At 54.1% G+C, this 115,343-nt stretch carries 106 protein-coding genes, 1 other RNA gene and 3 pseudogenes (2 of these 110 cut by a window edge); 48 read left to right on the forward strand and 62 right to left on the reverse strand.

Features of this window, described 5'->3' with window-relative positions:
* The 3 genes in view from xdhA to xdhC are tightly spaced (at most 4 nt apart) and all read left to right on the forward strand, a layout consistent with a single transcriptional unit that may run on beyond the window.
* Window positions 1-612: the 3' portion of a xanthine dehydrogenase molybdenum-binding subunit XdhA gene (xdhA, locus tag ACWWFX_RS03785; protein WP_473223246.1), read on the forward strand. It extends 1,692 nt beyond the left edge of the window; 612 of the gene's 2,304 nt are visible here — the last part of the coding sequence; the start codon falls outside the window, past its left edge; the stop codon is at window positions 610-612.
* 4 nt (window positions 613-616) lie between these two features.
* A complete protein-coding gene (gene xdhB, locus ACWWFX_RS03790) occupies window positions 617-1,495 on the forward strand; it encodes a xanthine dehydrogenase FAD-binding subunit XdhB (RefSeq protein ID WP_473223247.1) in 879 nt (292 codons plus the stop codon).
* Complete coding sequence (gene xdhC, locus ACWWFX_RS03795) at window positions 1,492-1,965, forward strand: xanthine dehydrogenase iron sulfur-binding subunit XdhC (protein ID WP_456146370.1); 474 nt, start codon at window positions 1,492-1,494, stop codon at window positions 1,963-1,965. The genes xdhB and xdhC overlap by 4 nt, the downstream gene beginning before the upstream one ends.
* A 49-nt stretch (window positions 1,966-2,014) precedes the next feature.
* Here the strand turns inward: xdhC and ACWWFX_RS03800 are convergent, their stop codons facing one another.
* Window positions 2,015-3,793, reverse strand: coding sequence for a sigma 54-interacting transcriptional regulator (locus tag ACWWFX_RS03800; RefSeq protein WP_473223248.1), 1,779 nt, complete (start codon window positions 3,791-3,793; stop codon window positions 2,015-2,017).
* A 481-nt stretch (window positions 3,794-4,274) separates the two neighbouring features.
* Here ACWWFX_RS03800 and ygeW point away from each other — a divergent pair, with 481 nt between their 5' ends.
* The 5 genes from ygeW to arcC all read left to right on the forward strand — a co-directional run bounded on the left by ygeW (window position 4,275) and on the right by arcC (window position 10,399).
* Complete coding sequence (gene ygeW, locus ACWWFX_RS03805) at window positions 4,275-5,462, forward strand: knotted carbamoyltransferase YgeW (RefSeq protein WP_456146372.1); 1,188 nt, start codon at window positions 4,275-4,277, stop codon at window positions 5,460-5,462.
* Between the two features lie 64 nt (window positions 5,463-5,526).
* Complete coding sequence (gene dpaL / locus ACWWFX_RS03810) at window positions 5,527-6,723, forward strand: diaminopropionate ammonia-lyase (protein ID WP_473223249.1); 1,197 nt, start codon at window positions 5,527-5,529, stop codon at window positions 6,721-6,723.
* Window positions 6,724-6,782: 59 nt separating this feature from the next.
* Entirely contained in the window at window positions 6,783-7,994 is a 1,212-nt protein-coding gene (locus ACWWFX_RS03815; RefSeq protein ID WP_473223250.1) for a YgeY family selenium metabolism-linked hydrolase, read from the forward strand.
* 53 nt (window positions 7,995-8,047) lie between these two features.
* A complete protein-coding gene (gene hydA / locus ACWWFX_RS03820) occupies window positions 8,048-9,433 on the forward strand; it encodes a dihydropyrimidinase (protein WP_473223251.1) in 1,386 nt (461 codons plus the stop codon).
* Between the two features lie 33 nt (window positions 9,434-9,466).
* The gene (gene arcC / locus ACWWFX_RS03825) at window positions 9,467-10,399 is read left to right on the forward strand and encodes a carbamate kinase (RefSeq protein ID WP_473223252.1); all 933 of its coding nucleotides are present in this window, start codon (window positions 9,467-9,469) and stop codon (window positions 10,397-10,399) included.
* 53 nt (window positions 10,400-10,452) lie between these two features.
* Here arcC and yqeB read toward each other — a convergent pair whose 3' ends face one another.
* Complete coding sequence (gene yqeB, locus ACWWFX_RS03830; protein ID WP_473223253.1) at window positions 10,453-12,078, reverse strand: selenium-dependent molybdenum cofactor biosynthesis protein YqeB; 1,626 nt, start codon at window positions 12,076-12,078, stop codon at window positions 10,453-10,455.
* A 48-nt stretch (window positions 12,079-12,126) separates the two neighbouring features.
* Window positions 12,127-12,897, reverse strand: coding sequence for a selenium cofactor biosynthesis protein YqeC (yqeC, locus tag ACWWFX_RS03835; RefSeq protein ID WP_473223254.1), 771 nt, complete (start codon window positions 12,895-12,897; stop codon window positions 12,127-12,129).
* Window positions 12,898-12,930: 33 nt separating this feature from the next.
* Between yqeC and ACWWFX_RS03840 the strand changes: the two are divergent.
* The 10 genes and pseudogenes from ACWWFX_RS03840 to ACWWFX_RS03885 form a co-directional block, all read left to right on the forward strand.
* Window positions 12,931-13,056, forward strand: a pseudogene (locus tag ACWWFX_RS03840) (NTP transferase domain-containing protein); the annotation flags it as partial.
* Window positions 13,057-13,112: 56 nt separating this feature from the next.
* Window positions 13,113-13,810 (forward strand): IS1-like element IS1B family transposase gene (locus ACWWFX_RS03845; RefSeq protein WP_095033700.1). Its coding sequence is split into 2 segments (ribosomal slippage): window positions 13,113-13,362 and window positions 13,362-13,810, totalling 699 coding nucleotides; the frame shifts between segments, so codons are not numbered across the junction.
* A gap of 14 nt (window positions 13,811-13,824) precedes the next feature.
* Window positions 13,825-14,274, forward strand: a pseudogene (locus ACWWFX_RS03850) (NTP transferase domain-containing protein); the annotation flags it as partial.
* A 336-nt stretch (window positions 14,275-14,610) separates the two neighbouring features.
* Window positions 14,611-17,709, forward strand: a pseudogene (ygfK, locus tag ACWWFX_RS03855) (putative selenate reductase subunit YgfK).
* A gap of 2 nt (window positions 17,710-17,711) precedes the next feature.
* Complete coding sequence (gene ssnA, locus ACWWFX_RS03860) at window positions 17,712-19,040, forward strand: putative aminohydrolase SsnA (RefSeq protein ID WP_473223255.1); 1,329 nt, start codon at window positions 17,712-17,714, stop codon at window positions 19,038-19,040.
* A 45-nt stretch (window positions 19,041-19,085) separates the two neighbouring features.
* A complete protein-coding gene (ygfM, locus tag ACWWFX_RS03865) occupies window positions 19,086-19,865 on the forward strand; it encodes a molybdopterin-dependent oxidoreductase FAD-binding subunit (protein ID WP_456146382.1) in 780 nt (259 codons plus the stop codon).
* Window positions 19,862-22,732, forward strand: a complete 2,871-nt coding sequence (locus ACWWFX_RS03870) for a molybdopterin-dependent oxidoreductase Mo/Fe-S-binding subunit (RefSeq protein ID WP_473223256.1) — start codon at window positions 19,862-19,864, stop codon at window positions 22,730-22,732. Before ygfM ends, ACWWFX_RS03870 begins: the two co-directional genes overlap by 4 nt.
* A 171-nt stretch (window positions 22,733-22,903) precedes the next feature.
* Window positions 22,904-24,304, forward strand: coding sequence for a nucleobase:cation symporter-2 family protein (locus ACWWFX_RS03875; RefSeq protein WP_456146384.1), 1,401 nt, complete (start codon window positions 22,904-22,906; stop codon window positions 24,302-24,304).
* Between the two features lie 20 nt (window positions 24,305-24,324).
* Window positions 24,325-25,641: a guanine deaminase gene (guaD, locus tag ACWWFX_RS03880; protein WP_456146385.1), complete on the forward strand. Its 1,317-nt coding sequence runs from the start codon at window positions 24,325-24,327 to the stop codon at window positions 25,639-25,641.
* Between the two features lie 28 nt (window positions 25,642-25,669).
* Window positions 25,670-27,037, forward strand: a complete 1,368-nt coding sequence (locus ACWWFX_RS03885; protein WP_456146386.1) for an NCS2 family permease — start codon at window positions 25,670-25,672, stop codon at window positions 27,035-27,037.
* A 33-nt stretch (window positions 27,038-27,070) separates the two neighbouring features.
* Here ACWWFX_RS03885 and ACWWFX_RS03890 read toward each other — a convergent pair whose 3' ends face one another.
* Both ACWWFX_RS03890 and ygfT read right to left on the reverse strand, forming a co-directional pair.
* Window positions 27,071-27,559 (reverse strand): 4Fe-4S dicluster domain-containing protein, encoded by a 489-nt coding sequence (locus ACWWFX_RS03890; RefSeq protein WP_473223257.1) that lies wholly within the window; start codon window positions 27,557-27,559, stop codon window positions 27,071-27,073.
* On the reverse strand, window positions 27,556-29,478 hold the full coding sequence (gene ygfT / locus ACWWFX_RS03895; RefSeq protein WP_473223258.1) for a formate-dependent uric acid utilization protein YgfT: 1,923 nt from the start codon (window positions 29,476-29,478) through the stop codon (window positions 27,556-27,558). Before ygfT ends, ACWWFX_RS03890 begins: the two co-directional genes overlap by 4 nt.
* Window positions 29,479-29,909: 431 nt before the next feature.
* Between ygfT and ACWWFX_RS03900 the strand changes: the two genes are divergently transcribed.
* From ACWWFX_RS03900 to idi, 3 genes are all read left to right on the forward strand, one after another.
* Window positions 29,910-31,358, forward strand: a complete 1,449-nt coding sequence (locus ACWWFX_RS03900; protein WP_473223259.1) for a nucleobase:cation symporter-2 family protein — start codon at window positions 29,910-29,912, stop codon at window positions 31,356-31,358.
* Entirely contained in the window at window positions 31,351-31,485 is a 135-nt protein-coding gene (locus ACWWFX_RS03905; RefSeq protein ID WP_456146390.1) for a hypothetical protein, read from the forward strand. The genes ACWWFX_RS03900 and ACWWFX_RS03905 overlap by 8 nt, the downstream gene beginning before the upstream one ends.
* Window positions 31,486-31,596: 111 nt before the next feature.
* Complete coding sequence (gene idi / locus ACWWFX_RS03910; protein WP_473223260.1) at window positions 31,597-32,157, forward strand: isopentenyl-diphosphate Delta-isomerase; 561 nt, start codon at window positions 31,597-31,599, stop codon at window positions 32,155-32,157.
* A gap of 135 nt (window positions 32,158-32,292) precedes the next feature.
* On the opposite strand, the gene lysS is transcribed toward idi, so the two are convergent.
* The 5 genes from lysS to xerD form a co-directional block, all read right to left on the reverse strand.
* Window positions 32,293-33,810 carry a lysine--tRNA ligase gene (gene lysS / locus ACWWFX_RS03915; protein WP_276224528.1) on the reverse strand — a complete coding sequence of 506 codons (1,518 nt, stop codon included), beginning with the start codon at window positions 33,808-33,810 and terminating at the stop codon, window positions 32,293-32,295.
* 9 nt (window positions 33,811-33,819) lie between these two features.
* Window positions 33,820-34,918 (reverse strand): peptide chain release factor 2 gene (gene prfB, locus ACWWFX_RS03920; RefSeq protein ID WP_276224526.1). Its coding sequence is split into 2 segments (ribosomal slippage): window positions 33,820-34,842 and window positions 34,844-34,918, totalling 1,098 coding nucleotides; the frame shifts between segments, so codons are not numbered across the junction.
* 91 nt (window positions 34,919-35,009) lie between these two features.
* Window positions 35,010-36,743: a single-stranded-DNA-specific exonuclease RecJ gene (gene recJ, locus ACWWFX_RS03925; RefSeq protein WP_473223261.1), complete on the reverse strand. Its 1,734-nt coding sequence runs from the start codon at window positions 36,741-36,743 to the stop codon at window positions 35,010-35,012.
* Window positions 36,744-36,748: 5 nt separating this feature from the next.
* Entirely contained in the window at window positions 36,749-37,462 is a 714-nt protein-coding gene (gene dsbC, locus ACWWFX_RS03930) for a bifunctional protein-disulfide isomerase/oxidoreductase DsbC (protein WP_015963132.1), read from the reverse strand.
* A gap of 23 nt (window positions 37,463-37,485) precedes the next feature.
* Entirely contained in the window at window positions 37,486-38,382 is an 897-nt protein-coding gene (gene xerD / locus ACWWFX_RS03935; protein WP_149463303.1) for a site-specific tyrosine recombinase XerD, read from the reverse strand.
* A 102-nt stretch (window positions 38,383-38,484) separates the two neighbouring features.
* Here xerD and fldB point away from each other — a divergent pair, with 102 nt between their 5' ends.
* On the forward strand, window positions 38,485-39,006 hold the full coding sequence (fldB, locus tag ACWWFX_RS03940) for a flavodoxin FldB (RefSeq protein ID WP_231826316.1): 522 nt from the start codon (window positions 38,485-38,487) through the stop codon (window positions 39,004-39,006).
* On the opposite strand, the gene ACWWFX_RS03945 is transcribed toward fldB, so the two are convergent.
* Together ACWWFX_RS03945 and sdhE are read right to left on the reverse strand one after the other, a co-directional pair.
* Window positions 39,003-39,419 (reverse strand): protein YgfX, encoded by a 417-nt coding sequence (locus ACWWFX_RS03945; RefSeq protein ID WP_473223262.1) that lies wholly within the window; start codon window positions 39,417-39,419, stop codon window positions 39,003-39,005. The genes fldB and ACWWFX_RS03945 overlap by 4 nt on opposite strands.
* Window positions 39,400-39,666: an FAD assembly factor SdhE gene (gene sdhE / locus ACWWFX_RS03950; protein ID WP_015963128.1), complete on the reverse strand. Its 267-nt coding sequence runs from the start codon at window positions 39,664-39,666 to the stop codon at window positions 39,400-39,402. Before sdhE ends, ACWWFX_RS03945 begins: the two co-directional genes overlap by 20 nt.
* Window positions 39,667-39,913: 247 nt before the next feature.
* On the opposite strand from sdhE, the gene ygfZ reads away from it, so the two are divergent.
* The gene (ygfZ, locus tag ACWWFX_RS03955) at window positions 39,914-40,894 is read left to right on the forward strand and encodes a tRNA-modifying protein YgfZ (RefSeq protein ID WP_473223263.1); all 981 of its coding nucleotides are present in this window, start codon (window positions 39,914-39,916) and stop codon (window positions 40,892-40,894) included.
* Window positions 40,895-40,990: 96 nt separating this feature from the next.
* On the opposite strand, the gene trhA is transcribed toward ygfZ, so the two are convergent.
* Window positions 40,991-41,650, reverse strand: coding sequence for a PAQR family membrane homeostasis protein TrhA (gene trhA, locus ACWWFX_RS03960; RefSeq protein WP_276224224.1), 660 nt, complete (start codon window positions 41,648-41,650; stop codon window positions 40,991-40,993).
* A 142-nt stretch (window positions 41,651-41,792) separates the two neighbouring features.
* A complete protein-coding gene (gene yqfB, locus ACWWFX_RS03965) occupies window positions 41,793-42,125 on the reverse strand; it encodes a N(4)-acetylcytidine aminohydrolase (protein ID WP_473223264.1) in 333 nt (110 codons plus the stop codon).
* A gap of 51 nt (window positions 42,126-42,176) precedes the next feature.
* On the opposite strand from yqfB, the gene ACWWFX_RS03970 reads away from it, so the two are divergent.
* Together ACWWFX_RS03970 and bglA are read left to right on the forward strand one after the other, a co-directional pair.
* A complete protein-coding gene (locus ACWWFX_RS03970) occupies window positions 42,177-42,905 on the forward strand; it encodes a MurR/RpiR family transcriptional regulator (RefSeq protein ID WP_456147627.1) in 729 nt (242 codons plus the stop codon).
* 119 nt (window positions 42,906-43,024) lie between these two features.
* Entirely contained in the window at window positions 43,025-44,458 is a 1,434-nt protein-coding gene (bglA, locus tag ACWWFX_RS03975; RefSeq protein WP_473223265.1) for a 6-phospho-beta-glucosidase BglA, read from the forward strand.
* 186 nt (window positions 44,459-44,644) lie between these two features.
* On the opposite strand, the gene ACWWFX_RS03980 is transcribed toward bglA, so the two are convergent.
* The 8 genes from ACWWFX_RS03980 to ACWWFX_RS04015 form a co-directional block, all read right to left on the reverse strand.
* Window positions 44,645-45,388: an SDR family oxidoreductase gene (locus ACWWFX_RS03980; protein WP_473223266.1), complete on the reverse strand. Its 744-nt coding sequence runs from the start codon at window positions 45,386-45,388 to the stop codon at window positions 44,645-44,647.
* A 56-nt stretch (window positions 45,389-45,444) separates the two neighbouring features.
* Window positions 45,445-48,318: an aminomethyl-transferring glycine dehydrogenase gene (gene gcvP, locus ACWWFX_RS03985; RefSeq protein WP_276224217.1), complete on the reverse strand. Its 2,874-nt coding sequence runs from the start codon at window positions 48,316-48,318 to the stop codon at window positions 45,445-45,447.
* A 125-nt stretch (window positions 48,319-48,443) separates the two neighbouring features.
* Window positions 48,444-48,833 carry a glycine cleavage system protein GcvH gene (gcvH, locus tag ACWWFX_RS03990; protein WP_108475859.1) on the reverse strand — a complete coding sequence of 130 codons (390 nt, stop codon included), beginning with the start codon at window positions 48,831-48,833 and terminating at the stop codon, window positions 48,444-48,446.
* A gap of 26 nt (window positions 48,834-48,859) precedes the next feature.
* Complete coding sequence (gene gcvT, locus ACWWFX_RS03995) at window positions 48,860-49,954, reverse strand: glycine cleavage system aminomethyltransferase GcvT (protein WP_276224213.1); 1,095 nt, start codon at window positions 49,952-49,954, stop codon at window positions 48,860-48,862.
* 408 nt (window positions 49,955-50,362) lie between these two features.
* Window positions 50,363-51,565 carry an FAD-dependent 2-octaprenylphenol hydroxylase gene (gene ubiI / locus ACWWFX_RS04000; RefSeq protein WP_473223267.1) on the reverse strand — a complete coding sequence of 401 codons (1,203 nt, stop codon included), beginning with the start codon at window positions 51,563-51,565 and terminating at the stop codon, window positions 50,363-50,365.
* Window positions 51,566-51,574: 9 nt separating this feature from the next.
* Window positions 51,575-52,753, reverse strand: coding sequence for a 2-octaprenyl-6-methoxyphenyl hydroxylase (ubiH, locus tag ACWWFX_RS04005; protein WP_473223268.1), 1,179 nt, complete (start codon window positions 52,751-52,753; stop codon window positions 51,575-51,577).
* Window positions 52,750-54,066: a Xaa-Pro aminopeptidase gene (pepP, locus tag ACWWFX_RS04010; RefSeq protein ID WP_473223269.1), complete on the reverse strand. Its 1,317-nt coding sequence runs from the start codon at window positions 54,064-54,066 to the stop codon at window positions 52,750-52,752. Before pepP ends, ubiH begins: the two co-directional genes overlap by 4 nt.
* A 154-nt stretch (window positions 54,067-54,220) precedes the next feature.
* Entirely contained in the window at window positions 54,221-54,799 is a 579-nt protein-coding gene (locus ACWWFX_RS04015) for a YecA/YgfB family protein (protein WP_149463289.1), read from the reverse strand.
* A gap of 160 nt (window positions 54,800-54,959) precedes the next feature.
* On the opposite strand from ACWWFX_RS04015, the gene zapA reads away from it, so the two are divergent.
* The 3 genes from zapA (at window position 54,960) to ACWWFX_RS04030 (ending at window position 56,133) form a co-directional block, all read left to right on the forward strand.
* The gene (gene zapA / locus ACWWFX_RS04020) at window positions 54,960-55,289 is read left to right on the forward strand and encodes a cell division protein ZapA (RefSeq protein ID WP_276224205.1); all 330 of its coding nucleotides are present in this window, start codon (window positions 54,960-54,962) and stop codon (window positions 55,287-55,289) included.
* 41 nt (window positions 55,290-55,330) lie between these two features.
* A non-coding RNA gene (ssrS, locus tag ACWWFX_RS04025) (6S RNA) lies at window positions 55,331-55,514 on the forward strand.
* 22 nt (window positions 55,515-55,536) lie between these two features.
* Entirely contained in the window at window positions 55,537-56,133 is a 597-nt protein-coding gene (locus tag ACWWFX_RS04030; RefSeq protein ID WP_473223270.1) for a 5-formyltetrahydrofolate cyclo-ligase, read from the forward strand.
* A gap of 100 nt (window positions 56,134-56,233) precedes the next feature.
* Here the strand turns inward: ACWWFX_RS04030 and ACWWFX_RS04035 are convergent, their stop codons facing one another.
* From ACWWFX_RS04035 to rpiA, 3 genes are all read right to left on the reverse strand, one after another.
* A complete protein-coding gene (locus ACWWFX_RS04035) occupies window positions 56,234-56,293 on the reverse strand; it encodes a type I toxin-antitoxin system Ibs family toxin (protein ID WP_149463453.1) in 60 nt (19 codons plus the stop codon).
* A 228-nt stretch (window positions 56,294-56,521) separates the two neighbouring features.
* Window positions 56,522-57,754 (reverse strand): phosphoglycerate dehydrogenase, encoded by a 1,233-nt coding sequence (gene serA / locus ACWWFX_RS04040; RefSeq protein ID WP_276224201.1) that lies wholly within the window; start codon window positions 57,752-57,754, stop codon window positions 56,522-56,524.
* 262 nt (window positions 57,755-58,016) lie between these two features.
* On the reverse strand, window positions 58,017-58,676 hold the full coding sequence (gene rpiA / locus ACWWFX_RS04045) for a ribose-5-phosphate isomerase RpiA (RefSeq protein ID WP_108475851.1): 660 nt from the start codon (window positions 58,674-58,676) through the stop codon (window positions 58,017-58,019).
* Between the two features lie 148 nt (window positions 58,677-58,824).
* Between rpiA and argP the strand changes: the two genes are divergently transcribed.
* Window positions 58,825-59,718, forward strand: coding sequence for a DNA-binding transcriptional regulator ArgP (argP, locus tag ACWWFX_RS04050; RefSeq protein ID WP_015963109.1), 894 nt, complete (start codon window positions 58,825-58,827; stop codon window positions 59,716-59,718).
* 44 nt (window positions 59,719-59,762) lie between these two features.
* On the opposite strand, the gene ACWWFX_RS04055 is transcribed toward argP, so the two are convergent.
* The 8 genes from ACWWFX_RS04055 to ACWWFX_RS04090 form a co-directional block, all read right to left on the reverse strand.
* A complete protein-coding gene (locus ACWWFX_RS04055) occupies window positions 59,763-60,509 on the reverse strand; it encodes an oxidative stress defense protein (RefSeq protein ID WP_456146402.1) in 747 nt (248 codons plus the stop codon).
* A 91-nt stretch (window positions 60,510-60,600) separates the two neighbouring features.
* The gene (gene argO, locus ACWWFX_RS04060; protein ID WP_473223271.1) at window positions 60,601-61,236 is read right to left on the reverse strand and encodes an arginine exporter ArgO; all 636 of its coding nucleotides are present in this window, start codon (window positions 61,234-61,236) and stop codon (window positions 60,601-60,603) included.
* A gap of 135 nt (window positions 61,237-61,371) precedes the next feature.
* Entirely contained in the window at window positions 61,372-62,229 is an 858-nt protein-coding gene (locus ACWWFX_RS04065; RefSeq protein WP_456146404.1) for a small-conductance mechanosensitive channel MscS, read from the reverse strand.
* Between the two features lie 123 nt (window positions 62,230-62,352).
* Window positions 62,353-63,285 carry an HTH-type transcriptional activator AllS gene (allS, locus tag ACWWFX_RS04070; protein WP_276224193.1) on the reverse strand — a complete coding sequence of 311 codons (933 nt, stop codon included), beginning with the start codon at window positions 63,283-63,285 and terminating at the stop codon, window positions 62,353-62,355.
* Window positions 63,242-64,075 carry an oxamate carbamoyltransferase subunit AllH family protein gene (locus ACWWFX_RS04075; protein ID WP_473223272.1) on the reverse strand — a complete coding sequence of 278 codons (834 nt, stop codon included), beginning with the start codon at window positions 64,073-64,075 and terminating at the stop codon, window positions 63,242-63,244. The genes allS and ACWWFX_RS04075 overlap by 44 nt, the downstream gene beginning before the upstream one ends.
* 39 nt (window positions 64,076-64,114) lie before the next feature.
* Entirely contained in the window at window positions 64,115-65,377 is a 1,263-nt protein-coding gene (locus tag ACWWFX_RS04080) for a YlbE family protein (protein ID WP_456146406.1), read from the reverse strand.
* A 15-nt stretch (window positions 65,378-65,392) separates the two neighbouring features.
* The gene (locus ACWWFX_RS04085; protein ID WP_473223273.1) at window positions 65,393-67,054 is read right to left on the reverse strand and encodes an acyl-CoA synthetase FdrA; all 1,662 of its coding nucleotides are present in this window, start codon (window positions 67,052-67,054) and stop codon (window positions 65,393-65,395) included.
* A gap of 12 nt (window positions 67,055-67,066) precedes the next feature.
* Window positions 67,067-68,290 (reverse strand): MFS transporter, encoded by a 1,224-nt coding sequence (locus ACWWFX_RS04090; protein ID WP_456146408.1) that lies wholly within the window; start codon window positions 68,288-68,290, stop codon window positions 67,067-67,069.
* 322 nt (window positions 68,291-68,612) lie between these two features.
* Here ACWWFX_RS04090 and ACWWFX_RS04095 point away from each other — a divergent pair, with 322 nt between their 5' ends.
* Entirely contained in the window at window positions 68,613-69,515 is a 903-nt protein-coding gene (locus ACWWFX_RS04095) for a carbamate kinase (RefSeq protein WP_473223274.1), read from the forward strand.
* Window positions 69,516-69,582: 67 nt separating this feature from the next.
* On the opposite strand, the gene fbaA is transcribed toward ACWWFX_RS04095, so the two are convergent.
* The 4 genes from fbaA to tkt form a co-directional block, all read right to left on the reverse strand.
* Complete coding sequence (gene fbaA / locus ACWWFX_RS04100) at window positions 69,583-70,662, reverse strand: class II fructose-bisphosphate aldolase (protein ID WP_473223275.1); 1,080 nt, start codon at window positions 70,660-70,662, stop codon at window positions 69,583-69,585.
* A gap of 97 nt (window positions 70,663-70,759) precedes the next feature.
* Window positions 70,760-71,923, reverse strand: coding sequence for a phosphoglycerate kinase (gene pgk / locus ACWWFX_RS04105; RefSeq protein ID WP_276224179.1), 1,164 nt, complete (start codon window positions 71,921-71,923; stop codon window positions 70,760-70,762).
* 48 nt (window positions 71,924-71,971) lie between these two features.
* Entirely contained in the window at window positions 71,972-72,991 is a 1,020-nt protein-coding gene (gene epd, locus ACWWFX_RS04110; protein WP_231826298.1) for an erythrose-4-phosphate dehydrogenase, read from the reverse strand.
* A gap of 960 nt (window positions 72,992-73,951) precedes the next feature.
* The gene (gene tkt, locus ACWWFX_RS04115) at window positions 73,952-75,943 is read right to left on the reverse strand and encodes a transketolase (RefSeq protein WP_473223276.1); all 1,992 of its coding nucleotides are present in this window, start codon (window positions 75,941-75,943) and stop codon (window positions 73,952-73,954) included.
* Window positions 75,944-76,224: 281 nt separating this feature from the next.
* On the opposite strand from tkt, the gene loiP reads away from it, so the two are divergent.
* A complete protein-coding gene (gene loiP / locus ACWWFX_RS04120) occupies window positions 76,225-76,983 on the forward strand; it encodes a metalloprotease LoiP (RefSeq protein ID WP_473223277.1) in 759 nt (252 codons plus the stop codon).
* 492 nt (window positions 76,984-77,475) lie between these two features.
* Complete coding sequence (locus ACWWFX_RS04125; protein WP_473223278.1) at window positions 77,476-78,744, forward strand: OprD family outer membrane porin; 1,269 nt, start codon at window positions 77,476-77,478, stop codon at window positions 78,742-78,744.
* Window positions 78,745-78,865: 121 nt separating this feature from the next.
* Here ACWWFX_RS04125 and ACWWFX_RS04130 read toward each other — a convergent pair whose 3' ends face one another.
* The 14 genes from ACWWFX_RS04130 to ACWWFX_RS04195 form a co-directional block, all read right to left on the reverse strand.
* Window positions 78,866-80,506 carry a thiamine pyrophosphate-binding protein gene (locus tag ACWWFX_RS04130; RefSeq protein ID WP_276224162.1) on the reverse strand — a complete coding sequence of 547 codons (1,641 nt, stop codon included), beginning with the start codon at window positions 80,504-80,506 and terminating at the stop codon, window positions 78,866-78,868.
* 15 nt (window positions 80,507-80,521) lie between these two features.
* Entirely contained in the window at window positions 80,522-81,991 is a 1,470-nt protein-coding gene (locus tag ACWWFX_RS04135; protein WP_473223279.1) for an aldehyde dehydrogenase, read from the reverse strand.
* A 9-nt stretch (window positions 81,992-82,000) separates the two neighbouring features.
* Complete coding sequence (locus ACWWFX_RS04140; protein WP_473223304.1) at window positions 82,001-82,771, reverse strand: aspartate dehydrogenase; 771 nt, start codon at window positions 82,769-82,771, stop codon at window positions 82,001-82,003.
* Window positions 82,772-82,780: 9 nt separating this feature from the next.
* Complete coding sequence (locus tag ACWWFX_RS04145) at window positions 82,781-83,575, reverse strand: SDR family oxidoreductase (protein WP_473223280.1); 795 nt, start codon at window positions 83,573-83,575, stop codon at window positions 82,781-82,783.
* The gene (locus ACWWFX_RS04150; RefSeq protein ID WP_473223281.1) at window positions 83,559-84,329 is read right to left on the reverse strand and encodes an alpha/beta fold hydrolase; all 771 of its coding nucleotides are present in this window, start codon (window positions 84,327-84,329) and stop codon (window positions 83,559-83,561) included. Before ACWWFX_RS04150 ends, ACWWFX_RS04145 begins: the two co-directional genes overlap by 17 nt.
* 9 nt (window positions 84,330-84,338) lie before the next feature.
* Entirely contained in the window at window positions 84,339-84,869 is a 531-nt protein-coding gene (locus tag ACWWFX_RS04155) for a cupin domain-containing protein (protein ID WP_015963087.1), read from the reverse strand.
* A gap of 10 nt (window positions 84,870-84,879) precedes the next feature.
* Window positions 84,880-86,136, reverse strand: coding sequence for an MFS transporter (locus ACWWFX_RS04160; protein ID WP_015963086.1), 1,257 nt, complete (start codon window positions 86,134-86,136; stop codon window positions 84,880-84,882).
* 26 nt (window positions 86,137-86,162) lie between these two features.
* Window positions 86,163-87,359, reverse strand: a complete 1,197-nt coding sequence (locus tag ACWWFX_RS04165; protein ID WP_473223282.1) for an NAD(P)/FAD-dependent oxidoreductase — start codon at window positions 87,357-87,359, stop codon at window positions 86,163-86,165.
* On the reverse strand, window positions 87,356-88,282 hold the full coding sequence (locus ACWWFX_RS04170) for a VOC family protein (protein WP_473223283.1): 927 nt from the start codon (window positions 88,280-88,282) through the stop codon (window positions 87,356-87,358). The genes ACWWFX_RS04165 and ACWWFX_RS04170 overlap by 4 nt, the downstream gene beginning before the upstream one ends.
* Window positions 88,283-88,369: 87 nt before the next feature.
* Window positions 88,370-89,158, reverse strand: a complete 789-nt coding sequence (locus ACWWFX_RS04175; protein ID WP_108475824.1) for an IclR family transcriptional regulator — start codon at window positions 89,156-89,158, stop codon at window positions 88,370-88,372.
* 16 nt (window positions 89,159-89,174) lie between these two features.
* Window positions 89,175-89,924 (reverse strand): SDR family oxidoreductase, encoded by a 750-nt coding sequence (locus tag ACWWFX_RS04180; protein WP_473223284.1) that lies wholly within the window; start codon window positions 89,922-89,924, stop codon window positions 89,175-89,177.
* Entirely contained in the window at window positions 89,924-90,946 is a 1,023-nt protein-coding gene (locus ACWWFX_RS04185; protein WP_276223721.1) for an aromatic ring-hydroxylating oxygenase subunit alpha, read from the reverse strand. Before ACWWFX_RS04185 ends, ACWWFX_RS04180 begins: the two co-directional genes overlap by 1 nt.
* A 10-nt stretch (window positions 90,947-90,956) precedes the next feature.
* Window positions 90,957-91,265, reverse strand: coding sequence for a recombinase-like helix-turn-helix domain-containing protein (locus tag ACWWFX_RS04190; protein ID WP_015963080.1), 309 nt, complete (start codon window positions 91,263-91,265; stop codon window positions 90,957-90,959).
* Entirely contained in the window at window positions 91,262-91,585 is a 324-nt protein-coding gene (locus ACWWFX_RS04195; RefSeq protein WP_015963079.1) for a Rieske (2Fe-2S) protein, read from the reverse strand. Before ACWWFX_RS04195 ends, ACWWFX_RS04190 begins: the two co-directional genes overlap by 4 nt.
* 414 nt (window positions 91,586-91,999) lie before the next feature.
* Here ACWWFX_RS04195 and ACWWFX_RS04200 point away from each other — a divergent pair, with 414 nt between their 5' ends.
* A complete protein-coding gene (locus ACWWFX_RS04200; RefSeq protein WP_473223305.1) occupies window positions 92,000-93,211 on the forward strand; it encodes an MFS transporter in 1,212 nt (403 codons plus the stop codon).
* 4 nt (window positions 93,212-93,215) lie between these two features.
* Here the strand turns inward: ACWWFX_RS04200 and speB are convergent, their stop codons facing one another.
* The 4 genes from speB to ACWWFX_RS04220 form a co-directional block, all read right to left on the reverse strand.
* Window positions 93,216-94,136, reverse strand: a complete 921-nt coding sequence (gene speB, locus ACWWFX_RS04205; protein ID WP_015963077.1) for an agmatinase — start codon at window positions 94,134-94,136, stop codon at window positions 93,216-93,218.
* 187 nt (window positions 94,137-94,323) lie between these two features.
* Window positions 94,324-96,300, reverse strand: a complete 1,977-nt coding sequence (speA, locus tag ACWWFX_RS04210) for a biosynthetic arginine decarboxylase (RefSeq protein WP_276223728.1) — start codon at window positions 96,298-96,300, stop codon at window positions 94,324-94,326.
* 8 nt (window positions 96,301-96,308) lie between these two features.
* The gene (gene yqgB / locus ACWWFX_RS04215) at window positions 96,309-96,440 is read right to left on the reverse strand and encodes an acid stress response protein YqgB (protein ID WP_149463255.1); all 132 of its coding nucleotides are present in this window, start codon (window positions 96,438-96,440) and stop codon (window positions 96,309-96,311) included.
* Window positions 96,441-96,524: 84 nt separating this feature from the next.
* Window positions 96,525-96,674, reverse strand: coding sequence for a hypothetical protein (locus ACWWFX_RS04220; RefSeq protein WP_442961949.1), 150 nt, complete (start codon window positions 96,672-96,674; stop codon window positions 96,525-96,527).
* 406 nt (window positions 96,675-97,080) lie between these two features.
* On the opposite strand from ACWWFX_RS04220, the gene metK reads away from it, so the two are divergent.
* The 8 genes from metK (at window position 97,081) to ruvX (ending at window position 104,374) form a co-directional block, all read left to right on the forward strand.
* The gene (gene metK / locus ACWWFX_RS04225) at window positions 97,081-98,235 is read left to right on the forward strand and encodes a methionine adenosyltransferase (RefSeq protein ID WP_276223804.1); all 1,155 of its coding nucleotides are present in this window, start codon (window positions 97,081-97,083) and stop codon (window positions 98,233-98,235) included.
* A 349-nt stretch (window positions 98,236-98,584) separates the two neighbouring features.
* Window positions 98,585-99,979 (forward strand): galactose/proton symporter, encoded by a 1,395-nt coding sequence (gene galP / locus ACWWFX_RS04230; RefSeq protein WP_276223731.1) that lies wholly within the window; start codon window positions 98,585-98,587, stop codon window positions 99,977-99,979.
* Window positions 99,980-100,116: 137 nt separating this feature from the next.
* Window positions 100,117-100,617, forward strand: a complete 501-nt coding sequence (locus tag ACWWFX_RS04235) for a SprT family zinc-dependent metalloprotease (protein ID WP_276223733.1) — start codon at window positions 100,117-100,119, stop codon at window positions 100,615-100,617.
* 94 nt (window positions 100,618-100,711) lie between these two features.
* Entirely contained in the window at window positions 100,712-101,419 is a 708-nt protein-coding gene (endA, locus tag ACWWFX_RS04240) for a deoxyribonuclease I (RefSeq protein ID WP_276223735.1), read from the forward strand.
* A gap of 122 nt (window positions 101,420-101,541) precedes the next feature.
* Window positions 101,542-102,273 carry a 16S rRNA (uracil(1498)-N(3))-methyltransferase gene (gene rsmE / locus ACWWFX_RS04245; protein WP_149463251.1) on the forward strand — a complete coding sequence of 244 codons (732 nt, stop codon included), beginning with the start codon at window positions 101,542-101,544 and terminating at the stop codon, window positions 102,271-102,273.
* Between the two features lie 23 nt (window positions 102,274-102,296).
* On the forward strand, window positions 102,297-103,244 hold the full coding sequence (gene gshB, locus ACWWFX_RS04250) for a glutathione synthase (RefSeq protein WP_015963070.1): 948 nt from the start codon (window positions 102,297-102,299) through the stop codon (window positions 103,242-103,244).
* Window positions 103,245-103,388: 144 nt separating this feature from the next.
* Window positions 103,389-103,952, forward strand: a complete 564-nt coding sequence (locus tag ACWWFX_RS04255) for a YqgE/AlgH family protein (RefSeq protein ID WP_473223285.1) — start codon at window positions 103,389-103,391, stop codon at window positions 103,950-103,952.
* Complete coding sequence (gene ruvX, locus ACWWFX_RS04260) at window positions 103,952-104,374, forward strand: Holliday junction resolvase RuvX (RefSeq protein ID WP_149463249.1); 423 nt, start codon at window positions 103,952-103,954, stop codon at window positions 104,372-104,374. The genes ACWWFX_RS04255 and ruvX overlap by 1 nt, the downstream gene beginning before the upstream one ends.
* Before the next feature lie 106 nt (window positions 104,375-104,480).
* On the opposite strand, the gene ACWWFX_RS04265 is transcribed toward ruvX, so the two are convergent.
* Together ACWWFX_RS04265 and ACWWFX_RS04270 are read right to left on the reverse strand one after the other, a co-directional pair.
* Complete coding sequence (locus tag ACWWFX_RS04265) at window positions 104,481-105,134, reverse strand: LuxR C-terminal-related transcriptional regulator (RefSeq protein WP_015963067.1); 654 nt, start codon at window positions 105,132-105,134, stop codon at window positions 104,481-104,483.
* Window positions 105,135-105,619: 485 nt separating this feature from the next.
* A complete protein-coding gene (locus ACWWFX_RS04270) occupies window positions 105,620-106,600 on the reverse strand; it encodes a type IV pilus twitching motility protein PilT (RefSeq protein WP_473223286.1) in 981 nt (326 codons plus the stop codon).
* A gap of 17 nt (window positions 106,601-106,617) precedes the next feature.
* Here ACWWFX_RS04270 and ACWWFX_RS04275 point away from each other — a divergent pair, with 17 nt between their 5' ends.
* From ACWWFX_RS04275 to hemW, 5 genes are read left to right on the forward strand one after another with little or no spacing between them, the layout of a single operon-like run.
* The gene (locus tag ACWWFX_RS04275; RefSeq protein ID WP_473223287.1) at window positions 106,618-107,331 is read left to right on the forward strand and encodes a YggS family pyridoxal phosphate-dependent enzyme; all 714 of its coding nucleotides are present in this window, start codon (window positions 106,618-106,620) and stop codon (window positions 107,329-107,331) included.
* Window positions 107,332-107,339: 8 nt separating this feature from the next.
* Window positions 107,340-107,906 carry a YggT family protein gene (locus ACWWFX_RS04280; RefSeq protein ID WP_473223288.1) on the forward strand — a complete coding sequence of 189 codons (567 nt, stop codon included), beginning with the start codon at window positions 107,340-107,342 and terminating at the stop codon, window positions 107,904-107,906.
* Window positions 107,903-108,193 (forward strand): DUF167 family protein YggU, encoded by a 291-nt coding sequence (gene yggU, locus ACWWFX_RS04285; RefSeq protein ID WP_276223747.1) that lies wholly within the window; start codon window positions 107,903-107,905, stop codon window positions 108,191-108,193. The genes ACWWFX_RS04280 and yggU overlap by 4 nt, the downstream gene beginning before the upstream one ends.
* An 8-nt stretch (window positions 108,194-108,201) precedes the next feature.
* Window positions 108,202-108,795 (forward strand): XTP/dITP diphosphatase, encoded by a 594-nt coding sequence (locus ACWWFX_RS04290; protein WP_231826275.1) that lies wholly within the window; start codon window positions 108,202-108,204, stop codon window positions 108,793-108,795.
* On the forward strand, window positions 108,788-109,924 hold the full coding sequence (gene hemW, locus ACWWFX_RS04295) for a radical SAM family heme chaperone HemW (protein WP_276223751.1): 1,137 nt from the start codon (window positions 108,788-108,790) through the stop codon (window positions 109,922-109,924). The genes ACWWFX_RS04290 and hemW overlap by 8 nt, the downstream gene beginning before the upstream one ends.
* 38 nt (window positions 109,925-109,962) lie before the next feature.
* Here the strand turns inward: hemW and ansB are convergent, their stop codons facing one another.
* Together ansB and ACWWFX_RS04305 are read right to left on the reverse strand one after the other, a co-directional pair.
* On the reverse strand, window positions 109,963-111,009 hold the full coding sequence (gene ansB / locus ACWWFX_RS04300; protein ID WP_276223753.1) for an L-asparaginase 2: 1,047 nt from the start codon (window positions 111,007-111,009) through the stop codon (window positions 109,963-109,965).
* Window positions 111,010-111,190: 181 nt separating this feature from the next.
* Window positions 111,191-112,195, reverse strand: coding sequence for a DUF1202 family protein (locus ACWWFX_RS04305; protein ID WP_473223289.1), 1,005 nt, complete (start codon window positions 112,193-112,195; stop codon window positions 111,191-111,193).
* A 150-nt stretch (window positions 112,196-112,345) separates the two neighbouring features.
* Here ACWWFX_RS04305 and ACWWFX_RS04310 point away from each other — a divergent pair, with 150 nt between their 5' ends.
* Complete coding sequence (locus ACWWFX_RS04310) at window positions 112,346-112,732, forward strand: endonuclease domain-containing protein (protein ID WP_456146436.1); 387 nt, start codon at window positions 112,346-112,348, stop codon at window positions 112,730-112,732.
* Between the two features lie 146 nt (window positions 112,733-112,878).
* On the opposite strand, the gene ACWWFX_RS04315 is transcribed toward ACWWFX_RS04310, so the two are convergent.
* From ACWWFX_RS04315 to trmB, 3 genes are read right to left on the reverse strand one after another with little or no spacing between them, the layout of a single operon-like run.
* On the reverse strand, window positions 112,879-113,598 hold the full coding sequence (locus tag ACWWFX_RS04315; RefSeq protein WP_149463238.1) for a YggN family protein: 720 nt from the start codon (window positions 113,596-113,598) through the stop codon (window positions 112,879-112,881).
* A 51-nt stretch (window positions 113,599-113,649) separates the two neighbouring features.
* Entirely contained in the window at window positions 113,650-113,976 is a 327-nt protein-coding gene (locus ACWWFX_RS04320; protein ID WP_015963056.1) for a YggL family protein, read from the reverse strand.
* Window positions 113,976-114,695 carry a tRNA (guanosine(46)-N7)-methyltransferase TrmB gene (gene trmB / locus ACWWFX_RS04325; RefSeq protein WP_456146437.1) on the reverse strand — a complete coding sequence of 240 codons (720 nt, stop codon included), beginning with the start codon at window positions 114,693-114,695 and terminating at the stop codon, window positions 113,976-113,978. The genes ACWWFX_RS04320 and trmB overlap by 1 nt, the downstream gene beginning before the upstream one ends.
* Window positions 114,696-114,845: 150 nt before the next feature.
* Here trmB and mutY point away from each other — a divergent pair, with 150 nt between their 5' ends.
* Window positions 114,846-115,343 carry the start of an A/G-specific adenine glycosylase gene (mutY, locus tag ACWWFX_RS04330; protein WP_276223761.1) on the forward strand. The gene runs 561 nt beyond the window's last position, so only the first 498 of its 1,059 coding nucleotides appear in the window; the start codon lies at window positions 114,846-114,848; the stop codon falls past the right edge of the window.

Consider the following 115,343-nt stretch of genomic DNA (forward strand, 5'->3'; position numbering starts at 1 on the left):
AAACTGACGCTGATAAACGGCAATGTCGTGCTGATTGACAGGCCGCTTATCCCGTTGATATCGCTTAATGAGCTGGCGCTTGATTCCTTTTATCACCCTGAACGAGGCGGGCAGCTATCTGCCGAATGCTCGGTTAAAACCATGACCAATCCGCCCGCATTCGGCTGCACATTTGTCGACCTCACTATCGATATTGCTCTGTGCAAAGTGACGATTAATCGCATCCTGAACGTGCATGACTCAGGACATATTCTCAATCCACTGCTGGCAGAGGGACAGGTACACGGCGGTATGGGAATGGGAATTGGTTGGGCATTATTTGAAGAGATGATTATTGACGCACAAAGCGGGCTCGTCCGTAACCCTAATTTGCTCGATTACAAAATGCCAACCATGCCCGACTTACCCGACCTGCAAAGCGCATTCGTTGAAACTCAGGAACCCCAATCAGCGTATGGGCATAAATCTTTGGGCGAACCTCCGATTATTCCCGTCGCGGCCGCAATCCGTAACGCAGTAAAAATGGCAACCGGTGTTGCGATAAATACGCTGCCGTTAACGCCTAAACGGCTGTTCGAGGAGTTTCATCAGGCGGGTTTGATTAAAGGATAACACCATGTTTGATATCGCTACTTATCACCGCGCGACGACATTGACAGACGCATTAAGCATGCTGTCAGCGAATCCTGAAGCTAAATTGCTGGCGGGAGGCACTGATGTTCTGATTCAGCTGCATCACCACAACGCACGTTATCGCCATATCGTCGATATCCATGAGCTGCCACAACTGCATGGGATCGCTTTGACGGAGGATGGTCGGCTCCGTATTGGCTCCGCCACAACATTCAGCGAGATTATCGATAACCCGCTAACGAGAAAACATTTTCCGGCATTATGCGCTGCCGCAGCTTCCATTGCTGGCCCCCAGATTCGCAATGTGGCGACCTATGGCGGCAATATCTGTAATGGCGCAACCAGCGCTGACTCTGCCACGCCAACCTTAATCTATAACGCCGTCCTGGAGGTCCACTCGCCAGCAGGTGTGCGTTTTGCATCCATGAATGGCTTTCACACCGGCCCAGGGGTTGTATCTCTGCAACACGATGAAATCGTTGCGGCCTTTCTCCTGCCGCTACCACCTGAAAAAAATGTCGGCAGCGCACATTACAAGTATGCCATGCGTGAAGCGATGGATATCTCCACTATTGGCTGCGCAGCATTCTGCCAGTTGAAGAATGGCTACGTCGAGGAACTGCGACTGGCTTTCGGTGTTGCAGCGCCCACGCCTGTTCGCTGCCCTCACGCAGAGCTCGCGGCGTACCATGCACCAGTGTCGGCCCAAATGCTGGACGCGATCAGCGAAGCCGTGTTGCAAGACGTAAACCCGCGATCCTCCTGGCGAGCTAACAAAGCGTTCCGTTTACATCTCATCCAAACGATGACCCGAAAAGTAGTGAGCGAGGCCATTGCTGCGGCCGGGGGAGAACTACAATGAATCAGAACGATACCATTCATATTAACTGTCAAATCAATGGGATGCCTTTTCAGCTGACGGTGCCGCCAGGTATGCCTTTATCTGAACTGCTGCGCGAACAAGGGCTACTCAGCGTGAAGCAAGGATGCTGCGTGGGGGAATGCGGCGCCTGTACGGTACTCGTCGACGGGACAGCCATCGACAGTTGTCTGTATCTTGCCTGCTGGGCATCAGGCAAGGAGATTCGCACGGTTGAAGGGGAATCAAAAAATGGCCAGCTGTCAAAAGTACAACAGGCCTATGTGCATTCCGGAGCGGTACAGTGCGGGTTTTGCACGCCAGGGCTTATCATGGCAACAACGGCATTACTGGCAAAGCCACGCGCCCAACCGTTGACCATCACGGAAATTCGTCGTGGTCTGGCTGGAAATTTATGCCGCTGCACGGGTTATCAAATGATTGTTAACACCGTGAAGAACTGCGAGAAATAACTCTGCATGCAGTTAATCCGGCCTGAATTCAGGCCGGATTAACTGAAACTCACGCACTTAATAATTCATATTTTTTTATTTTCCGATAAAGCGTGGCGATACCGATCCCGAGTTCATCTGCCACCTGCTTTTTACTGCTGTGGCGGGACAGCGCCTCACGAATCATCTGTTTTTCCATCTCTTCAAGCGCAGTACCGCTGGTATCGTCCACAGTGGAAAGGCCCAGGCTACTGGCAATATTCACGCGTTCAGGCTCTTTATTGCTACTCATCAGATTTGGCGGTAACAGGACGCTATCAATCACCTCACCGGATGGGACCACATTGACAAGGTATTCCATGAGGTTACTTAATTCCCGCAAATTACCAGGCCAGCGATGCCGTTTAAGAACAGCGACCACTTCCGGTGAAATGCCTGGGTATACCAACCCAAGACGGCGCGTGTGCAAATGCAGGAAGTAATGTACCAGGAGTTCGATGTCATCCTGGCGCTCCCGAAGCGGCGGTAAGGTCAGAGGAATAACGTTTAACCGGTAATAAAGGTCCTCACGGAACTTTCCTTCGCTGATAAACTGATTCAGGTTTTGGTGCGTGGCGGAAATAATGCGAATATCAACCGGCACCGGGCTGCTGGCACCAATGGGTAAAATCTCTCTTGCTTCGATTGCCCGTAATAGCTTGGCCTGAAGCATCAGCGGCATATCACCAATTTCATCAAGAAAAAGTGTTCCGTTGTTTGCCGCCTGAATCAGCCCCACCTTGCCGTTCACCGACGCCCCTGTAAATGCCCCCTTCACATAGCCAAACAGTTCGCTTTCCAGCAACTGTTCAGGAATAGCCGCGCAGTTAATTGCAATAAAAGGGTTATTTTTGCGTTCGCTTAATTTGTGGATCGCCCTGGCAACCACTTCTTTACCGGTTCCGCTCTCACCAACAATAAGAACGCTGGAGGGGCTTGGCGCAATTCGACTGATCAAGCGCTTCAATTGACGCATCACCCGACATTCACCAACCAGTTGCTCAATATGCGGCTCATCGACGCCTGGAGTCATCGCGGAGCTGGTATGCGATTGATGAAAAGCCATTAAGAAGAGTTGTCGTTCCTGGATGCTATGCAACTGACCAATAATAATTTCACTTTTATCATCCCAACTAATGATATGTTGCATATGCCCGTGCGTGAAATTACTTTCAAAGGTTAAAGGACGAAAACGAATCGATTTCCCAATCATATTGTTTTGGACCACACCAAGAATTTTCAGCGCGGTATTATTGGCGAACTGTATGCGGTTATCCTCATCGATAACCAGAACCCCCTGGTCCATATTTTCGATCATCGTAGAAAATATTTTACTGATACTGCCGCTGCCTTTTTGATCTTCCAGCAACTTCGAAACAAAAATAGTAGAAATGTGGCGGACGTAATCAGAGAACTCCTGCAGGTTATCGTTGATATGTTCCTGTTGCTCATGCGTCACGGCTATCAAACTTATCACGCCAACACAACGTTCCTGTAGGATTACGGGCGTACCCAGAAAGGCCTTCTCGCGGCAGCTTTCTTTGCTTTCGCAGCCTTCACAGAGTGGATCAAAGCGACTATGGGTAACAATTTTTTCTTGTTTAGTCTCCAGCACATAGCGCAACAATCTGGAACTACTGCCCTGCTGACGCCCAAGGTATCGGCCATATGCGCCAGTGCCTGCAACCCGGCACAAGTTTTCATCGACTATCTCAACTTCAAGCTGCAAAACGCTGGCCAGCATTCTGGCAAAACGTTGTATCGTGGGCTGAATCTGCATCAGGACGGACGGCATATCTGCGATAACCATAAACTTACCTTTCAATTTTGTGAGGCGATTGAGCAGTGAAGATAAAGGCGATGAGTGAAATATGATGATACTAAACCAGGGTCAAGATGCTTTGATAGAAAGAGGGAATGTTTATCACTTTATAATGAAATTATGGAAGAAGTGTCACATTTCCATATCAATATGAGAATCAACGGCGCTAATTTATCATATTGACGAGGCCCTGCTTAATTCACTTTGAAGAACGTTTTCAACACCCCTCATATCCGCAGGATTCATCCGCAAAAAAACATCGCATGAATATTAGCGCAAGCAAATCATGACGATGTTATGTGAAAGACATCACATTTTAATCGTACAAAATATATCACAAGGCCAATATAACCAAAGCTGGCACGCTTATTGTTAGTTCCAGGTATGACGGTGACATCACCTTTCTGATGAATATACGTTCACAGCAAAACGATCCACCAGCCTGTCATTCCACTACCAGGACCTTACAATGAAAACTGTTAATGAGCTGATAAAGGACATCAATTCTCTGACCTCCCATCTTCACGAGAAAGATTTTTTGTTAACGTGGGAACAGACGCCGGATGAACTGAAACAAGTATTGGATGTTGCCGCGGCCTTGAAAAAACTGCGTGCCGAAAATATCTCAACCAACGTCTTCAATAGTGGCTTAGGCATCTCCGTATTCCGCGATAACTCCACCCGAACCCGCTTCTCCTACGCGTCAGCCCTCAACCTGTTGGGGCTGGCTCAGCAAGATCTTGACGAAGGTAAATCACAGATTGCTCACGGTGAAACCGTGCGTGAAACCGCAAACATGATCTCCTTCTGTGCTGATGCGATTGGTATCCGCGACGATATGTACCTTGGCGCGGGCAACGCCTATATGCGCGAAGTCGGCGCGGCTCTGGACGATGGCTACAAGCAGGGCGTCCTGCCACAACGTCCGGCACTGGTTAACCTGCAATGCGACATCGACCACCCAACACAATCGATGGCTGACCTTGCCTGGCTGCGGGAACACTTCGGTTCTCTGGAAAATCTCAAAGGCAAAAAAATCGCGATGACCTGGGCCTATTCCCCCAGCTACGGCAAGCCGCTCTCCGTACCTCAGGGCATTATCGGTCTGATGACCCGTTTTGGTATGGACGTAACCCTGGCGCATCCGGAAGGGTATGACCTGATTCCTGACGTTATCGAAGTCGCAAAAAATAATGCCAACGCGTCGGGCGGTAGCTTCCGCCAGGTGACCAGTATGGAAGAAGCCTTTAAAGATGCGGATATCGTTTATCCAAAATCCTGGGCGCCTTACAAAGTCATGGAAAAACGCACCGAATTGCTGCGTGCCGACGATCATGCAGGCCTGAAGGAACTCGAAAAACAGTGCCTGGCGCAAAATGCCAACCATAAAGACTGGCACTGCACCGAAGAGATGATGAAGCTCACTCACGATGGCGAAGCGCTCTATATGCACTGCTTGCCAGCCGACATCAGTGGCGTCTCCTGTAAAGAAGGGGAAGTCACCGAAGCGGTCTTCGAAAAATATCGTATCGCAACCTACAAAGAAGCCAGCTGGAAGCCCTACATCATTGCCGCGATGATCCTCTCACGCAAATACGCAAAGCCTGGCGCATTGCTGGAGCAGTTGCTGAAAGAAGCAGAAAAACGCGTCAAATAACTCACCCGGCCGACCAGTTGGTCGGCCCTCCATTTGCGGAGACCATGACGGTTAAGGATCGATTATGTCCGTTTTTTCATTAAAGATTGATATCGCAGATAACCATTTTTACAACGGTGAAACGTCGCCACTGTTTTCACAACAGCAGGCAAAAACCGCCCGACAGTTCCACCAGCAAATCGCGGGGTATCACCCTACGCCGCTTTGTGCGCTGGATAATCTTGCCGCTCTGATTGGCGTAAAGAAAATCCTCGTCAAAGATGAGTCGAAACGATTTGGCCTGAACGCCTTCAAAATGCTCGGGGGCGCATACGCTATCGCCAGACTGCTGTGCGAAAAATACCACCTCGATATCGCCACGCTGTCGTTTAAACAGTTAAAAAATAGCATTGGTGAAAAGATGACATTCGCCACCACAACCGATGGCAATCACGGTCGTGGCGTCGCGTGGGCGGCTCAGCAATTGGGTCAACATGCCGTTATCTACATGCCTAAAGGGTCTGCTCAGGAACGCGTCGACGCCATCCTTAATCTCGGTGCCGAATGTATCGTCACCGATATGAACTACGACGATACCGTACGTTTGACCATGCAACACGCCCAACAAAATGGCTGGGAAGTGGTCCAGGATACCGCCTGGGAAGGTTACACCAAAATCCCAACCTGGATTATGCAGGGCTATGCCACCCTTGCCGATGAAGCCGTCGAACAAATGTCCACACTAGGTATCAAGCCGACACACGTGCTGCTGCAAGCTGGCGTCGGGGCGATGGCCGGTGGGGTTCTGGGTTATCTGGTTGATGTCTATGGCCCACAAAATCTGCATAGCATCATCGTTGAGCCGGATAAAGCTGACTGCATTTATCGCTCTGGCGTGAAAGGCGACATCGTCAACGTTGGCGGCGACATGGCAACCATCATGGCAGGCCTTGCCTGCGGCGAACCTAACCCACTGGGATGGGAAATTCTACGTAACTGCGCAAAACAATTCATCTCCTGCCAGGACAGCGTCGCTGCACTGGGGATGCGCGTTCTCGGCAATCCTCTCGGTGATGATCCCCGCATCATTTCCGGCGAGTCCGGTGCGGTGGGTTTAGGCGTTCTGGCCGCGGTACATCACCACCCACAACGTGAAGATCTGATGAAAACGCTGGCACTCGATAAAAACGCCGTGGTGCTGGTTATCAGTACCGAAGGCGACACGGATGTTAAACACTACCGTGAAGTCGTCTGGGAAGGCAAGCATCCGGTTGCACAATAACTCACTGATAAATTAGATATTTCGTAGTTCATACGGAACATGAATACTGGAGAATACATATGGCTAAGCACATTCCATTTAAGCTGATTCTGGCAAAAGCAAACGACTACAAAGAAGATATGACGCGGTTCCTGCGCGACATGGTTGCAATCCCCAGCGAAAGCTGCGATGAAAAACGCGTCGTACACCGTATCAAGCAGGAGATGGAGAAAGTTGGCTTCGATAAAATCGAGATTGACCCGATGGGTAATATTCTCGGTTACATCGGTCATGGCCCGCGCCTGGTCGCCATGGATGCCCATATCGATACCGTAGGTATTGGGAACATCAAAAACTGGGAATTCGACCCCTACAAAGGAATGGAAACCGACGAACTGATTGGCGGCCGCGGAACCTCTGACCAGGAAGGAGGAATGGCCTCCATGGTCTACGCAGGCAAGATTATCAAAGATCTTGGGCTGGAAGATGAATATACCCTTCTCGTCACCGGTACCGTGCAGGAAGAAGATTGCGATGGTCTCTGCTGGCAGTACATCATTGAACAATCAGGCATTCGCCCGGAATTTGTCGTCAGTACTGAACCGACCGATTGCCAGGTCTACCGTGGTCAGCGCGGTCGCATGGAAATTCGCATTGATGTTCAGGGGGTGAGCTGCCACGGCTCAGCACCAGAGCGCGGCGATAACGCCATTTTCAAAATGGGCCCAATTCTGAGCGAATTACAGGATCTTTCTCAGCGCCTGGCTTATGACGAATTCCTCGGTAAAGGCACTCTGACCGTATCCGAAATTTTCTTCACTTCTCCAAGTCGCTGTGCCGTTGCTGACAGCTGTGCGGTCTCTATTGACCGCCGCCTGACCTGGGGCGAAACCTGGGAAGGCGCACTGGATGAAATCCGTGCCCTGCCTGCAGTACAGAAAGCGCATGCCGTAGTTTCCATGTACAACTACGACCGTCCGTCATGGACGGGCCTGGTTTATCCAACCGAATGCTACTTCCCAACCTGGAAAGTCGAAGAAGACCACTTTACTGTCAAAGCGCTGGTCAATGCCTATGAAGGTCTCTTTGGTAAAGCGCCTGTCGTTGATAAATGGACGTTTTCCACCAACGGGGTGTCCATCATGGGCCGTCACGGTATTCCGGTCATCGGCTTCGGTCCTGGCAAAGAACCAGAAGCGCACGCGCCAAACGAAAAAACCTGGAAATCACACCTGGTCACCTGTGCGGCAATGTACGCGGCCATCCCTCTGAGCTGGCTGGCAACAGAGTAATTATTACTTTCTCGCTATCCCTCCGGTTCGCCGGAGGGTGTCCGGAGCTTGTTATGCGCGTGCTGATTAAAAACGGAATCCTGGTGAATGCCGATGGGCAGGCAAAGCAGGACTTACTCATTGAAAGCGGTATTGTGCGCCAAATCGCCGACAACATAACTCCACCACTCCCCTGCGACGTCATTGATGCACAAGGATGTTATGTGATGCCCGGCGGGATCGACGTACATACTCATTTCAACATCAACGTCGGTATCGCCCGCAGCTGTGATGATTTTTTTACCGGCACCCGCGCTGCGGCGTGTGGCGGTACAACAACCATCATCGACCATATGGGATTCGGCCCGGCTGGCTGTCGCCTCAAACATCAGCTTGAGGTTTACCATGGATATGCCGCCCATAAAGCGGTTGTCGATTACAGTTTTCATGGTGTTATTCAGCATGTTAACCCCGCCATTCTCGATGAAATTCCTGCAATGGTCGAAGAGGGCATCAGCAGTTTTAAATTCTATTTAACCTACCAGTATAAAGTGAATGATGACGAAGCTCTTCAGGTGCTACGGCGTCTGCATGATTCTGGCGCACTCGCCACCGTCCACCCGGAAAACGATGCGGCAATCACCAGAAAGCGAGCTGAATTTCAGGCCGCAGGATTAACCGCCCCTCGCTACCACGCGCTGAGCCGTCCGCTGGAATGTGAAGCGGAAGCCATTGCCCGCATGATTAATCTCGCCCAACTAGCCGGCAATGCACCACTCTATATCGTTCATTTATCCAATGGTCTGGGGCTCGATTATGCTCGGCTGGCCAGGGAGCGCCACCAGCCCGTGTGGGTTGAAACCTGTCCGCAGTATCTGCTGCTGGATGAACGCCGTTACGAAGCGGAAGACGCGCTGAAATTTATCCTGAGCCCGCCGCTACGAAATGTTCGTGAGCAGGACAAACTGTGGTGCGGTATCAGCGATGGCGCGATTGATACCATTGCGACCGACCACTGCACTTTCCCGATGACGCAACGCCAACATCTTTCTTCTGGCGACTTCAGCCGTTGCCCAAATGGCCTGCCAGGGGTGGAGAATCGTCTGCTGCTTTTATTCTCAAACGGCGTAATGAGCGGGCGCATTTCGCCTGAGCGCTTTGTCGCGCTGACCAGTGCTACGCCCGCAAAACTCTTTGGCCTGTGGCCGCAGAAAGGCGTACTGGCACCAGGTGCTGATGGCGATGTGGTAATTATCGATCCCCGCCAAACGACGGTCATTCGTCATACCGATCTCCACGATAACTGTGACTACTCACCGTGGGAAGGCACGCGTTGTTCCGGTGCAATCATCAGAACCTTATCTCGTGGGGAAACGCTTTACAGCGATGGCGTCTTTACCGGCAAGGCAGGACGCGGTCGTTTCCTGAGGCGAAAACCCTTCGTCCGCCCGACTTTTTAGCAAACAACATTCACAGATTATGAGTGAGGAAAAATGAGTAAGAAAATTGTTCTCGCGCTTGGCGGGAATGCTCTGGGTGAGGATCTCGCCGGGCAGATGCAGGCCGTCAAAATGACGGCTCAGACTATTGTTGATTTGATTGCCCAGGGTCATCAGGTCGTGGTCACCCACGGAAATGGCCCCCAGGTTGGTATGATCAACCAGGCCTTCGAAGCCGCCGCGAAAACCGAAGCCCACACGCCTATGTTACCGATGTCAGTCTGTGTGGCGTTAAGCCAGGGCTATATAGGTTACGATCTGCAAAATGTGTTGCGCGAAGAGTTGTTATCTCGCGGCATACACAAATCGGTTGTGACGCTAATCACTCAGGTGGAAGTTGATGCCCGCGATCCGGCATTCCAGAACCCAACCAAGCCAATTGGCTCCTTCTTTAGTCAGGAAGAAGCGTTGCAGCTGGAGAAACAAGGATACATCCTGAAAGAGGATGCGGGCCGTGGTTATCGCCGTGTGGTTGCCTCACCGAAACCCATCGATATTATTGAGAAAGAGACCGTTCAGACCTTAATGGAAGCGGGTCAGGTCGTCATCACCGCTGGCGGTGGCGGTATCCCGGTTATCCGTGAAGGACACCACTTACGCGGTGCCAGCGCCGTAATTGATAAAGACTGGGCGAGTTCTCGTCTGGCTGAAATGATTGACGCCGATATGCTGATCATTTTGACTGCCGTTGAAAAAGTCGCGATCAACTTTGGTAAACCGAACGAGCAATGGCTCGATCGGCTCTCCCTGGCCGATGCGCAACGCTTTATTGACCAGGGGCACTTTGCCAAAGGGTCGATGCTACCCAAAGTTGAAGCCGCTGCATCTTTTGCCCGTTCACGCGCGGGACGTGAGGCGCTAATTACGGTACTGAGTAAAGCGAAAGAAGGGATAGAAGGTAAAACAGGTACGATTATTTGTCAGTAATAGCTCTTCTTCATCAAGAGCGGGAAGGTGTCACACACCTTCCCGCTCTCTCTTTATGCCACTTCCAGCACATCGCGAGTCGATTTCACGCCCTGATGCATCAGCATCATCAGCGCTTCAAGGACACCACCGCCGATAGCTCTGGCTTTATCGGAGACACTGGTAAAGTCCGCCTTTTCTCCCCGGGGATCGATATCGCCAATTTTAAAGCCGCTCACCACCGTCAGGCCGTCGCTGAGCAATCCACGAACCATTCCCGACAAGGGCGCTTTAATTTCGCTTTCCCCCACCCAGGCAATCACGTCACCCTCCGCCACTAAATCCCCCAGTTTGACCGCCGCACGAAACACGCCGGCGACCGGAGCTCGAATAACGCGAAGCGAAGTGTGTCCCATAATATTACCCGGAACACCGGTATTTTCTTGCGCGCAACCGGAATAAATAACCTGGCCTAACCAGTGGCCGCGATTCGTTTCGACTACGGCGTGACAATCTTTACCCGCATGGAAACCAGGCCCCAAAGCAATCGTCACCGCGGCCATATCAATGCGTGTACCTAAGTTTTGCTTTGCAAGAATAGCATCGACCACACAGCCAGGTTTCAGTTGCTCAAGCAAAGCGCAATCGGGGTCAACGAGAAGAGGAATAACACCATGTTCAGAAAGTGAAATGGCCTCTGCTACAGTTGCCGCCCGACGGCCAGTGACCCCTTCAACGCACATTTCACCATCAAACATTGCCTGAGCAAATGCCACGCTACGGCGAATCACCGTCGGTTGTTCCACCTCAACCATAAACACTTTAAAACCGGCATGGAACAGGCGAAGCGCTACGCCACTCGCAATATCGCCGGCACCGCGAATGACTACGCGTTGATGCCGTGAAGGGTGATTAGCGGCCATCATCAGACCACCAGGCGCGCGGTTTTTAATCTGCAGGATTTCAGCCAGGACGCTAATGGCGATCTCTTCCGGCGTTTCGGCGCCAATGTCGTACCCAACAGGCGCATGAAGGCGGGCAATGTTCGCTTCGCTCACGCCTTTTTCACGCAGTTCGCGCAGAAATACCTGCACTTTGCGCCGACTGGCCAACAGCCCCAGCCACGCCACAGGCTGTTCCACGAGTTTATCGAGGGCTTCCCGGTCCTGATTATTGGTAGCGATTAAGACAAAGTTATCCGGCCGGATCGCCAGTGCATCGACAGCCAGGGAAAACGTGTCTGCATGAAGTAACTGTGTTGAAGGAGGAAATGCATCCGCTTTCAGGCTATCGCGGTAAATGTCTGCGACCGCGATATCAAAGCCTAACAATGCGGCGTTCTTTGCAATGGCTTGATTCACATGACCGGCACCAATTAACACCAGCCGGGGGCGTAACCCATGGACGCTGATAAATACGGACATCGCGCCCCCGCAGTCCGACCCCACCGCGTCAGAACCATTACGCGCCATCCTTCCATGAAACAACCGTGGTTTTCGTTCTTCGAGCGCAAGTAATGATTCATCAATCACTTTCCGCTCAACCATTCCCCCACCGATTGTTCCAGTGATAGAGCCATCGGGCCGTATCAGCATCTGAGCGGAATGTCGGGGCGTGGAGCCACGGCTATCAATAATTTGCGCTATTGCAAAGGGGCGATTCTCTTCCTCAAGCCTTGCAGCTTCTGTGAAAATATTCATAAGAACCTCAATAGATATTCCGTTCATCACGCCGCATAACCGACGTAGTTATCTTACGAATCGGTAAGTAATCGGAGGGTTTTCCTGGACGGCCCCCAGCCAAATGGCATCGATATTCCCCTGTCGTAACGGCTGAAGCAGTTCCATTTGCATCCGGTTATTCTCAAAGTGAGAAAATCGATTAATGAGCCAGATTCTCCGACATCCTTCCGGAGCACCTTTGAATGCCCCCTCCGGATGTTGAATTAACCGAATGAGATCGTTGATCGACAAAGGCTTATCCGCTGTAACCCCGGTAATACCGGCAAACAAAGGCCAACGATGAACATGTTCCGGCCCGGTTTTCTGCCCCAGCATCTGCCCGCCCATGACGGCAATCACGCAACGACTACTCTGTGGTATGCAAGGTTCATGCACATCTGGCGCTTTGAGCGGAAAACCGTGAGCGCCGTCAGCTTCAACCAAAATAATGTCGCACTCTGACCTGGCAGCCAGGCAGTCAATGGCAGAAGAGGGAAATCCGCGAACTTTACCCACAGCGGCTTTCCATGAAGCAAAACAAGCAAGCATAGGTTGCATCAATATAGGGGAAGGTAATGCGCCCGGTTCACGGCAAAACAGTCGGGGACAGGAGACATCGGGGAAAAACATATGCGTTGTCGTGGTGATTAAAACCCGTCGCCCACCTCTGGCAAATAATTCTGCAAGCCAGAGAATCGTGCTGGTTTTCCCTCCTGCACCGACAACAGAAATGACCAGAGGTCTACGCGGCCCATCGACATCACAATTCGGTGCAATATCTTCTGTTATATTCTCCATAATAATTACCAGCCACCTGAAGCAACGAAAATTATGCCAAAAATTGATTGTATAATGACTGCCGCTGGTCTTTCCTCACGGATGGGGCAATGGAAAATGATGTTACCCTGGCAGGAAGGCACGATACTTGATGCGAGTATCAAAAACGCATTGCAATTTTGGTGATGCTGCCAACTTACTGATTTAGTGTATGATGGTGTTTTTGAGGTGCTCCAGTGGCTTCTGTTTCTATCAGCTGTCCCTCCTGTTCAGCTACTGACGGGGTGGTGCGTAACGGCAAAAGCACTGCCGGACATCAGCGCTATCTCTGCTCTCACTGCCGTAAAACATGGCAACTGCAGTTCACTTACACCGCTTCTCAACCCGGTACGCACCAGAAAATCATTGATATGGCCATGAATGGCGTTGGATGCCGGGCAACCGCCCGCATTATGGGCGTTGGCCTCAACACGATTTTCCGCCATTTAAAAAACTCAGGCCGCAGTCGGTAACCTCGCGCATACAGCCGGGCAGTGACGTCATCGTCTGCGCGGAAATGGACGAACAGTGGGGATACGTCGGGGCTAAATCGCGCCAGCGCTGGCTGTTTTACGCGTATGACAGGCTCCGGAAGACGGTTGTGGCGCACGTATTCGGTGAACGCACTATGGCGACGCTGGGGCGTCTTATGAGCCTGCTGTCACCCTTTGACGTGGTGATATGGATGACGGATGGCTGGCCGCTGTATGAATCCCGCCTGAAGGGAAAGCTGCACGTAATCAGCAAGCGATATACGCAGCGAATTGAGCGGCATAACCTGAATCTGAGGCAGCACCTGGCACGGCTGGGACGGAAGTCGCTGTCGTTCTCAAAATCGGTGGAGCTGCATGACAAAGTCATCGGGCATTATCTGAACATAAAACACTATCAATAAGTTGGAGTTATTACCTGCAATTTTGTAGTCGGGTTATTCTGGTTACCGGTTATCGGGCGAACGAGCTACATTCACGTTACGCTAATCATAAAGATATCATCATTGTCCACAACCCGAATTACACCCAGGGTTTGTTCAGTTCCATCACGGCTGCGGTTTCAACTGTGGAAAGCGAATACTGCTTTATCACGCATGGAGACATGCCCTGTCTGAATGAAGAAATATTCAATAAAATCTGGCAACTAAGAGGTGATGGCGCGTTACTCCCTCACTTTAATGGGGTTCCTGGTCACCCCATTTTACTGCCTTTAACCTGCCTGATACAGGCGGTATCTCACGCCAGCATGGGCAGCATGCGCCAGGCTTTACTGGCAGGCATTCATTATTCTGTTGCGCTGGATGATGAAAGAATCATTCTGGATATTGACACACCTGATGATTTCAAACGCATTACTAAAATATAATATGAAATGCATATCTAATGAGACCGCATTTCTCAGCAAATACAAATTTATTCGCAAAAAATCATATCATAATGATAATCACCCACTATTTTTGAGAAACACAGATCTGTTCGGTAACCCACCCAATGATATGTATCGCGGATTGATTTTAATTCTCACTTACCTGATGTGAGACAATTCACAAAGCGGCATAAACTTTAGAAGCACCTCACAAAAACTTATTTTTAAACTGCACTATCGCAAGAGTGGTGTGAATGTTGCTGTATCCCCCCTAAACCACCGGCGCTGTCCATGTCGGTTATTGATTGATACCTGAAACAAATTAAGGAGAGGGTCATGGGGGATATTATGCGTCCCGTTCCGTTTGAGGAACTTTTGACGCGCATATTTGAGGAATACCAGCAACAACGCTCTATCTTTGGCATTCCTGAACAGCAGTTTTATAAACCCGCCGAGGAAAAGTCAGTCAATGTGTTCGGTGAAAGCTGCGCCACGCCTGTTGGCCCCGCAGCGGGTCCACATACTCAACTCGCCCAGAACATTGTGACCTCATGGCTAACGGGCGGTCGTTTCATTGAACTCAAAACGGTACAAATTCTCGACCGCCTCGAGCTGGAAAAGCCCTGCATAGATGCTGAAGATGAGTGTTTTAACACCGAATGGTCCACCGAATTCACCCTGCTCAAAGCCTGGGATGAATACCTGAAAGCCTGGTTTATCCTTCACCTGCTGGAGAAAGTGTTGCTGCCTCCGGAAGAAGGTAAATCCTTCATCTTTAACATGAGTGTTGGCTATAACCTTGACGGTATTAAACAACCGCCAATGCAGCAGTTCATCGACAATATGATGAATGCTTCCGCGCACCCTAAATTTGCCTAGTATCGCGATACGCTGAGCAAATGGCTGCAGGATGACACTTTCCTCGCTCGCCATCATCTGTTGTCGCGCAGGGAAACACTTCGGGCGTTACCGGCACGTATTCCTGGCGCAATGGTTCATGGTGTAACGCTATCCACCATGCATGGATGCCCGCCGCATGAAATCGAAGCTATCTGTCGCTATATGCTGGAAGAGAAAGCGCTGAATACCTTTGTGAAACTCAACCCAACGCTACTGGGCTTTGCCCGTGTCCGCGAAATTCTCGACGGCTGCGGATTTAGCTATATTGGGCTGAAGGAAGCCTCTTTTGACCACGATCTTAAGCTCGATCAGGCGCTGGAAATGCTGCAGCGCTTAATGCAACTGGCAAAAGAAAAATCGCTGGGTTTTGGTGTAAAACTCACCAATACGCTCGGAACAATCAACAATAAGGGTGCGCTGCCCGGTGACGAGATGTACATGTCGGGTCGCGCATTATTCCCACTCTCCATCAATGTCGCTGCGGTGCTTTCTCGCGCCTTTGATGGTCAGCTGCCTATTTCATACTCCGGCGGCGCCAGCCAGATGAATATCCGCGATATTTTCGATACCGGTATTCGCCCTATTACAATGGCAACTGATTTACTCAAACCTGGCGGTTATTTACGGTTGAGTGCCTGCATGCGTGAACTCGAAAGCTCCAACGCCTGGGAAATGCAGCATGTTGATGTAGCAAAATTAAACCGGCTTGCCGAAGATGCAGTCACCATGGAATACACGCAAAAACACTGGAAGCCGGAAGAGCGAATTAACGTCGCGGAAGGGCTCCCGCTAACAGACTGCTATGTTGCCCCCTGCGTCACGGCCTGCGCCATTAAGCAAGATATCCCTGAATATATTCGCCTTCTGGGCGAACAGCGTTACGCCGACGCGCTGGAGCTTATTTATCAGCGCAATGCCCTCCCCGCCATTACAGGTCACATCTGCGATCATCAGTGCCAGTACAACTGTACGCGTCTGGATTACGATAGCGCGCTCAACATTCGTGAACTGAAAAAAGTCGCACTGGAAAAAGGCTGGGACGAGTACAAACAGCGTTGGCACAAACCTGCAGGGTCCGGTTCCCGCCATCCTGTTGCGGTGATTGGCGCAGGTCCGGCTGGTCTGGCTGCGGGTTATTTCCTGGCACGCGCTGGGCATCCTGTCACGATTTTTGAACGAGAAGCAAACGCCGGTGGCGTGGTGAAAAACATCATTCCTCAGTTCCGTATTCCCGGCGAACTTATCGAACACGATATCGAGTTTGTGGCCAGCCACGGCGTGAAATTCGAATATGGATGTGATCCGCACTTAAATGTCGCTCACCTGCAAAAGCAGGGATATCACTACGTACTGATTGCCACCGGTACGGATAAAAACAGTGGTGTGAATTTGCATGGCGATAACCAGAACGTCTGGAAATCGCTGCCTTTCCTGCGTGAATACAACCAGGGCGCTCAACTCCAGTTGGGTAAACATGTCGCTATCGTAGGCGCAGGCAATACCGCGATGGACTGCGCGCGCGCAGCGCTTCGCGTACCTGGCGTCGAAAAAGCAACGGTGGTGTACCGCCGCTCCTTGCAGGAAATGCCAGCGTGGCGGGAAGAGTATGAAGAGGCGTTGCACGACGGCGTAGAATTCCGCTTCCTGGCTAACCCTGAACAATTCGATAAAGACGGAACATTAACTCTGCGAGTGATGGCGCTTGGCGAAGCCGATGCGAAAGGTCGTCGTCGCCCGGTGGAAACCAGCGAAACAGTTAAGCTGCATGTTGATAGCCTGATAACCGCTATTGGTGAACAGCAGGATACCGACGCGCTCAATGCAATGGGTGTCGCGCTGGATGAAAACGGTTGGCCTGATGTGAATGCCATCGGTGAAACCCGCACGGCGAATGTCTTTATGATTGGTGATGTCCAGCGCGGCCCATCATCGATCGTCTCCGCTATTGGCACGGCTCGCCGGGCTACTGATGCCATTCTGAAACGAGAAAATATCCATTCGCATCACCACGATAAGCACTGGAACAACGTCAATCCTGCCGACATTTATCAACGAAAAGGCAACATCGCTATCTCACTGGTCGATAAAGACGATCGCGACGCCTTTGTGACGCAGGAAGCCGCACGCTGCCTTGAATGTAATTATGTCTGTAGCAAATGCGTGGATGTCTGCCCTAACCGCGCCAATGTGTCGCTGCCTATCCCTGGTTTCCACGATCGTTTCCAGACGCTGCACCTGGATGCTTATTGTAACGAATGCGGTAACTGCGCCCAGTTCTGTCCGTGGCAGGGGAAACCGTATCAGGACAAAGTCACCCTGTTTAGCCTGCTTCAGGACTTTGAAAACAGTCACAATCCCGGCTTCCTGATAGAGGGAGAGAATGTGCGGGTTCGCCTTAATGACCAATGCTGGACGCTGACGATAAACAACTCGGGCCAATTTACCCACGTGCCGGCGGAACTGGATGACATGTGCCGCATCATCAGTCATGTCCACCAGCATCATCACTATCTGCTCGGACGGGTGGAGGTATAACCATGTTGATTCTGAAAAATGCCACTGTCGTACAGCTGTTCCCGGCAAAGGTACAGGAAAGTGTCGATATCGCGATTGATAACGATGTCATTATCGAGGTGGGTGATGCGTTAACACAACGCTACCCTCAGGCCCGCTGGAAAGAGATGCATGGGCGTGTTGTTATGCCGGGTATTGTCTGTGCTCACAACCATTTTTACTCAGGGCTGTCGCGCGGCATTATGGCAAACATTGCCCCCTGCCCTGATTTTATCTCTACGCTGAAAAATCTATGGTGGCGTCTGGATCGTGCGCTGGATGAAGAATCTCTCTACTACAGCGGGCTAATCTGCTCTATTGAAGCCATTAAAAATGGTTGTACGGCGGTGATTGACCATCACGCTTCACCAGCCTACATCGCCGGTTCGCTGAGCACGCTGCGTAGCGCATTTCTGAAAGTCGGGCTGCGCGGTATGACGTGTTTTGAAACCACCGATCGTAACGGCGGTCTCAAAGAGCTTCAGGACGGCGTGGAAGAGAACATTCGCTTTGCGCGCCAGATCGATAGCGCACGTAAAAATGGCTCTGAGCCCTATTTGGTCGAAGCGCATATTGGCGCCCATGCCCCCTTTACCGTACCAGATGCGGGCCTGGAAATGCTGCGAGAAGCAGTAAAAACCACTGGCCGGGGTGTACACATTCATGCGGCAGAAGATCGTTATGATGTCTCTCACAGCCATCATCTCTATGGTAAAGACTTACTGGCAAGGCTCGCGGAATATGACCTTATCGGTCATAAAACGCTGATTGCCCACGGCCTTTACTTATCGCCCGACGATATTGTTTTACTCAATCAACAAGATGCGTTCCTGGTGCATAACGCCCGCTCTAACATGAACAACCATGTTGGTTACAACCCTTACCTGAGCAACATTCGCAACCTGGCGCTGGGTACCGATGGCATTGGTTCTGACATGTTCGAGGAGCTGAAATTCGCCTTCTTTAAACATCGTGATGCCGGTGGCCCGCTGTGGCCAGACAGCTTCGCGAAAGCGCTGGCTAACGGTAATGAACTGCTCAATCGCAACTTTGGCGCGCGCTTCGGCCAAATTGAAGCGGGTTACAAGGCCGATCTGACTATCTGTGACTACAACCCTCCGACGCCGTTGCTGGCCGAAAATATCGCCGGGCACATTGCCTTTGGGCTCGGGTCGAACAGCGTACACAGCGTGATCGTCAACGGCATCATGATCTACGAAGATCGTCAGTTTACCTTCGATTGCGACGCTATCTACAGCGAAGCAAGGAAAGCGGCGGCCAACATGTGGCGACGGATGGATTCACTGGCATAACTCAAACCCTCTCCCAACGCGGAGAGGGAATCACGAGGCAGAATTATGATCGAGCAATTTTTCAAGCCAGATTCGGTGGAACAAGCACTGGAGCTAAAACGTCGCTATCACAATGACGCCGTTTGGTTTTCTGGCGGTAGCAAGCTTAATGCCACACCGACTCATACTGATAAACGTATTGCTATTTCGCTTCAGGATCTGGAGCTGGAATGGACTGACTGGGATAATGGCGCTCTGCGTATTGGCGCAACAACCCGCCTACAGCTCTTACGCGATACCCCATACCTTCCGGCTGCGCTGCATGAAGCGCTGGGTTTCATCTATTCACGTCATCTGCGTAACCAGGCCACCCTCGGCGGCGAAATTGCCGCCCAACAGGAAGAGTCCGTGCTACTGCCTGTTCTGTTAGCACTTGATTCCGTGTTGGTTTTTGGTGACGGCAGTACGCTTCCTCTGGAGGAGTACCTGGCCTGCCCAGACGATCGCCTGATCACCGAGATCGTCATTAAAGATCCCTATCGCGCCTGCGCGACCAGAAAAATCAGCCGCTCTGTCGCCGGGTTAACCGTCATGACGGCCGCGGTCGCACTTACCGATAAGCAAGGCATGCGCATAGCGCTGGATGGCGTTACCCCCCGCGCGATGCGTTTGCACGATGTCGAAACGCAGGGGCTGGAGGGTGAAGCATTAGAAAATGCGGTCGCTGCGTCCATCTTCCCGCAAGAAGATCTTCGCGGAAGCATCGCGTACAAGCGCTACATCGCAGGTATTGTGGTCGCGGACCTCTACGCTGACTGCCAGCAGAGAGGAGAGGACATTTTATGATTATTCATTTTTCACTTAATAACGTTGCACGCGAATTAAAGGTTAATCCCGGCGAAAACGTGCAAAAAATGTTATTTAACCTGGGCATGCATTCCGTTCGCAACAGTGATGATGGCTTTGGTTTTGCCGGGTCCGATGCGATTATTTTCAATGGCCGCATCGTAAACGCCTCGCTACTGATTGCCGCCCAGCTGGCTAACGCAGAAGTACAAACAGCGGAATCGCTGGGTAAATGGAATGAATTAAGCCTTGTCCAGCAGGCGATGGTCGATATCGGTGTTGTACAATCAGGTTATAACGATCCTGCTGCCGCACTGATCATTACCGATCTCCTTGATCGCACCCCTGAGCCAACACGTGAAGAAATAGACGACGCGCTTTCCGGTTTGTTCAGCCGTGACGCGGGCTGGCAGCAATATTACCAGGTGGTTGAATTGGCCGCCGCACGTAAAACCAATCCCCACGCGACACTGGATGTTGCCCCGACATTTCGTGATGACCTGGCCGTGGTGGGTAAACTTCATCCCAAAACAGATGCGGCAAAAATGGTTCAGGCGAAACCCTGTTACGTGGAAGATCGCGTGACGCCTGACGCCTGCATAATCAAGATGCTGCGTAGCCCGCATGCTCACGCATTGATTACTCACCTTGATGTCAGTAAAGCAGAAGCCTTACCGGGCGTGGTGCACGTCATTACCCACCGCAACTGCCCCGATATTTACTACACACCGGGCGGTCAAAGCGCACCAGAACCGTCTCCTCTCGATCGTCGCATGTTTGGTAAAAAGCTGCGCCACGTGGGCGATCGTGTCGCGGCCGTAGTGGCGGAGTCTGAAGAGATAGCTCTGGCGGCGCTGAAGCTCATTGACGTGGAATATCAGGTGCTCAAGCCCGTCCTGTCCATTGACGAAGCGATGGCAGAGGATGCGCCAGTCGTTCACGATGAGCCCGTGGTATATGCCGCAGGCGCACCGGACACTCTTGAAGAGGATAATCAGCACGCCGCCCAACGCGGCGAACATATGATTATCAATTTCCCGATTGGCGCACGGCCTCGCAAAAACATTGCAGCAGGATTACATGGTCATATCGGCGATATGGAGAAAGGCTTTGCCGATGCGGATGTGGTCATCGAACGCACTTATTCATCCACGCAGGCCCAGCAGTGTCCTGCAGAACCGCACCTTTGCTTTACCCGCATGGATGGCGACCGACTGATTATTCACGCCTCCACCCAGGTTCCCTGGCATGTCCGTCGCCAGGTTGCTCGTCTCGTCGGCATGAAACAACACAAAGTTCACGTCATTAAAGAGCGCGTGGGTGGCGGTTTTGGTTCCAAACAAGACATCTTGCTGGAAGAAGTATGTGCATGGGCAACCTGCGTGACCGGACGACCGGTGTATTTCCGCTATACCCGTGAAGAAGAGTTTATCGCTAACACGTCCCGCCACGTCGCTGACGTCACCGTAACGCTTGGGGCGAAGAAAGATGGTCGCCTGACCGCCATCAAAATGGACTTCCGCGCGAATACCGGCCCTTATGGTAACCATGCGCTGACCGTTCCTTCCAACGGGCCAGCACTGTCGCTGCCGCTTTATCCTTGCGATAACGTCGACTTCCGGGTCACCACTTACTACAGTAATATTTGCCCTACTGGCGCTTACCAGGGCTACGGCGCCCCTAAAGGTAACTTTGCCATCACTATGGCGCTGGCGGAGCTGGCCGAGCAGCTTCAGATTGATCAACTCGACATCATTGAACGCAACCGCGTCCACGAAGGTCAGGAACTGAAGATTCTGGGCTCAATCGGTGAAGGGAAAGCACCAACGTCCGTGCCGACAGCAGCCAGCTGCGCACTTGAGGAGATCCTGCGCCAGGGGCGCGAAATGATTCAGTGGTCGTCTCCTAAGGGCGCAATCGGCGACTGGCGGATCGGCCGTGGTGTGGCCATCATCATGCAGAAGTCTGGTATTCCGGATATCGACCAGGCCAACTGCCTGATCAAACTGGAATCAGACGGTACCGTTATTGTTCAGTCTGGCGGCGCGGATATTGGCACCGGGCTGGATACGGTGGTGACTAAACTGGTGGCTGAAGTCCTGCACTGCCCAACATCTGACGTTCAGGTCATTTCGGGAAATACGGATAGTGCATTATTCGATAAAGGCGCATATGCCTCTTCGGGTACCTGTTTCTCGGGTAATGCGGCGCGCATGGCAGCGGAAAATCTGCGTGAGAAAATTCTCTTTCATGGCGCGCAAATGCTAAATGAGCCGCTGGCTGATGTCATCATTGCCGCACCGGGTGTTGTGCGGGGCAAACGCGGTGAAGTCAGTTACGGTGATATTGCTCATCTGGGGGAAACAGGAACGGGTTTTGGCGCGCTCTCTGCGACCGCGTGCTACATCACGCCTGATTTTGCTTTCCCGTATGGTGCAAACTTTGCGGAAGTTGCGGTCAATGTGCGTAGCGGCGAAATCCGACTCGACAAGTTTTATGCACTCCTGGACTGCGGTACGCCCGTCAACCCTGAGCTGGCGTTGGGGCAGATCTACGGTGCAACATTGCGCGCGATTGGCCATAGCCTGAGCGAAGAAATTATCTACGATCGTGAAGGTCACCCACTTACCCGTGATTTGCGCGCCTACGGTGCCCCTAAAATTGGCGATATCCCGCGTGATTTCCGCGCCGTGTTAGTCCCCAGCGATGATAAAGTCGGCCCCTTTGGCGCCAAATCTATCTCTGAAATTGGCGTTAACGGCGCGGCACCGGCTATTGCCACCGCGATTCATGATGCCTGTGGCATCTGGCTTCGAGAGTGGCACTTTACGCCGGAGAAAATACTGACTGCGTTAGGAAAAATATAATAATCCAGGCCGTTCCGACTGCTGCCGGGGCGGCCTGTTTCAACGATTCGATAACGATTAAATTGCTGTCTGTGAATAGAGCGAACACTGCTCTGGGCTTCCTGCATTCAAAATTCACAGAATTTATCCTGCTGAATCAGATGATCAAATTTACTTAGAAGGAGTGAAGGGATGTCTGATATAACCCGCGCAGGTTCCGATCTTATTTATGAACTGGAGGATCGCCCTCCCTTTCACCAGGCCATGGTGGGCGCAATTACCCACCTGCTGGCTATTTTTGTTCCTATGGTGACGCCAGCGCTCATTGTCGGCGCGACCTTACAGCTTTCCCCCGATACCACCGCATATCTGGTGTCTATGGCTATGATTGCATCGGGTATTGGAACCTGGCTGCAGGTCAACCGTTATGGCATTGTCGGCTCTGGCTTACTTTCAATACAGTCGGTTAATTTCTCATTTGTAACCGTAATGATAGCTCTGGGCAGCAGCCTTAAAAGCGACGGTTTTCATGAGGAATTAATTATTTCGTCGCTCCTCGGCGTCTCATTCGTCGGCGCCTTTTTAGTGGTAGGTTCTTCATTCATATTGCCTTACCTACGCCGGGTTATTAGCCCAACCGTCAGCGGTATCGTGGTGCTAATGATCGGACTCAGTTTGATCAAAGTCGGTATTATTGATTTCGGTGGCGGATTTGCAGCGAAGGCCAGCGGAACGTACGGAAACTACGAAAATCTTGGCGTAGGGCTGCTGGTGCTTCTGGTCGTTATCGGTTTTAACTGCTGTCGAAGCCCTCTGCTCAGGATGGGAGGAATCGCGATTGGTCTGATCATCGGCTACCTCGTATCCCTTTGTCTGGGCATGGTTGATTTCAGCGGTCTGCGCAATCTCCCCCTGGTGACGTTACCGGTTCCGTTCAAATACGGTTTCGAGTTCAGTTTTCATCATTTCCTCGTCGTCGGCACCATTTACCTGCTGAGCGTCCTTGAAGCCGTCGGCGACATTACCGCAACCGCCATGGTGTCGCGACGCCCCATTCAGGGCGATGAGTATTTATCGCGCCTGAGAGGCGGCGTGCTTGCGGACGGCCTCGTGTCAGTCATCGCCTGTGCGCTTGGCTCTCTGCCATTGACAACCTTCGCGCAAAATAATGGCGTGATTCAAATGACAGGTGTCGCCTCACGCTATATCGGACGCATTATCGCCATCATCCTGATTGTACTTGGCCTTTTCCCGATGATTGGCGGATTTTTCACAACAATTCCCTCTGCGGTGCTCGGTGGTGCGATGACGCTCATGTTCTCAATGATCGCCATCGCAGGCATCCGCATCATTATTTCTAACGGACTTCGACGTCGGGAAACCTTAATTGTCGCGACCTCGCTGGGCCTCGGATTAGGTGTCTCCTACGACCCTGAAATCTTTAAAATCCTTCCAGCCTCAATCTATGTACTGGTAGAGAACCCCATTTGTGCCGGTGGGTTAACCGCCATGGTACTGAATATCATTCTTCCCGGTGGCTATCGGCAAGAGGAAATCTTCCCCGCCGCTCGGGCAACAGAAGACACGGATTAATACCAGTAAAGGAGTTCATAATGATCGGGAAACACACGCTCAAAGCGGTGCGTGGCGGCTTTATCGATATTACCCGCACGATCGAGCATCCAGAGGAATTAGAATCGGCTCTGCGATTTGTCGAAGACGGATTGTTGCTGATTCAGGATGGTAAAGTGCTGTGGTTTGGCGAGTGGGAGGAAGGGAAACATAAAATTCCCGATTCCATTCGGGTGCGAGACTATCGAGGCAAGCTTATCGTTCCAGGATTTGTCGATACGCATATTCACTATCCGCAAAGTGAGATGGTTGGCGCCTACGGCGAACAGTTACTGGAATGGCTAAATAAACACACCTTTCCTGCCGAGCGGCGCTATCAGGACCTGGAGTATGCCCGCGAAATGTCTGCTTTTTTCATCAAGCAACTACTGCGAAATGGGACTACAACGGCTCTGGTGTTCGGTACTGTACACCCGCAATCGGTGGATGCATTGTTTGAAGCCGCAAGCCATATCAATATGCGGATGATTGCCGGAAAAGTCATGATGGACCGTAATGCGCCGGACTATCTTCTGGATGATGCTGAAAGCAGTTATCAGCAGAGCAAAGCGTTAATTGAGCGCTGGCACAAAAATGGTCGCCTGCTCTATGCCATTACCCCACGATTTGCACCGACCTCCTCACCACAACAATTGGCCATGGCGCAGCGTCTGCGGGAAGAGTATCCCGACACCTGGCTGCACACTCATCTCTGTGAAAATAAGGATGAGATAGCCTGGGTGAAAGCACTTTATCCCGATCATGATGGTTATCTGGATGTTTATCATCAGTTTGGGCTAACGGGCAAAAATTGCGTCTTTGCCCATTGTATCCACCTGGAGGAAAAAGAGTGGGATCGCCTTAAAGAGACCGATTCCAGTATCGCCTTTTGTCCTACTTCAAACCTCTATCTTGGCAGCGGCCTGTTTAACCTGCGTAAGGCCTGGCACAAAAAAGTCAAAGTCGGGATGGGCACCGACATTGGCGCAGGCACCACGTTTAACATGCTGCAAACCCTGAATGAGGCTTACAAAGTCTCGCAGCTACAGGGTTATCGACTCTCAGCCTATGAAGCCTTCTACCTTGCAACGCTTGGCGGCGCGCGAGCCCTCGGTTTGGATCACCTGATTGGTAATTTCACGCCGGGAAAAGAGGCCGATTTTGTTGTACTGGAGCCAACGGTGACGCCATTACAGCAACTGCGCTATGACAATTCCGCCTCACTGGTAGACAAATTATTCGTGATGATGACGCTCGGCGACGATCGTTCTATCTATCGCACTTATATCGATGGCCGTCTGGTTTACGAAAGAACCTGATTCCTGTTATCCCATAGAGGGCAGCATTATGTCTGGAGACACGTTACACACCCCCGATAAGTCCAGGCCTGACGGGGCGCTGGATGCTTATTTCCATATTTCCGCCCGTGGTAGCACCGTTCGCCAGGAAGTGCTGGCAGGCTTTACCACATTCCTCGCCATGGTCTATTCCGTTATTGTGGTACCCGGTATGTTAGGGAAAGCAGGTTTTCCCCCTGCGGCAGTATTTGTCGCCACCTGTCTGGTTGCGGGATTCGGCTCCCTGCTCATGGGTTTATGGGCCAACCTGCCGATGGCTATTGGCTGCGCTATCTCTCTGACTGCGTTCACGGCTTTCAGCCTGGTACTTGGACAGCATATCAGCGTACCGGTAGCCCTAGGCGCGGTATTCCTGATGGGGGTCATCTTTACCGCGATTTCAGTAACAGGTATCCGCACCTGGATCCTGCGCAATTTACCGATGGGCATCGCACATGGCACCGGGATTGGTATTGGCCTGTTTCTGCTGTTAATTGCGGCAAATGGCGTCGGTATGGTGATTAAAAATCCGCTAGAAGGATTACCCGTCGCACTTGGCGCCTTTACCTCATTTCCGGTCATGATGAGTTTACTGGGACTGGCGATCATTTTCGGTCTTGAGAAGTGCCGCATACCCGGCGGTATCCTCATCGTCATCATTCTTATTTCGGTTATCGGTCTGATATTCGATCCTGCCGTGAAATTCCACGGTCTGGTCGCTATGCCCAGCCTGAGTGGTGAAGATGGTAAATCACTGATTTTCAGCCTGGATATCATGGGGGCGCTCAAACCAACGGTATTACCAAGCGTCCTTGCCCTTGTCATGACCGCCGTATTTGACGCAACAGGAACCATTCGCGCGGTTGCCGGCCAGGCGAATCTGTTGGATAAAGACAATCAAATCATCAATGGTGGAAGGGCATTGACCAGCGACTCCGTTAGCTCAGTATTCTCCGGGCTGGTCGGCGCAGCGCCCGCTGCGGTTTATATCGAGTCAGCAGCGGGTACGGCCGCAGGTGGGAAAACGGGGCTAACGGCCACTGTCGTAGGCGCCCTTTTCTTGCTCATTCTGTTTTTATCGCCGCTCTCGTATTTGATACCCGGTTACGCCACCGCGCCCGCGCTGATGTATGTGGGTTTACTGATGCTGAGTAACGTGGCGAAACTGGACTTTGATGATTTCATCGATGCTATGTCCGGTCTGGTTTGCGCGGTCTTTATCGTACTGACCTGTAATATTGTCACGGGCATCATGCTGGGATTTGTCACACTTGTCGTCGGACGCGTATTTGCGCGGGAATGGCAGAAACTCAATATTGGGACGGTAATCATCACCCTCGCGCTGGTCGCATTTTATGCGGGCGGTTGGGCGATTTAGGTAGTACGCCGCGCCATCTGGCGCGGCGTCCCTTCAGCGTTGGCGTATGGCACTTTTCGCAATACGCCCACGACGGTAGCGTTGCAGTTCAGCATCGGTCATCAGTTGTAACGCCTGCGTTGGGCAAACGCTCACACAGGCCGGCCCTTCTTCCCGGTGTCCGCAGAGATCGCATTTTAAGACCGTCGAATCTTCCGCGTCAGGATAGCTCTCAACGGAAATCGCCCCGAATGGGCAGGCAATCACGCAACGCAGGCAGCCAATGCAGCGTGCATCGTCTGATTCGACTGCACGTTTCCCAATCGTCAGCGCCCCTACAGGGCAAACCTCTACGCAAGAAGCCCGCTCACACTGATGACACATAACCGGCACACTGATCTCTCCCCTGCGCTGAACCTTCAGCCGTGGCGAGAATGCCGTCAACTGTCGGGCATCTTCCGCAGAATGCGCCTGGACACAGGCAACTTCACAGGTACGGCAGGCAATACATCGCGCCTCATCCGCCACGATAAATGCCTTCATTTCAGCTCCTTCTGCTCAAACAGGGTGAGCATATCTCGTGCGGCCTGACGGCCTGCGACCATCGCCGTCACCACCAGGTGCGCGCCATGCACAGCATCACCGCCCGCAAACACCTTATCGATTTGTGTTTGTGTCGATAACCGGTCTTCGCCCCCCGTTTTAATCAAGCCTCGTTTATCAAGTTCAATCCCTGTTCCGCGAAGCCAGGGCATGTCATGCGCCTGAAAACCAAATGCGAGGATCAGCACATCCGCCGGCAGTTCAAACTCCGATCCGCTGACCGGGTGTGAACGGCGTCGACCATCCGGGCCCGCATCGCCCATTTCAGTGCGTATCAACCCAACCGCGGAGAGCTGTCCTTCTTCATTACAGGCAATATATTGCGGTTGCACATTAAACAGGAACTCAACGCCCTCTTCGCGCGCGTTAACCACTTCCTTATGTGAGCCAGGCATACTGGCTTCGTCACGCCGATAGGCGCAGATCACGCTGGTAGCGTTTAAACGTGCCGACGTGCGCAGGCAGTCCATTGTCGTGTCGCCCCCACCCAGAACAACGACACGCTTGTTGGTCAAATCCGTCAACGGATATTCGTCGCTCAAGGGTAACCCCATCTGCTGGCGCGTCTGAGCAATTAAAAACGGTAATGCCTGAATCACACCTGGCGCATCCTCATGAGGCAGCTTCGCCTGAATAAGACCGTACGTACCGACGCCAATAAAAACAGCATCGTACTGGTCCACTAAGCGGCTGAAAGGAATATCACGCCCCACATCGGCATTGAGATGAAAATCGATACCCATTGCGGTAAAGATATCCCGCCTCGTGGCAAGCACTTGTTTTTCCAGTTTAAAAGAGGGGATGCCAAACGTCAGCATGCCGCCAATCTCCGGGTGGCGATCGAAGACATCAACATGCACGCCTTCACGAGCCAGAACATCTGCACACCCCAGACCAGCCGGCCCGGCGCCAATTACCGCAACACGCTGCGGACGAGGCGTAACCTGACGGAGGTCGGGTCGCCAACCAGAAGCCAGCGCCGTATCCGTAATGTAGCGTTCGATGTTGCCAATCGAGACGGCGCCAGAGTGTCCTTTTAGGGTACACGCGCCTTCACAGAGTTTGTCCTGCGGGCAAACTCTGCCGCAAATTTCCGGTAATGAACTGGTTTGATGACACAGCTCAACGGCCTCAAGAACACGCCCCTCTTTAACCAGTCGAATATAATCCGGAATCGCGTTATGCAACGGACATGACCAGTTGCAGTTGGCTTTTTCAGCGCAATACAGGCAACGATCGCTTTCAAAGAATGCCTGCTCACTACTTAGCCCTTGATAAATTTCATCAAAATGTGTTTTTCGTTGTTCTGCAGGCGTTTTTTCCGCGCCTTTACGTGCGGGGGTTTTCAGAAATGCACTGCGACAAGAGGACACTTTTGCATGCGATGACATGCCAGAAACAACCTGATGGCGCCGCCTTTTTTGCAATTGTTCGATTCCATGGCCATCCATAAGACGGATCGCCTGCGTCGGACAGGCCTGCACGCACGCAGGCCCTCCGGCAACGCGTTGCTCACAGAGGTCACACTTCTGCGCACCGTTCTCTGCCATCTCGATAACGCCAAATGGGCAAGCGATTGCGCAGTTTTTACAGCCAATACAACGTCGCTCATCCAACTGCACGCCACCATATTGGTAGGTCAACGCATCGACCGGACAGGAAGCTACGCAAGGAGCATGAGTACAGTGATGGCAGACAACAACACTGGCTGATTTTCCTTTATTCACCACATGAAGCCGGGGAAGAAAATCACCACGGTCCTGGGGCCAGTTCTCCTGATTATGGGCGACAACACACGCAATTTCGCAGGCATGGCAGCCAATACATTCCGTTGCATCAGAAACGATAAACTTTTTCATGGGCTTCCCTTTTTACTCTGATTGGATTTGCTTCCGCTACACCGGTGATGCAATAAATGGGCATTTTTGCTTGTATTAAAAAATCGGATGCAATTTTTGAGACACTCATCAAATAAAATTACCCATCGACGCATTACATAACATCCTCGCGATTACGTCCGCCTTCATTTCCTTTATTAAAATTCACAAACAGAGTTTCTCACCAATTGCAAATAACCATTTCAGAATGATTGATTTTTTATCAAGATGAGAAAATCAAAATTGCTTCCAGATTAACCCTCACGGGATGTCGCCGAGAAAGAAGGTATTTATGTGAGCGTTCACGCATTTTAATCACATCGATTCCTGTCAGCAGAAAACTGGCACTCCACGAGCATGCTATTGCTGGATGTTATTCACTTTTAGCTTTTGGCGAGAGAAAGGAGAAACTCATGAGCGCCATCGACTCTCAACTTCCCCCTCCTTCGGGGCAAAGTCGCGCGACGGATGAAGTAGACCGCCTGTTATCACCAGGGAAACTTGTCATCCTCGGGCTACAGCATGTGTTAGTGATGTACGCTGGCGCCGTCGCCGTGCCGCTAATGATTGGCGACAGGCTTGGGCTGAGTAAAGAAGCCATTGCTATGCTCATCAGTTCCGATCTCTTTTGTTGTGGCGTCGTGACATTACTTCAGTGTGTGGGAATTGGGCGCTTTATGGGTATCCGTCTACCGGTAATTATGTCGGTGACATTTGCCGCCGTCACCCCAATGATTGCAATTGGCATCAACCCCGACATTGGCCTGTTAGGGATATTTGGCGCGACCATAGCCGCGGGTATTATTACGACATTACTCGCCCCTTTAATTGGGCGACTGATGCCGCTATTTCCTCCTCTGGTAACCGGCGTGGTCATCACGTCTATTGGATTAAGTATTATTCAGGTTGGTATAGACTGGGCCGCGGGCGGAAAAGGTAACCCCGAGTATGGCAATCCAATTTATTTAGCCATCTCTTTTGCCGTTCTCATATTTATATTACTCGTCACTCGCTATGCGAAAGGATTTATGTCAAATGTTGCCGTCTTATTGGGCATCATATTTGGGTTTATCCTCTCCTGGATGATTAACGAGGTTAATCTCTCTGGCCTGCATGATGCGGCCTGGTTTGCCATTGTAACGCCAATGGCTTTTGGCACGCCGGTTTTTGATCCCGTCTCTATCCTGACCATGACCGCCGTATTGATTATCGTATTTATCGAATCCATGGGGATGTTTCTGGCACTTGGGGAGATTGTCGGCCGAAAACTCTCTTCGCAGGATATCATCCGTGGCCTGCGCGTTGATGGCGTTGGGACGATGATCGGCGGTCTGTTCAACAGTTTTCCTCACACCTCATTTTCTCAGAATGTCGGTCTGGTCAGCGTAACGCGCGTTCATAGTCGATGGGTGTGCATAGCCTCCGGCGTTATTCTCATTTTGTTTGGCATGGTGCCCAAAATGGCGGTTCTTGTGGCCTCTATTCCACAGTTCGTCCTTGGTGGGGCGGGTTTGGTCATGTTTGGCATGGTGCTGGCAACGGGTATCCGTATTTTATCTCGCGGTAACTACACGACAAACCGTTACAATCTTTATATTGTCGCCATTAGCCTCGGCGTAGGCATGACGCCAACGCTTTCGCATGATTTCTTTTCCAAACTGCCCGGCGTTCTCCAGCCATTACTTCACAGCGGGATTATGCTTGCCACCGTCAGCGCTGTGGTGCTGAATCTGTTTTTTAACGGTTATCAGCATCATACCGAGATGGCGCAGGATGAACGCGTCGCCAGCGGGATGAAAGTGCGGACAGTTCGCATGTGGTTGCTTTTGCGTAAGCTAAAAAAGGAGCAACGAGATGAGTAGAAAGAATCTCATCATTCGGGGGGTAGTTAGCCTGATTCTGCTGTTGCTGATGGCCATTCCGGCCGTATCGGATGTTATCGCGCAGGGCATTGAAAGCCGATTTCAGTTTGCGTTACTGCTCTTCTGATTCTTCAACACCCGCCTAAATGTGCGGGTGTTGAAATTTTTACCAGTAAAACGGGTGCAGGTTAATTATACTGTCGCAATATTGTTTAGTTAAGAATCACATTGAGACACCATGCGACAGGAACACGTCATATTACTGGATGAGCTGGGAAATACGACCGGCACGCTGGAGAAATATGCGGCGCATACCACCACCACGCCTCTCCACCTCGCCTTCTCCTGCTGGATTTTCGATAACATAGGCCAGGTTCTGATTACCCGACGCTCGCTCAGTAAAAAAGCCTGGCCGGGCGTCTGGACTAACTCTGTTTGCGGTCATCCTCAATTAGATGAAACCTTCGAGCAGGCGATTACCCGTCGCTGCCGTTTCGAAGTCGGCGCGGCGCTCACCGACATTACTCCGGTGTATCCTGAATTTCGTTATTGCGAAACAGACGCCAGCGGCATTGTGGAAAACGAAGTCTGCCCGGTGTATGCGGCAAGGTTAACCAATGCCATTGCATTAAACCCGGACGAAGTGATGGATAGTCACTGGGTTTCATTAGATGCGCTTTTTCAGGCGCTGGCTGCCACACCGTGGGCATTCAGCCCATGGATGGTATTGCAGTATCGTTCGCAAGAAGCGCGGGATAAGCTGGCGCGGTTTGTCCCCTCACCCCTGCCCTCTCCCTAAGGGAGAGGGAGAAAACCTGCACCAGTCTCAACCACCAGCACTATCTGTCCCCTCTCCCTTAGGGAGAGGGTTAGGGTGAGGGGGTAAAAAAAAACCCGATGCTCACACATCGGGGCTTTTTCACATCTCAGTGATTTATTTCACCGGGCGCATCGCCGGGAACAGAATCACATCGCGGATGGTGTGGCTGTTGGTGAACAGCATCACCATACGGTCGATACCGATACCCAGACCCGCAGTCGGCGGCAGGCCGTGTTCCAGCGCGGTTACGTAGTCTTCGTCGAAGAACATCGCTTCGTCGTCGCCTGCGGCTTTCGCATCAACCTGATCCTGGAAGCGCTGCGCCTGATCTTCTGCATCGTTCAGCTCGCTAAAGCCGTTACCGATTTCACGGCCACCGATGAAGAATTCAAAGCGGTCAGTGATTTCCGGGTTAACGTCATTACGACGCGCCAGCGGAGACACTTCTGCCGGGTATTCAGTGATGAAGGTCGGCTGAATCAGGTGCGCTTCGGCCACTTCTTCGAAGATTTCGGTCACGATGCGGCCCAGACCCCAGCTCTTCTCAACTTTAATACCGATGCTTTCCGCAATCGCTTTTGCAGAATCGAAGTTATCCAGATCCGCCATATCCGTTTCCGGACGGTATTTCTTGATCGCTTCGCGCATGGTCAGTTTTTCGAACGGTTTGCCGAAGTCGAAGGTTTCTTCACCATAAGGCACTTCGGTAGTACCGAGGATGTTCTGCGCCAGAGTGCGGAACAGAGATTCGGTCAGCTCGATCAGATCTTTGTAATCCGCATACGCCATATAGAGTTCCATCATGGTGAACTCTGGGTTATGACGTACGGAGATACCTTCGTTACGGAAGTTACGGTTGATTTCGAACACGCGTTCGAAGCCGCCAACGACCAGACGTTTCAGGTACAGTTCCGGCGCGATACGCAGGTACATGTCCAGGTCCAGGGCGTTGTGGTGGGTGATGAACGGACGGGCAGACGCGCCGCCAGGGATCACCTGCATCATCGGGGTTTCCACTTCCATAAAGTCGCGGGCAACCATGAACTGGCGGATACCGGCCATAATCTGAGAGCGGATTTTAAAGGTTTTGCGGGATTCATCGTTAGAGATGAGGTCCAGGTAACGCTGGCGATAGCGCGCTTCCTGATCCTGCAGGCCGTGGAATTTGTCCGGCAGCGGGCGCAGCGCTTTAGTCAGCAGACGCAGCTCGGTGCAGTGGATAGACAGTTCACCGGTTTTGGTTTTGAACAGTTTACCTTTCGCGCCAAGGATATCGCCGAGGTCCCATTTCTTGAACTGCTCGTTATAAACGCCTTCCGGCAGATCGTCACGGGCAACGTACAACTGAATGCGGCCACCCACGTCCTGCAAGGTCACGAAAGAGGCTTTACCCATGATACGGCGGGTCATCATGCGGCCAGCAACGGACACTTCGATGTTCAGCGCTTCCAGCTCTTCGTTCTCTTTGGCGTCGAAGTCAGCGTGCAGTTGGTCTGAGGTGTGGTCGCGACGGAAATCGTTCGGGAACGGGAGGCCCTGCTCGCGCAGTGCTGCCAGCTTCTCGCGGCGCGCTTTCAGTTCATTGTTAAGGTCAGCTACCGCGTCAGCACCTTGTGCGTGTTGTTCAGACATGTTGGTTCCTCATAACCCTGCTTTCAAACTTGCTTCGATAAATTGATCCAGACTGCCGTCCAGCACCGCCTGCGTGTTACGGGTTTCTACACCGGTACGCAAGTCTTTGATGCGGGAGTCGTCCAGGACATAAGAACGAATCTGGCTACCCCAGCCGATATCAGACTTGGTGTCTTCCATCGCCTGTTTCTCCGCGTTCTTCTTCTGCATTTCCAGTTCATAAAGCTTTGCTTTCATCTGCTTCATGGCCTGGTCTTTGTTCTTGTGCTGAGAACGGTCGTTCTGGCACTGCGTTACCGTATTGGTCGGAATGTGGGTAATACGTACCGCGGATTCCGTACGGTTAACGTGCTGACCACCCGCCCCTGACGCACGATACACGTCGATGCGCAGATCAGCCGGGTTGATTTCGATATCAATATCGTCATCCACTTCCGGGTAAACAAACGCAGAGCTGAAAGAGGTGTGGCGACGTCCACCGGAGTCGAACGGGCTCTTACGCACCAGGCGGTGAACGCCGGTTTCAGTACGTAACCAGCCGTACGCGTAATCACCGGAAATCTTGATAGTGACGGATTTGATACCCGCAACTTCACCTTCAGATTCTTCGATGATCTCGGTTTTGAAGCCGCGCGCTTCGGCCCAACGCAGATACATGCGCTCAAGCATGCTGGCCCAGTCCTGCGCTTCGGTGCCGCCGGAACCGGCCTGGATATCCAGGTAGCAGTCGGCGCTATCGTATTCACCGGAGAACATGCGGCGGAATTCCAGCTGTTCCAGCTTCTCTTCCAGCACGTCCAGCTCAGCAACAGCTTCGTTGAAGGTGTCTTCATCGTCAGCTTCAACCGCCAGTTCCAGCAGGCCAGAAACATCTTCCAGACCCTGCGACATTTGGTCGAGAGTTTCAACAATGGCTTCCAGAGAGGAACGCTCTTTACCCAGCGCCTGTGCGCGCTCAGGTTCGTTCCAGACGTCCGGCTGTTCCAGCTCGGCGTTTACTTCTTCAAGACGCTCTTTCTTGGCATCATAGTCAAAGATACCCCCTAAGAACGTCAGAGCGCTCCGTGAGGTCCTGAATGCGGTTATTTACCGGGTTAATTTCAAACATGGTCTGTTTTCTTTTAATGGACGAGTCAAAATGCGGTTATAAGGGCGAGATTTTACCGGATCTGCGCCCTTATTTATAGCGATTACTGGCGCTAAATTGGCCAGATATTGTCGATGATTAACTGCAAACTGCGGTTTCCGCGAAACTCGTTGATGTCGAGCTTGTAAGCGAGCTTAACTTCGCGCACGCCGTTATCCGGCCAGCAGGCGGTATCAACGTTAAACGCGATGCCGTCCAGCAGCGGGCCGCCGCCCACCGGTTCCACCATCACCTTCAGGTGACGTTCACCGACAATGCGCTGTTGCAGCAGACGAAAATGCCCGTCAAATAGCGGTTCCGGGAACATCTGCCCCCATGGCCCGGCTTCACGCAGCATCTGCGCCACGTCCAGCGTCATCTCTTGTGGGGAGAGTTCGCCATCCGAAAGAATTTCCCCCTGCAACAGGGCCGGATCGAGCCATTCGGTGACCAGTTCGCCAAAGCGCTGCTGGAACTCATCGAACTTCGCTTCCTCCAGCGATAAACCGGCAGCCATCGCGTGGCCGCCAAACTTCATCATCAGGCCTGGATAGAGCGTGTCCAGGCGCTCCAGCGCATCGCGCATATGCAGCCCCTGAATCGAACGGCCAGAACCTTTCAGCATGCCGTCTCCGGCAGGCGCAAAGGCAATCACCGGGCGATGGAAACGCTCTTTGATACGCGAGGCGAGAATACCCACCACGCCCTGATGCCATTCAGGATGATACATCGCCAGCCCGCCGGGCAGTGTGTCGCTACTGCGCTCCAGCTTTTCGCACAGCGTCAGCGCTTCCGCCTGCATGCCCTGCTCAATCTCTTTGCGCGTCTGGTTAAGTGCATCGAGTTCATTTGCCAGCATGCGGGCTTCGCCGAGGTTTTCGCTCAGCAGCAATGCCACGCCCACCGACATATCGTCCAGTCGACCGGCCGCGTTCAGACGCGGGCCGAGTGCGAAACCGAGATCGCTCGCCACCAGCTTTTGCGGGTCGCGATTAGCTATTTCCAGCAAGGCTTTGATGCCAGGGCGACACACGCCCGCACGAATACGGCTCAGGCCCTGCCAGGTCAGAATGCGGTTATTGGCATCAAGCGGCACCACGTCGGCAACCGTACCCAGCGCCACCAGATCGAGGAACTCGACAATCTTCGGCACCGCGATACCGCGCGATTCAAACCAGCCTTTCGCCTTCAGGTGATTACACAGCACCAGCATCAGGTAGAACGCCACGCCCACGCCCGCCAGCGATTTCGATGGGAACGGACAGTCCACCAGGTTTGGGTTAACCATCGCATCGGCAGCCGGCAGCGTCTCCCCCGGCAGGTGGTGATCGGTCACCAGCACGCTGATCCCCAACGCATGCGCGTGATCGACGCCCGCGTGCGAAGAGATCCCGTTATCTACCGTCATGATCATCTGCGCGCCGCGTGCGTGCGCCTGATCGACGACTTCCGGGCTCAGGCCATAACCGTCTTCAAAACGGTTCGGCACCAGATATTCCACGTTATGGCAGCCCATCGCACGCAGCGAGAGCACGCTCAACGCGGTGCTGGTTGCGCCATCGGCGTCATAATCGCCCACCACCATTATGCGCAGGTTTTTCTCGAACGCATCGTGCAGCATCTCAACGGCTTTTTCGACGCCCGTTAACGTGCGCCAGTGCAGCATGCCCTTCAGGCCGCGCTCCAGATCGTCCGCCGACGTCACACCACGGCTGGCGTACAAACGACGCAGCAGCGGCGGTAAATCAGCGGGCAGCGAATCTGAATCAACCGCCTCGCGGCGGCGAAGTTGAATCTGTGGTTTCACGCGAATTATTTACCGCTGGTCTGTTTTTTGTGTTCGTCGAGGAAGGCTTTCATCTCTTTCGGCCCCTGATAACCCGGCACAACGTAGCCATCGTTCAGGACAATCGCCGGTGTGCCGTTGACGCCAAACTGCACGCCCAGCGCGTAGTGATCCGCGATGTTGATATCGCAGCTGGCAGGCTGTACGCCTTTGCCGTTCATTGCGTCATCGAACGCTTTGTTGCGATCTTTCGCGCACCAAATCGCTTTCATATCCTGCTCGGCCTGGCTCTGAATGCCCTGGCGCGGGAAGGCGAGATAACGCACGGTGATACCCAGCGCGTTGTAGTCGCTCATCTCTTCATGCAGCTTGTGGCAATAGCCGCAGGTGATATCGGTAAAGACGGTAATCACGTGCTGCTCTTTTGGCGCTTTGTAGACAATCATCTCTTTTTCCAGGGCGTTGAGATGCGTCATCAGCAGTTGATTGGTCACGTTAACCGGCTGCGCGCCACTCACGTCATACATCGGCCCCTGGATAATGTGTTTGCCATCTTCGGTGACATACAGCACGCCACTGTTGGTCAGCACGGTTTTCATGCCCGCCACCGGCGCATTCTGGATATCCGTACTCTGAACGCCCAGTTTAGCCAGCGACTGTTTAATCGCCGCATCATCCGCGTGGGTGGTAGCGGAAAAAGCCGCCGCCAGCAGGGTAAACATCACTAAACCTTTTTTCATGAACTCGTCCTTTGTAGTCAGCATCACGCGCGTGGGTGGTGCTGTTGATGAAGTTGTCGCAGTCGCTCTGTCGCCACATGCGTATAAATTTGTGTTGTCGATAAATCACTATGGCCTAACAGCATCTGCACCACACGCAAATCTGCGCCGTGGTTGAGCAAATGGGTGGCAAATGCGTGACGCAACACGTGCGGGGAGAGCTTTTCGCTGTCGATACCCGCCAGTTGAGCATAGTGTTTAATGCGATGCCAGAACGTCTGGCGCGTCATTTGTTGCGCGCGCTGGCTGGGGAACAGAACGTCTATCGAGACCCCGTTGAGCAACCACGGGCGACCATGTTCCAGATACGTTTCCACCCAATATACCGCTTCTTCCCCCAGCGGCACGAGGCGTTCTTTGTTGCCTTTACCAATGACGCGTACCACGCCCTGACGCAGGCTGATATCGCTCATCGTCAGCCCGACCAGCTCAGAGACGCGAAGGCCGGTGGCATAGAGTACCTCAAGCATCGCTTTATCGCGCAGCTCCAGCGGGATATCGGTCACCGGCGACTGCAACAGCCGGTCAACCTGTGCTTCACTTAAATCCTTCGGTAAACGCTGCGGCAGCTTTGGTGAGGCCAGCAAAGCGCTGGGGTCATCGGCGCGCACTTTCTCGCGATAAAGATGCTGGAAGAAGCGACGCATAGCGCTTAACAGACGCGCCGAACTGGTGGCTTTATACCCACCCTGCTGGCGTTCCGCGAGCAAATTTTGCAAATCATCATGCTGCACGGTATCAAGCGTCAGGCCGCGATGGGCCAGCCATTCGACCACCATAGTGAGATCGCGACGATAGGCGCTCAGCGTGTTTTCGGCAAGATTGCGCTCCAGCCACAGCGCATCGAGAAATTGTTCGATTCGTGCGAGATCCTGTTCCACGTTCGCCCCTTTGCCTGTTTCATCGGCACCATTATGCATGATTCTATGCGTGTTCTGGTACACTGGCGGCATAGTCACAGCAAGAATCGAGACCTTTACGTTATGAACATCGGCCTTTTTTATGGTTCCAGTACCTGCTACACCGAAATGGCGGCGGAGAAAATTCGCGACATCATCGGCCCGGAACTGGTGACGCTGCACAATGTGAAAGATGACGCTCCGGCGCTCATGGAGCAGTACGATGTGCTGATCCTCGGCATTCCAACCTGGGATTTCGGTGAGATTCAGGAAGACTGGGAAGCCATCTGGGAACAACTGGATACGCTGAATCTTGAGGGCAAAATTGTTGCGCTCTATGGTATGGGCGATCAGTTAGGTTACGGCGAATGGTTCCTGGACGCGCTCGGCATGCTGCACGATAAACTGGCGACCAAAGGCGTGAAGTTTGTCGGCTACTGGCCGACCGAAGGGTATGAATTCACCAGCCCGAAACCGGTCATCGCCGACGGTCAACTGTTTGTTGGCCTCGCACTCGACGAAACCAACCAGTACGACCTGAGCGATGAACGTATTCAGAACTGGTGCGAACAAATTCTTGGCGAAATGGCCGAACAATTCTCTTAATGCTTACTCGGCGCGGGCTGCTGCATCATGATACGCCGCAGGTCGCGCCACTCTTCTGCATCCATACTGTCTGCCGCAATCCATAAATGCTGACGACGACGGCTGGCCAGCCTGCGTAAACGCAGCATCATGCCGGAATTCAGGACCCACGGATGCCCGAGGATCTCCCACTCCTGATCGCGCCAGCGAAGACGAGAATCCATCAGCAGTTTAATTTCCCCCTGATGGCTGTTGATGCGCCGCTGGCTGCGTACGCAGTCAAACACCACCAGCGACAGCAATAACAACCACAGCGGGGTGTAGCTCAACGGCCAGGGCATCAGCAATATGAAGGCCGCCACCAGGCCGTGGAGCAATAAAGAAAGCCATTGTGAGCGCCAGGAGACGCGTAAATCAGATTGCCACAGGACCACGTTCCCGATTCCGAGTCTGAATTAAATGCACCATGCGCTGAAGATCAGCATCCGCCGGCTTACCGTGATTCATCAGCCAGTTGAACAAATCTGGATCGTCGCACTCCAGCAGACGAATAAAAATCGCTTTGTCACCGTCGCTCAGCGAATCGTACTCATGCTCGAAAAACGGCATGATGGAGATATCGAGCTCACGCATACCGCGACGGCATGCCCAGTGGATACGGGCTTTATTATTGATGTCCATAATTTCCTTCCAGCATAACGATGTCATTAGTTTAACGTGTTTTTTGCACTTACTTTACAGCAATCTCGTTAATCGCGGGCAACATTCAGAAAACCCACGCAAACAAAATGGATTTTCAGGTTGCCTGCGTACCTTATCGCAAACCGCGCGTCAGGGCACGAATCGGCTGTTGAAAGCACTTGCATTGATGACCATCTCTTTTACCATGAGTTATCTACCCGTGCGTTAAGCAATTCAGGACATCACTATGGCTTTTACACCTTTTCCTCCTCGTCAGCCTTCCGCTTCTGCGCGTTTACCGCTGACGCTTATGACACTTGATGACTGGGCGCTGGCGACCCTTACCGGTGCCGACAGTGAAAAGTATCTGCAAGGCCAGGTTACCGCCGATGTCGCGGAACTGGGCGTCAATCAGCATCTGCTAGCGGCCCATTGCGATGCCAAAGGCAAGATGTGGAGCAACCTGCGCCTGTTTCGCCGTAACGAGGGTTTCGCCTGGATCGAACGCCGCAGCCTGCGCGACGCACAGCTGACGCAGCTGAAAAAGTACGCGGTGTTCTCCAAAGTGGTTATCGAGCCGAACGATACGCTGGTGCTGCTTGGCGTAGCGGGCTTCCAGGCGCGCGCGGCGCTGGCGAATCTGTTTGCCGAACTGCCGGATGCCGACAAGCCGCTGGTGCAGGAAGGCGAAACCTCACTGCTGTGGTTTGCTCATCCCGATGAGCGTTTCCTGCTGGTCACCGACGAAGCCACCGCCACGCGTGTCACCGACGCCCTGCGCGGCGAAGCACAGCTCAACAACAGTCAACAGTGGCTGGCGCTGAACATCGAAGCGGGCCTGCCGGTTATCGATGAAGCCAACAGCGGGCAGTTTATTCCGCAGGCCACCAACATTCAGGCGCTGGGCGGTATCAGCTTTAAGAAAGGCTGTTACACCGGGCAAGAGATGGTGGCGCGCGCCAAATTCCGTGGCGCCAACAAACGCGCGTTGTGGTCACTGGCGGGAACGGCCAGCCGCGTACCGGAAGCCGGGGAAGACCTGGAACTGAAGATGGGCGAGAACTGGCGCCGTACCGGTACCGTTTTAGCCGCGGTACAGCTTGATGATGGCCGACTGCTGGTGCAGGCGGTGATGAATAACGATATGGAACCGGACAGCATCTTCCGCGTGCGCGACGATGCCAACACCTTGAGCATTGAGCCGCTGCCGTATTCACTGGAAGAGTAATGGTGTCAGTGCCGGATGCGGCTTCGCCTTATCCGGCCTACGACAGGCATGATGCAGTTTGTAGGCCGGATAAGCGAAGCGCCATCCGGCAATCAACTACGCTTGCCCAATATACAAATAAATCGCCAGGAAGTGGCACACGCTGCCGCCCAGCACAAAGCCGTGCCAGATAGCGTGGTTGTAGGGAATACGCTTGCAGACGTAGAAAATTACCCCCAGCGAATATACCACTCCGCCAACCGCCAGCAACGTCACCCCGCCAATCGCCAGCTTAATCGCCAGTTGATACACCACGATCAGCGACAGCCAGCCCATCGTCAGATAGGTGACCAGCGACAACACTTTGAAGCGGTGCGCGATGGTGAGCTTAAACAAGATCCCCAGCAGCGCCAGGCTCCAGATAACAATCATCAACCCGCGCGCCAGCGGTGAATCCAGGCCCACCAGCAAAAATGGCGTATAGGTCCCCGCAATCAGCAAATAGATAGCGCAGTGGTCAAATTTCTTCAGCCAGATTTTGGCCCGCTGATGTGGAATGGCGTGATACAGCGTCGAGGCAAGGAACAGCAAAATCATGCTGCCGCCATAAAGGCTATAGCTGGTGATTGCCATTGCGCTGGCGTTGGTATCCACCGCCTGCACCAGCAGCAGAACCAGCCCCACAATACCAAATACAAAACCCACTCCATGGCTGATGCTGTTGGCAACTTCCTCTGCCAACGAGTAACCCTGTTTAATGAGCGGCTTCTGGTCCATTACGTACTCCGGGTGAACAACACAATCTGTTAAACGCCCCTAGCGTAACTGAGAATGATTCCAGTGAACACCTGTTCGCTAAAATAAAAAGATGTAAATTTGTAAATTGAGAAAAATCATAAAGTTATAAAAATGATTCACCTCACACTTGTTCATCATTTTTATGAAGATATTTGAACTCAATCACGTGATACGCCGTTTGGCCTGGGTAAATGTCGGTGATCACCCGACGCAGTTCGGCAAGCGTCATGTTTTCCTGCTGCGCGTGCCACTCCGTTAACGTATTAAGCGTAATGCGCGAAGTGGCCAGCACTTCGATGGTGCAGAAGTAGCCATCATCTTCATAACGTCCGACGCGTAAAATATCTCCGGCCTTAAAATGAGACTCCGCATCGTCACGCAGGGTAATCGTTTTCCGCCCTGCCAGAATATCGTCCTGAAAACGGCGAAAAAAAGTGATGTCGTTGGGCTGCATGGTACTATTCCTTAAAGATCTATAAATTTTATGAGTATCGCCACCGTGAGCATTTTTACCCACACCGCCGTTGCCAGCCTCAATAATCTTGAGATGATGGTCTATCACTACGTTATCAAAAACCGCGACAAAGTGATGTACATGACCATTCGCGAACTGGCGGACGCGGTAGGCGTTTCTACCACCACGGTGATGCGTTTCTGTCGCAAGCTCAACTGCGACGGCTACTCTGAATTTCGTGTACGTTTTAAATTGTATCTGGAACAAAACGAGCCGCAACAGGCTAATTTTGGCGCCAGTGAAATTATTGGCTTTTTTAAAAGCGTCAACAATGACGAGTTTGATAAATTACTTGATGATGCCGTCGATATAATACTATCTTCGGAACGTATTATTTTCGTTGGCGCGGGCACTTCGGGCTCGCTGGCAAAATATGGCGCACGCTTTTTCTCGAATATCGGTAAATTCAGTAATCACATTGATGATCCGTATTTTCCGGTAACCAACGATATGGCTAAAAACGCCCTGGCAATTGTGTTATCCGTTTCCGGAGAAACAGAGGAGATCCTGCGCTTTGCCAGCCAGTTCAGTCTGCATCGCTGCAAAGTGATGTCAATAACCAGCCACGAACATTCCCGTCTGGCTAAACTCGCTGACTTTAACCTCTCCTGGCATTTCCCACAAACGCGCATTGGTGGCGTTTATGATATTACGACGCAGATCCCGGTAGTTTATATTCTGGAGTCTCTGGGCCGTAAACTGGCGAAGAAATTAGCATAAAAATACAGGGTGTTTTTTCGATGTAACATATAACACGGCGCAACATTTGTTATATCGTGACTTTTCGATACCCTTTGTTAGACTCACTTTAATTGCATTAACGAGTGAGTATAGCAACAATGAAAAAACTGACCTTACCGAAAGATTTTTTATGGGGCGGCGCGGTCGCAGCGCATCAGGTTGAAGGCGGCTGGAATAAAGGCGGCAAAGGCCCGAGCATTTGCGACGTACTGACCGGCGGCGCACACGGCGTACCGCGCGAAATCACTCAGGAAGTGGTTCCCGGGAAATACTACCCAAACCACGAAGCCATCGACTTTCACAGCCATTACAAAGAAGACATCAAACTGTTTGCTGAGATGGGCTTCAAATGCTTCCGTACCTCTATCGCCTGGACGCGAATCTTCCCGAAAGGCGACGAAACGCAGCCGAATGAAGAAGGCTTAAAATTCTACGACGACATGTTCGATGAGCTGCTGAAATACAACATCGAACCGGTTATCACCCTCTCCCACTTCGAGATGCCGCTGCACCTGGTGCAGGAATACGGCGGCTGGACCAACCGCAAAGTGGTTGATTTCTTTGTGCGTTTCTCTGAGGTTGTTTTCGAGCGCTACAAGCACAAGGTCAAATACTGGATGACCTTCAACGAAATCAACAACCAGCGTAACTGGCGAGCGCCGCTGTTCGGTTACTGCTGCTCCGGCGTGGTCTACACCGAGCATGAAAACCCGGAAGAAACCATGTATCAGGTGCTGCATCACCAGTTCGTCGCCAGCGCGCTGGCGGTGAAAGCGGCGCGTCGCATCAACCCGGAAATGAAAGTCGGCTGCATGCTGGCGATGGTGGCGCTCTATCCGTTCTCCTGCAAACCGGAAGACGTGATGTTTGCTCAGGAATCAATGCGTGAACGTTATGTCTTTACCGACGTTCAGTTGCGCGGCTACTACCCGTCATATGTGCTGAACGAGTGGGAACGCCGAGGCTTTACCATCAAAATGGAAGAGGGCGACGACGCCATTCTGCGCGAAGGCACCTGCGACTATCTCGGTTTCAGCTATTACATGACCAACGCGGTTAAAGCCGAAGGCGGCAGCGGCGATGCCATTTCCGGCTTCGAAGGCAGCGTGCCAAACCCGCACGTTAAGGCCTCCGACTGGGGCTGGCAGATTGACCCGGTGGGCCTGCGTTACTCGCTGTGTGAGCTGTATGAGCGTTACCAGAAACCGCTGTTTATTGTCGAAAACGGCTTCGGCGCGTATGACAAAGTGGAAGAAGACGGCAGCATCAACGATGACTATCGCATCGACTACCTGCGCGCGCACGTGGAAGAGATGATGAAAGCGGTGACCTACGATGGCGTAAATTTAATGGGCTACACGCCGTGGGGCTGCATCGATTGCGTATCGTTCACCACCGGCCAGTACAGTAAGCGCTACGGCTTTATTTACGTCAACAAGCACGACGACGGCACGGGCGACATGTCGCGCTCACGCAAGAAAAGTTTTGAGTGGTACAAAGCGGTGATTGCCAGCAACGGAGAGACGCTTTAAAAACGGCCCCCTCACCCTGCCCTCTCCCGCAGGGAGAGGGTAAAAACCAGCGCAGTTCTTTAGACCCGCTCGATCGGTTCCCTCTCCCTGTGGGAGAGGGTTAGGGTGAGGGAGGGAAACAAAAAACCTCACTTCCCGCCCGCACGTTGTAGGTCGGGTAAGGCGCAGCCGCCACCCGACAACAAACTACTTCCCGCCCGCCAGCTCGAGAAAACTCCCTGTCACATACGACGCTTTATCGCTTAACAGCCAGACAATCGCCTGCGCGACCTCTTCCGGCTGACCACCTCGCTGCATCGGCAACACCGATTTCACCCGGTCAACCCGCCCCGGCTCGCCGCCATCGGCGTGCATTTCGGTGTAGATAAACCCTGGCCTCACGCCGTTTACCCGAATCCCCTGCGCCGCCACCTCCAGCGCTAACCCGGTGGTTAAGGTATCCACCGCCCCTTTCGACGCCGCATAGTCCACATACTCGCCCGGCGCCCCCAAACGCGCCGCCGCAGAAGAGACGTTCACGATAGCCCCACCCACGCCGCCATGCTGATGCGCCATCCGTTTAACCGCTTCGCGACAGCAGAGGAAAAATCCTGTCACGTTGGTCGCCAGCACGCGGTTGATGCGATCTGCCGTTAACGCTTCCACGCGGCTTTGTTGAAACAGGATGCCCGCGTTGTTCACCAGCGCCACCAGCGGCTGATTGTGCTTGTCTAAAGCCTCAAACATCGCCACTACCTGCGATTCATCGCTGATGTCAGCACGCAGGGCGAAAGCCTCGCCACCGGCTTCGTTTATCTCACGCACCACGTCGGCTGCCGCCTGCACGTTATGCCGATAGTTGACGGCAACGCTATACCCTTCCTGCGCCAGCTGCAGCGCAGTAGCCCTGCCAATTCCCCGACTCGCGCCGGTTACCAGTGCAATTCCCATGACTGTCTCCCATAAAAAAGGGCGCCGAAGCGCCCTTAAAAGCATAGCCGAATAAGTTACTGGTATTCGCTCATCGGCACGCAGGAGCAGAACAGATTGCGGTCACCATAGACGTCATCCAGACGTTTCACGGTCGGCCAGTATTTGTTCTCCACGCCTGCCGGGAAGACCGCCACTTCGCGGCTGTAACCGTGATTCCACTCAGAGACCAGCTCGTTCTGGGTGTGCGGAGCGTTCACCAGCGGGTTATCTTCCAGCGTCCACTCGCCTGCTTTGACACGGTCGATTTCCGCACGGATAGCCAGCATCGCATCGATAAAGCGGTCCAGCTCCACTTTGCTTTCCGATTCCGTCGGTTCAACCATCAGCGTACCCGCAACCGGGAAGGACATGGTCGGCGCATGGAAACCGTAGTCGATCAGACGCTTAGCGATATCCAGTTCGCTGATGCCGGTTTCTTCTTTCAGCGGACGAATATCAAGAATACATTCGTGCGCTACATGTCCTTCGCGACCGGTATACAGCACCGGAAAAGCATCTTTCAGACGGCTGGCAATGTAGTTGGCATTCAGAATCGCCACCTGGCTTGCCTGCTTCAGCCCTTCTGCGCCCATCATGCGGATGTACATCCAGCTAATCGGCAGAATAGAGGCGCTACCGAACGGAGCGGCAGAGACCGCGCCCTGACGGGTCAGCATGCCTTCAATCTGCACCACGCTGTGGCCCGGAACGAACGGCGCCAGATGCGCTTTCACGCCAATCGGCCCCATACCAGGGCCGCCGCCGCCGTGCGGAATGCAGAAGGTTTTGTGCAGGTTAAGGTGCGAGACATCTGCGCCGATAAAGCCCGGCGAGGTGATACCGACCTGCGCGTTCATGTTCGCGCCATCAAGGTAAACCTGGCCGCCGAACTGATGCACAATTTCACACACTTCGCGGATCGTCTCTTCATACACGCCGTGCGTGGACGGGTAGGTCACCATGATGCAGGAGAGGCTCTCGCCGTGCTGCTCGGCTTTCGCGCGCAGATCGGCCAGGTCGATGTTGCCCTGTTTATCACAGGCAACCACGACAACCTGCATTCCCGCCATCTGTGCGGAAGCCGGGTTAGTACCGTGCGCGGATGCCGGGATCAGACACACATCGCGATGCCCTTCATTGCGGCTTTCATGATAGTGGCGAATAGCCAGCAGGCCCGCGTATTCGCCCTGCGCGCCGGAGTTCGGCTGCATGCAAACCGCATCGTAACCGGTCAGTTTCACCAGCCAGTCCGAAAGCTGGCCGATCATCTGATGATACCCTTCCGCCTGCTCTGCCGGGCAGAACGGGTGCAGTTCGGCAAATTCAGGCCAGGTGATCGGGATCATCTCGGCGGCCGCGTTCAGTTTCATGGTGCAGGAACCCAGCGGGATCATCGCCTGATTCAGCGCCAGATCTTTACGCTCCAGCGAGTGCATATAGCGCATCATCTCGGTTTCGCTGTGGTAGCGGTTAAACACCGGATGGGTCAGGATCGCGTCATCGCGCAGCATCGCCGCCGGGATCGAACGGCTATCCAGCGCCACGTCTTTATCCAGCGTGTCGATATTCAGCCCGTGATTATCACCGAGGATCACGCTAAACAGTTTCAACACATCATCACGAGTGGTGGTTTCATCAAGCGTAATGCCCACCGCGTTGTGGATGTCGCTGCGCAGGTTGATTTCTGCCGCTTCGGCACGCGCCAGCACGCTGGCTTTGTCCGCCACCTCTACACACAGGGTGTCGAAGAAGTGTGTAAAGCGCAGTTTTTGCCCTTTCTGCTGCAGACCGGTCGCCAGGATATCGGTCAGGCGATGAATACGATTAGCGATACGTTTCAGGCCAACCGGGCCGTGGAAGACGGCATACAGGCTGGCAATGTTCGCCAGCAGAACCTGAGAAGTACAAATGTTGGAGTTCGCTTTCTCGCGGCGGATATGCTGCTCGCGGGTCTGCATCGCCATGCGCAGCGCGGTATTGCCCGCCGCATCTTTCGATACGCCGATAATACGGCCCGGCATAGAGCGTTTAAATTCGTCTTTCGCGGCAAAGAACGCCGCGTGTGGGCCACCGTAGCCCATCGGTACGCCGAAACGTTGGGCTGAGCCGAAAACAATGTCTGCGCCCTGTTTACCCGGTGCGGTTAACAGCACCAGCGCCATAAAATCAGCGGCAACGCTTACTACGACTTTGCGGGATTTCAGTTCAGCCATCAGCGACGTGTAATCGTGAACTTCGCCGGTGGTGCCCACTTGCTGCAACAGCACACCGAAGACATCCTGGTGATCCAGCGCTTTACTGGCATCATCAACAATCACATCAAAACCAAAGGTTTCTGCACGTGTGCGAACTACATCCAGTGTCTGCGGGTGAACGTCAGCGGCAACAAAGAAACGATTCGCATTTTTCAGTTTGCTGACGCGTTTTGCCATCGCCATCGCTTCGGCGGCGGCAGTCGCTTCATCCAACAGAGAGGCGGAGGCGATATCCAGGCCGGTCAGATCCAGCGTGACCTGCTGGAAGTTCAGCAGCGACTCAAGGCGGCCCTGCGAAACTTCCGGCTGATAAGGGGTGTACGCGGTGTACCAGCCCGGGTTTTCCAGCATGTTGCGCTGGATAACCGGCGGCAGCTGGACGCCGGTATAGCCCATGCCAATGTAAGACTTAAAGCGCTTGTTGCGTCCGGCAATCGCTTTCAGCTCCGCCAGTGCGGCGAATTCTGTCGTCGCGTCGCCCACCTGTGGCGGGGTGGCAAGCTGGATATCTTTCGGCACGATTTGGGAAATCAGTGCAGTTAATGAATCCGCGCCAACCGTTTTCAGCATCTCCTGCTGTTGCTGAGCGTCCGGCCCGATGTGACGTTCGATAAAAGCATCACGGTTTTCAAGCTGGCTTAAAGTCTGTGTCATGAGCGATGGTTCCTGAAACGTGCGGTGATTTTAGAATGCCCTCTCCCCTGGAGAGAGGGATAGGGTAAGGGACACATTGGCACCCTCACCCCGGCCCTCTCCCTGAGGGAGAGGGAGAAAAACGGTTACTCGTCTTCTAACAGTGCTGCGTAGGCCGTCGCATCCAGCAGCGCGGCAACTTCCGCTTCGTCGCTGGCTTTGATTTTGAAGATCCAGCCGCCCGCATACGGTTCGCTGTTGACCAGCTCCGGCGAGTCGCTCAGTTCATCATTAACCGCGACGATTTCACCGCTGATTGGCGCGTAGATGTCGGACGCCGCTTTTACGGATTCCGCCACTGCGCAGTCATCGCCCGCGGCAACGGTCGCGCCGACGTCAGGCAGGTCAACAAACACCATATCGCCCAGTAATTCCTGTGCGTGTTCGGTGATGCCCACGGTGTAAGAGCCATCGGCTTCTTTACGCAGCCATTCGTGTTCTTTGCTGTATTTCAGTTCTGCAGGTACGTTGCTCATCAAAAAATCTCCAGAAAAGGGGGGAATTACGCGACGGCTTTGCCGTTGCGCACAAAAACAGGTTTGGTGACTTTTACCGGCATTTCACGGTTACGAATCTGCACGATGGCCGTCTCGCCAATGCCTTCTGGCACGCGTGCCAGTGCAATACTGTGACCGAGCGTCGGGGAGAATGTCCCGCTGGTGATCACGCCTTCCAGCGCGTTGCCGTGAGCGTCGGTGAAACGCACCGGCAGTTCGCCGCGCAGCACGCCTTTTTCGGTCATCACCAGGCCAACCAGTTGCTCGGTGCCTTTTTCACGCTGCATCTCCAGCGCTTCACGACCGATAAAGTCGCGGTCGGCGGGTTCCCAGGCAATGGTCCAGCCCATGTTGGCCGCCAGCGGAGAGATACCTTCATCCATCTCCTGGCCGTATAAATTCATCCCGGCTTCCAGACGCAGCGTATCGCGCGCGCCCAGACCACACGGTTTTACACCCGCTTCAACCAGCGCGCGCCAAAAATCGGCGGCTTTCTCGCGCGGCATCGCAATTTCGTATCCTGCTTCACCGGTATAGCCGGTGGTGGCCACAAACAAATCGCCCGTCTGTACGCCAAAGAACGGCTTCATGCCCTCAACGGCTTTTCGCTGTTCATCGCTAAACAGGGTTTCGGCTTTTGCTTTGGCATTTGGCCCCTGTACCGCAATCAGCGACAGGTCATCACGAACGGTGATTTCAATGGCGAAAGGTTCAGCGTGTTGGGTGATCCAGGAGAGGTCTTTTTCGCGGGTGGCGGAGTTTACAACGAGGCGGAAATAATCTTCGGTGAGGTAGTAGACGATAAGGTCGTCAATCACGCCGCCCGAGGCATTTAGCATGCCGCTATAAAGCGCTTTGCCGGGTTTCGTCAGTTTGGCAACGTCGTTTGCCAGCAGATAGCGCAGAAACTCGCGGGTGCGGCTGCCGTGCAGGTCGACGATGGTCATGTGCGACACATCAAACATCCCGGCGTCGGTGCGCACCGCATGGTGCTCATCAATTTGCGAGCCGTAATGCAGCGGCATCATCCAGCCGTGGAAATCCACCATGCGTGCGCCGCACTGAACGTGTTGATCATACAAAGGCGTTTGTTGTGCCATCTTGTCCTCGTTGAGTAAGCAAAGCCAACCACTTTCCATTACAAAAACCCGGCGTCGACACCGCGAACAGGCCCCGACGCAAACGTTCTCTTTTGCCTGAACTTACCACCGAAATCGGCAGTAAACCATAAGCAAAGGCGGGTCATCAGATTAGCTTATGGTCAAAATCAGCCAAAAAGCTTACAGAGTTATTCGCTATAAAAATGCGAATAGCACCACATATAATTAACATTCATGCGCAAGCATTTAGCATAAAACCATATTTAGTGCGGAAAACGAGGCGTGTTTTTCGTTATCTCAAAAACGCTGAATTAGAAAAACTAATGCGAAAAAAGGCGTGAAATTAGAATATTTCAAACGAGAGGAAGGATCTCCCGGCAGAGCGCCGGGAGAAGAAGTGTGACGCAGTTAACGAAGCCACTCAGGGAGGTCATTCAGACCCATGGCCTGACGAATCAATTGCGGTTTAACCCCTGGCAAGGTATCCGCCAGTTTCAGGCCGATATCACGAAGGAGTTTTTTCGCCGGGTTCTCGCCCGCGAAGAGTTCGCGGAAACCCTGCATGCCGGCCAGCATCATCGCGGCACTGTGTTTACGGCTGCGCTCATAGCGGCGCAGATAGAAATGCTGGCCGATATCTTTACCCTGCGCGTGCAGACGACGAACTTCATCAATCAGTTCCGCCGCATCCATAAAGCCCAGGTTAACGCCCTGCCCGGCCAGCGGATGAATGGTATGCGCCGCATCGCCGACTAACGCCAGACGGTGCGCCGCGAACTGACGCGCGTAACGCCCGGTCAGCGGATAAACCTGACGCTCGCTTTCAAGCGTACACAAACCGAGGCGATTGTCGAAAGCGATATTGAGCGCTTTGGTAAATGTATGCTCATCGGCCTTCTGCATCCGTTCAGCTTCCTGCGGCGACAGCGACCAGACTATCGAGCAAAGATGTGGCTCGGAAAGCGGCAGGAAGGCCAGAATACCTTCGCCATGGAATGCCTGACGGGCGATGGCATCATGCGGTTCCTCGGTGCGAATGGTTGCCACCAGCGCGTGATGTTTATAATCCCAGAAGGTTAACGGGATATCCGCTTTATTACGCAGCCAGGAGTTTGCGCCATCGGCCCCCACAACCAGACGCGCCGTCAGCATCGTGCTATCTTTCAACGTCAGAAATGCGTCGTTCTCCCCCCAGGCAACCTGCTGAAGTTCAGCGGGAGCCATTAAGGTAATATCCTGACAACGCTGTGCTTTTTCCCACAGCGCGTTGTGGATCACCGCGTTCTCAACGATATGGCCGAGATGACCGTAACCCAGGCTTTTATCATCAAAGGCGATGCGCCCGAAGCTGTCTTTATCCCACACTTCCATGCCGTGATAGCGGCTGGCGCGGTGGGCAAGAATTGCGGACCATACATCCAGCTTGTTGAGTAATTTTTCGCTACCCGCATTGATAGCCGACACACGCAACGCCGGAGGCGCATCCGCCGCCAGCGGCTGGGGCAATGCCTGTTCCAGCACCGCGACGCGCAGCCCGCTCCCCTGTAAACCACAGGCAACTGCAAGGCCCACCATTCCACCGCCAACGATAGCGACATCTACACTCTGCACATTGACTCCTTAACGGGCTACCCAGCCCAGCGTACGCTGCGCCAGCACATCGCGTGCCGGGGTAAATAATTCCATCGCCATTAAACCGACATTGCGCCCAACAACCAGCGGGGCCCAACGATTGGCAAACAGATGCACTAAACCATCGGTCACGCCGATAGTGGCGGCTTTATCGTCCGCGCGCTGACGTTGATAACGACACAGCAGCCCATAGCTGCCGATATCCTGACCCGCGTCATGCGCCTGCGCCAGCAGTTCCGCCAGCGACATGACATCGCGCAGGCCAAGGTTAAAGCCCTGCCCGGCAATCGGATGCAGCGTCTGCGCCGCATTACCGACCAGCGCCAGACGGTGTGATACCGCCCGAGTGGCCGTGGTGAGAGACAACGGATACGCATTACGTGCGCCAGCCTGTGTAATGCGTCCTAAGCGCCAGCCAAACGCCTGCTGAAGTTCATTGCAGAAACGTTCGTCCGACCAGCCCATCACCTCATCACGATTTTCCAGCGCATGGCACCATACCAGCGAGCAGCGCCCTTGTGACATCGGCAGCATCGCCAGCGGGCCATTCGCGGTGAAGCGTTCAAATGCGCGCCCCTGATGCGGCACAGCGGTAGTGACATTGGCGATAACGGCAAGCTGTTGATACGGTTCTTGTTGCCAGCTAATGCCGCACTGTTCACCCAGCGCTGAGCGGGAACCGTCGGCTGCCACCAACATCTGCCCGTTGATCGTCTCGCCACTTTCAAGCGTGACGCTGACGGCATCCTGGGTGCGATTGACGCTGGCTACGCGCGCCGGGCAATGCAACGTCACGCCAGGCGCTTTACGCAGCAGCGCGAAAAGGCGTTGTCCGACGTCATGCAGTTCCACCACGTTGCCCAGTGCAGGCAGGCGATAATCTTCTGCTTCCAGCGTAACAAACCCGGCATGGCCGCGATCGCTCACATGAACGGTATGGATTGCCGTCGCACAGTTCGATATCGCCTGCCAGATACCAACTTTCGCCAGTTGCTGACAGGTGCCCGCCGCCAGTGCAATCGCCCTGGCATCAAAGCCCGGATGTTGCAGGGAATCCACTTCCGCCGCTTCAATCAGATGCACGGGTAAACGCCCGCCGGTCATCTGCGACACAGCCAGCGCAAGCGTCGCGCCGGTCATCCCGCCACCAACAATAATCAGGCTCATAAGCGACGCGCCGCCGCCATCAGCGCTTCAATATCATCCGCGCGTTTGACTACCGAGGCAGTCAGGTTTTCATTACCGTCTTCGGTTATCAGAATGTCATCTTCGATACGAATGCCGATGCCGCGATACTCCGCAGGAACGTCCGCATCCGGCGCGATGTACAGGCCCGGCTCGACGGTTAACACCATACCCGGTTCCAGCACGCGCGAACGATCCACACCGTAAACGCCGACGTCATGCACATCCAGCCCCAGCCAGTGGCTCAGGCCGTGCATGAAGTACGGGCGATGGGCGTTTTCCGCGATCAGTTCATCGACTTCACCGTGCAGAATACCCAGATCGCGCAGGCCGGTAATCATGATGCGCACCACTTCGCCGGTGACTTCCTGAATAGAGGTGCCTGGACGATAAAGTTTGAGCGAGGTTTCCAGCGATTCCAGCACGATGTCGTAAATAGCGCGCTGCGCCGGGGTAAATTTGCCGTTCACCGGGAAGGTACGGGTGATGTCCCCGGCGTAGCCTTTGTATTCGCAACCGGCGTCAATCAGCACCAGTTCGCCATCACGCAGTTCGGATTCGTTTTCGGTGTAGTGCAGAATGCAGCCATTTTCGCCGCCGCCAACGATAGTGTTGTAAGACGGATAGCGCGCGCCGTGGCGGGTAAACTCGTGCAGAATTTCCCCTTCGAGTTGGTACTCAAACATCCCCGGCTGGCATTTTTCCATCGCGCGCGTATGCGCCAGCGCGCTGATTTCGCCAGCGCGGCGCATCACGGCAATCTCTTCTTCCGATTTGAACAGACGCATTTCGTGCACCAGCGGACGCCAGTCAATCACTGTGGACGGGGCCACCAGATTCTGGCGCGAACCTTTGCGCAGTTTGTCCATCGCGGTGAAGACAATTTCATCGGCCCATGCGTATTCACCCTGCGCGTGATAAATCGTGTCCAGACCGTTAAGCAACTGGAACAGCTGTTGGTTGATTTCACTGAAGGCCAGCGCGCGGTCAACGCCCAGCTTTTCCGGGGCCGCATCCTGACCCAGGCGGCGACCAAACCAGATCTCCGCCGTCAGGTCGCGAACACGGTTAAACAGCACGCTGTGGTTGTGAGTGTCATCGCTTTTAATCAGCACCAGCAAGGCTTCCGGCTCGTTAAAGCCCGTGAAGTACCAGAAATCGCTGCTCTGGCGATAGGGATACTCGGAATCCGCGCTACGGGTCACTTCCGGCGCGGCAAAAATCAGCGCCGCGCTGCCTGGCTGCATTTGCGCCAGCAGTGTCTGACGGCGACGGAGAAACTCTTGCTGTGTCATGACATCTCCTTAATACGTAAAATGCGGACGGTTTGTCGGATGGCGGCTACGCCTTATCCGACCTACGTTCGACGACATCACTTTGTAGGCCCGATAAGCGCAGCGCCATCGGGCAAAGCCGGCAGAACGCACATTGACCCGCAACCCTGAATATTTAGTGTAACGTTGGCTTTTGCACTTCCGGCGCCGTCGGCTGCGGGCGCGTGAAGGTATCGTGGCACAGCAGCGCCGCAACGCGCACGTACTCGATGATCTCTTCCAGCGACATCTCCAGCTCTTCCTGGTCTTCGTCTTCGTCGTAGCCCAGCTGCGCGATATTGCGCAGATCGTCAATCGCTTCCCCGGTTTCGCCTTTCACTTTATCCAGCTTCGGCTGAGACACGCCCAGCCCGAGCAGGTAGTGATTCACCCAGCCAGAGAGCGCATCGGCGCGTTCAAACACGCTGACATCGTCGCCTTCAGGCAGATAAAGCTGAAAAAGAAAACCGTCGTCTTCCAGCGAATCGCTGGTCACCGCATGCATGGTACGCAGCGCTTCAGCCAGCTCGTGGCCGAAGGCAAGCCCTTCGTTGGTGAGGTCGTGAAGCAGCGGCTGCCATGAGCTGTCGCTGTTTCCGCCACAGAGCATCCCGCTGATGAGGCCATGCATTTCCGCAGGCGTCAGGCCTACCCCTTGTTGGTTCAGTAACTGGTTCACGTCGGTGTAACCAGGCATTTCGTTCTGTATAGACATGCGCATTCATCATCGTTGGGAGGAATATTCATGGTATGCTACCACTTTGGACCCTGGTGATACCAGAAAAGGGCTTGTATGTTCATACCAGGGTAGCTATAGTGTCGCCCCTTCGCATCCTGGGTGTGAAGGCCGCGCAGTCAATCAGCAGGAAGGTGGCATGTCTGCAGAACCCGTCGATATTCACATTTTTGGCCGTTCGCTTCGCGTGAATTGCCCGCCTGAACAAAGGGATGCTTTGAATCAGGCTGCGGACGATCTGAATCAGCGGTTGCAAGATCTGAAAGAACGCACTAGAGTCACAAATACTGAGCAGCTGGTCTTCATCGCCGCGTTGAACATCAGCTATGAATTAACTCAGGAAAAGTCCAAGACGCGCGACTACGCTTCCAGTATGGAGCAGCGCATTCGGATGCTTCAGCAGACCATTGAACAGGCATTGCTTGACCAGGGTCGCGCCTCCGAAAAGTCAGGGCAAAACTTTGAATAACACTTTGCAGTTTACTGTGGTAGAGTGACTGTGAAGACAAAATTTCTCTGAGATGTTCGCAAGCGGGCCAGTCCCCTGAGCCGATATTTCATACCACAAGAATGTGGCGCTCCATGGTTGGTGAGCATGCTCGGCCCGTCCGAGAAGCCTTAAAACTGTGACGACACATTCACCTTGAACCAAGGGTTCAAGGGTTACAGCCTGCGGCGGCATCTCGGAGATTCCCCTTCTTTTACTACCAACCCCTATGACACAACTTCCTGAACTCGCCCTTTCCCGACAAGACATCCGCAGGATGATTCGGCAACGGCGTCGCGAGCTAACAGAACAGCAGCAAATCGATTTTGGCGAACAGGCCGCAACCCGCATGATGGCGTATCCGCCCATGGTGATGGCGCGCACGGTCGCACTCTTTCTTTCCTTTGATGGCGAGCTCGACACTCAACCGCTAATAGAACAACTCTGGCGAGCGGGGAAACGCGTTTATCTGCCAGTGCTTCATCCCTTCAGCCCTGGAAACCTGCTGTTTCTGCACTATCACCCACACAGCGAACTGGTGGTAAACCGTCTAAAAATCCACGAGCCGAAGCTGGACGTGCGCAATGTGCTACCGCTGGATAAACTGGATGTGCTAATCACGCCACTGGTCGCCTTTGATGAACAGGGGCAACGGCTGGGGATGGGCGGCGGGTTTTACGATCGCACGCTGCAAAACTGGCAACAACACGGCATCAGCCCGGTAGGCTACGCACACGATTGTCAGTTGGTGGAACGCTTGCCGGTTGAAGAATGGGATATCCCTCTGCCAGCGGTGGTGACGCCGTCGAAAACCTGGGTGTGGTAGGGCGAAGTTTCCCACTCCGCCCCGATTGACTTTGCTGATTCTTTGACCTAATTTAGTGAGTAAGGGTAAGGGAGGATTGCTCCTCCCTCTGGAACACTGTTTAGAAAGCTGGCGTGCTTATCATCAACAGAATAACCAGGATGATGACTAACTTCATCATAACCCTTCTCCTTTGAGCCCCTGCTTCGGTAGGGGCTTTCCCGTTTTAGCATCATGCTGCCCCTATCCTAATCTTTCGTACGCGCGCAAAATCGCCGTCGCGCGGCTTTAGTTGCCTTTTACGACTCGCTTCGCAAAGGGTGATTACATACGTTTCAGAATGGAAAACAGCAGAGGATGAGCGGGAAAGAACGGGCAGGCCAGCGGCCCGCCCGTTAGAGAAGGGTAATCAGAACAGCATGCGTGCGCGAACCGTGCCCGGAATCGCTTTCATGCTTTGCAGCGCTTTCTGCGCCACGTCTTCTTCTGCTTCAATATCGATGACCACATAGCCCATCTGCGGCGTGGTTTGCAGGTACTGTGCGGCAATGTTGACGCCCTGCTCAGCGAAGATCTGGTTGATGGCGGTTAACACACCAGGACGGTTTTCATGGATGTGCAGCAGGCGGCGGCCACCGTGAATCGGCAGCGAGACTTCCGGGAAATTCACCGCAGAAAGGGTTGAGCCGTTATCAGAATACTTAGCCAGTTTACCCGCCACTTCAAGGCCGATATTTTCCTGCGCTTCCTGCGTTGAACCACCAATATGCGGCGTCAGGATCACGTTATCAAACTCGCACAGCGGCGAGTTAAACGGATCGCTGTTAGTTGCCGGTTCAGTCGGGAAGACGTCGATCGCCGCACCCGCCAGGTGTTTGCTCGCCAGCGCATCGCACAGCGCCGGAATATCCACAACGGTGCCGCGAGAGGCGTTAATCAACAGCGAGCCCGGCTTCATCAATGCCAGTTCTTCCACGCCCATCATGTTTTTGGTGGAGGCGTTTTCCGGCACGTGCAGGCTGACCACATCGCTCATATTCAGCAGGTCGGAGAGATGTTGAACCTGCGTCGCGTTGCCCAGCGGCAGTTTGTTTTCGATGTCGTAGAAGAAGACGTGCATCCCCAGCGATTCCGCCAGAATGCCCAGCTGTGTGCCGATATGACCGTAGCCGATAATGCCCAGTTTTTTGCCGCGCGCTTCAAAAGAGCCCACGGCCAGTTTATTCCACACGCCGCGGTGTGCTTTGGCGTTTGCTTCCGGCACGCCGCGCAGTAGCAGCAGCAGTTCGCCAATCACCAACTCGGCCACGGAACGGGTGTTCGAGAACGGTGCGTTAAAGACCGGTACGCCGCGTTTTGCCGCCGCTTTCAGGTCAACCTGGTTGGTGCCGATGCAGAAGCAGCCTACCGCCACCAGTTTTTCCGCCGCCTCAAAAATTTCTTCGGTCAGATGCGTACGGGAGCGCAGGCCAATGAAATGGGCATCACGGATAGACTCTTTCAGTTGCTCGCTGTCCAGCGCGCCTTTGTGAAACTCGATGTTGGTGTAACCTGCTGCACGAAGGCTGTCCACAGCCTTCTGATGTACGCCTTCTACCAGCAGAAATTTAATCTTCTCTTTTTCCAGTGATACCTTAGCCATTTCCCCGCCCTGTCTTTGTTTTACTGATGTTGTGATGAACGAAAGTTCACCTAAGCAACATATCAAAAAAAACTATCGCGGCAATCTAAACGTTTGCGTGTGCGTCACGCGGAAATTTCACGCAGGGCAAAATGTCAGCATAAAATGCTACACATAAGAAATTAGATGGGATGTTAATGAAGTGGTTTTATGAAATGTGACACAAGTCACCAAAATCAGGCGGGTAAAAAATTTTGGGGGAATTGCGCTTCCCCCAGTCAGATCATTTCGTGATGGTTTTCACACCATCAGCCGTACCAATGAGTGCCACATCAGCACCACGATTGGCGAATAATCCTACGGTCACTACGCCGGGAATAGCGTTGATGGCGTTTTCCAGCGCGATGGCATCAAGAATTTCCAGGCCATGTACGTCCAGAATCACGTTGCCGTTGTCGGTTACGACGCCCTGACGGTATTCCGGGCGACCACCCAGCTTCACCAGTTGGCGTGCCACGCAGCTGCGCGCCATCGGGATAACTTCAACCGGCAGCGGGAAATTACCAAGAATATCAACCTGCTTAGAGGCATCTGCGATGCAGATAAATTTGTCCGCAACGGAGGCAATAATCTTTTCACGCGTCAACGCCGCACCGCCACCTTTGATCATCTGCATGTGGCCGTTGATTTCATCTGCACCGTCAACGTAGATACCCAAACGGTCAACTTCATTAAGGTCAAAAACGGTGATCCCCAGGCTTTTCAGTTTCTCGGTAGAAGCATCAGAGCTGGATACTGCGCCTTCAATCTGCCCTTTCATGGTACCCAGCGCATCGATAAAGTGCGCGGCGGTAGAGCCCGTGCCCACACCAACGATGGTGCCTGGTTGTACATATTGAAGCGCTGCCCAGCCTACTGCTTTTTTCAGTTCATCCTGCGTCATGATTATTGCCCGTGCTGTAATGATATTTGCCGCATTATAGAACATATGCGCGGGTTGTCGCATTGCGCCAGGCACCAATTTCGTCTGTATCTGCCTGCAATTTATGTCATAGTGCGAGATAACGATTTTAGAGGAGCCCCTCAACGCAATGAAACGTCCTGACTACAGAACATTACAGGCGCTGGATGCGGTTATCCGGGAACGCGGCTTTGAGCGCGCAGCGCAAAAGCTTTGCATAACCCAGTCAGCCGTGTCGCAGAGAATTAAACAACTGGAAAATATGTTCGGGCAACCGTTGCTGGTGCGAACCGTTCCACCGCGCCCGACAGAGCAAGGGCAAAAGCTGCTGGCGCTGCTGCGTCAGGTTGAGCTGCTGGAAGACGAGTGGCTGGGCGATGAGCAAACGGGTTCAACGCCTCTGCTGCTGTCGCTGGCGGTCAACGCCGACAGTCTGGCAACCTGGCTGCTGCCAGCGCTTGCCGATGTGCTGGTTAACTCGCCTATTCGCCTGAACTTGCAGGTAGAGGATGAAACGCGCACACAAGAACGCTTGCGTCGCGGTGAAGTGGTTGGCGCGGTGAGTATCCAACCGCAGGCGCTACCAAGCTGTCTGGTCGATCAGTTAGGCGCGCTGGACTATCTGTTTGTGGGTTCAAAAGCGTTTGCCGAGCGCTACTTCCCGAATGGCGTGACGCGTTCAGCGCTGCTGAAAGCGCCTGCCGTGGCATTTGACCATCTCGACGATATGCATCAGGCCTTCCTGCAGCAAAACTTTGATTTGCCGCCGGGCAGCGTGCCGTGTCATATCGTGAATTCATCAGAAGCCTTCGTTCAACTGGCGCGTCAGGGAACGACCTGCTGCATGATCCCGCATTTGCAGATTGAGAAAGAATTGGCTTCGGGTGAGCTGATTGACCTGACACCAGGTCTGTTCCAGCGTCGGATGCTGTACTGGCACCGCTTCGCGCCGGAAAGCCGCATGATGCGCAATGTGACGGATGCGCTGCTGGCCTACGGGCGTCGGGTATTGAGACAGGATTGAGGGTAAAACGTCGGATGGCGCAACGCCATCCGACATATCAACGATTACTGCGCTTTCGCGGGCGCCGCTGACTGAGACTGCGCCTGAGTCGGTTGCAGCTCAAACACCACGTCTACCTGGTCGCCAAACTGAATGGTCGGCTGTTCGTAAGTCTCTTCCGCTGATACCGGCGCGGCATCCGCTTTCATCATGCGAACCATCGGGCTCGGCTGATAGTTTGACACGTGATAACGCACGCTATACACCGGTCCCAGCTTGCTGTTAAAGCCTGCAGCCAGTTCTTTGGCCTGATGAATCGCATCATCAATTGCCGCTTTACGCGCTTTATCTTTATAGGCATCCGGCTGAGCCACGCCCAGCGATACAGAACGGATTTCGTTCAGGCCAGCTTTCAACGCGCCGTCCAGCAGAGAATTAAGCTTATCCAGCTGACGCAGGGTTACCTCGACGGTGCGCACCGCGCGATAGCCTTTCAGAATGCTTTTGCCGTTCTGATAGTCATAATCAGGCTGAGTACGCAGGTTGGCCGAGCTGATATCTTTCTTCGCTACGCCATTCTGCTCAAGGAAGGAGAGGTACTGCGCCACACGCTGATCCGCCTGCTTCTTCGCCGTCGCCGCATCTTTCGCAGCAATATTCACTTCAATTGCCAGGGTGGCAATGTCCGGGGTCGCATCTACGCTGGCCGTACCGGAGGTGACAATATGCGGGCCGTTAGGTAATTCATTCGCCTGTACCGACATCGCGCTCAAACCCATTAATGCTGTCAGCGCCATCACTTTAAACTTCACTGTCGTCTCTCCATGTTACGTTATCACCCGAAAATACAGGTACTCGCATCCAAGCTTAGCGCTTCAGATGCGAAAGTCCATCGGACAACGCCTAGTTGAACAAGGCGTGAACATGCCCGATGCCCTCTTTCGCCAGCTGGAAAGCGATAAACCACATCACGACGCCCACCAGGATGTTAATGATGCGCTGCGCTTTAGCGGTGCGCAGGCGCGGCGCCAGCCAGGCGGCCAGCAGCGCCAGGCCAAAGAACCACAGGAACGAGGCGCTGACGGTGCCGAGTGCAAACCAGCGCTTAGGTTCCACATCAAGCTGTCCGCCAAGGCTCCCCAGCACAACAAACGTATCGAGATAAACATGCGGATTCAGCCAGGTCACCGCCAGCATGGTGGCGACAATTTTCCAGCGCCCCTGCTTGAGCACTTCGGCACTGGCAAGTTCCAGATTGCTACTCATGGCAGTTTTCAGTGCGCCATAACCATACCAGAGCAAAAAGGCGACGCCGCCCCAGGTCACGAACGCCAGCAGCCACGGCGACTGCATCAGCAACGCGCTGCCGCCAAAAATACCGGCGCAAATCAGCAGCAGATCGCTAACGGCGCAGAGCAGCGCAATCATGATGTGGTACTGACGACGAATGCCCTGGTTCATCACAAAAGCGTTCTGTGGGCCGAGGGGAAGAATCATGGCAGCGCCAAGCGCAAGGCCTTGAAAATAGTAAGATATCACGAGTATTTATCCTGAGCTGTGTCTGTTTACGGCAGACTATAGCGCGGGATAATCATTAGCGGAAATTGATAATTTTAATCGCTTATAAGGCAGGCTAATGATGGCGGAGCAACGCTCCGCCATCGGCAGGGAACGTTATTCTGCGTCTTCTTTCACGCGTTTGAAATTAACGTCCATTTGCGGATACGGGAAACTAATACCGGCGGCATCAAATTCACGTTTAACGCGTTCCAGCACGTCCCAGTACACGTTTTGCAGGTCGCCGCTGGTGCTCCAGACGCGTACCACAAAGTTAATCGACGAGGCACCCAGTTCGTTCAGACGCACTGTCATTTCGCGATCTTTCAGAATACGCTCGTCGGACTGGATAATATTGGTGAGAATGGATTTCACCTGGTCAATATCGGAATCATATGCCACGCCAATGATAAATTCATTGCGGCGCACCGGCTCACGCGAGAAGTTAATGATATTCCCGGCAATAATTTTTCCGTTCGGGATCACCACGATTTTTCCATCAACGGTACGCATGGTGGTGGAGAAAATCTGCACATTCAGCACGGTCCCGGCTACACCGCCCAGGTCAACATACTCGCCCGCACGGAACGGACGGAACATCACCAGCAGCACGCCCGCCGCCAGGTTGGAAAGTGAGCCTTGCAACGCCAGACCAACGGCTAAACCCGCGGCACCCAGCACCGCAATCACCGACGCGGTCTGAACGCCTACGCGTCCCAGCGCGGCAATTAGCGTAAACGCAATAATCGCATAGCGAACCAGTGCAGAAAGGAAATCGGCCACGGTGGCGTCAATGTGACGCGCGCGCATCAGACGGTTTACGGTGTTAGAGACCAGGCGCGCGATGATCATCCCGACGATGATAATCGCGATGGCCGCGACGATATTCACGGCATAACTGAGCAACAGCGCCTGGTTGCGCACCAGCCAGGTGCCCGCCCCATTAATGCTGTCGACTACGTTTAAATCTTCCATTCAAACTCCCCGAAAATAAAAAAGTGTGAGTTGGCTCTCACGAAAAATGACTATTTAAAGGTAAACAAAAAGCGTCAAATATGCCATTTTTCAATATGATTCAGGGAATATAGGGTGGTTAACTCAGACTCCAGCAGGGCGATCGACCATCCGCAGGAAGCCGCTCACTAACGCATTTCTCTGCTTAAAGACTTCTGCAATTTCGCTCACTACCTTGCCGCTGCCGGCATTCTTCCAGGCAATGGAAAGCGGTGAAGGTTGGCGTGGATGAGCGACCTCGCGGGCCACCAGCGCCCCCGATTCCACATAGGGGCGACACATTCGTTCCGGTAGAAAACCGACGCCAAGGCCGCTTAAATGGCAAGCCAGTTTGGTGCTGAGATCGGGCACCTTAATCTCTTTTTGGCCGCTTAGTAGCCACGCCACGCGGCGCGTCAGGGTTCGTGAGGTATCTTCGATATTAATAGCGGGATAACGTCGTAGCACATCATCCGAAAGCAGCTCAGCAGGATGACTGGCAAGCGGATGAGTAGCCGCCACCACAAACTGCCAACTGATATCACCCAGCGGCAGCAATGAAATGTTATTGGAAAGCGATTCCGAACCGGTGACGCCGATCGCCAGTTGAAAATCATCGTACAGCAGTGAGTCCCACACGCCCATGTAGACCTGGCGGGAAATCTGAAAGCGGGTAAAAGGGAACTGTTGATGCAGCCAGGTCAGCAGGTCTGCCGTAGTTTGCGGTTGGTAGAGCAGGTTATTGATAACAATATTCACCTGCCGTTCAACGCCCGCGTTGATTTGCTGTAGCTCATCCGGCATGGCATCCAGCCAGTTAAGCCACTGGCGGCAGTGTTCGAGTAAATGTTGCCCGGCGCGAGTGAGGCTGACGGAGCGGGTGGTGCGTAAAAAGAGTTGCGTGCCGACCTGCTCTTCCAGCGTCTTAATGCGATAGCTGATCGCTGCCGGCGTTTTATGCAGCGAGCTGGCTGCACGAGAAAAACTCTCCGTTTCAGCAACCCGAATAAACGTGCGTATTGTTTCCTGATCGAGCATGCACTCTCCTTGATTCCCTCAGACGCAACCCCTGTTGCGCCATCGCCATTCCTAACAATGTGTCCGCGCCGGACGTGTGACCAACATTCAGCAAACGCTGTACCGCATAATGCGCGCTGCGCGTGGATTGCCATCGCCGTAACAACCTTAACACTGGCGTTGAGAATGTGCCGTGACGTGCGCTGTTAAGATAACGACAGCTTACCGAAGTTGTGAGATGCGCGAGTTGATCCGCCGGGGGTAAAAATGGACGCGGTGATGAGGTGTGACCTGTCGCATACAGCATAGCAAGCGCCCCAATTAGCATATCGTCACCACTTGGCGTCAGGCCGGGGCCACAGCCAATCAACCATGACCAGTCCGGCGTTTCACCCTTTAGCCAGTGTTCCAGCTCCTGCGTAAAACGATCAAAAATCGGCATTGCGGCCAGTGGCTGATTCAGCGCGCCGCACAAACCACTCAGATGAGGCGAGACATGCACGTTATCCTGCCTGAATTCGGCAACCTCCGGGGTGAGTGAAAGCACGCGCCGCGGGCGAATCAAAATATCCGATCCCCAAAGCAGATTGCCCTGCTTGAGAAGTCGCGCAAGGTGAGAACAGGCGGCAAAGTGACGGGTCGTGAGCAATACGCCCGCCGGGCCCATACCTTTGCCGAAGCGGAAAAGCGTTAACAGGGTACCATCCGGGCGACAGTAGTTTATTGCCTGTGAGAAGCGGCTATGCAACGTCCATTCACCATCGGGTAAATGAGATAACCCGGCGCACGCCTGAGCATTAATGATTTTCATCAGCAGCACTCCGGGGCGGCAGTGCCGCCCCTTCACTTGTTACGCAGTGATGTGGTGCAGCTCCGCCAGCGCTTCCAGCGCTTTCTCGAAGCAAAGCAGCGGCGCACGTACGGTGCCCGCACCAACCTGACCAATTCCCGCCTCGCGGTGCGCAATGCCGGTGTTAATCAACGGCGTGATGCCCGTTTCTACAACGCGGCGGATATCCAGCCCCAGGCACGCGCCTTTAAAATCCCAGGAGGGGATCTGGAACAGCGGGTTGTGATCGAGATAGATCTCCGCCATCTCTTCCGATGTCTCCAGTGCCGCCCCCATTCCGCCGGCGCCAACGAAGCGGGTTACGCCCGGTGCAGCAATCATCGCCGCACCACCAATACCCAGCGTTTCAGTGATCGCGCTATCACCAATATCCGGGTTAGCATCCGCCTGGCTGTAACCGGTAAAGAAAAGCCCCTGCGGCGTATTCACCGGCGCGGTAAACCAGCGATCGCCGGTGCCGCTCACGCGAATACCAAAGTCGCGGCCGTTACGCGTCATCGCGGTTACCACCGAGCCCGCTTTAATCACCGCCGCCGCATCCATCACCGCCTTGCTGTACGCCATCGCCAGATTCAGGAAGAACTGATCGGTAACGCTAAGGAACTGTAATACCTCAATGACTTCGGTTTTAGGACGATCCAGGCCCGCGATCGCCGGAGATAGCGTGCGTAGCAGCAGTGAAGAAGCGGCGATATTACGCTGATGGAATTCATCGCCCATGGTGATGGCCTGCGCCATCAGCGCGGTAAGATCGACGCCGTTTTCCAGTTTGCCAATTGCATCCTGAAGTACCGGCGCCAGGGTATCGCGCATCCAGCGCAAACGTTGCTGGACGTCGTCACCGTAGGCTCCAAAGCGCATCACCTTGCCGATGCCTTCGTTCAGATTGCAGCAAGCGTGATTTCCATGGACCACATCTTTCACCACCAGAACCGGCATATTTGCTGAAGTAATGCCGCCCATAGGGCCCACTGCGCCAACATGATGACAAGGGATGAACTCTACCTCGCCCTGACCAAGCAAGCGCACAGCCTCTTCTTCCGTTGCAGCCCAGCCTTCAAACAGCGACGCGCCAATACAGGCGCCACGCATCGGCCCGGTCATCTCTTCCCATGCAATTGGCGGCCCGGCGTGAAGCAGTTTGCGGCCTGATGCCAGCGTGACGACCACCTCTTTAGCGGGTCGAACGGCGACCCAGTGCGGTCGGGCAGCTTTGATGCGTTCAATGATGGCTTCGTTAGCCTGTGCAATTGATGAATACATATCCGTACCTCTAACTTAATGTAACTGCTTGAGAAGACTGGCAAGACGCGCGTTGCCGCCGGCAACTGGCGCCCACTGATAGTGCACAACAGGTGTGCCGCTGCTTTGCAGATCCAGCGCGAAACTGCGTAAACCGGCGTTGATGACCTGCACGCCGTCCAGCAGCGGGTAGTGTTTTTCTGCCGGCTGGCTTTCCTGGTGATGCGTCAGGCTAATGGCGAGCAGAATCGCCTCTTCCAGGGTCTCGACGACCGCAATGCCCGCTTCACGAAGTTTTTCGCTTTGCGCGGTGCGGCCCTGCGGATCGCCTTCTGTTCCCGTCAGTGTGGCGATAGTGACCAGCGGCGCAGTACGGCGCGCGCGCACCTGTTCCAGCGTCTGAACCACCGCTCCAGCAGGGTCTTCACAGGCTCCGTAACCAAGCACCACATCCAGTAGCAGCACACCAACATCCGGAAGTGCGGCCAGTTTTTCGATTTCAATACTGCGGGTGGTCGGATCAATCATCGGATGTGGCCTTCCGAGGGTGTAGCTGTCATCCCCCAGGTCAACAATCCGGTGACCGCCTGCGTCCAGCATCACGCCTTGCGCATGGCTCTCACTCATTGGCACATTTAGCCCCGCAGAGAGAAGCATCGCCGCTTCCGCCGCCAGGGTTCCCCCGGCATACAGCCCATAAATACCTTTGCCCGCCACTTCCGGTTGAATCTGCCGCTGCCGCGCGACGCGCATCAGCAACACCGCCAGACGCGCGGCTTCAGACAACGAGTTAGCCAGCCAGACATTTCCTTCACGGCGCTGCTCCGGCTTACTGCCAAGAAAGAGCGCTACAACGGGTTTTCCGACATTCTGCATCGCGGCGATAATCCGCGTGCGAACCTGTGGTGACGGAGGTTTCGAGACAAAGGCAATCACCTGGGTCGCCTCATCAGAGGCCAGCATCTCAAGCGCGGTTAACGCGCTGATACCGCCGATATCGGCACTTAAGTCTCGCCCACCTAACCCAATCGCATGACTGATACCTTGTTGATGCAAGGCCACCTGCGAGGTGATCTCCTGAATCCCCGTACCCGATGCGCCAATCACGCCGATGCCCCCTTCCGGCAGCACGTTCGCGAACGCCAGCGGGCTCCCGGCAATCATCGCTGTTCCGCAGTCTGGCCCCATCACGATAAGCCCACGTTCACGCGCCAGGTTTTTCAGCTCCACCTCTTGCGCCAACGGAACGTTATCGGAAAACAACATCACGTTTTTACCTGCCAGCAGCCCTTCTTTCGCCACCGAGGCGGCGTACTCTCCGGCCACCGAGACCAGCAACAGGTTAGCCTGCGGTAACTTCTGACACGCACTTTCCCAACGGCGGGCTTTCAGCAGTTGTTGCGAGCTACCTGATGCACTGGCAATGGCGCTGAGTTCTTTCTCCAGTTGCTCACGGATTAAATCCATAATCGCCGGTTGTTCCGTTTCAGTACGCACCGCCACGCAGATGTCGTTAGGTGTAGCTTCCGCGAAGTCGTCATGCCAGAAACCGGTCGATTCCAGCATCGATTTATTCGCGGGCGTGCCCATCATTACCGATACCTGATCCACTTCCGGACGTTCACTCAGCTTGCGGGAAATAATCATCAGGCTGACGGAGTCCTGAAAACTTCCCTTTTTAATAAAGGCATAAATCATTACCGCTACCTCTTATGTACGTTTTTCTTTTAAAAACAGCATGGCGACCAGACCGATAGCTAATAAAACGGCTGAAACATAAAAACTGGAAGCCAGACTTCCGGTCATATCTCGTGCCGCACCGGCAATAATCGGCGCAAGAATTGATGAGCTCATACCGATGAAATTAAATAAACCAAAAGCGGTGCTGTAATTATTTTCATCCACGCTGTCGGCCACCAGCGCAACCAATACCGGGTCAAGCGCCAGTTTGCCCACCAGCCCATAAACGCACAGGGCAACAATGACGCCAGTCATATTAGGCATCCAGACGATGGACAGCATGCTGAGAATGGCAACGGGCACCAGGAACATGATTAAGGGTTTGCGCTTGCCTAATTTATCTGACAGGCTGGAGAATAACAGCGCACCTGGAATAGAGATCCACGCCACCAGCGATGAAATAAAACCTGTTTCACTACCGGCAATACCACGCTCACTTTGTAAATAGTAAGGCAGCCAGGTCAGGATAACGAAGAAACCAAACAGGCTACAGAACACCATGATATAGGTAAGAATTAAATTACGGTTCTTCAGCAGGTCGCTAAATTTCCCTTTTTTAATCGGCTTACCGTCAACTTCAGTGGTGCGTTTCTTCTCTTTAACAAAGAACCAGATTGCCAGGCCGACGAGAATAGACGGCACCGCCATCGCGTAGAACGGCATCCTCCAGGAATGGCCCTGATCGTAAACCAGCCAACTTGAGGTCATCAGGCCCAGCGCAATACCAAACGCCATACCACTGTTGATGATTGCACTCCCCAGCGAGCGGAATTTTTTCGGGATCTGCTCTGAAGACAAGCCGTACTGCGGGCCATAATAGGTTCCCTCGCCCGCGCCTGTGACCACGCGGGCAAACAGTAATGTGTACCAGCTTTTTGCCCAGCCCGTTACCGCAGTAAAGACGCCAAACAAAATAAACCCGGGCACCAACACTTTTTTCTTACCGATTTTATCGCCGAGGATCCCCGCGGGTACCTGCAATAAGGCGTAAGAAAAATAGAATACTGAATTAAGAATACCTAACTGTGTTCCCGTTAAGCCAAACTCTTTTTCCAGCTCCCCCATTACCGGATTAAGAACGGTACGGTCGGCATACATAAAAATCCAGCCCAGCCAGAACAGGAATACGGTGACCCACCAGGCCGGTATTCCTTTTCTTTTTGTGACATCAGTCACTTCACATGAATCAGACATAAGTGAACTCCCGGTAATCATTACCGCTGAATGCCTCTGTCAGGAGGCTTGATGTTTAAACTGACCTAACCATATCGGGGTTAAGTGAGTTTTCATTTGAGCAAAGTCACACTAAAACCATTGTTATAAATTCCTGGTAACTCACCGCATAATTATTAAAAAAAGTCTAATAATCATTTTTAAATTTAGTTATATAAAAACAATTAAAATGGCGGAGATTGACAAGTTATTTTTCGCGATAATTAAATCATTATCACCATCACAGTGAATGGAAATAGAAAAACTATATTGAGCACGACATCATCTATTTTGTGAGGCAATAATGAAAAAGAAACTGGTCATTGCCCTTGGCGGTAATGCGTTATTACAGCGTGGTGAAATCCTCAGCGCTGAGAATCAACAGAAAAGCATTCAACTCTTTTCCCAAATGGTGGCGCAGCTGGCGCATGATTATCAGTTAGTGATCGTTCACGGCAATGGCCCACAGGTCGGACTGCTGGCCTTGCAGAATGCCGCCTACCAGGATGCGCCTGCCTGGCCGCTGGATATCCTGGTTGCCGAAAGCCAGGGAATGATTGGTTTTGCGATTGCGCAGGAGCTCACGGCTAACAGCAGCGCACCGGTCACCACGCTGATGACTCGCGTAGAAGTTGATCCGAATGACGATGCCTTTGCATCGCCAGGCAAATACATCGGGCCCGTATATCCACCAGAGCAGCAGGCCGAGCTGCAGACGCGCTATGGCTGGCAAATGAAGGCCGATGGCCAGTATATCCGCCGCGTGGTTGCCTCCCCCACCCCTTTGAAAATTATCGATAGCGAGGCGATCCGCACGCTAATGGATGATGGGCATCTGGTGATTTGCTGCGGGGGCGGGGGTATTCCGGTCATTGCAAAAGAGGGCGGCTATCAGGGTATCGAAGCCGTAATTGATAAAGATTTGACGGCAGCCGTGCTGGCTCAGGCAATCAGCGCCGATCATCTGCTCATTTTGACCGATGCCGATGCGGTGTATGAAAATTGGGGTACGCCACAGGCCCGCGCTTTACGTCACGTTACCCCTGCGGAACTGGCCCCGTTCGCCGCACCGGATGGGGCGATGGGGCCAAAAGCCGCTGCGGTCATTCAGTTTGTAAAGCAAACAGGAAATGCAGCGTTTATTGGTGCGCTGAAAGATGCGCCACAGATACTTGCAGGAAAAAAAGGCACCTGTATTTCAGACTAATGCTCTGTTTTTCAGGCAAAAAAAAGGCTTCCCGGAGGAAGCCTTTTATCAATCATGTTGCCTCAAATTACAGAACGTCAACCGCGTTCAGTTCTTTGAAAGCCTGCTCCAGACGAGCGCTCATGCTGGTCTGGCCAGCGCGCAGCCATACGCGCGGATCGTAGTATTTTTTGTTCGGCTGGTCTTCGCCTTTCGGGTTGCCCAGCTGGCCCTGCAGGTAAGCTTCGTTGGTTTTGTAGTAGTTCAGAATACCTTCCCAGGTCGCCCATTGGGTATCGGTATCGATGTTCATTTTCACTACGCCGTAGCTTACGGAGTCTTTGATTTCCTGAGCAGAAGAACCGGAACCGCCGTGGAAGACGAAGTTCAGGCTGTTGTGCGGCAGGTTGTGTTTCTTAGAAACATAGTCCTGAGAATCACGCAGGATGGTCGGGGTCAGAACCACGTTACCTGGTTTGTAAACGCCGTGTACGTTACCGAAGGAAGCGGCGATGGTGAAACGCGGGCTGATTTTGCTCAGTTCAGTAAACGCGTAATCAACGTCTTCCGGCTGAGTGTACAGTGCAGAAGCGTCCATGTGGCTGTTGTCCACGCCGTCTTCTTCACCACCGGTGCAACCCAGTTCGATTTCCAGCGTCATGCCCATTTTGGACATACGCGCCAGGTATTTGGAGCAGATTTCGATGTTCTCGTGCAGAGACTCTTCAGACAGGTCGATCATGTGAGAAGAGAACAGCGGTTTGCCGGTAGCAGCGAAGTGTTTTTCACCCGCGTCCAGCAGGCCGTCGATCCACGGCAGCAGTTTTTTAGCGCAGTGGTCAGTGTGCAGGATAACCGGTACACCGTAGTGCTCAGCCATCTGGTGAACGTGATGCGCGCCAGAGATAGCGCCCATGATGGCTGCGCCCTGGGGAACGTCAGTTTTCACGCCTTTACCCGCGATGAATGCTGCACCACCGTTGGAGAACTGAACGATAACCGGTGCTTTAACTTTTGCAGCGGTTTCCAGAACGGCGTTGATGGAGTCGGTGCCCACACAGTTTACTGCTGGCAGTGCAAAGTTGTTTTCTTTTGCTACCTGGAACACTTTCTGAACGTCATCACCAGTGATAACACCAGGTTTTACGAAATCAAAAATTTTAGACATGTTTACGAGTCCTATCTGTATCTTCGGCCGTTAGAAAAAGAAGCGCGAGCTATGTAGCGCGCTGAAAAACAGGCGGGTTTCCCCGCCTGCTCAAACATTACTTCTTAGCGCGCTCTTCGAGCATTGCAACTGCTGGCAGTACTTTGCCTTCCACGAATTCGAGGAATGCGCCGCCGCCAGTGGAGATGTAGGAGATTTTGTCAGAGATACCGAACAGGTCGATTGCAGCCAGAGTGTCGCCGCCGCCTGCGATGGAGAACGCGTCGCTGTCTGCGATTGCGTTAGCCACGATTTCAGTACCTTTACGGAAGTTCGGGAATTCAAACACGCCAACCGGACCATTCCACAGGATGGTTTTTGCGTTTTTCAGGATGTCAGCCAGCTGCTGTGCAGAGGCGTCGCCGATATCCAGGATCTGCTCGTCTTCTTTCACGTCAGCAACGGATTTCAGAGTCGCTGCCGCAGTTTCGGAGAACTCAGTTGCCACGCGCACGTCAGTCGGAACCGGAATGTCGCAGGTGGTCAGCAGACGTTTAGCTTCATCAACCAGGTCAGCTTCGTACAGGGATTTACCGACGTTGTGGCCTTGAGCGGCAACGAAGGTGTTCGCGATACCACCGCCAACGATCAGCTGGTCAGCGATTTTAGACAGAGAGTCCAGAACGGTCAGTTTGGTAGAAACTTTAGAACCACCAACGATTGCCACCATCGGGCGAGCCGGTTCTTTCAGTGCTTTACCCAGTGCGTCCAGTTCAGCCGCCAGCAGCGGGCCTGCACACGCAACGTCAGCAAATTTGCCGATGCCGTGAGTAGAAGCCTGCGCACGGTGAGCGGTACCGAAAGCATCCATCACGAATACGTCGCACAGCGCAGCGTATTTTTTGGACAGTGCTTCGTCGTCTTTTTTCTCGCCTTTGTTGAAGCGAACGTTTTCCAGAACAACCAGTTCACCTGCAGCAACTTCAACGCCATCCAGGTAATCTTTAACCAGACGTACCGGGTTGGACAGTTTGTCTTTCAGGTAATTAACAACCGGCAGCAGAGAGAATTCTTCGTTGTACTCGCCTTCGGTCGGACGACCCAGGTGGGAGGTTACCATCACTTTCGCGCCTTGTTTCAGGGCCAGTTCGATGGTCGGCAGGGAAGCACGGATACGCGCGTCGCTGGTTACTTTCCCTTCTTTAACTGGTACGTTCAGATCCGCACGGATAAAAACACGTTTACCAGCAAGATCCAGATCGGTCATCTTAATTACAGACATGGTGAATCCTCTCGTTGATTCATAAAGTTTTGCAGACGCATTCGCGTCCTACCTGAAACCTTGTGCGGCCATCGCTAACGTGGTGTCGAGCATTCGGTTAGCAAAGCCCCATTCGTTATCACACCAGACCAAAGTTTTGATCAAATGCGCCCCACTCACTCGCGTTTGGGTGCCATCGACAATGGCACTGTGCGGATCGTGGTTAAAATCTGTTGAGACCAACGGTAATTCCGTATAGTCAACTATACCATGAAATGCATCCCGTGCTGCTTTTTGCAGCAACTGGTTGACTTCATTAGCGTTTACCGGATTTTTTACCGTTACGCTAAGATCGATTGCCGTGACGTTAATGGTCGGTACACGCACCGCAATCGCTTCGAATCGATCGTTAAACTGCGGGAAAATACGCGTAATCCCTGCAGCAAGCTTCGTATCGACCGGAATGATCGACTGACTTGCGGCGCGTGTGCGGCGCAGGTCCGGGTGATACGCGTCAATCACCTGCTGATCGTGCATCGCGGAGTGAATCGTCGTCACCGTTCCCGACTCAATGCCCCAGGCATCATCCAACAATTTTATGATGGGGATTATGCAATTCGTGGTACAGGAGGCATTGGAGACAATACGATGTTCAGGGCGTAACGCGTCATGGTTCACGCCATAAACCACCGTTGCGTCGAGGTCGTTGCTACCGGGATGTGAAAAGAGCACCTTCTTTGCACCTGCGGCGATATGTGCTTCGCCGTCAGCGCGACTACCGAACACGCCGGTACAATCAAGCACCACATCAACCGACAGTTCGCGCCAGGGCAGCGCGTTAATCTCGCGCTCGTGCAGAAGACGAATGCTGTCGTCGCCGACAAACAACTGTTCCCGCTCCTGGCGAACGTCCCAGGCAAAACGGCCATGGCTGGTGTCATATTTCAATAAGTGCGCGATGCCCGCAGCATCCGCCAGTTCATTGATTGCCACCACGGTGATTTCCGCACGGCGTCCGGATTCATACAAAGCACGAACCACGTTACGCCCAATGCGACCGAAGCCATTAATCGCTACGCGTACGGTCATAGGTCTCCTGCAAGGTCATCCCAAAGCAATGTGGCTGACAGAGTAATGCAGCAATTCATTCCGGGAAACCTTACCTGCCACAAACAGTGACTGATTGGTCAAATGTCGAACACTTCATCGACTGAAACGCTTCAGCCAGAATAAGCGAAACCTGGAATAAAAGGAATGATTGTCCAGACAAACGCACCAGGAATCTGACATACATCACATTTCTACAGGAATAATTTGCAGCGTTATGCCAGAAGGAGTCGGGCGATGGAATAAAGACCGAGTACGGAATCAGACTATCTCTGAATGAGTGATTAGGCGAAATGAAGGGTAAAATTTGCTCGTCGATGCGTAAGTCATCGGCAGGTGCAACGGCGCGGGGACTTTTTCCGTGCGGCTCCTTGCACTGGAAAAAGAAAACCCCCGTCGTTGCGGTATAAAAACAGGCAAACTACGGGGGTGATCCATGACTCCAACCAAGTCTAGGATAGCCGCTGACGCTTGCCGCTTCAAGCAGGATTTGCGGTATGGATATTCTGAAATTCGCAGTACTGATGGTTGTGCTTCATTTAATTGTATCGTCAATGATACATCACGATTTACAACCTTCTTTGGTTAATCGCGTTATAGATACGCAGAGCGAAGGAGGGATAACACACCGCTGTTCTTAATTTGAAACTGGCTTACGTTGCCCCTTGATTAGCCCCGCTTCGGCGGGGCTTTTCTTTGGCATAAATAAATACGCCCCAATCATAGACACTCCCAATATTTATTTATCGTCACGAGGTTATGCTCATTTGACGCTTAAAGCGGAGTGAAAAGAGAATTAATTAAAGACAGAATGAAGGCTGAATGGCCCCCCTACCGACACAGGTAGTAGCCATTCATCGGCGAGGTGGAACCGTGCCATTTATTTCAACAAAATAAAAAAAGGGCCGCTTTCGCGGCCCTTCTCACAAAGCATCTTACCGATTACAGCAGCGCTTTTGCTTTCGCAACAACGTTGTCAACGGTGAAGCCGAACTCTTCAAACAGCAGCTCAGCCGGTGCAGATTCACCGAAGGTGGTCATACCGACGATAGCGCCGTTCAGGCCAACGTATTTGAACCAGTAGTCTGCAATACCAGCTTCCACTGCAACGCGTGCGGAAACCGCTTTCGGCAGGACTGATTCACGGTAAGCCGCATCCTGTTTGTCGAATGCGTCGGTAGACGGCATGGAAACCACGCGCGTTTTCACGCCTTCAGCAGTCAGTTTTTCGTATGCCGCTACAGCCAGTTCAACTTCAGAACCGGTGGCGATGAAGATCAGTTCCGGCTGACCGGCACAGTCTTTCAGCACATAACCACCGCGTGCGATGTTTGCCAGCTGTTCTGGAGTACGTTCCTGCTGCGCCAGGTTCTGACGGGAGAGGATCAGCGCGGTCGGGCCGTCCTGACGCTCAACACCGTATTTCCACGCGACCGCGGATTCAACCTGGTCACACGGACGCCATGTGGACATGTTCGGGGTCACGCGCAGAGAAGCCACCTGCTCTACCGGCTGGTGAGTCGGGCCATCTTCGCCCAGACCGATGGAGTCGTGGGTGTAGACCATTACCTGACGCTGTTTCATCAGCGCAGCCATACGCACGGCATTACGCGCGTATTCTACGAACATCAGGAAGGTAGAGGTGTACGGCAGGAAACCACCGTGCAGAGAGATACCATTGGCGATCGCGGTCATACCGAATTCACGAACACCGTAATGGATGTAGTTACCGGCAGTATCTTCGTTGATAGCCTTAGAACCAGACCAGATAGTCAGGTTAGACGGTGCCAGGTCAGCGGAGCCGCCGAGGAATTCCGGCAGCAGCGGGCCGAACGCTTCAATCGCATTCTGAGACGCTTTACGGCTGGCGATTTTCGCCGGGTTAGCCTGCAGTTTGGCGATGAATTCGTTGGCTTTCGCGTCGAAGTCAGACGGCATTTCGCCTTTCATACGACGAGTGAATTCAGCAGCTTCCTGTGGGAAAGCTTTCGCGTAAGCAGCGAATTTCTCATTCCAGGCAGATTCTTTCGCCAGGCCTGCTTCTTTCGCATCCCACTGCGCATATATTTCAGACGGGATTTCGAACGGCGCGTATTTCCAGCCCAGTTTCTCGCGGGTCAGCGCGATTTCAGCGTCGCCCAGCGGCGCACCGTGGGAGTCGTGTGTGCCGGCTTTGTTCGGCGAACCGAAACCGATGATGGTTTTGCACATCAGCAGGGACGGTTTGTCAGTCACTGCACGCGCTTCTTCTACTGCGCGTTTGATAGAATCTGCATCGTGACCATCAACGCCGCGAACCACATGCCAGCCGTAGGCTTCGAAACGTTTAGCGGTATCGTCGGTGAACCAGCCTTCAACGTGACCATCAATAGAGATGCCGTTGTCATCGTAGAACGCAACCAGTTTACCCAGTTTCAGGGTGCCTGCCAGAGAACATACCTCGTGAGAGATACCTTCCATCATGCAGCCGTCGCCCATGAAGGCGTAGGTGAAGTGGTCAACGATGTCGTGGCCCGGACGGTTGAACTGCGCCGCCAGCGTTTTTTCTGCAATAGCCATACCGACTGCGTTGGCAATACCCTGACCCAGCGGACCAGTAGTGGTTTCTACACCGGCGGTGTAGCCCACTTCCGGGTGACCCGGCGTTTTGGAGTGCAGCTGACGGAAGTTTTGCAGTTCAGACATCGGCAGATCATAACCTGTGAGGTGCAGCAGGCTATAAATCAGCATGGAGCCGTGGCCGTTAGACAGCACGAAGCGGTCACGGTCAGCCCAGGAAGGGTTCTGCGGGTTGTGGTTCATGAAATCACGCCACAGGACTTCGGCAATGTCAGCCATACCCATCGGGGCACCCGGGTGACCGGATTTGGCTTTCTGTACTGCGTCCATGCTCAGCGCACGAATAGCATTAGCAAGCTCTTTACGTGAGGACATTTTGACTCCAGTTCGGACTGTTGAAGGCTATGCCCCTTAACGACTTGACGACCGCGCGTTATGGGCTACGCCAGAAAAAAGTGCCAACAATGTAACCCAAGCGACAAGTCATGTACATGGACCATCCTTTTGCCGCTTCAGAAATCTCCGGAACAGGGCACACTCTGCGCAAACCACTCGCTCATCTTTAAGGATTTTCTTTATACTAAAGGCATCTCTCGCTCCGTTTCTCTGGAGCAACTTTCAGATTTTATATAGATGAGTGAGTTCGGAATAACATCATGAAAACACGTGCGATCGTGCTGGCTCTGGGTGCGTCACTGCTGCTGAGCGGCTGTCAGAATATGGATTCAAACGGCATGTTAAACTCCGGCGCGGGTGCCTTTCAGGCCTTCTCGCTGAGTGATGAACAGGTGCAGGCGCTGAGCGACCAGGCCTGTAAGGATATGGATGCAAAAGCGACCATTGCTCCGTCTACCAGCGACTACAGCAAGCGTCTGAGTAAAATTGCTTCCGCGCTGGGCGATAACATTAACGGTCAGCCGGTGAACTATAAGGTGTACGTGGCGAAAGACGTCAACGCCTTTGCGATGGCGAACGGCTGTATTCGTGTATACAGCGGCCTGATGGACATCATGACCGATAATGAAGTCGAAGCGGTGATTGGCCATGAAATGGGTCACGTTGCGCTGGGCCACGTGAAAAAAGGTATGCAGGTGGCGATTGGTACCAACGCCCTGCGCGCCGCCGCCGCGTCAGCGGGTGGCATCGTAGGCAGTCTGTCGCAATCGCAGCTTGGCGATTTGGGTGAAAAACTGGTGAATTCCCAGTTCTCCCAGCGTCAGGAATCGGAAGCGGATGACTACTCTTACGATCTGCTGCGTAAGCGTGGCATTAACCCAACCGGCCTCGCCACCAGCTTTGAAAAACTGGCGAAACTGGAAGACGGACGCCAGAGTTCCATGTTTGACGATCACCCGGCATCGCAGGAACGTGCGGCGCATATTCGCCAGCGCCTGGCGGCAGACGGGATTAAGTAACTCCCCCTCACCCTAACCCTCTCCCTGAGGGAGAGGGAACCGTTCTGCACCGGTTTTCTCCCTCTCCCCGTGGGAGAGGGCCGGGGTGAGGGCATCAGCGCGCACATCCCCTCCCGTTTAACCTCGTTATGAATAATTGTGCAAAGCTAATGCGATTATTTTATTCATCATTAAATCGCATCAATCGCTAATTAAATAGCACGATTTGCTAACGATAACTGAAATTCGCCAAATAAATAATTTCAAAATATCGCGTTTCAAAAGATATTTATTTTGTCATTTACAAACTTCCTGTTCATTCTCTCCTTGAGAATAAACCAATGCCATATAATCCATAGTCCATCCCCTGTAAGCCTTGCCAGCTGTGGCCTGACATACCCGGCAATAGTGAAGAAACATTTACACACATAATGATTGCAATCGTTATTCATTCAGGAGAATATCGCGAAGAACTCACAACTTTTAATATAGACAGACAGAGACGTTCCCGCCGTGAAAAATAAATTATCGTTAATTGCATTAGGCCTGATCGCCGCTACACCTGCATTTGCCAGCCAGCAATCTGAAAGCCAGGGCTTTGTTGATGACAGCCATTTAGATGTATTTTTGCGCAATGCGTATATCAACCGTGATTACCAGGATGGGCTGAAAGATAAAGCCGAATGGGGTCAGGGCATTGTCGCGACCTTTGAATCTGGCTTCACCCAGGGTGTGGTGGGTTTTGGCGTTGACGGTATTGCACAGTATGGTGTGCGTCTTGACGGCGGCCGTGGCCGCAGCGGCGCGGGCGGGATCGACTTCTTCGCCCAGGATAACGATGGCCGCGCGAAATCTGACCTCGCAAAATTTGGCGCAACGGTCAAAGCGCGTTTCTCGAATACGGTACTGAGCTACGGTACCCAGCGCCCGGCGCTGCCGATTCTGACGGCGGATGATTCTCGTCTGTTATACGAAACCTACACCGGTACCCTGTTGACCTCTAAAGAGATCGACGGCCTGGAAGTGAACGCCGGTTACTTTACCGACGAACAGCGTAAGAGTGACGATAGCCATAACTCCGGCCTCGAAAGCATCTCCTTCGGCGGCGCGAGCTATCAGTTTAACGACCAGTTCAGCGGTGCAATCTACGCGTCTCACGTAGAAGACGTGCTGAACAAACAGTACCTGGGCCTGAACTACAAACAACCGTTCAGCACCGGCCAGCAGCTGGTTCTTGATTTCAACGGTTATAACTCTCGCCTCACCCCAGGCTATGCTGAATCGCTGGATACCGGCCGCAGCAACAGCATCTGGAGCCTGGCAGCCAGCTATATCTGGGATATTCATACCTTTAAAATCGCTTACCAGCAGAGCAGCGGCAGCACCGGCTATAACTACGGCGGCTACCGTAACCAGGGCGGCGTGGGCGATGGCGGCAACACCATCTGGCTGGCGAACTCCTACTGGTCTGATTTTAACGGTGAAGACGAACGTTCATGGCAGGCATCTTACGGCCTGGACTTCGCGGGCCTCGGTTTACCGGGTCTGAGCTGGACCACCGCTTACGTGCGCGGCGATAACATCAAAACCTCGCAGACCAGCAACGGTAAAGAACACGAATGGTTCAACCAGGTGCAATACCAGGTTCAGGACGGCGTGGCGAAGGATCTGAAATTCAAAGTCCGTTACTCCGTACTGCGCGTCTCTAACAACGCCAGCGACTATAACGTGAGCGGGAACGAAGTTCGCGTGTACGTTGAGTATCCGTTCAACGTATTCTGACCCTCACCCTGCCCTCTCCCAAAGGGAGAGGGTAAAACCCTGCGCAAAATGTCACATCTCGCACTGTTTGTTCCCTCTCCCAAAGGGAGAGGGTTAGGGTGAGGGTGATAAATACCGCACCTTAATACAACGTCTTCTGCGGCGGCCCGGCAAAGCGTAGCGCGCCAATCTCGCCCATTCGCACTTCCACTACCGACGGCCCCGGCATCGCCAGCGCTTCGGTCATCGCCGCCTGGAAATCTTCCGCACGGTTCACCGTCCACGCCTGTAAGCCAATGGCCTGCGCCAGCGCGGTGAAGTCCGGTGTGTGCAGTTCGTTATAGTACTGGCGACCACCGAAGTATTTATCCTGAATACCGCGCATCACGCCGTAGCCGCCGTCATTCATAATCAGCAGCGTCACGTTGGCTTTTTCCTGCGCCAGCGTCGCCAGTTCGCCCAGGTTCAGGCTCAGGCCACCATCGCCTACCAGCCCCACCACTTTGTGCTGCGGATTCGCAATCGCAGTGCCAATCGCCATCGGCAGCCCCATCCCAATCGCCCCGGCGAGGGAGTGGATGTTTTTCAGCGGCTGATGGGCGCGGAACAGACGACTGCCCCACAGGCTGCCGGAAACGGTGATATCCCGCACCAGAATGCCGTCGTCCGGCAACGCATGTTCAATGGCATCATTCAGCCCGGCATACGCGCCACACTGCTCGCGCAACCCCTGTTCTGCTGCCACGACCGCCTGCTGCACCTGCTCATCCCACGCGCTATTGCCCCATTCACGCCCCTGGGCTTTCGCGGCTAACGCCGTCAGCAATGCGCCGCAGTCAGCGATAATTGTCTGATCCATCAGGTAATTCCGGCTTGCCGCCGCCGGGTCGATATCAATCTGCACGCGCGGTTCCGGCAGCGTCAGCGTCCAGGAACGGGTCTCATTACTGCGCAGGCGCGAGCCCGCCACCAGCGTGAAATCACAGGTTTCCATCATCGCTTCCACGGAAGGCGAGTTATGGAACGCGCGCAGGCTGGCGCGGTGATTATCCGGCAACACACCGCGGGCATGGGTGCTGGAAATGACCGTCATCCCGGCATCGGCCAGCTTCTTGACTGCCGCAGCGCTCGCCAGCGCCCCGCCGCCTAACCACAGCAGCGGTTGCTTCGCCTGCTTAAGCTGCGCCCACAGCGCATCAACGGTTGCGGTATCCGCCGCCGCAGGCATCGCCGGACGCACCGCTGCCGTCACCAGGGAAGCGGGAATTTTCGCGCCCTGAATATCAATAGGAATTTCCACCGACACCGGGCCACACGGCGGTGTCTGCGCGTCCTGAATCGCTTTATGCAGAATCGCTATCGCCTGATTGGCATTGCTGATGCGATAGGCGCGTTTTGAGCTGGCCTTCAGAAAAGTCAGCTGGTCGCGCGTCTCGTGAATAAACCCGGTATCCGCATCCAGCCAGGCCTTTTCCACCTGACCGGTCAGATGCAGCAGCGGCGTGCAGGCGTTCATCGCCTCCACCAGCGCGCCAACCGCATTGCCCGCGCCTGCGCCGGTGCTGGTTAGCGCCACCCCCAGGCCGGAAAAACGCCCGTGCGCATCCGCCATCGTCACCGATCCCGCTTCTCCGCGCGCCGGGACGAAACGGATATTGCCACGCTGCCCGACGGCATCGGCAATCGGCAGGTTGTGGATAGAGATAACGCCATAGATAGCGTCTACCTGATACTGCTCCAGCGTTCTGGCAATGGCCTCGCCGACGGTAATCATTTCACTCATAACTCACCCTTATTCTTAGTCGCACCAGCGGTTGACGCTATTGCCCGTCGCCAGATAAATGCTCTTTTGTTGCATCCAGGCTTTCAGCCCCTGAATACCCTTTTCGCGGCCCAGACCGCTCTCTTTAAAGCCCCCGAACGGGGTCGAGATGGCGAAAACTTTGTAGGTGTTGATCCACACCGTGCCCGCTTCCAGCCGCTCGCTTAAGCGCAGCGCTCGCCCGGTGTCGCGTGTCCAGATACCCGCCGCCAGCCCGTAAACCGATGAGTTCGCTTGTAAAATCAGCGCCTCTTCGTCGGCAAACGGCATAGCCACCAGCACCGGGCCAAAAATCTCTTCCTGACAGACACGTGCCTGATTATTCAGGCCATCGATAATCGTCGGCTGGAAATAGCTGCCACTGGCAAGCGCCGGGTCAGCGGGAATTTCACCGCCACACAGCACGCGCCCGCCCTCTTTCTGCGCCAGCGCGACGTAATCCATCACGCTTTTACGGTGCTTTTCGTTAATCAGCGGCCCAATGTGCGTGCCTTCCTGATGAGGGTGCCCAACGCGCAGCCCACGGGTTAATTCCAGCAGCCGTGCCATCAGCGGTTGATAAACTGATTCGTGAATAAACAGACGCGAACCGGCGATACACGCCTGCCCTGCCGAACTGAAAATGCCGTAGCAAATGCCGCGCGCCGCCTGTTCGATATCGGCATCTTCCAGCACGATGGTCGGCGATTTGCCGCCCAGCTCCAGCGAGGCGGGGATCAGTTTTTCCGCCGCCACGTGCGCCAGATGCCGCCCGGTGGTCGTGCCGCCGGTGAAAGAGATTTTGCGAATTTGAGGATGGCGCGCCAGCGCATCGCCAATCACCGAGCCTTTCCCCGGCAACACGCTCAACAGCCCGGGGGGAAGCCCTGCCTGTTCAAAAATACGTGCCAGTTCAAGCGCCATCAGCGGCGTGGCCTCCGCTGGTTTGAGGATCACCGCATTGCCCGCCGCAATCGCCGGAGCGACCTTCTGCATTTCGCTGGCAATCGGCGAGTTCCACGGCGTAATGGCCGCGACGACGCCCAGCGGCTCATAGCGGCTGAGGGTTAATACCTCCGCCATGCGCGGGGTCGGCAGTTCGCCTTCCAGCAGTTCGCAGGCCGCCGCAAAATAACGCGCCGTTCCCGCAGCACTCAGCACCAGGCCGCGCGCTTCCGGCAACGGTTTGCCGTTGTCGCGGCTTTGCATCAGGGCCAGTTCATCCACGCGCGATTCGATAATGTCCGCCACGTTGTGCAGCACTTTCGCCCGCTGATGCGGCAGCGCATTGCGCCATGCCGGGTCACGCCAGGCGCGCTCGGCGCTTTTAACCGCATCGTTCAGATCGTCGATGCTGGCGGCGTTGAGCGTGGCGTTCAGCGAACCGTCCGCCGGGAAGGTGCTCTGCATCGCTTCACCGTTACCACGTCGCCAGGCTCCGCCAACAAAAATAGAGAGTTCTTGCATATCAGCCTCTTAGCACTGAGCCAGTTCACGGCAGGCGCGCACCGCGCTCAGTGCCGCCAGAGTTGAGGTTTTCGGGTTGCTGGCGAGCGGCAGGCCGCTGAGTTCGAGGTGGAATTCGCCAAACAGCCCCTCAACGTGCAGGGTATGGGTGTTACGTTTCGTCGCCGGATCAACCATTAACTGAACACGGGTGTCATCCATGCCCACCCCGCCCAGCGCCACGGTTGCCGCCACGTTGGCATTTGCCGGGAAGAGGCGTGCGGCTTCCCGCGCACTGCCTTCGAAAAAGATTTGCGCTTCCTGCACCGTCGCCAGGTCAATCAGCTGTTCGGCGTAGCTCCCGCGCCAGCTGGCCGGGCTTTTACGCGACTGATAGGTCACGCGCTGCAAGCCGCCTTCTCTCGCCGCCGATAAACCGTCGATGCCCGCCACCGCCCCTGCCAGCAGGGTTAATTTTCCGCCCGCGTTCAGCAGCCGCTGTTCAAGTTCACTGTCCGCCAGCGCACCAGTGGAGACAACCGCCAGGTGCCAGCCGCGTTTGAGGACCGCTTCGCCGTACTGTGCCACCGCCTGCTGGCTGGCGCACTCCAGCACCAGATCCGGCGTAGCATCGCATGCCAGCGGATCCACCAGCGGGGTAACCTCGCCGTGAAAACGCGCCAGGATCGCCTGATGATGTGATTCCCGCGCCACGATCCAGCCGATCGCCACGTTGGCAGGTAAACGTTCGATCACCGCCTGCGCCATCGCGCCGTAGCCAATTAACATGACCTTTTTCATCATTGCTCCTTAAAGGTGACGGCAGAAACCGCCGGAGACATCCAGCGCGGCCCCGGTGGTGAACGAGGCCAGCGGCGACGCCAGGAATAACAGCGCCTGCGCGGGCTCCTGCGGTTTGCCCAGACGGCCCATCGGAATGCCGCGCTTACGGGCGATATCACCGGTCCACTCCGGCCAGCTCTGGCTTTTATCGCTGCGCTGCTCATAGCGGCGCTGCCATTGGCCGGATTCCACCATCCCCAGCAGAATGGAATTTACGCGGATACCTTTCTCAATCAGATCTTTCGACAGGGTGAGCGTCATGTTCAGCAGCGCGGCGCGCGCAGCCGAGGTGGCGATCATGTGCTCTTCCGGCTGTAGCGCCAGCAGTGAGTTCACGCAGGTGATCGACGCGATATCCGACGCTTCAAGCTGGCTTAAAAACGCCTGCACCGGGTTAATGACACCAAATAATTTCAGCTCGGCTTCATGCAGCCATGCGCTGCGCGGGGTGTCAGCAAAATGGGCGACAAAGCCCTGCCCGGCGTTGTTGATTAGCATGTCGGCGCGGCCCAGATTCGCTTCAACGGCGGCGGCGAACGCCCGGACATCTTCTTCTTTCAGTACATCGCAGCAGGCAGAGAAAACCTCACCCTGCGGAAATTCGTTGAGCAACGCGGCATGCGCGCTGGCGAGCCTGTCCGCATCGCGGCCACAAAACGCCACTTTTGCACCTTCACCCAGTAACAGGCGCAGGGTTTCAAAACCGATCCCCGACGATCCCCCGGTGACTACCGCTACACGCCCTTCAATTTGTGCATTCATCGCGCACCTCTTCCATTGCCTGCAAAAGCCATTGATTAAATGTCGTTTCGTTATCGAGATAGCTGGCATGCCCGGCCTTCGGAACGGCGGTGTACGGCATACCGTAACGGGCGGCCAGCGCCTGCGCGGCATCCGGTGGCGTGATGGTGTCCTGCTCGCCGCAGCACACGCTGAACGCCCCGCCATACTGTCCAAGCCAGTGGTGAATATCGTCGTGCGCCAGCATCCACGCCGCCGCCAGATACCCTTCCGGGCGCAGACGTCGCATCCCTGCAGCCACCGTCGCCACATCGTCCTGGCGTGCCGCCGGTTGCAGCAGTGCCGCCGCGCGGGTTTGCGCGAGGATCTCGCCGCCCATCGCTATTTGCTGTTCCCGGCTGCGCCACACCTGTTCGCGCTTTTCCGCCGTCGCGTTGCCGTAACCCTGCGCCGGGTCAGCCAACAGCAGATGCACTACCCGTTCGGGGTAACGTGCGGCAAACGCGCTGGCCACCAGCGCGCCCAGCGAATGGCCCACCAGCACCGTTTGCCAGACGCCAGCACGGTCAAGCAACAGCGCAAGCGCATCGGCGTAGTCGCCCGCATTCGCCCGTTCGGTTGCCAGCATCGGGCTTTCGCCATAACCCGGCATATCCCAGGCCAGCACGCGGCAGCCCGGTAGCGCCATCTGCTTATGCCAGGAAGCGGCACCGGAACTAATGCCATGCAGCAGCATCACCGGCACGCCATGGCCCTGTTCACGAAAACCCGTCATCGTCATTCCTTAGTTGCGTTTCACTTTCGACAGCGGATGGTCTGCCGGATAGGTTGGGATCTCCGGCTTTTTGGTGCCGAGCATCACGCACATCAGCGCTTCTTCTTCGCCGTGATTAAACAGGCCGCGATAGATCCCCGCCGGAACGGAGATGAGATCGCGCTCGCGCAGCACCGTTTCGGTGTAGTTGTCACCATCCTGAATCATCAGAGTGATCTGCCCTTTCAGCATGAAGAAGACCTCTTCCACGTCATCGTGCAGATGCAGCGGACCTTCGCATTTCGACGGCAATACCATGGTGGAGAAAGTGAAGTGTTCCGCCGCAACGGTGTTGGTATCGCTGGCGACGCCGGTCGCCCCGGTACCGATATAACGCATCTGCGCACGGCGATATTTCGGGTCAAAATCGGCCTGGAACTTCAGCGCGTTCCAGTCATATTTACGGCCTTCAAAGCGGGCAATACGCGACTCCACCCACTCTTCCATGCTCAGATTTTCTGGCTTGATGCCGGTTTTCGCGCTCACGGTTGAATCAGACATGACACACTCCTCAGTAACGTTTAAGCAGCGGCAGTAACAGGACGCACCCTACGGTCGCCATTACCACCAGAAAGATCAGCCCGGAATCCATACTGTGAGTGAAGGCGATCAGCGCCCCCATCACCGCCGGCGACAACGCCCCGGCAAAGTTTCCCAGCCCGTTGAAAATACCGCCCGCCGTGGCGCTCACGCGTGGATGGGTGGCTTTTGCCAGCAGGGCAAAAATGTTCGGCGCGCCCACGCCCCACATAAAGGTGCTGAAGCTCATGGCGGCGATGATGGTTAGCGGCGTATCCAGATGCATGACCGCCGTCAGGCCAATGGCCGCCCCTGCCATCGAGATAAAGCAGGCGGCTGCGCGTTTATCGACGCGATCGGAAAGCCACGCGCCAATCACCTCGCCCAGTAGCATGGCGATGAACGGCATCGACGACAGCCAGCCCGCATGCTCCAGGTGAATGCCTTTACCTTTAATCAGGTAGCCCGGCAGCCAGCCGTTGATGCCCCACAGATAGGTCAGGAAGGCAATGTTAAAGACGCAAATCATCCAGAAGTGAGTGCTGACAAACAGCTCCTGACGCGCCGCCCGACGCGTTAGCTGCGACTGTTGCGTCGGTGCCTGTTTCGCCTCCAACTGCACGCCACGCAGGCCAATGCGCACCAGAATCAACACCGGGATGGTGAGCAGCGCCATGGTGAAGAAGGTGCTCTGCCAGCCAAAGGTATTGAGCAGCCAGATGGAAAGCGGGAAGCCAATTGCCGCGCCCACGGGCGTGCCGAGCAGCCAGAGCATGGTGGCGCGCGCCTGCAAATGCTGCGGGAAAGAATGGCGCACAATGGCGAACGCCAGCGGGAACAGCGGCCCTTCCGCCACGCCGAGCAGAATGCGCAGCGTGACCATCAGCGTGTAGTTATGGGTAAAGCCCATCATCACCATCAGCACGCACCACACAACCATCATGCCGGTAAGCAGACGCAGCGGTGCGATCTTGTCGCCCAGCCCACTCAGCAGTACGGAGGAAAAACCGTAGCTCAGCAGGAACGCGCTCATCAGAATGCCCAGACGCGTGGTGTCGAAGTCGATGCCCATCGCCTGCTGGAAATGGCTGTCAGAAAAGAGTGCGGCAATGCTGATTTTGTCGAAAAACGCCAACAGGACGCAGGCCAGCAGCGACAGCGGAATAGCCCAGCGAACGGTCGTTTCAGGCGTGCAGACGCCCTCACCGCGCGCCTCAACGGGCGCGGTGTTGTTCTCTAATGTGCTCATGTTCCCCCCTGAGGGTTACGTCGCGGTTAGCGTAGTGACATCAGTGAAAATGCAGGATCGCCTAATGGCTCGGCGTTCAGATCGCGCCCGCTCGCCATCCAGCGTTTCGCAAGCTTAACGGTGCGCGGATCGTTAAACGCCACCAGTTGATTCAGCGTACCGTCAGCGTTGAGCGAGAAGAAAATCGATCCTTTTTCTTCCCGGCGAACCACCGTCCGGCTGTTCGGCTGCGGAATGCCAAGGATCTGAATATTGTGCTGGTATTGATCCGACCACAGCCACGGTACGTCGTCGTAACCGGGCGCGTTGGCATCCAGCATCGCTTTGGCCGTCGCCACCGCCTGATTCTGCGCAAATGCCCATGACTGCACGCACAGACCGTAACGCACGTGCTGCGCCACATCACCCACGGCAAAGATCGCCGGATCTGACGTGCGTCCCTGCGCATCGACCACAATACCGCGATCGGTTTTCAGCCCGGCATCGCGTGCCAGCTCCAGGTTGAGATCGACGCCGATCCCCACCACCACCGCGTCGAAGATCTCACGCTGGCCGTCGCAGTGGATCACCACGTTTTCATCGCCTTCATCCAGTTCAATCGCGCCGCATCCGGTGCGCACATCCACGCCCTGCTGCTGATGCAGCGCCAGCAGTTCAGCGGAAACTTCCGCGCTGACTGAGCGCATACACAGCGCGGGCTGTTGTTCAAACAGAGTGACCGCGATACCGCTTTTGCGCGCCGAGGCGGCAATCTCCAGGCCAATCCAGCCGCCGCCGATAATCGCCAGCGTTTGGCTCTGCACCAGGCGCTTTTTCAGACGCTGCGCATCCTGCCAGTGGCGCAGGGTATACACCTGCGGATGCGTCGCCCACGCGTCTCCCGGCAGGCGCGCCCGGCCGCCGGTAGCAATCAAAAGCTGGTTGTAGCTGAGTGACTCTCCGTTACTCAACGCAACGGTTTTTGTATGTGGATCGATAGCCTGCGCGCGAAGCGGACGATACCAGCGCAGGTTCAGCGCCTGCTGCGCGTCTTCGCTAAACAGACGCGGCAGCGTCGGGGACGCGTCCAGCAGCGAGGCTTTCGACAGCGGCGGGCGTTCGTAGAAATCCCACTCTTCTTCCGCCACTACGCAAATCTCGCCGTCGAAACCGTCATCGCGCAGGGTTTTCGCCGCCCAGCCGCCCGCCTGGCCGCCGCCGATAATCACGATGCGCGCCGTCATACCGCCTCCGGCTTCTTCTGCTGACGGCGGGTGTCGTGGTCGATACCGCCTTCCACCGCCCACTCGGTAAAGGAGACCAGCGAATGCTCCAGCTCGCGCGGCTGCCACTTCTCGGTGAGGTAGTCGTCGTTGGTGTAGTACTCAAACGCGCCGCCGGTTGGGCTGTTTACATACCAGAAATAGGCGGAAGAGACCGGGTGACGACCGGGGCCGATAAAGGTGCTCCAGTCATGTTTGTTCATGGCAATACCGCCGCCAATCACTTCATGGATGTCGCGTACGGTGAAGGCGACGTGATTCAGGCCGCGCTTGCGGTTAGGCAATTGCAGCAGGAAAAGATTGTGATGGCCGCCGCGCGCCTGGCAACGCAGGAATACCGCGCGGTTGATGTAACGGTCAGAGACCTGGAAGCCCAGCACTTCACGGTAGAATTTCTCCACCGCCGCCAGTTCTTCAACAAAGAACACTACGTGGCCGATGTTGATCGGCTCCGCACGATCGTAAACCGGGCTTGGTGTGTCAATACGGCGCGCATCGCCCCACTGGTTAATCGGCTCAACGTTCAGCTCAACCGGCTGCTGCTGGCTAACCTGCACGCGCAGGGTCATGCCGTTCGGGTCACGGCATTCCAGCGCACCGTCCACCTCACGAAAACCCGGCTGGCTGGCAAGCTTCGGGCGCAACGCATCCAGTTCCGCCTGGCTCGCCACGCCCCAGGTCATGCGACGTAGCGTGTTGCCCGCTTCAAAAGCGTCCGGCAGCGCGGGGGCATCCTGCGAATTCAGCTCCACGCTCGCACCGCTCAGGGTGGTGAATCGACGCCCGCTGGCATCACCCTTCAGGCCAAAATCAGCCATAAATTTTGCGCTGTGGGCCACGTCATCGACGCCAAACTCCAGCTTTTCAATTCCGATTACACTCATGGTTCGTTGCCTCTTTGCCACTCCACGCCCCGATTTGGGCGTAAAGCATGCCCGACGCCCTTCAGCGCCTGCATCTCACTGTTTGATTTAGCTGGCTTGTGACAGATACCCTAAAAAGCCAGAGATTTTGTCCGCCGCCATGCGAACGTCGTTTTGCAACCGATCGCGATCGGTTTGCGGCACCTGTTCCGACGGCACCAGAATGCTCACCACCGCCGCCACGCGCCCGCTGCGGTCGTAAACCGGATAGACAATGGAGGAGATCCCTTCGCGGAAGAATGATTCGCCAATGACGTAGCCGCGCGCTTTATCCTGCTGCACCATTTGCCACAGCGCTTCCCGATCATGCGGCTGGCCCAGCGTGTTCCCCGGTAAGCGTTCGTTCGGGAAAATCTGTTCAAACTCGCTGCGCGACACATCCGTCAGCAGCATGCGGCCCAGCGATGTGCAATGCACCGGCAGACGTGTGCCAATACTGACGTGGTTGATACGCGAACCAGCGGCGCTGACGCGGGCGATGTAGATAATGTCGCGCCCGTCGCGGATCGCCAGATGGCTGCTGCACTGGCTGCTGTCGCGCAGTTGCTCAATCACCGGCTGCCCAACCTGGGCCACATCCAGCGAGGCGATATATTCAAAGCCAAGACGCAACACGTTCATCCCGAGCGAGAAGGTGTTAGTGCGCGGGTTGCGCTCCAGAAACCCCATGTACTCCAGCGTCTGAACGACGCGGTAAGCCGTCGCTTTCGGCATATCCACCAGCCGATGCAGCTCAGCGAAGGTCAGGTCGCGGTGCTGTTCACCAAAGGCCAGCAGCAGCTGTAAACCGCGCTCCAGACCGGGCACCAGGTACTTGATTTCGTGCTCGTTCGCCATACTGCCTCCGCCCTGCTCAGTTAAAAATAAAGCCGCCGTTGACCGGAATCAGCTGCCCGGTAACAAATCCGGAGAGATCGCTCAACAGCCACAGCACACTACCGGTGACATCTTCTGGCTGCTGCGCACCCGCCAGCGCCCGGCCATTTTCATACAGCTGATGACGCTCAGCAGGCACGTATTCCGTCGCTTCCACGCGCGTTAGCCCCGGCGCAATTGCATTGATACGGATACGTTTTTCGCCCATTTCACGCGCCATCGAACGCGTCATGGCAATCACCGCGCCCTTACTGGCAACATAGGCCATCAGGCGCGGTGCGCCCCACAGGGCAGTGTCCGAGGCCACGTTAACGATCCCCGATCCTTCGCGTAGCAGAGGCACAGCGGCGCGGGTCACCAGCCAGGTGCCTTTGACGTTGACGCTCATCACCCGATCCCAGAGATCCGGATCGTAGTCGATCATATTTTTACCGCCGACGCCGGTCGCCATCGCCGCGTTATTCACCAGCCCATCAATCGCCCCACTTTCTGCGATAGCGGCAAACGTAGCGTCGATAGACGCGCTGTCGGCTAAATCAATCACGTAATCTTCAATGCGGTAGCCCTGCTCACGCAGGCCGTGCGCGCTTTCCGCCAGCTCACCGGCGAGGATGTCGCACATCGCAACCGTCGCGCCCTGCTCTGCACAAGCTTTGGCAAAGTGGAAGCCGAGCCCGCGCGCTGCGCCGGTCACCACGATGCGCTTGCCGTCGAGTAAGCCGTGCATCAGGCCGCTCCCTGCTGCGCGTCGCGCGTCGCCAGCTGTTCTTTTGCCGCTTTCTGCATCATGCGGCGCAGGCGGGAAAGGCCGACATCGTGCTGATAGAGATATTCATGATCGCGGGCGTTCGGCGCCAGGCTCTCCAGCACTACGCGATCCTGCTCCAGCACTTCCCAGTGCAGTTTTTCCAGGCGGTTGCGGTACATGAAACGCCAGAGATCGCGCTGCCAGCCCTGTACGCGACGGATACGCCAGAAGAAGACGCGGCAGTTGTCGTTATCTTCCGGCACCACCATGCCGACTATCCAGAAGTGACCGCCCGGCCCAAAACGTCGTTTATACGGAATCGAGAGGCGCATCCAGTAAGTGCCGCTGTTGCCCAGTTCAACCCAGTCGAAGTTGACGCCGCTCTGCCCTTTTTTCTCGAAGATAAAGCCCGTTTTAGTCGGTTGCAGCACCATGTCGGCTTTGCGATCGCCTTCCGCCATCGAGTGCGAAGAAGAGTGAAGGTAGGTGCCGTGCATCGGGTCCATGACGTTTTCCAGCGCGTACTGGTAATTGCATTTCCACGCAGCAGAACAGAGGAAATTGCTGTAGCTTTCGGTGTCCGCCAGCTCTTCCGGGAAGGTGAGCTCTTCCGGCTGTTGGTCAGCGGTGACGCCAAACCACAGGAAAATCGCGCCGTGCGCTTCCTGCACGTTGTAGCTGCGCACGCACTGCTGGCCCACCAGCGGGCAGCGATCCACCGCCGGAACGTCTTTCACTTCACCGTTGCCCGCCACTTCCACACCGTGATACCAGCAGGCAATACGGTCGCCAAGGTTCCAGCCCATCGACAGACGCGCGCCACGGTGCGGGCAGCGATCTTCCAGCGCCTGTACCTGACCATCTTTGTTACGCCACACCACAATTTGTTCGCCCAGGCGGGTGATCCCGACCGGTGCGGACTGCACTTCCCAGCTCGCCAGAACCGGATACCACAAACCGCGCAACCCTTTATCGAGATAGCTCTGTACTGTTGTTGTCATCACCCGCCCCTCAGTAACCGTTAACCTGTAAGAATGCCTGGAAGCTGTCATCGCTCCATGGCGCGCCCTGCTGGTCGTACATGCGAATCGCGTTCAGCCCGTTGACCAGTTCCGGCAGCGTCTCCACGCCCTGTTCGAACAACTCTTCCAGCGCGGTAATCAGCAGCAGCTCCCAGTTCTCCGGCACGCGGCTGCGGGTTTGCCAGATGATATTTTGGTAATCGCCCGGTTTGTGAATGTTGCCGTTACCGCCTTCTGCCGGCGGGGTAAACTGGCGGCTTTCCGGCAGCGCCGGGTTGAAATCCAGGGTTTCGCTCATGCCACGGTCTCCTCAATGAAAGTGATCTGAATTTGGTTTTCGAATACCCGTACCGGGTAGCGATTCAGGTTGCGGCCACCTGGCCCGTGCAGGCACTGGCCGGTTTTAACGTCGAACACCGCTTCATGCAGCGGGCATTCCACTTTGCCATCTTCGACAAACCCCTGACTCAACAGCGCGTAAGCGTGAGGACAAACGTCTTCCAGCGCGTAAAACTCGCCATCGACCAGATAAATACCGATCTCTTTACCTTCAATGTTGCCGCTATAAGGGAAATCTTCCTGTACCTGCTCCGCGTCACATACGCCTATCCAGCTCATCGCATTCCTCCAGGCTTTTGTTTCATATATGAAACTGTGTTTCTTATTTAATACGCTCAATATAAAAGCGGTGAATGTTTCGTCAAGCGCAAATGTGACGTTTTTGTTAAGTACTATGCAATTAATTAGCTAAGTGTGTAATCGATCACGAAAAACTGCATCGATATGAAATTGTGATTTATGAAGGCGGAAAGAATCGGTTTTATAAATAGCGTGGTTTTCACTTCCACAGATATTGACTTTGCTTGATGGGATTATTAATAAATAGCGCAAGGCTTCACCACTCAGTTTCACAGGTGAAACTAAAGAATAAATTAACCATTAATATCAATGAGTTTCACTGGTGATACATTTTCACAATGAAACTATAAATACAAAATAATAAATAACATTACTGGCAGGAGAAATGAGATGATTTCAGCACGCCGGCAGGGCGTCATCGCGTTATTGTTTCTAATTGTGATTTCTTATGTCGATAGAGTAAATATCTCGGTGATGATTCTTAATGCCGAATTCGTCAATCATTTTCATATAAATGAAAACAGAATGTTACAAGGAATGTTAATGACATTCTTTCTTCTGGGTTATGGATTGTCGGCCCTTCTATTAACTCCGGTAATGGAAAGTAAACTCAATTACCGTCAGGGGCTGTTGATCAGCATCGCCGTCTGGGCGCTGGTTTGCGCTATCTCCCCTCTGCTCGGATCGCTGTTCGGCATGCTTATCGCGCGCGTGATCCTCGGCATTGCTGAAGGGCCGCTCTTTTCACTGAAGACGCGCTACATCAGCGACCACTTTGCCGCGCAGGAGATTGGCAAACCGAATGCCGTAAGCGCCCTGGGTGTATCGCTCGGGCTGGCTGTTGGCTTCCCGCTGGTCACGTTTCTGATGCAACATCTGGGCTGGATGGGGTCATTTTATGCGCTTGCCGCGCTGAATTTGCTGCTTGGTGGCGGGCTGATTTATCGCTTTTTACCTGCGCCACAGAAAGCGAATCGCACCAGCCAAAGGGGATTGAGCGAGACCTTTATGCTGGCCTGGCGCACGCCGTTGCTCGGCTGGATCCTGCTGGTTGAGATTGCCACGTTGAGCTATCTGTGGGGCAGCAGCGCGTGGCTTCCGGCGTGGCTGCGCGATGAGCATCACTTCTCACTTCACGCGACGGGCTTTCTGGCCGCCATTCCGTTTTTGCTGAGTCTCGGGTCAAAATTTTTAGGCGGGGTTCTCCTCGATAAACTGCGCCCGGAACAGGCCCCGCTGCTGTTCGTCACCGGCGGCGCGCTGACAGCGTGCTCAGTGCTGGCGCTCATGCTCAGCCATCAGCCCGCCATGCTGGGGCTGTTTTTACTCTCTGCCAATATTTTCTGGGGATTACAGGGTGCAGCGATTCCGGCAGTGGTACAGCATCACGCGGCGCACGACGCGGTGGGCAGCGCCTATGGAATCATTAACGGGATTGGCAATATTTGCGCGGCGTTTATTCCGCTCCTGATGGGCGTGGTGATGAAATATGCCGGGTCGGTGAGCGCAGGGTTTTCGGTTCTGGTGGCGTCGCAAATCGTGACGCTGTTGGCGGGCGGAATGTTGCTGCTGCGCATGCGTCGCGCAGCAGCAGTGAGCGCGTAACGGATTACTCGCCTTTTTTCGCGGCCTGAATGTAGAGCATTTCCAGTGCGAGGGTCGCCGCTGCCAGCGCGGTGATTTCAGACTGATCGTAGGCCGGCGCCACTTCCACAACATCCATACCCACGATGTTGAGATCTTTCAGGCCGCGCACCAGCTTGATGGCGCGGTCAGACGTCAGGCCGCCGATGACCGGCGTACCGGTTCCCGGCGCGAAAGCCGGGTCGAGGCAGTCGATATCAAAGGTCAGATAAACCGGCATATCACCGACAATCTGTTTCACCTGGGCGATGATGTCATCAGCGGTGCGATCGTTCACCTGGCAGGCATCCAGCACGGTGAAGCCGTTGTCTTTATCGAACTCGGTGCGGATACCAATCTGCACGGAATGGTTCGGGTCAATCAAACCTTCGTTCGGCGCGGTGTAGAACATGGTGCCGTGGTCGAATTCGCAGCCGTTCGCATAGGTGTCGGTGTGGGCATCAAAATGCACCAGCGCCATTTTGCCGAAGTGTTTGGCGTGCGCGCGCAGCAGCGGCAGCGTGACGAAGTGGTCACCGCCGAAAGAGAGCATGCGTTTACCCGCGGCCAGCAGTTTTTCCGCGTGCGCCTGCAATTTTTCGCTCATTTCGCGGGCATCGCCAAAGGCATACACCAGGTCACCACAGTCCACGACGTTCAGGCGTTCACGCATGTCGAAGTTCCACGGGAAGCGGTTGTGCTCCCAGGCGAGGTTGGTCGACACCTGGCGGATCGCCGCCGGGCCATGACGACCACCGGCGCGACCTGACGTCGCCATATCAAACGGTACACCGGTGATCACCCAGTCGGCGTCGCTGTCATAGGGTTGGAAGTTCAGCGGCAGACGTAAAAAACCAAATGCGTTAGATACCAGGGAGTTATCGTACTGATTTCCTAAGGTACTCATGGCTATGACCTCATCTAAAGTCGGTAAAAAAAAATCCCTTCCGCGTCGTTAGGCCCGACGAGGAAGGGATTGATTTGAGTTACAGCTTGTTGGGGCAAATTATCGCCGTTATTTTGCGCGGGTTCAAGTGAGTGTAGTACTTGTAGGCCCGGTAAGCGTAGCGCCACCGGGCAACGCCCGCGCAAACTTACTCGTCTTCCAGGTACGTATACCCGTAAAGCCCCGCTTCAAACTCTTCCAGGAACTGCTGTTGCAGCGCCTCGTCCAGACCGGTGTTTTTCACCTGGTCACGGAACTGAGTCAGCAACGTGTTGGGATCAAGCTGCACGTATTGCAGCATATCCGCCACCGTATCGCCCTCATCGGACAGCTCCACTTCCACACTGCCGTCAGGGAAGACGAACACGTCAACCGCTTCGGTATCACCGAACAGGTTGTGCATGTTGCCGAGGATCTCCTGATACGCGCCAACCATGAAGAAGCCCAGCATCGGCGGGTTATCCACGTCATACTGCGGCATCGGCATGGTGGTGGCGATCCCGTCGCCATCGACGTAATGATCAATCGCACCATCGGAATCACAGGTAATATCCAGCAACACCGCGCGGCGCTCTGGCACCTGGTTTAAGCCTTCCAGCGGCATCACCGGGAACAACTGGTCGATACCCCATGCGTCCGGCATCGACTGGAACAGAGAGAAGTTGACGTAAATTTTATCCGCCATACGCTCCTGCAACTCATCGATAATCGGGCGATGCGCGCGGTTGCTCGGGTCGAGCTGTTTCTGCACTTCGTGGCACATGTTCAGATAAAGCTGCTCTGCCCATGCGCGCTCTTTCAGGTTGAACGCCCCGGAGGAGTAACCGATGTGAATGTCGTGCAGGTCCATCTGGCTGTCGTGCAGCCATTCACGCAGCGAGCGGCGCGTGCCGGGCTCATGCATCTCCTGCCAGGTTTCCCACATGCTTTGCAGCGCACGCGGCGCGTCGTCAGCAGGCGGGGTCGCCTCGGTGTATTCGTTGCGCTCAACGCCGATGATGTTCGACACCAGCACCGTGTGATGCGCGGTTACCGCACGGCCCGATTCGGTGATCACCGTCGGGTGCGGCAGGCCGTTCTCTTCACAGGCATCGCCAATCGCCCAGATGATGTTGTTAGCGTATTCGTTCAGGCCGTAGTTCACCGAGCAATCGGACTGGGAACGCGTTCCTTCGTAGTCCACGCCCAGGCCGCCGCCAACGTCGAAGCACTGAATGTTCACACCCAGTTTGTGCAGTTCAACGTAGAAACGCGCCGATTCACGCACGCCGGTGGCGATGTCGCGAATATTGGCCATCTGTGAACCCAGGTGGAAGTGCAGCAGTTGCAGGCTGTCGAGATGCCCGGCTTCGCGCAGGATATCCACCAGTTGCAGCACCTGCGTCGCCGCGAGGCCAAATTTGGATTTCTCGCCGCCTGAGGACTGCCATTTACCGGAACCCTGCGACGCCAGACGCGCACGCACGCCAAGGCGCGGCACGACGTTTAATCGCTCGGCTTCTTCCAGCACGATGGCGATTTCCGACATTTTCTCAATCACCAGATAGACCTTATGGCCCATCTTCTCACCCACCAGCGCCAGGCGAATGTATTCACGGTCTTTATAGCCGTTACACACAATCACACTGCGGGTCATGCCAGCGTGAGCCAGCACAGCCATCAATTCTGCTTTGGAACCCGCTTCCAGCCCCAGCGGTTCGCCAGAGTGAATCAGGGATTCAATCACGCGGCGATGCTGGTTTACCTTGATCGGGTAGACCAGGAAATAGTCGCCGTTATAGCCGTAAGATTCGCGCGCACGCTTGAACGCGGCGTTGATAGAGCGCAAACGGTGCTGGAGGATCTGCGGGAAGCAGAACAGCGCAGGCAGGCGCTGCCCCTGCGCTTCACGCGCTTTTACCAGCTGCGCCAGGTCAACGCGGGCTTCCGGAACGTCCGGGTCAGGGCATACGCTGATATGGCCTAACTCGTTGACGTCATAGTAGTTATTGCCCCACCAGGCAATGTTGTATGTGCGTAGCATCTTGCTTGCTTCCTGGGAGCTCATCGCAACCTCCTGCATGGAACGTAGTACACCTTGTTCGCCCGCTGACGAAGGCAAACCCATAGACATGTCGTCAGACATAGCGAACCTCAATAATTTGTATCTAGTGTAAAACAGTTAACTACTATCGCAGCGTAACGATGCGATAACAACCCATATACAGCCTGATTTCCCAGCGCGTTATGCTGGTGCATCGACTGTGCGACCGGTTTCTTGTTCATATCATTGTAAAACACGCAACCGAACTTAAGACGATGTTCGGAGAAACCACGAGAAATCTCTTGCTGGAGCAAGAGCGCCCTTGTTCAGTTCCTGAAAGCCTGGCCGGCCCTGGAGTCCTGAGAAGCGCCGAAATGGGTAAAACATCGGCAGGTATACAAAGCAGAGATACTGAGAACGGGAGTCGGGTTCACACCAGGACGGTGTGACAGATTTGGCACAATACAACGGTTCATTATTTGATATCACCTCCACGCCAGCCCCGAAGGACTTGCTATAGCCAAAAAACGCATGTTTTAGCCCGGCTGGAAGTGGCGTCACGAAATCAATTCGTGCACTTTTTTGGTATGAGCCGCGCGCCGCGTTTTATACCGGGAAGACGGGTAAAAAGCAAAATAAAAATACGGACTCTGCCAGCAATGTCAGGAAAAATTTCCACCTTGCGTTGCGCAAGAATGCGAGCCAAATCAAAAAACGCTGGAAATCGGATTAAGAAGTAACCTAGAATAGCCGTCCAGAAGTTAATCCGTCTATACTGACTTCTTGTGTGCCGACCTGCTGCCCGTTTTAGCGCACATCGCACAGCGCGGGCATCGCCACATGAAGCTTATCGAACTCTATTTTTTCCAGGGTGAAGAAATTATGGCAAAACACCTATTTACGTCCGAGTCTGTATCCGAAGGGCATCCTGACAAAATTGCGGACCAAATCTCCGACGCCGTGCTTGACGCTATCCTCGAACAGGACCCGAAAGCCCGCGTAGCCTGCGAAACCTACGTGAAAACAGGCATGGTTTTGGTTGGCGGTGAAATCACCACCAGCGCATGGGTTGATATCGAAGAGATCACCCGTAACACCGTTCGCGAAATTGGCTATGTGCATTCGGATATGGGCTTTGACGCCAACTCCTGTGCCGTACTGAGCGCAATTGGTAAACAGTCTCCGGACATCAACCAGGGCGTTGACCGTTCCGATCCGCTGGAACAGGGCGCGGGCGACCAGGGTCTGATGTTTGGTTATGCAACCAACGAAACCGACGTGCTGATGCCAGCGCCAATCACCTATGCGCACCGTCTGGTGCAGCGTCAGGCTGAAGTGCGTAAGAATGGCACCCTGTCATGGCTGCGTCCGGATGCAAAAAGCCAGGTCACCTTCCAGTATGACGACGGTAAAATCGTCGGTATTGATGCGGTCGTTCTGTCCACTCAGCACGCTGAAAGCATCGATCAGAAATCCCTGCAGGAAGCAGTGATGGAAGAGATTATCAAGCCGGTTCTGCCGACTGAATGGCTGAACGCGTCAACCAAATTCTTCATCAACCCAACCGGTCGTTTCGTGATCGGCGGCCCGATGGGCGACTGCGGTCTGACCGGCCGTAAAATTATCGTTGATACCTACGGCGGCATGGCACGTCACGGCGGCGGTGCGTTCTCCGGTAAAGATCCATCAAAAGTGGACCGCTCCGCAGCATACGCGGCACGTTATGTGGCGAAAAACATCGTTGCTGCGGGCCTGGCTGACCGTTGTGAAATTCAGGTCTCCTACGCAATCGGCGTGGCAGAACCGACTTCCATCATGGTGGAAACCTTCGGTACCGAGAAAGTGCCTTCTGAACAACTGACCCTGCTGGTGCGCGAGTTCTTCGACCTGCGTCCGTACGGCCTCATTCAGATGCTGGATCTGCTGCACCCGATCTACAAAGAGACCGCAGCTTACGGTCACTTTGGCCGCGAACATTTCCCGTGGGAAAAAACCGACAAAGCGGCACTGCTGCGCGATGCTGCCGGCCTGAAATAATCTCCCCACCGTTTTATCTGAAGGCCAGCCTCGTGCTGGCCTTTTTTTATTTCTAACGCGTGCGCTATGAAAGCGATTACACCCCACTGCCTATCAGGCCAATTGACGTAGCCAGGCATGTTACATAGCAAATGCTCTGTTGTTACATTTATTTTTCAGGCTAATCTGAAGCACAATTTTTTCCCGCCATATTTCACAATTAACTATTTGATTACTATAATTTTTAATACATAGTCACTATGAATGACAGTGTAAGCGATTACACTCCTGTGATTACAATCACATATTTTTACGGCCGACTCACTTACCCTTAACATCGACAAAGCTGATAATCCAACTGGAGGGCATAATGCCTGACAATAAAAAACAAGGGCGTTCTAACAAGACAATGACCTTTTTTGTCTGTTTTCTGGCAGCCCTGGCCGGACTCCTTTTCGGTCTTGATATCGGCGTAATTGCCGGTGCCCTACCCTTTATTACCGATGAGTTTCAGATTTCTCCACACACCCAGGAGTGGGTGGTCAGTTCCATGATGTTCGGTGCCGCGATTGGTGCAGTCGGCAGTGGCTGGCTCTCCTTCCGTCTCGGGCGTAAAAAAAGCCTGATGATTGGCGCAATCCTGTTTGTCCTCGGCTCGCTGTTCTCCGCCGCTGCGCCAAACCCGGAAGTGCTGATTATTTCCCGCGTCCTGCTGGGCCTGGCTGTGGGTGTCGCGTCCTATACGGCACCGTTGTATCTCTCTGAAATCGCGCCGGAAAAAATTCGCGGCAGTATGATTTCCATGTACCAGTTGATGATTACCATCGGTATTCTCGGCGCGTACCTGTCGGATACCGCGTTCAGCTACTCTGGCGCATGGCGCTGGATGCTGGGCGTGATTATCATTCCGGCGATCCTGCTGCTGATTGGCGTATTCTTCCTGCCGGACAGCCCACGCTGGTTCGCGGCCAAACGCCGCTTCCACGACGCGGAACGCGTACTGCTTCGTCTGCGTGATACCAGCGCGGAAGCGAAACGCGAGCTGGATGAAATCCGTGAAAGCCTGCAGGTTAAGCAGAGTGGTTGGGCGCTGTTTAAAGAGAACAGCAACTTCCGCCGCGCGGTGTTCCTGGGCGTGCTGTTACAGGTAATGCAGCAGTTCACCGGGATGAACGTCATCATGTATTACGCGCCGAAAATCTTTGAGCTGGCGGGTTATACCAACACGCACGAACAGATGTGGGGCACGGTTATCGTCGGTCTGACCAACGTACTGGCGACCTTTATTGCCATCGGGCTGGTTGACCGCTGGGGCCGTAAACCAACCCTGACGCTGGGCTTCCTGGTGATGGCCGTCGGCATGGGCGTACTGGGTACAATGATGCACGTCGGTATCCATTCGCCGTCTGCACAATACTTCGCGATTGCCATGCTGCTGATGTTTATCGTTGGCTTCGCCATGAGCGCCGGTCCGCTGATTTGGGTACTGTGTTCTGAAATTCAGCCGCTGAAAGGCCGCGATTTCGGTATCACCTGCTCTACCGCGACCAACTGGATTGCCAACATGATCGTCGGCGCAACGTTCCTGACCATGCTCAACTCGCTGGGCAACGCCAACACCTTCTGGGTTTACGCCGGTCTGAACCTGTTCTTCATCGTCCTGACTATCTGGCTGGTTCCGGAAACCAAACATGTGTCGCTGGAACATATTGAACGTAACCTGATGAAAGGTCGCAAGCTGCGCGAAATCGGCGCGCACGACTAATCTTCCCCTGGTGTGTCGGGTGGCGCTGCGCTTACCCGACCTACCTATCATCTCATCTTGTATGCCCGATGTGCGAAGCGCCATTGGGCATACCTTCCTCTTGCACTCGCCCCACTACCCGCTCTATCCTCTGCGTCATGAAAAGCCCTCGAATTCCTATCGCCCTCCAGCAAAGCGTGATGCGTTGTCTGCGGGAAAATCTTGCCAAAGCGAATCTTGCGCTCAAGCGTAACTACCCCGAGCCAAAGCTGGTTTATCAACAGCGCGGCACCTCGGCGGGTACCGCGTGGTTGCAGGAGTATGAAATTCGCCTCAATCCGGTACTGCTGGCGGAAAACCAGCAGGCGTTTATTGATGAAGTGGTTCCGCACGAACTGGCGCATCTGCTGGTGTGGAAGCACTTTGGCCGCGTTCCTCCGCACGGGAAAGAGTGGAAATGGATGATGGAAGCGGTGCTCGGCGTTCCGGCACGCCGCACGCATCAGTTTGAACTGAGTTCAATACGCAGCAAAACCTTCCCCTACCGCTGCCGCTGCCAGCTGCATCAATTGACCATTCGCCGCCATAATCGCGTGGTGCGCGGTGAAGCGACCTATCGTTGCGTACACTGCGGCGAGCCGTTGGTTGCAGAATTGTAACTGATGGAATTTTCTGGAAGTTTTCTGATCTGACTGATTGCATCTGACCGATGCTTTCGCTACGTTGCGGGCTCGTTTTGAGACGGAGTTCGTGATGTCCCCTAAAGTAGCATTCGCAGTCGTGTTTTTTACGGCGGCGCTCTCAGGCCAGGCGCTGGCCGAAGGTATCAAAAGTTTTTCCCAGGCCAAAACCGCTGGCGTAAAAGTTAACAGTGATGTGCCGGGTGATTTCTACTGCGGCTGTAAAATCAACTGGCAGGGTAAGAAAGGCGTCATTGACCTTGAGTCCTGCGGTTACAAAGTGCGTAAAAATGAAAACCGCGCCAGCCGCGTCGAATGGGAACACGTGATGCCCGCCTGGCAGTTTGGTCACCAGCGCCAGTGCTGGCAGGATGGCGGACGGAAAAACTGCGCCAAAGATCCGCTGTACCGCAAAATAGAAAGCGATATGCATAACCTGCAACCTGCGGTCGGAGAAGTGAACGGCGATCGCGGTAACTTTATGTATAGCCAGTGGAATGGCGGCGAAGGCCAGTACGGTCAGTGCGCCATGAAGGTAGACTTTAAAGAGAAAGTGGCCGAGCCACCGGCACGCTCGCGCGGCGCAATTGCCCGCACCTACTTCTATATGCGCGATACGTATCAAATCAATCTTTCCCGCCAGCAGACGCAGCTTTTCAACGCGTGGAATAAGATGTATCCAGTCAGCGAATGGGAGTGTGAGCGCGACAGGCGCATCGCCAAAATTCAGGGTAACCATAACCCTTACGTGTTGCAGGCTTGCCAGGCGCAAAAGAGCTAACCTACACTAGCGGCTAATTGTTTAATTTTCTGCCGGACATTTCCCCCTCACCCTGGCCCTCTCCCTCAGGGAGAGGGAACGGACAGTGCCTGGTACCTAAGCTATTAATGGAACGTCACATCATGCGCATCCCCCGTATTTATCACCCTGAACACATCACCGCTGGGCATGAAATCGCCCTGTCGGAAGACGCGGCAAACCATGTTGGCCGTGTGCTGCGCATGGGGCCGGGTCAGGCGATTCAGCTTTTCGATGGCAGTAACCAGATCTTCGATGCCGAAATTACCCACGCCGATAAAAAAAGCGTGCGCGTGAATATTGTCAGCGGGGAAATTGATAACCGCGAATCCCCCATTCACATTCACCTGGGCCAGGTAATGTCGCGCGGCGATAAAATGGAATTCACCATCCAGAAATCAATAGAACTCGGTGTAAGCCTCATAACGCCACTGTTTTCTGAGCGCTGTGGCGTTAAACTGGATGCCGAGCGTTTGAATAAGAAGATCCAACAGTGGCAAAAAATCGCGATTGCCGCCTGTGAACAGTGTGGCCGCAACACGATTCCGGAAATTCGCCCGGCGATGAATCTGGAACAGTGGTGCGCCGAAGAAGATAGCGGGCTGAAGCTGAACCTGCATCCGCGTGCCAGCGCCAGCATCAATACGCTTCCGCTGCCGGTGGAGCGCGTGCGTTTGCTGATTGGCCCGGAAGGCGGTCTCTCGGCAGATGAAATTGCCATGACCGCACGCTACCAGTTTACTGATATCCTGTTGGGACCTCGCGTTCTGCGTACTGAGACTACCGCGCTCACCGCCATTACTGCGCTTCAAGTGCGCTTTGGCGATCTGGGCTAATATCGGCTTCCAGGAGAACTAGAATGATTAAGCTCGGCATCGTGATGGACCCCATCGCAAACATCAATATCAAAAAAGACACCAGCTTCGCGATGTTGCTGGAGGCACAGCGCCGGGGCTATGAACTCCATTACATGGAGATGAATGACCTCTATCTGACCAACGGCGAATCCCGCGCGCGTACGCGTCTGGTGAACGTTGAGCAGAACTATGACAAATGGTACGAATTTGGCAGCGAGCAGGATATCGCGCTTGCCGACCTCGATGTGATTCTGATGCGTAAGGATCCGCCGTTTGACACCGAATTCATCTACGCGACCTATATTCTGGAACGCGCGGAAGAGAAAGGCACTCTTATCGTCAACAAACCGCAGAGCCTGCGCGACTGTAACGAGAAGCTGTTCACCGCCTGGTTCTCTGAACTGACCCCGGAAACGCTGGTCACCCGTAACAAAGCGCAGCTGAAAGCGTTCTGGCAGGAGCATGGCGACATCATCATGAAACCGCTGGATGGTATGGGCGGCGCGTCGATTTTCCGCGTGAAAGAAGGCGATCCTAACATTGGCGTTATCGCCGAAACCCTGACCGAGCTTGGCAGCCGCTATTGCATGGCGCAAACCTATCTGCCAGCAATCAAAGACGGTGATAAGCGCGTGCTGGTCGTCGATGGCGAACCTGTCCCGTATTGCCTGGCGCGTATTCCGCAGGGTGGTGAAACCCGTGGCAACCTGGCCGCCGGTGGCCGTGGCGAACCGCGTCCGCTGAGCGAAAGCGATTGGGAAATCGCCCGCAAAGTGGGCCCGACGCTGAAAGCGAAAGGTCTGATTTTTGTCGGCCTGGATATCATCGGCGATCGCCTGACCGAGATTAACGTCACCAGCCCAACCTGCGTGCGTGAAATCGAAGCGGAGTTCCCGATTTCCATCACCGGGATGCTGATGGACGCTATCGAAAAACGTTTAGGCAAGTAATCTCTGCGGCGGGAGGGAACCCGCCACAACCAGGCTTTCCTGCCAGGCGCTTACGCGCGTTTACAGGACTGCCTGGTGACAGCACGCCTCTTTCCCCGCATACTGGACGTTGCTGCTTTTTGAACCAGGACAGAACCTCTGACAATGAATTTACAGCATCACTTTCTTATTGCCATGCCGGCTCTTCAGGACCCCATCTTCCGCCGTTCCGTTGTCTATATCTGCGAGTATAACGACGATGGCGCAATGGGGATTATCATCAATAAGCCGCTGGAAAACCTGCAAGTTGAAGGCATTCTGGAAAAACTGAAGATCACGCCCGATCCGCGCGATCCGTCGATTCGCCTCGATAAACCGGTGATGCTCGGCGGCCCGCTGGCGGAAGATCGCGGCTTCATTCTGCACACGCCACCGGCGTCGTTTTCCTCAAGCATCCGTATCTCTGATAACACCATCGTCACCACGTCGCGCGACGTGCTGGAAACTCTGGGCACGGCGGCACAGCCGATGGACGTGCTGGTTGCGCTGGGTTACGCATCATGGGAGAAAGGCCAGCTGGAGCAGGAAATTCTCGATAACGCCTGGCTCACCGCGCCTGCCGACCTCAATATTCTGTTTAAAACGCCGATCGCCGATCGCTGGCGCGATGCGGCAAAACTCATCGGCATCGATATTCACACCATGCCTGGTGTGGCGGGGCACGCATAATGAGCGGAACCTTTCTCGCATTTGATTTTGGCACCCGCAGCATTGGCGTCGCGGTCGGACAGCAAATTACCGGTACCGCGCGCCCACTCAACGCCCTGAAGGCGCAAAACGGCACACCAGACTGGACGCTGATTGAGAAGCTGCTGAAAGAGTGGCAACCGGCGTTAGTGATCGTCGGCCTGCCGCTGAATATGGACGGCACTGAGCAGCCGCTTACCGCGCGCGCACGTAACTTCGCCAATAAAATTCACGGCCGTTTCGGCGTAGCGATAAAACTGCATGATGAGCGTCTGAGTACCGTTGAAGCCCGCGCCGGGTTGTTCGAGCACGGTGGTTTTCGCGCGCTGGATAAAGGCAGCGTGGATTCAGCCTCTGCGGTGGTGATTCTGGAGAGTTACTTCGAGCAAAGCTACAGTCAGTAGTCAGGCTAGCATAACGTGTAAATAGTGGGCGTTTAGTGGGCGTTAGAGACAGGAAAGCCGGATGGCGCTAGCGCTTATCCGGCCTACAACGTTTCCAGTGTAAAACTTAGTGACGCAAATTTTCGTTCGCCCAGCTGACAGCCTGGGTTCTGTTTTTCACGCTTAACTTACGGAAAACATTATATAAGTGTGTACGCACTGTGTTTTCACTGATGAACAGCGCACGAGCAATATCCATATTGGTCGCACCATGACGTAATTCATTAAGAATTTCGCATTCACGTTCGGTCAGTGGAATATTGTCTGATGATTCAGTCGGCTGTTCAACTGCGTACATTGCCGGATGCATTACGCTCAATTCAGCAGTCTGTTCACCGTTCAGCACGGCTTTGACACCCTCAATTAAGCGCGATTCTTCATCATCATGACGGAACACACCGTACAGCGCGGGCCACTGCGCCATTTCGTATAATTCATACTTTTGCGCACTGTTAATAATAAGCAAGCGTGGAGAATCAAACTGCGAGCGGATAATATCGCGCCAGATACCGTTCAGCTTTTTGTTCGATACCGCGATATCAAACAGCACCACAGTACCTTTCGCAAGGCGCTGTACCATCGGCTTATTGATATTGTGAACATCTACAGAAACTGAAAGTAAATCAGAAAGATAACCAGCGAATGCATTGGCCTGTACTGACGGGTGGGTGATTAAAATGATTTTGCGGGATTTAGATACACTCTCTGATACATCAAGCATTTGAAACTCTCCTTAGTATTTTGCCACCATCATGGTGTTTTAATAAATCAAAGCAATCTTAATTATCATGCATAATAATAATCAAGACAGTATGAAGTGAAACAATATTTCATAAGAATAATCCTAATTCCATAATTAGAATAGAACGATCCCCGCTGAGTGTCAAAAGAATATCACCCTTTTTTTCTATGTCTACACAACATAATGTTGTGCATCGGTGTAAAAATCCGTCATCCATATTACTTAGGAATTATGGCTTAGGTATAACATGTTACACTGATGATTATATTTTCGCAGAATAATAACGGAACGTTGAATTTACAAATAAAACATTATTACAACAGAATGTCGAATAAACGTCACATTCATAATATATTGAAACATTCTTTCCTGTCGATTAATTCCAAAAACTCTACTGTCATCACAGTAATAACACTTATCTATTAGAAATAGAATTAATAAGCACAGGAGAAATAGCCTAATCCTTATAGCTTACCCTTCGCCACACATTGTTGATAGCTTTGGGTGAAAGTTTGCATTCCTGCCTGCTGTCCAGTTTGCATGACACCCGGTAACTGATGGTTTTTCCCCTCGCGGATCAGGTTCCCTACCGCCGGGGTATTCACCAGCAGCTCGAAGAGCGCCACTCGCCCGCCTTGTTTATCCGCCACCAGCTTTTGCGCTACCACCGCACACAGGCTGTTCGCCAGCTGGCTGCGCACAGGCTCTTTTTCCTGCGCCGGAAAAACATCAACCAGACGTTCAATCGCCTGGGCCGCACCGCGCGTATGCAATGTCGCCAGCACCAGATGACCTGTTTCGGCGGCGGTTAATGCCAGCCGGATCGTCTCGCTGTCGCGTAACTCCCCCAGCAGGATAACGTCGGGGTCCTGACGTAGCGCGCCGCGCAGTGCCTCAGCGAATGATGAGATATGTTGACCGATTTCGCGTTGCTGGATTAAGCAGCGCTGGCTGGCGTGAATAAATTCCACCGGATCTTCCAGCGTCAGAATATGCCCATCCAGAGTGTTATTGAGGTAATCGACCATTGCGGCAAGCGTCGTTGACTTACCGCTGCCGGTTGCGCCGGTGACCAGTATCAACCCACCCTCTTCATGCAACAGTTCAGGTAGCGCCGCTGGCACGCCGAGTTCAGCGAGCGTTGGGCAGCGCGTCGGTAGCACACGCAATGCCAGCGAAACACCGCGCGCATGGCGAAATGCGCTGGCGCGCAGGCGTGGCCCTTCAGAGGGCGCTATCGCGAAATCAAGCTGGCCCTGCGCCCGCCATTGCGCGTGCTGTGCCTCGCTTAACCAACCACGTAGCAATGCTTCCGGTTCCGGCGATAAAAATGGCGCAGATTCGAGCAAGCCACAACGTCGCCATCGCGCCATTGCTCCGCTACACAGGTGTAGATCCGACACGTTATGCTTTACACTAAGCGCCACGATTTCTTGTATTTCCATAAGACCCACCAGCAAATATGAACGATATAGCGCATAACCTGGCACAGGTCCGGGACAAAATCTCAGCCGCTGCATCACGATGCGGCCGGCTTTCAGAAGAAGTTACGCTGCTTGCAGTCAGCAAAACCAAACCTGCGAGCGCCGTCGAAGAAGCAATGGCTGCTGGCCAACGTGCATTCGGCGAAAACTACGTTCAGGAAGGCGTGGAAAAAATCCGCTTCTTTCAGGACAAAGGTATAACGGATCTGCAATGGCACTTTATTGGCCCGTTGCAGTCCAACAAAAGTCGCCTGGTGGCGGAGCATTTCGACTGGTGCCATACGGTCGACAGGCTGAAGATCGCCACCCGGCTTAGCGAACAGCGCCCTGCGCATTTGCCGCCGCTTAACGTGCTGATTCAGGTCAACATTAGCGATGAGCAGAGTAAATCCGGCATCGAGCCCGAGGCGGTTGACGCGTTGGCGGCGGAGGTTTCCGCTCTGCCCAATCTCTGCCTGCGCGGTTTGATGGCCATTCCGGCACCGGAAACCGAGTACGATAAGCAGTTTGCCGTCGCCCAACAAATGGCGGTAGCATTCGCGCGGCTGAAGACGCACTACCCTACAGTCGATACGCTCTCACTGGGCATGTCAGACGATATGGAAGCCGCCATTGCGGCGGGTAGCACTATGGTACGCATCGGCACCGCGATTTTCGGTGCGCGTGATTACACAAAAAATAAGGAACTCTGAGGAACGCCATGAAGACGTTGACCTTCCTGCTCTCAACAGTGATTGAACTGTACACAATGGTGCTACTGCTGCGCGTCTGGATGCAGTGGGCGCGCTGTGATTTTTACAATCCGTTCTCCCAGTTTGTGGTGAAAATCACCCAACCTATCGTTGGGCCGCTGCGCCGCATCATTCCGGCGATGGGGCCGCTCGACAGTTCATCTCTGCTGGTTGCGTTTATCTTAAGCGTTATCAAAGCGATCACGCTGTTTATGGTCATCACCTTCCAGCCGATTATCTGGATTGCGGCGGTGCTGATTTTGCTGAAAACAGTCGGCCTGCTCATCTTCTGGGTGCTTCTGCTGATGGCGATTATGAGCTGGGTAAGCCAGGGCCGTAGCCCGGTTGAGTTTGTGCTGATGCAGCTCGCCGACCCACTGCTGCGCCCGATTCGTAAGCTGCTGCCTTCAATGGGCGGTATCGATTTCTCGCCGATGATCCTCGTGCTGCTGCTCTATGTACTTAATATGGGCATCGCCGAAGTATTGCAGGCCACGGGCAACATGCTGCTGCCGGGGCTGTGGATGGCGCTATGAGTGCCGTAACATCCTGCGACGACGGGCTGGTACTGAGGCTGTATATTCAGCCGAAAGCCAGCCGTGACAGCATTGTGGGTGAACATGGCGACGAATTAAAAGTCGCCATTACCGCCCCGCCGGTCGATGGGCAGGCCAATGCCCATCTGGTGAAGTTCCTCGCCAAACAGTTTAAGGTCGCCAAAAGCCAGGTCATCATCGAGAAAGGTGAACTGGGCCGCCATAAACAGGTTAAAATCATTCATCCGCAGCAAATCCCAGCGGGCGTCGACGCCCTGATAAATTAGGATATCCCATGCAAAAAGTTGTCCTCGCTACCGGTAATGCCGGTAAAGTGCGCGAGCTCGCCTCGTTGCTGAGCGATTTTGGTCTCGATATCGTTGCGCAGACTGACCTTGGCGTCGATTCCGCCGAAGAGACCGGTCTGACGTTTATTGAGAACGCGATCCTTAAGGCGCGTCATGCGTCGCAGGTTACCGGCCTGCCCGCGATTGCCGATGATTCCGGGCTGGCGGTGGATTATCTCGGCGGTGCGCCGGGCATCTATTCCGCACGTTATTCCGGTGAAGGCGCGACCGACGAGCGTAATCTGCAAAAACTGCTGGAAACGCTGAAAGATGTGCCGGACGACCAGCGTCAGGCGCAGTTCCACTGTGTGCTGGTCTATCTTCGTCACGCGGAAGACCCAACACCGCTGGTGTGTCATGGCCGCTGGCCGGGCGTTATCACCCACGCGCCTGCGGGCAACGGTGGCTTCGGCTACGATCCTATTTTTTATGTCCCTTCTGAGGGGAAAACCGCCGCTGAGCTGACGCGTGAAGAGAAGATTGCCATCTCTCACCGTGGTCAGGCGCTGAAACAGTTACTGGAAGCGTTACGAAATGGCTAATTTGCCGCCTCTGAGTCTTTATATTCATATCCCGTGGTGCGTGCAGAAATGTCCGTACTGCGACTTTAACTCGCACGCGCTGAAAGGCGAGGTGCCACACGACGATTATGTTCAGCATCTGCTGAGTGATTTAGATGCTGACGTGGCTTACGCGCAGGGACGTGAAGTAAAGACCATTTTTATTGGCGGCGGTACACCGAGCCTGCTTTCAGGCCCGGCGATGCAAACGCTGCTGGATGGCGTGCGTGCGCGTCTTACTCTGGCGGCGGATGCGGAAATCACTATGGAAGCGAACCCCGGCACGGTGGAAGCAGATCGCTTTGTCGATTACCAGCGTGCGGGCGTGAACCGAATCTCCATCGGCGTGCAGAGCTTTAGCGAAACCAAGCTGAAACGTCTGGGGCGTATTCACGGCCCGGAAGAAGCCAAACGCGCGGCGAATCTGGCGACGGGCCTGGGCCTGCGCAGCTTCAACCTTGACCTGATGCACGGCCTGCCGGACCAGTCTCTGGAAGAGGCGCTGGACGATTTGCGCCAGGCGATTGCGCTCAATCCACCGCATCTTTCCTGGTATCAGTTGACTATCGAACCTAACACCCTGTTTGGCTCGCGCCCCCCGGTGCTGCCGGATGACGACGCGCTATGGGATATTTTCGAGCAGGGCGATAAGCTGCTGACGGCAGCAGGTTATCAGCAGTATGAAACGTCGGCTTACGCGAAACCGGGATATCAGTGCCAGCATAACCTCAACTACTGGCGGTTTGGCGACTACCTCGGCATTGGCTGCGGCGCACACGGCAAAGTTACCTTCCCGAACGGGCGCATTCTGCGTACTGCCAAAACGCGCCATCCGCGCGGTTACATGGAAGGGCGCTACCTGGAACGCCAGCACGATGTTGAAGCAGCCGATAAACCGTTTGAGTTCTTTATGAACCGCTTCCGCCTGCTGGAACCCGCCCCGCGCGCGGAGTTTAGCCGCTATACGGGGCTTAGTGAGCAAGCGATTCGCCCGCAAATTGATGAAGCGCTGGCGCAGGGGTATCTCACCGAATGCGCGGAGTACTGGCAGATTACCGAGCACGGGAAGCTGTTTTTGAACTCGCTGCTGGAGCTGTTTTTGGCAGAATAACCGGTACCGGATGGCGACGAGCCATCCGGTCATTTCCGTTAATATTGATTAAACATCTGCTGAATTTGTTTTGGATCTTTGGTTTGCGTTAACGCAAGCTGAAGCAGGACACGCGATTTTTGTGGGTTCAGCGTTCCCGAAGCGACAAAGCCATATTTCGCGTCATCAATTTCCGCATCTTCCGTTGTCGCGCCTGTTGGTACGCGGGATGATCTTACAACTGCAACGCCCTGATGAGCCGCTGTCGCCAGCGTATCGAAGATCGTTTTATAAAGATTTCCGTTACCCACACCTGCGCTCACGATGCCCTGATATCCCGCCTCAATCAACGCTTTTGCCGGAAGATCGGAAGCACTGGCGTAGTTATAAACAATACCCACTTTCGGCAATTCACTCAGGTTTGAAACATCGAAAGGCGTGGCGGCAGTATGTTTACGCGCCGGCGTGCGTTGATAATCAACTTTGCCATTATGGATATACCCCAGCGGCCCGTAATTCACTGAGCGGAACGTCGCGACATCCGTGGTATTTGTTTTGGTCACGTCGCGCCCGTCCAGAACCGTATCGTTCATTACGACCAGCACGCCGCGTTTTGCAGATTGCGGATCAACTGCCGTTACCACCGCGTTGTAGAGATTAAAAGGGCCGTCTGCACTCATCGAGGTTGATGGGCGCATCGCGCCGACCAGTACGACAGGCTTATCGCATTTGACGGTGAGATCGAGAAAATAAGCTGTCTCTTCCATCGTATCCGTACCGTGCGTGATCACGAATCCATCGGTAGCCGCACAATCATTATTAATTTTTTTCGCCAGAGTCAGCCAGACGTCATCATTCATATCCTGAGATCCGATATTAACCACCTGCTCCCCTTTAACGACGGCAATATCTTTTAATTGCGGTACTGCATTAACGAGGTTCTCCACACCCACTTTACCTGCGGTGTAATTGGATTTTGTTGCTGAATCACCTCCACCCGCAATCGTTCCACCTGTCGCCAGTATCGTTACACTGGGTAGCGCTAACGCAGCACCGCTGCAACCCATAACCAGTACAGCCAGTGCCGTTTTTTTGAAAAACTCCATGTTATTTCTCCAGTTACGTGAATTTGTCGCATTATCCCAATGCAGAAGACGAATAATGTGACCTCATTCCATTAACCAGATAAATATCTTAATAAGATTGTGTATTTTAGACATTGCTATCAAAACGGCACTGTTGCGTGCCGTTGATGTAGGGGCGCTATTTTGCACCCCAACGTTTTGATTACTGGATAACGCCCTCTTTTTTCATTTTTTCGAGCGCTTCTCGCCACCACTTATAATCACGAGTGAACTCATGGGTACTGACTTCGAGAGCAACCAGCTGTCTGCGCAGCTCGCCCTGCTCTTTACGCAAAGGCGCGACGTTGTTATCCAGCGCCGCCATATCTTCCCTTATCTTCCCGGCCATTTGCGTATGTTTTGTATAAAACGCGTTGCGATGATCGGCAAAAGCTTTGTCGCGAGCATCGTACAACGGTGTTGCATCGCAGGAGAGCTTTTGCTGACAGGCTGCGAGCGCGGGCTCGTAGACGGTTTCGAGGTAGTGATTTTCGAATTTTAGCGGATCGTTTTCACGATCCACGGCGTACATTTTTTCCAGTTTCTCTTGTTGTACCGCGCTGCGATCGAGCGGTTTACCGTTGGCATCTTTTCCCCACGAAAGGCTGATTTTCTCGTCGATTGCAGCAATTTTCTGCTTCAGCGCCTTTTGCTGAGCAAGGTCTTTATCCGCAGTCGCCTTCCTTCGTGCAAAGTCTGCTTCTACCTTGCCAAGCTCGGTCATGAAGTGAGCGTCGTTAACCACCAGCATTTTGCTGCGATCTTCTCCCGCTTCAAACGGTCTGCCGACATTCTTCGCGGCGGTTTGCATAGAAAAGAAGGTCGTTTTCCAGCCGGAGTCTTTCGTCCCCACGGCCTGCATCATGGCTGAAAACTTAACAGGCTGCCCTTTTGTCCACGTCCTTTCATAAAAGAGATAATCGCCAGCGCCCTCGACAATAGTGTACAGATTGTCGGTAGAGGACATATCGCCATCCACCTGATACGTCGCCTGATTTCCCACGGCATCAAGCTGCCGCAAGGTGAATGAGTCCAGACGCAACATCCCGCCGGAATCTTTGGCGAACTGTTGTTTGATAACGTCATCAGTGGGCGTGTTATCGGCAGCAAGCGCGTGAAGTGAAAAGCACCACAGCAGCAACGCCGCCGTTTTCCAGGCTAATTTCATCGGTTAAATCCTTTTAGTGAGTAAGGACACCATCATACGAAACTCGTCCGCGGGGGAAGGATAAACAGAATCTGAAAGTACTCTGGAAGACGGGTTCCAGTTTTGATTATGAGATCTGACGGCGGTTGAGCGTGGTGACAAGATGAGGGCATGGAGAAACGACGGGAATATGCGAAGACGCTACGGCGCCAGCAAACGAAGGAAGAACTGCGGCTGTGGTATTTGTTGAGGGGGCGACGGTTTCATGGTTTTAAGTTTCGTCGGCAAATGCCAATTGGGAATTACATTGTTGATTTTGCCTGCTACAAAGCGGCACTGATTATCGAACTGGACGGAGGGCAGCATGCCGAATGTGTTGAATATGACGAGATGCGCACTGGTTTCTTAGAACGACAGGGGTGGTTGGTTTTACGTTTCTGGAATAATGACTTTAGAAATAATGAAGAGGGGGTTCTGCTGACAATTTTAAGACATCTGCAAACCCGCGCCCCTCACCCCGGCCCTCTCCCACAGGGAGAGGGAGAAGGTCGGAGCTGAGCTCAAACAATTGTGCTGTTGCTTCCCCTCACCCCGGCCCTCTCCCACAGGGAGGGGGAGAAGGAGAAGGTCGGTGACAACACTACGTATTTGCACTATCGGTCCCCTCTCCCTGCGGGAGAGGGTTAGGGTGAGGGGTCAGCGCTCTACTTCAGCGTCCCCACCAGCGCCTTACGGCTGTCCTCAAGCGCAATCACGCGCCCGCAGACATCTTTGCCAAACGCTTTGAAATCCGCTTCCTGGTTTTTCCATTCGTTCTGAATGGAGGTTTGCAGGCCGCCCAGGCTGCCGAGTACGCCCTGTAACGGGTTACCGCCGCCTTTCAGCACAGCTTTCGCGCCCATTTCGTTAATACTGTCCTGCAGGATGCCGCCCATTGCCTGGTTCACCAGGTTCTGACCGTCAGCGCGGACTTCATCGATAGCTTTGTAATGGAACGTCAGGCCATCGGTACGATGCTCGATAATACGGTTCATCTGCGCTTTAAGCTGGGCATCCAGCTTGGTCAGACGGCTGCGCATGTTGCTGCTCTCGCCCACTTCTTTGGCGATGATTTTATCCAGCGCAACGCGGCCCTTTTCAACGCGCGTTCTCGCGCCTTCATCGATCCACGGCAGCGCGCTGCGCAGTTCGGTTTGATAATCTTTTGCCTGTTCGCGCTGTGCGGCGTTCAGGGAATACTGTTTGCCGTTAAAGGTCACGCCACCGTCGGGGGTGATGACCAGATTGCCATTCTCGCCTTTGACCTGCACCGTTTGCGGGCTCAGGATCACATCATCACGCGGGGTGACGCTGCACTGGTAATCCGCATGGGCGGATAATGCCGTTAACGAAAGTGCCGCCGCCAGCAGCGTTTGACGCATCATACAAATCCCTCGATAGAAAACGGGCCAGCGTATGCTGGCCCCGATGCTAATTTAGTCCCACCAAACGTCGAAAAGTTCGCTGGTGCGGACTTCTTCGAATTTGTGGTCTTCCAGCCATTTACGCACCTGAGCCTGATGGTCTTCGGTGCATTTGCCGATTTCCTGGGTGCAAATCAGACCTTCCCAGGCCAGATAGCCGCTGCCGTCAAACGCCAGCTTGTTCGGCTCGATCACTTCTTCAATGAACTTATCAACCGTCTGGTCGATCTGCTCTTCGCTGGTGCCTTCCGGGAAACGCCACGCTACAGAGAAGCCAATTTCCTGAAACTCATCGATGTGCATTTTTTTACGCAAACGACGGCTACGATTCTTTGCCATTATTTCACCCTCTCGAACATTAAGTCCCATACGCCGTGACCAAGACGATGGCCACGTTGTTCAAATTTGGTTACCGGACGTGATTCCGGACGCGGTACATAGTCGTTCGTTTCTGAGCGGTTTTTATACCCTTCAAGGGAAGACATTACTTCCAGCATATGTTCCGCGTAGGCTTCCCAGTCGGTCGCCATATGGAAAACACCGCCCAGTTTGAGCTTGCTCTTCACCAGTTCAGCAAACGGTACCTGAACGATACGGCGTTTATTATGACGCGCTTTGTGCCACGGGTCAGGGAAAAAGAGCTGAACCATGGTTAAAGAATTGTCAGGGATCATTTTGTGCAGCACTTCCACCGCGTCGTGGCACATCACGCGCAGGTTTTCTACGCCCTCTTCATGCGCGGTCGCCAGGCAAGCACCCACGCCCGGCGAGTGAACCTCAATGCCGAGGAAGTTCTGATGCGGATTCGCTTTCGCCATCGCCACCAGCGATGCGCCCATGCCAAAACCGATTTCCAGCGTGGTTGGCGCTTCGCGGCCAAACAGCGTGGCAAAGTCGACAGGATCTTCGCTGAATTCAACGCCCATCACCGGCCAGTAGTTTTCTAATGCGTGTTCCTGCCCTTTGGTCAGTCGCCCCTGGCGACGCACAAAGCTGCGAATTCGGCGCAGCGGGCGGCCGTTTTCATCAAATTCCGGTGAAATGACGTCGTTCTTCATAAAAGTATTGTCTGCTTGTGAGAGTGTTCGGGAAACGGGCATTATCCAAAGTTAGTTGCCGGATGCAAGCACCGGAAAGTTCCTGTTTACACCATAGTGCCGCTGTGCTGCAATCTGCCACCCAAATAGTGCGATATCGGAAACCCTGCTTTGACCTTACAAGCGTCTCAATTTTCGGCCCAGGTACTGGAGTGGTACGACAAATACGGGCGTAAAACCCTGCCCTGGCAACTTAACAAGACGCCCTACAAAGTATGGCTCTCTGAAGTGATGTTGCAACAAACCCAGGTTGCCACCGTCATTCCCTATTTTGAACGCTTTATGGCGCGTTTTCCCACGATAACCGATTTAGCCAATGCGCCACTGGATGAAGTGCTGCATCTGTGGACCGGCCTCGGCTACTACGCCCGCGCGCGTAATCTGCATAAAGCCGCGCAGCAGGTGGCGACGCTGCATAACGGGCGCTTCCCGGAAACCTTCGAGGAGGTGGCCGCCTTACCCGGCGTCGGGCGTTCAACGGCGGGAGCCATCCTTTCGCTGTCTCTCGGTCAGCATTTTCCGATTCTCGACGGTAACGTCAAACGCGTGCTGGCGCGCTGCTATGCTGTAAGCGGCTGGCCCGGCAAGAAAGAGGTTGAGAAAAAACTG

The sequence above is a fragment of the Pseudocitrobacter sp. 2023LY-00077 genome, assembly GCF_055796175.1.

What these genes read in the sequence shown, in the direction of transcription:
- ACWWFX_RS04165 (WP_473223282.1), bottom strand. Translation starts at nt 87,359, where the DNA reads ATGACGGCGCGCATCGTGATTATCGGCGGCGGCCAGGCGGGCGGCTGG.
- ACWWFX_RS03885 (WP_456146386.1), top strand. Translation starts at nt 25,670, where the DNA reads ATGTCTGGAGACACGTTACACACCCCCGATAAGTCCAGGCCTGACGGG.
- ACWWFX_RS04270 (WP_473223286.1), bottom strand. Translation starts at nt 106,600, where the DNA reads ATGGAAATACAAGAAATCGTGGCGCTTAGTGTAAAGCATAACGTGTCG.
- ruvX (WP_149463249.1), top strand. Translation starts at nt 103,952, where the DNA reads ATGAGCGGAACCTTTCTCGCATTTGATTTTGGCACCCGCAGCATTGGC.
- ACWWFX_RS04030 (WP_473223270.1), top strand. Translation starts at nt 55,537, where the DNA reads ATGACACAACTTCCTGAACTCGCCCTTTCCCGACAAGACATCCGCAGG.
- fldB (WP_231826316.1), top strand. Translation starts at nt 38,485, where the DNA reads ATGAACATCGGCCTTTTTTATGGTTCCAGTACCTGCTACACCGAAATG.
- ACWWFX_RS03815 (WP_473223250.1), top strand. Translation starts at nt 6,783, where the DNA reads ATGGCTAAGCACATTCCATTTAAGCTGATTCTGGCAAAAGCAAACGAC.
- ACWWFX_RS04075 (WP_473223272.1), bottom strand. Translation starts at nt 64,075, where the DNA reads ATGAAAATCATTAATGCTCAGGCGTGCGCCGGGTTATCTCATTTACCC.
- dsbC (WP_015963132.1), bottom strand. Translation starts at nt 37,462, where the DNA reads ATGAAAAAAGGTTTAGTGATGTTTACCCTGCTGGCGGCGGCTTTTTCC.
- ACWWFX_RS04190 (WP_015963080.1), bottom strand. Translation starts at nt 91,265, where the DNA reads ATGAGCGAAACCCTGGATTTCAACCCGGCGCTGCCGGAAAGCCGCCAG.
- galP (WP_276223731.1), top strand. Translation starts at nt 98,585, where the DNA reads ATGCCTGACAATAAAAAACAAGGGCGTTCTAACAAGACAATGACCTTT.
- ACWWFX_RS04090 (WP_456146408.1), bottom strand. Translation starts at nt 68,290, where the DNA reads ATGTCTGATTCATGTGAAGTGACTGATGTCACAAAAAGAAAAGGAATA.
- xdhC (WP_456146370.1), top strand. Translation starts at nt 1,492, where the DNA reads ATGAATCAGAACGATACCATTCATATTAACTGTCAAATCAATGGGATG.
- yqeC (WP_473223254.1), bottom strand. Translation starts at nt 12,897, where the DNA reads ATGGAGAATATAACAGAAGATATTGCACCGAATTGTGATGTCGATGGG.
- gcvH (WP_108475859.1), bottom strand. Translation starts at nt 48,833, where the DNA reads ATGAGCAACGTACCTGCAGAACTGAAATACAGCAAAGAACACGAATGG.
- ACWWFX_RS04255 (WP_473223285.1), top strand. Translation starts at nt 103,389, where the DNA reads ATGAATTTACAGCATCACTTTCTTATTGCCATGCCGGCTCTTCAGGAC.
- ACWWFX_RS03875 (WP_456146384.1), top strand. Translation starts at nt 22,904, where the DNA reads ATGTCTGATATAACCCGCGCAGGTTCCGATCTTATTTATGAACTGGAG.
- ACWWFX_RS03870 (WP_473223256.1), top strand. Translation starts at nt 19,862, where the DNA reads ATGATTATTCATTTTTCACTTAATAACGTTGCACGCGAATTAAAGGTT.
- ACWWFX_RS04130 (WP_276224162.1), bottom strand. Translation starts at nt 80,506, where the DNA reads ATGAGTGAAATGATTACCGTCGGCGAGGCCATTGCCAGAACGCTGGAG.
- pgk (WP_276224179.1), bottom strand. Translation starts at nt 71,923, where the DNA reads ATGTCTGTAATTAAGATGACCGATCTGGATCTTGCTGGTAAACGTGTT.
- ACWWFX_RS04080 (WP_456146406.1), bottom strand. Translation starts at nt 65,377, where the DNA reads ATGTATTCATCAATTGCACAGGCTAACGAAGCCATCATTGAACGCATC.
- ygfT (WP_473223258.1), bottom strand. Translation starts at nt 29,478, where the DNA reads ATGAAAAAGTTTATCGTTTCTGATGCAACGGAATGTATTGGCTGCCAT.
- rpiA (WP_108475851.1), bottom strand. Translation starts at nt 58,676, where the DNA reads ATGACGCAGGATGAACTGAAAAAAGCAGTAGGCTGGGCAGCGCTTCAA.
- ACWWFX_RS03890 (WP_473223257.1), bottom strand. Translation starts at nt 27,559, where the DNA reads ATGAAGGCATTTATCGTGGCGGATGAGGCGCGATGTATTGCCTGCCGT.
- gcvT (WP_276224213.1), bottom strand. Translation starts at nt 49,954, where the DNA reads ATGGCACAACAAACGCCTTTGTATGATCAACACGTTCAGTGCGGCGCA.
- guaD (WP_456146385.1), top strand. Translation starts at nt 24,325, where the DNA reads ATGATCGGGAAACACACGCTCAAAGCGGTGCGTGGCGGCTTTATCGAT.
- dpaL (WP_473223249.1), top strand. Translation starts at nt 5,527, where the DNA reads ATGTCCGTTTTTTCATTAAAGATTGATATCGCAGATAACCATTTTTAC.
- ACWWFX_RS04315 (WP_149463238.1), bottom strand. Translation starts at nt 113,598, where the DNA reads ATGATGCGTCAAACGCTGCTGGCGGCGGCACTTTCGTTAACGGCATTA.
- gcvP (WP_276224217.1), bottom strand. Translation starts at nt 48,318, where the DNA reads ATGACACAGACTTTAAGCCAGCTTGAAAACCGTGATGCTTTTATCGAA.
- lysS (WP_276224528.1), bottom strand. Translation starts at nt 33,810, where the DNA reads ATGTCTGAACAACACGCACAAGGTGCTGACGCGGTAGCTGACCTTAAC.
- allS (WP_276224193.1), bottom strand. Translation starts at nt 63,285, where the DNA reads ATGCTCGATCAGGAAACAATACGCACGTTTATTCGGGTTGCTGAAACG.
- ACWWFX_RS04135 (WP_473223279.1), bottom strand. Translation starts at nt 81,991, where the DNA reads ATGCAAGAACTCTCTATTTTTGTTGGCGGAGCCTGGCGACGTGGTAAC.
- ACWWFX_RS04280 (WP_473223288.1), top strand. Translation starts at nt 107,340, where the DNA reads ATGAAGACGTTGACCTTCCTGCTCTCAACAGTGATTGAACTGTACACA.
- argP (WP_015963109.1), top strand. Translation starts at nt 58,825, where the DNA reads ATGAAACGTCCTGACTACAGAACATTACAGGCGCTGGATGCGGTTATC.
- ACWWFX_RS04195 (WP_015963079.1), bottom strand. Translation starts at nt 91,585, where the DNA reads ATGAGCTGGATAGGCGTATGTGACGCGGAGCAGGTACAGGAAGATTTC.
- ACWWFX_RS03905 (WP_456146390.1), top strand. Translation starts at nt 31,351, where the DNA reads ATGAGTAGAAAGAATCTCATCATTCGGGGGGTAGTTAGCCTGATTCTG.
- serA (WP_276224201.1), bottom strand. Translation starts at nt 57,754, where the DNA reads ATGGCTAAGGTATCACTGGAAAAAGAGAAGATTAAATTTCTGCTGGTA.
- ACWWFX_RS03800 (WP_473223248.1), bottom strand. Translation starts at nt 3,793, where the DNA reads ATGGTTATCGCAGATATGCCGTCCGTCCTGATGCAGATTCAGCCCACG.
- xdhB (WP_473223247.1), top strand. Translation starts at nt 617, where the DNA reads ATGTTTGATATCGCTACTTATCACCGCGCGACGACATTGACAGACGCA.
- fbaA (WP_473223275.1), bottom strand. Translation starts at nt 70,662, where the DNA reads ATGTCTAAAATTTTTGATTTCGTAAAACCTGGTGTTATCACTGGTGAT.
- speA (WP_276223728.1), bottom strand. Translation starts at nt 96,300, where the DNA reads ATGTCTGACGACATGTCTATGGGTTTGCCTTCGTCAGCGGGCGAACAA.
- ACWWFX_RS03900 (WP_473223259.1), top strand. Translation starts at nt 29,910, where the DNA reads ATGAGCGCCATCGACTCTCAACTTCCCCCTCCTTCGGGGCAAAGTCGC.
- ACWWFX_RS04180 (WP_473223284.1), bottom strand. Translation starts at nt 89,924, where the DNA reads ATGCACGGCTTACTCGACGGCAAGCGCATCGTGGTGACCGGCGCAGCG.
- ansB (WP_276223753.1), bottom strand. Translation starts at nt 111,009, where the DNA reads ATGGAGTTTTTCAAAAAAACGGCACTGGCTGTACTGGTTATGGGTTGC.
- gshB (WP_015963070.1), top strand. Translation starts at nt 102,297, where the DNA reads ATGATTAAGCTCGGCATCGTGATGGACCCCATCGCAAACATCAATATC.
- ubiH (WP_473223268.1), bottom strand. Translation starts at nt 52,753, where the DNA reads ATGAGCCTGATTATTGTTGGTGGCGGGATGACCGGCGCGACGCTTGCG.
- ACWWFX_RS04310 (WP_456146436.1), top strand. Translation starts at nt 112,346, where the DNA reads ATGGAGAAACGACGGGAATATGCGAAGACGCTACGGCGCCAGCAAACG.
- hydA (WP_473223251.1), top strand. Translation starts at nt 8,048, where the DNA reads ATGCGCGTGCTGATTAAAAACGGAATCCTGGTGAATGCCGATGGGCAG.
- arcC (WP_473223252.1), top strand. Translation starts at nt 9,467, where the DNA reads ATGAGTAAGAAAATTGTTCTCGCGCTTGGCGGGAATGCTCTGGGTGAG.
- ACWWFX_RS04305 (WP_473223289.1), bottom strand. Translation starts at nt 112,195, where the DNA reads ATGAAATTAGCCTGGAAAACGGCGGCGTTGCTGCTGTGGTGCTTTTCA.
- yqgB (WP_149463255.1), bottom strand. Translation starts at nt 96,440, where the DNA reads ATGAACAAGAAACCGGTCGCACAGTCGATGCACCAGCATAACGCGCTG.
- ygfM (WP_456146382.1), top strand. Translation starts at nt 19,086, where the DNA reads ATGATCGAGCAATTTTTCAAGCCAGATTCGGTGGAACAAGCACTGGAG.
- trmB (WP_456146437.1), bottom strand. Translation starts at nt 114,695, where the DNA reads ATGAAGAACGACGTCATTTCACCGGAATTTGATGAAAACGGCCGCCCG.
- bglA (WP_473223265.1), top strand. Translation starts at nt 43,025, where the DNA reads ATGAAAAAACTGACCTTACCGAAAGATTTTTTATGGGGCGGCGCGGTC.
- ACWWFX_RS04085 (WP_473223273.1), bottom strand. Translation starts at nt 67,054, where the DNA reads ATGATTTATGCCTTTATTAAAAAGGGAAGTTTTCAGGACTCCGTCAGC.
- ygeW (WP_456146372.1), top strand. Translation starts at nt 4,275, where the DNA reads ATGAAAACTGTTAATGAGCTGATAAAGGACATCAATTCTCTGACCTCC.
- ACWWFX_RS04155 (WP_015963087.1), bottom strand. Translation starts at nt 84,869, where the DNA reads ATGTCTGATTCAACCGTGAGCGCGAAAACCGGCATCAAGCCAGAAAAT.
- ACWWFX_RS04290 (WP_231826275.1), top strand. Translation starts at nt 108,202, where the DNA reads ATGCAAAAAGTTGTCCTCGCTACCGGTAATGCCGGTAAAGTGCGCGAG.
- ACWWFX_RS04160 (WP_015963086.1), bottom strand. Translation starts at nt 86,136, where the DNA reads ATGAGCACATTAGAGAACAACACCGCGCCCGTTGAGGCGCGCGGTGAG.
- loiP (WP_473223277.1), top strand. Translation starts at nt 76,225, where the DNA reads ATGAAAACACGTGCGATCGTGCTGGCTCTGGGTGCGTCACTGCTGCTG.
- tkt (WP_473223276.1), bottom strand. Translation starts at nt 75,943, where the DNA reads ATGTCCTCACGTAAAGAGCTTGCTAATGCTATTCGTGCGCTGAGCATG.
- ACWWFX_RS03980 (WP_473223266.1), bottom strand. Translation starts at nt 45,388, where the DNA reads ATGGGAATTGCACTGGTAACCGGCGCGAGTCGGGGAATTGGCAGGGCT.
- ACWWFX_RS04275 (WP_473223287.1), top strand. Translation starts at nt 106,618, where the DNA reads ATGAACGATATAGCGCATAACCTGGCACAGGTCCGGGACAAAATCTCA.
- ACWWFX_RS04065 (WP_456146404.1), bottom strand. Translation starts at nt 62,229, where the DNA reads ATGGAAGATTTAAACGTAGTCGACAGCATTAATGGGGCGGGCACCTGG.
- metK (WP_276223804.1), top strand. Translation starts at nt 97,081, where the DNA reads ATGGCAAAACACCTATTTACGTCCGAGTCTGTATCCGAAGGGCATCCT.
- ACWWFX_RS04095 (WP_473223274.1), top strand. Translation starts at nt 68,613, where the DNA reads ATGAAAAAGAAACTGGTCATTGCCCTTGGCGGTAATGCGTTATTACAG.
- ACWWFX_RS04140 (WP_473223304.1), bottom strand. Translation starts at nt 82,771, where the DNA reads ATGAAAAAGGTCATGTTAATTGGCTACGGCGCGATGGCGCAGGCGGTG.
- sdhE (WP_015963128.1), bottom strand. Translation starts at nt 39,666, where the DNA reads ATGGACATCAATAATAAAGCCCGTATCCACTGGGCATGCCGTCGCGGT.
- ACWWFX_RS04185 (WP_276223721.1), bottom strand. Translation starts at nt 90,946, where the DNA reads ATGACAACAACAGTACAGAGCTATCTCGATAAAGGGTTGCGCGGTTTG.
- trhA (WP_276224224.1), bottom strand. Translation starts at nt 41,650, where the DNA reads ATGGACCAGAAGCCGCTCATTAAACAGGGTTACTCGTTGGCAGAGGAA.
- endA (WP_276223735.1), top strand. Translation starts at nt 100,712, where the DNA reads ATGTCCCCTAAAGTAGCATTCGCAGTCGTGTTTTTTACGGCGGCGCTC.
- ACWWFX_RS04235 (WP_276223733.1), top strand. Translation starts at nt 100,117, where the DNA reads ATGAAAAGCCCTCGAATTCCTATCGCCCTCCAGCAAAGCGTGATGCGT.
- yqeB (WP_473223253.1), bottom strand. Translation starts at nt 12,078, where the DNA reads ATGAATATTTTCACAGAAGCTGCAAGGCTTGAGGAAGAGAATCGCCCC.
- ygfZ (WP_473223263.1), top strand. Translation starts at nt 39,914, where the DNA reads ATGGCTTTTACACCTTTTCCTCCTCGTCAGCCTTCCGCTTCTGCGCGT.
- yqfB (WP_473223264.1), bottom strand. Translation starts at nt 42,125, where the DNA reads ATGCAGCCCAACGACATCACTTTTTTTCGCCGTTTTCAGGACGATATT.
- ssnA (WP_473223255.1), top strand. Translation starts at nt 17,712, where the DNA reads ATGTTGATTCTGAAAAATGCCACTGTCGTACAGCTGTTCCCGGCAAAG.
- pepP (WP_473223269.1), bottom strand. Translation starts at nt 54,066, where the DNA reads ATGACACAGCAAGAGTTTCTCCGTCGCCGTCAGACACTGCTGGCGCAA.
- rsmE (WP_149463251.1), top strand. Translation starts at nt 101,542, where the DNA reads ATGCGCATCCCCCGTATTTATCACCCTGAACACATCACCGCTGGGCAT.
- ACWWFX_RS04170 (WP_473223283.1), bottom strand. Translation starts at nt 88,282, where the DNA reads ATGAGTGTAATCGGAATTGAAAAGCTGGAGTTTGGCGTCGATGACGTG.
- hemW (WP_276223751.1), top strand. Translation starts at nt 108,788, where the DNA reads ATGGCTAATTTGCCGCCTCTGAGTCTTTATATTCATATCCCGTGGTGC.
- zapA (WP_276224205.1), top strand. Translation starts at nt 54,960, where the DNA reads ATGTCTGCAGAACCCGTCGATATTCACATTTTTGGCCGTTCGCTTCGC.
- ACWWFX_RS04320 (WP_015963056.1), bottom strand. Translation starts at nt 113,976, where the DNA reads ATGGCAAAGAATCGTAGCCGTCGTTTGCGTAAAAAAATGCACATCGAT.
- yggU (WP_276223747.1), top strand. Translation starts at nt 107,903, where the DNA reads ATGAGTGCCGTAACATCCTGCGACGACGGGCTGGTACTGAGGCTGTAT.
- ACWWFX_RS04220 (WP_442961949.1), bottom strand. Translation starts at nt 96,674, where the DNA reads ATGAACCGTTGTATTGTGCCAAATCTGTCACACCGTCCTGGTGTGAAC.
- epd (WP_231826298.1), bottom strand. Translation starts at nt 72,991, where the DNA reads ATGACCGTACGCGTAGCGATTAATGGCTTCGGTCGCATTGGGCGTAAC.
- idi (WP_473223260.1), top strand. Translation starts at nt 31,597, where the DNA reads ATGCGACAGGAACACGTCATATTACTGGATGAGCTGGGAAATACGACC.
- ACWWFX_RS04265 (WP_015963067.1), bottom strand. Translation starts at nt 105,134, where the DNA reads ATGCTTGATGTATCAGAGAGTGTATCTAAATCCCGCAAAATCATTTTA.
- speB (WP_015963077.1), bottom strand. Translation starts at nt 94,136, where the DNA reads ATGAGTACCTTAGGAAATCAGTACGATAACTCCCTGGTATCTAACGCA.
- ACWWFX_RS04175 (WP_108475824.1), bottom strand. Translation starts at nt 89,158, where the DNA reads ATGGCGAACGAGCACGAAATCAAGTACCTGGTGCCCGGTCTGGAGCGC.
- ACWWFX_RS04150 (WP_473223281.1), bottom strand. Translation starts at nt 84,329, where the DNA reads ATGACGGGTTTTCGTGAACAGGGCCATGGCGTGCCGGTGATGCTGCTG.
- ACWWFX_RS04145 (WP_473223280.1), bottom strand. Translation starts at nt 83,575, where the DNA reads ATGAATGCACAAATTGAAGGGCGTGTAGCGGTAGTCACCGGGGGATCG.
- ACWWFX_RS04015 (WP_149463289.1), bottom strand. Translation starts at nt 54,799, where the DNA reads ATGTCTATACAGAACGAAATGCCTGGTTACACCGACGTGAACCAGTTA.